General features: G+C 55.3%; 82 protein-coding genes and 1 other RNA gene (1 of these 83 running past the window's edge). 16 read left to right on the forward strand and 67 right to left on the reverse strand.

Annotation, left to right across the window (positions count from 1 at the left end; genetic code table 11):
- Positions 1-349, forward strand: partial view of a hypothetical protein gene (locus PLD04_04765; GenBank protein ID HXK67633.1) — the end only. It extends 1043 nt beyond the left edge of the window; only the last 349 of its 1392 coding nucleotides appear in the window; its start codon lies off the left edge, out of view; its stop codon occupies positions 347-349.
- Here the strand turns inward: PLD04_04765 and trmFO are convergent.
- The 9 genes from trmFO to PLD04_04810 all read right to left on the reverse strand — a co-directional run bounded on the left by trmFO (position 329) and on the right by PLD04_04810 (position 8704).
- Positions 329-1654 (reverse strand): methylenetetrahydrofolate--tRNA-(uracil(54)-C(5))-methyltransferase (FADH(2)-oxidizing) TrmFO, encoded by a 1326-nt coding sequence (trmFO, locus tag PLD04_04770; protein ID HXK67634.1) that lies wholly within the window; start codon positions 1652-1654, stop codon positions 329-331. The genes PLD04_04765 and trmFO overlap by 21 nt on opposite strands.
- Positions 1655-1659: 5 nt before the next feature.
- Positions 1660-2007, reverse strand: a complete 348-nt coding sequence (locus PLD04_04775; protein HXK67635.1) for a carboxymuconolactone decarboxylase family protein — start codon at positions 2005-2007, stop codon at positions 1660-1662.
- 60 nt (positions 2008-2067) lie between these two features.
- Positions 2068-3006: a cysteine synthase A gene (gene cysK, locus PLD04_04780; protein ID HXK67636.1), complete on the reverse strand. Its 939-nt coding sequence runs from the start codon at positions 3004-3006 to the stop codon at positions 2068-2070.
- A 31-nt stretch (positions 3007-3037) separates the two neighbouring features.
- Positions 3038-3964 carry a serine acetyltransferase gene (locus PLD04_04785; GenBank protein HXK67637.1) on the reverse strand — a complete coding sequence of 309 codons (927 nt, stop codon included), beginning with the start codon at positions 3962-3964 and terminating at the stop codon, positions 3038-3040.
- 78 nt (positions 3965-4042) lie between these two features.
- Positions 4043-4462 (reverse strand): CoA-binding protein, encoded by a 420-nt coding sequence (locus tag PLD04_04790; GenBank protein HXK67638.1) that lies wholly within the window; start codon positions 4460-4462, stop codon positions 4043-4045.
- Positions 4463-4494: 32 nt separating this feature from the next.
- Entirely contained in the window at positions 4495-4965 is a 471-nt protein-coding gene (locus tag PLD04_04795) for a hypothetical protein (protein ID HXK67639.1), read from the reverse strand.
- Between the two features lie 183 nt (positions 4966-5148).
- Positions 5149-6285: a polysaccharide pyruvyl transferase family protein gene (locus tag PLD04_04800; protein HXK67640.1), complete on the reverse strand. Its 1137-nt coding sequence runs from the start codon at positions 6283-6285 to the stop codon at positions 5149-5151.
- The gene (locus PLD04_04805; GenBank protein ID HXK67641.1) at positions 6282-7331 is read right to left on the reverse strand and encodes a nitroreductase family protein; all 1050 of its coding nucleotides are present in this window, start codon (positions 7329-7331) and stop codon (positions 6282-6284) included. The genes PLD04_04800 and PLD04_04805 overlap by 4 nt, the downstream gene beginning before the upstream one ends.
- Positions 7332-7345: 14 nt before the next feature.
- On the reverse strand, positions 7346-8704 hold the full coding sequence (locus PLD04_04810) for a flippase (protein HXK67642.1): 1359 nt from the start codon (positions 8702-8704) through the stop codon (positions 7346-7348).
- Positions 8705-8842: 138 nt separating this feature from the next.
- On the opposite strand from PLD04_04810, the gene PLD04_04815 reads away from it, so the two are divergent.
- The 3 genes from PLD04_04815 (at position 8843) to PLD04_04825 (ending at position 11665) form a co-directional block, all read left to right on the forward strand.
- A complete protein-coding gene (locus tag PLD04_04815; GenBank protein HXK67643.1) occupies positions 8843-9412 on the forward strand; it encodes a glycosyltransferase family A protein in 570 nt (189 codons plus the stop codon).
- A 175-nt stretch (positions 9413-9587) separates the two neighbouring features.
- Positions 9588-10550 (forward strand): glycosyltransferase, encoded by a 963-nt coding sequence (locus PLD04_04820; GenBank protein HXK67644.1) that lies wholly within the window; start codon positions 9588-9590, stop codon positions 10548-10550.
- Positions 10547-11665 carry a glycosyltransferase gene (locus tag PLD04_04825; GenBank protein HXK67645.1) on the forward strand — a complete coding sequence of 373 codons (1119 nt, stop codon included), beginning with the start codon at positions 10547-10549 and terminating at the stop codon, positions 11663-11665. The genes PLD04_04820 and PLD04_04825 overlap by 4 nt, the downstream gene beginning before the upstream one ends.
- 20 nt (positions 11666-11685) lie before the next feature.
- On the opposite strand, the gene PLD04_04830 is transcribed toward PLD04_04825, so the two are convergent.
- From PLD04_04830 to hrcA, 6 genes are read right to left on the reverse strand one after another with little or no spacing between them, the layout of a single operon-like run.
- Entirely contained in the window at positions 11686-12390 is a 705-nt protein-coding gene (locus PLD04_04830) for an RsmE family RNA methyltransferase (protein ID HXK67646.1), read from the reverse strand.
- Complete coding sequence (locus PLD04_04835; protein ID HXK67647.1) at positions 12357-13151, reverse strand: 50S ribosomal protein L11 methyltransferase; 795 nt, start codon at positions 13149-13151, stop codon at positions 12357-12359. The genes PLD04_04830 and PLD04_04835 overlap by 34 nt, the downstream gene beginning before the upstream one ends.
- Positions 13152-13179: 28 nt before the next feature.
- Positions 13180-14280, reverse strand: a complete 1101-nt coding sequence (gene dnaJ / locus PLD04_04840; protein ID HXK67648.1) for a molecular chaperone DnaJ — start codon at positions 14278-14280, stop codon at positions 13180-13182.
- The gene (gene dnaK / locus PLD04_04845) at positions 14277-16112 is read right to left on the reverse strand and encodes a molecular chaperone DnaK (GenBank protein ID HXK67649.1); all 1836 of its coding nucleotides are present in this window, start codon (positions 16110-16112) and stop codon (positions 14277-14279) included. Before dnaK ends, dnaJ begins: the two co-directional genes overlap by 4 nt.
- A complete protein-coding gene (locus tag PLD04_04850) occupies positions 16090-16701 on the reverse strand; it encodes a nucleotide exchange factor GrpE (GenBank protein ID HXK67650.1) in 612 nt (203 codons plus the stop codon). The genes dnaK and PLD04_04850 overlap by 23 nt, the downstream gene beginning before the upstream one ends.
- The gene (gene hrcA, locus PLD04_04855; GenBank protein HXK67651.1) at positions 16691-17737 is read right to left on the reverse strand and encodes a heat-inducible transcriptional repressor HrcA; all 1047 of its coding nucleotides are present in this window, start codon (positions 17735-17737) and stop codon (positions 16691-16693) included. The genes PLD04_04850 and hrcA overlap by 11 nt, the downstream gene beginning before the upstream one ends.
- 125 nt (positions 17738-17862) lie before the next feature.
- On the opposite strand from hrcA, the gene glyA reads away from it, so the two are divergent.
- Genes glyA through PLD04_04880 form a run of 5 tightly spaced genes read left to right on the forward strand, consistent with a single transcriptional unit; the run spans position 17863 to position 21848 of the window.
- Positions 17863-19122 carry a serine hydroxymethyltransferase gene (gene glyA / locus PLD04_04860; GenBank protein HXK67652.1) on the forward strand — a complete coding sequence of 420 codons (1260 nt, stop codon included), beginning with the start codon at positions 17863-17865 and terminating at the stop codon, positions 19120-19122.
- Between the two features lie 13 nt (positions 19123-19135).
- Positions 19136-19792, forward strand: a complete 657-nt coding sequence (locus tag PLD04_04865) for a deoxynucleoside kinase (protein HXK67653.1) — start codon at positions 19136-19138, stop codon at positions 19790-19792.
- Between the two features lie 32 nt (positions 19793-19824).
- Entirely contained in the window at positions 19825-20634 is an 810-nt protein-coding gene (gene panB / locus PLD04_04870) for a 3-methyl-2-oxobutanoate hydroxymethyltransferase (GenBank protein ID HXK67654.1), read from the forward strand.
- 3 nt (positions 20635-20637) lie between these two features.
- Positions 20638-21495: a pantoate--beta-alanine ligase gene (gene panC, locus PLD04_04875; GenBank protein ID HXK67655.1), complete on the forward strand. Its 858-nt coding sequence runs from the start codon at positions 20638-20640 to the stop codon at positions 21493-21495.
- Positions 21492-21848, forward strand: coding sequence for an aspartate 1-decarboxylase (locus tag PLD04_04880; GenBank protein HXK67656.1), 357 nt, complete (start codon positions 21492-21494; stop codon positions 21846-21848). The genes panC and PLD04_04880 overlap by 4 nt, the downstream gene beginning before the upstream one ends.
- Before the next feature lie 18 nt (positions 21849-21866).
- On the opposite strand, the gene PLD04_04885 is transcribed toward PLD04_04880, so the two are convergent.
- The 5 genes from PLD04_04885 to PLD04_04905 all read right to left on the reverse strand — a co-directional run bounded on the left by PLD04_04885 (position 21867) and on the right by PLD04_04905 (position 25769).
- Positions 21867-22808, reverse strand: a complete 942-nt coding sequence (locus PLD04_04885; GenBank protein HXK67657.1) for a glycoside hydrolase family 3 N-terminal domain-containing protein — start codon at positions 22806-22808, stop codon at positions 21867-21869.
- Between the two features lie 46 nt (positions 22809-22854).
- Positions 22855-23673: a TIGR00282 family metallophosphoesterase gene (locus PLD04_04890; GenBank protein ID HXK67658.1), complete on the reverse strand. Its 819-nt coding sequence runs from the start codon at positions 23671-23673 to the stop codon at positions 22855-22857.
- A complete protein-coding gene (rny, locus tag PLD04_04895; protein HXK67659.1) occupies positions 23663-25219 on the reverse strand; it encodes a ribonuclease Y in 1557 nt (518 codons plus the stop codon). The genes PLD04_04890 and rny overlap by 11 nt, the downstream gene beginning before the upstream one ends.
- A gap of 42 nt (positions 25220-25261) precedes the next feature.
- Positions 25262-25443, reverse strand: a non-coding RNA gene (gene ssrS, locus PLD04_04900) — 6S RNA.
- A gap of 26 nt (positions 25444-25469) precedes the next feature.
- Positions 25470-25769, reverse strand: coding sequence for a cell division protein ZapA (locus PLD04_04905; protein ID HXK67660.1), 300 nt, complete (start codon positions 25767-25769; stop codon positions 25470-25472).
- A 128-nt stretch (positions 25770-25897) separates the two neighbouring features.
- Here PLD04_04905 and PLD04_04910 point away from each other — a divergent pair, with 128 nt between their 5' ends.
- Positions 25898-26608: a hypothetical protein gene (locus tag PLD04_04910; protein ID HXK67661.1), complete on the forward strand. Its 711-nt coding sequence runs from the start codon at positions 25898-25900 to the stop codon at positions 26606-26608.
- A 57-nt stretch (positions 26609-26665) separates the two neighbouring features.
- Here the strand turns inward: PLD04_04910 and arsB are convergent, their stop codons facing one another.
- The 6 genes from arsB to PLD04_04940 form a co-directional block, all read right to left on the reverse strand.
- A complete protein-coding gene (gene arsB, locus PLD04_04915; GenBank protein ID HXK67662.1) occupies positions 26666-27862 on the reverse strand; it encodes an ACR3 family arsenite efflux transporter in 1197 nt (398 codons plus the stop codon).
- Positions 27863-27875: 13 nt separating this feature from the next.
- The gene (arsM, locus tag PLD04_04920) at positions 27876-28727 is read right to left on the reverse strand and encodes an arsenite methyltransferase (GenBank protein HXK67663.1); all 852 of its coding nucleotides are present in this window, start codon (positions 28725-28727) and stop codon (positions 27876-27878) included.
- Positions 28724-29185: an arsenate reductase ArsC gene (locus PLD04_04925; GenBank protein ID HXK67664.1), complete on the reverse strand. Its 462-nt coding sequence runs from the start codon at positions 29183-29185 to the stop codon at positions 28724-28726. The genes arsM and PLD04_04925 overlap by 4 nt, the downstream gene beginning before the upstream one ends.
- On the reverse strand, positions 29172-29507 hold the full coding sequence (locus PLD04_04930; protein HXK67665.1) for a metalloregulator ArsR/SmtB family transcription factor: 336 nt from the start codon (positions 29505-29507) through the stop codon (positions 29172-29174). The genes PLD04_04925 and PLD04_04930 overlap by 14 nt, the downstream gene beginning before the upstream one ends.
- Positions 29508-29620: 113 nt before the next feature.
- Positions 29621-29869 (reverse strand): GIY-YIG nuclease family protein, encoded by a 249-nt coding sequence (locus PLD04_04935; protein HXK67666.1) that lies wholly within the window; start codon positions 29867-29869, stop codon positions 29621-29623.
- A gap of 83 nt (positions 29870-29952) precedes the next feature.
- The gene (locus PLD04_04940; GenBank protein ID HXK67667.1) at positions 29953-30627 is read right to left on the reverse strand and encodes a hypothetical protein; all 675 of its coding nucleotides are present in this window, start codon (positions 30625-30627) and stop codon (positions 29953-29955) included.
- Between the two features lie 355 nt (positions 30628-30982).
- Between PLD04_04940 and PLD04_04945 the strand changes: the two genes are divergently transcribed.
- Together PLD04_04945 and PLD04_04950 are read left to right on the forward strand one after the other, a co-directional pair.
- Positions 30983-31609, forward strand: a complete 627-nt coding sequence (locus tag PLD04_04945) for a hypothetical protein (GenBank protein HXK67668.1) — start codon at positions 30983-30985, stop codon at positions 31607-31609.
- Positions 31606-34401 (forward strand): hypothetical protein, encoded by a 2796-nt coding sequence (locus tag PLD04_04950; GenBank protein HXK67669.1) that lies wholly within the window; start codon positions 31606-31608, stop codon positions 34399-34401. The genes PLD04_04945 and PLD04_04950 overlap by 4 nt, the downstream gene beginning before the upstream one ends.
- A gap of 122 nt (positions 34402-34523) precedes the next feature.
- Here the strand turns inward: PLD04_04950 and PLD04_04955 are convergent, their stop codons facing one another.
- Positions 34524-34658, reverse strand: coding sequence for a hypothetical protein (locus tag PLD04_04955; protein HXK67670.1), 135 nt, complete (start codon positions 34656-34658; stop codon positions 34524-34526).
- A 74-nt stretch (positions 34659-34732) separates the two neighbouring features.
- Positions 34733-34930, reverse strand: a complete 198-nt coding sequence (locus PLD04_04960) for a hypothetical protein (GenBank protein ID HXK67671.1) — start codon at positions 34928-34930, stop codon at positions 34733-34735.
- A gap of 181 nt (positions 34931-35111) precedes the next feature.
- On the opposite strand from PLD04_04960, the gene PLD04_04965 reads away from it, so the two are divergent.
- From PLD04_04965 to PLD04_04975, 3 genes are read left to right on the forward strand one after another with little or no spacing between them, the layout of a single operon-like run.
- Positions 35112-35657: an RNA polymerase sigma factor gene (locus PLD04_04965; GenBank protein HXK67672.1), complete on the forward strand. Its 546-nt coding sequence runs from the start codon at positions 35112-35114 to the stop codon at positions 35655-35657.
- Positions 35654-36418, forward strand: coding sequence for a zf-HC2 domain-containing protein (locus PLD04_04970; GenBank protein ID HXK67673.1), 765 nt, complete (start codon positions 35654-35656; stop codon positions 36416-36418). The genes PLD04_04965 and PLD04_04970 overlap by 4 nt, the downstream gene beginning before the upstream one ends.
- Positions 36399-37508: a hypothetical protein gene (locus tag PLD04_04975; protein ID HXK67674.1), complete on the forward strand. Its 1110-nt coding sequence runs from the start codon at positions 36399-36401 to the stop codon at positions 37506-37508. Before PLD04_04970 ends, PLD04_04975 begins: the two co-directional genes overlap by 20 nt.
- 304 nt (positions 37509-37812) lie before the next feature.
- Here PLD04_04975 and PLD04_04980 read toward each other — a convergent pair whose 3' ends face one another.
- Positions 37813-38790: a calcium/sodium antiporter gene (locus PLD04_04980; GenBank protein ID HXK67675.1), complete on the reverse strand. Its 978-nt coding sequence runs from the start codon at positions 38788-38790 to the stop codon at positions 37813-37815.
- A 653-nt stretch (positions 38791-39443) separates the two neighbouring features.
- Here PLD04_04980 and PLD04_04985 point away from each other — a divergent pair.
- Positions 39444-41309, forward strand: a complete 1866-nt coding sequence (locus PLD04_04985; protein HXK67676.1) for a hypothetical protein — start codon at positions 39444-39446, stop codon at positions 41307-41309.
- A 779-nt stretch (positions 41310-42088) separates the two neighbouring features.
- Here PLD04_04985 and PLD04_04990 read toward each other — a convergent pair.
- The 38 genes from PLD04_04990 to PLD04_05175 all read right to left on the reverse strand — a co-directional run.
- Positions 42089-42883 (reverse strand): hypothetical protein, encoded by a 795-nt coding sequence (locus tag PLD04_04990; GenBank protein ID HXK67677.1) that lies wholly within the window; start codon positions 42881-42883, stop codon positions 42089-42091.
- A gap of 161 nt (positions 42884-43044) precedes the next feature.
- On the reverse strand, positions 43045-44019 hold the full coding sequence (locus PLD04_04995) for an ADP-ribosylglycohydrolase family protein (GenBank protein ID HXK67678.1): 975 nt from the start codon (positions 44017-44019) through the stop codon (positions 43045-43047).
- Positions 44016-47744 carry an AAA family ATPase gene (locus tag PLD04_05000; GenBank protein ID HXK67679.1) on the reverse strand — a complete coding sequence of 1243 codons (3729 nt, stop codon included), beginning with the start codon at positions 47742-47744 and terminating at the stop codon, positions 44016-44018. The genes PLD04_04995 and PLD04_05000 overlap by 4 nt, the downstream gene beginning before the upstream one ends.
- A gap of 13 nt (positions 47745-47757) precedes the next feature.
- Complete coding sequence (locus PLD04_05005) at positions 47758-50790, reverse strand: hypothetical protein (GenBank protein HXK67680.1); 3033 nt, start codon at positions 50788-50790, stop codon at positions 47758-47760.
- Entirely contained in the window at positions 50780-54373 is a 3594-nt protein-coding gene (locus PLD04_05010) for a Swt1 family HEPN domain-containing protein (protein HXK67681.1), read from the reverse strand. The genes PLD04_05005 and PLD04_05010 overlap by 11 nt, the downstream gene beginning before the upstream one ends.
- Before the next feature lie 58 nt (positions 54374-54431).
- Complete coding sequence (locus tag PLD04_05015) at positions 54432-56045, reverse strand: AAA domain-containing protein (GenBank protein HXK67682.1); 1614 nt, start codon at positions 56043-56045, stop codon at positions 54432-54434.
- A gap of 4 nt (positions 56046-56049) precedes the next feature.
- A complete protein-coding gene (locus PLD04_05020; GenBank protein ID HXK67683.1) occupies positions 56050-58701 on the reverse strand; it encodes a hypothetical protein in 2652 nt (883 codons plus the stop codon).
- On the reverse strand, positions 58701-60863 hold the full coding sequence (locus tag PLD04_05025) for a DNA methyltransferase (GenBank protein ID HXK67684.1): 2163 nt from the start codon (positions 60861-60863) through the stop codon (positions 58701-58703). The genes PLD04_05020 and PLD04_05025 overlap by 1 nt, the downstream gene beginning before the upstream one ends.
- 47 nt (positions 60864-60910) lie before the next feature.
- Entirely contained in the window at positions 60911-61708 is a 798-nt protein-coding gene (locus PLD04_05030; GenBank protein ID HXK67685.1) for a hypothetical protein, read from the reverse strand.
- Positions 61709-61711: 3 nt separating this feature from the next.
- Positions 61712-63898: a DNA methyltransferase gene (locus tag PLD04_05035; protein HXK67686.1), complete on the reverse strand. Its 2187-nt coding sequence runs from the start codon at positions 63896-63898 to the stop codon at positions 61712-61714.
- Positions 63899-63907: 9 nt separating this feature from the next.
- Positions 63908-64114, reverse strand: coding sequence for a helix-turn-helix domain-containing protein (locus PLD04_05040; GenBank protein HXK67687.1), 207 nt, complete (start codon positions 64112-64114; stop codon positions 63908-63910).
- Between the two features lie 157 nt (positions 64115-64271).
- The gene (locus tag PLD04_05045) at positions 64272-64796 is read right to left on the reverse strand and encodes a gamma-glutamylcyclotransferase (protein ID HXK67688.1); all 525 of its coding nucleotides are present in this window, start codon (positions 64794-64796) and stop codon (positions 64272-64274) included.
- A complete protein-coding gene (locus PLD04_05050) occupies positions 64793-65590 on the reverse strand; it encodes a glucosamine 6-phosphate synthetase (GenBank protein HXK67689.1) in 798 nt (265 codons plus the stop codon). The genes PLD04_05045 and PLD04_05050 overlap by 4 nt, the downstream gene beginning before the upstream one ends.
- Positions 65575-66096 carry a DUF5049 domain-containing protein gene (locus PLD04_05055; GenBank protein ID HXK67690.1) on the reverse strand — a complete coding sequence of 174 codons (522 nt, stop codon included), beginning with the start codon at positions 66094-66096 and terminating at the stop codon, positions 65575-65577. The genes PLD04_05050 and PLD04_05055 overlap by 16 nt, the downstream gene beginning before the upstream one ends.
- Positions 66097-66107: 11 nt before the next feature.
- Entirely contained in the window at positions 66108-67067 is a 960-nt protein-coding gene (locus tag PLD04_05060; protein ID HXK67691.1) for an amidoligase family protein, read from the reverse strand.
- A gap of 249 nt (positions 67068-67316) precedes the next feature.
- Complete coding sequence (locus PLD04_05065; GenBank protein ID HXK67692.1) at positions 67317-67574, reverse strand: VrlD; 258 nt, start codon at positions 67572-67574, stop codon at positions 67317-67319.
- Positions 67575-67586: 12 nt separating this feature from the next.
- Positions 67587-71135 carry a DUF4815 domain-containing protein gene (locus PLD04_05070; protein HXK67693.1) on the reverse strand — a complete coding sequence of 1183 codons (3549 nt, stop codon included), beginning with the start codon at positions 71133-71135 and terminating at the stop codon, positions 67587-67589.
- 15 nt (positions 71136-71150) lie between these two features.
- Entirely contained in the window at positions 71151-71684 is a 534-nt protein-coding gene (locus tag PLD04_05075; GenBank protein ID HXK67694.1) for a hypothetical protein, read from the reverse strand.
- Between the two features lie 12 nt (positions 71685-71696).
- On the reverse strand, positions 71697-72158 hold the full coding sequence (locus tag PLD04_05080; protein ID HXK67695.1) for a hypothetical protein: 462 nt from the start codon (positions 72156-72158) through the stop codon (positions 71697-71699).
- Complete coding sequence (locus PLD04_05085; protein ID HXK67696.1) at positions 72145-72276, reverse strand: hypothetical protein; 132 nt, start codon at positions 72274-72276, stop codon at positions 72145-72147. The genes PLD04_05080 and PLD04_05085 overlap by 14 nt, the downstream gene beginning before the upstream one ends.
- A 4-nt stretch (positions 72277-72280) precedes the next feature.
- Positions 72281-73270: a hypothetical protein gene (locus PLD04_05090; protein HXK67697.1), complete on the reverse strand. Its 990-nt coding sequence runs from the start codon at positions 73268-73270 to the stop codon at positions 72281-72283.
- Positions 73271-73280: 10 nt separating this feature from the next.
- Positions 73281-73874, reverse strand: coding sequence for a hypothetical protein (locus tag PLD04_05095; protein HXK67698.1), 594 nt, complete (start codon positions 73872-73874; stop codon positions 73281-73283).
- A gap of 10 nt (positions 73875-73884) precedes the next feature.
- Entirely contained in the window at positions 73885-75459 is a 1575-nt protein-coding gene (locus tag PLD04_05100) for a phage tail protein (GenBank protein ID HXK67699.1), read from the reverse strand.
- Entirely contained in the window at positions 75459-76868 is a 1410-nt protein-coding gene (locus PLD04_05105) for a baseplate J/gp47 family protein (GenBank protein ID HXK67700.1), read from the reverse strand. The genes PLD04_05100 and PLD04_05105 overlap by 1 nt, the downstream gene beginning before the upstream one ends.
- A gap of 99 nt (positions 76869-76967) precedes the next feature.
- Complete coding sequence (locus PLD04_05110) at positions 76968-77885, reverse strand: GPW/gp25 family protein (GenBank protein ID HXK67701.1); 918 nt, start codon at positions 77883-77885, stop codon at positions 76968-76970.
- Positions 77885-78775, reverse strand: a complete 891-nt coding sequence (locus PLD04_05115) for a hypothetical protein (protein HXK67702.1) — start codon at positions 78773-78775, stop codon at positions 77885-77887. The genes PLD04_05110 and PLD04_05115 overlap by 1 nt, the downstream gene beginning before the upstream one ends.
- 12 nt (positions 78776-78787) lie before the next feature.
- Positions 78788-79798: a hypothetical protein gene (locus PLD04_05120; GenBank protein HXK67703.1), complete on the reverse strand. Its 1011-nt coding sequence runs from the start codon at positions 79796-79798 to the stop codon at positions 78788-78790.
- Positions 79795-80103, reverse strand: coding sequence for a hypothetical protein (locus PLD04_05125; protein ID HXK67704.1), 309 nt, complete (start codon positions 80101-80103; stop codon positions 79795-79797). The genes PLD04_05120 and PLD04_05125 overlap by 4 nt, the downstream gene beginning before the upstream one ends.
- Before the next feature lie 10 nt (positions 80104-80113).
- A complete protein-coding gene (locus PLD04_05130; GenBank protein ID HXK67705.1) occupies positions 80114-80377 on the reverse strand; it encodes a PAAR domain-containing protein in 264 nt (87 codons plus the stop codon).
- Positions 80374-80748: a hypothetical protein gene (locus tag PLD04_05135; protein HXK67706.1), complete on the reverse strand. Its 375-nt coding sequence runs from the start codon at positions 80746-80748 to the stop codon at positions 80374-80376. The genes PLD04_05130 and PLD04_05135 overlap by 4 nt, the downstream gene beginning before the upstream one ends.
- A gap of 12 nt (positions 80749-80760) precedes the next feature.
- The gene (locus PLD04_05140; protein ID HXK67707.1) at positions 80761-81810 is read right to left on the reverse strand and encodes a phage baseplate assembly protein V; all 1050 of its coding nucleotides are present in this window, start codon (positions 81808-81810) and stop codon (positions 80761-80763) included.
- Positions 81803-82222, reverse strand: a complete 420-nt coding sequence (locus PLD04_05145; protein ID HXK67708.1) for a DUF1353 domain-containing protein — start codon at positions 82220-82222, stop codon at positions 81803-81805. The genes PLD04_05140 and PLD04_05145 overlap by 8 nt, the downstream gene beginning before the upstream one ends.
- Entirely contained in the window at positions 82219-82593 is a 375-nt protein-coding gene (locus tag PLD04_05150; GenBank protein HXK67709.1) for a D-Ala-D-Ala carboxypeptidase family metallohydrolase, read from the reverse strand. Before PLD04_05150 ends, PLD04_05145 begins: the two co-directional genes overlap by 4 nt.
- Positions 82586-83869, reverse strand: a complete 1284-nt coding sequence (locus PLD04_05155) for a phage late control D family protein (protein HXK67710.1) — start codon at positions 83867-83869, stop codon at positions 82586-82588. The genes PLD04_05150 and PLD04_05155 overlap by 8 nt, the downstream gene beginning before the upstream one ends.
- Before the next feature lie 66 nt (positions 83870-83935).
- Positions 83936-84226: a hypothetical protein gene (locus PLD04_05160; protein ID HXK67711.1), complete on the reverse strand. Its 291-nt coding sequence runs from the start codon at positions 84224-84226 to the stop codon at positions 83936-83938.
- Positions 84223-84693: a hypothetical protein gene (locus tag PLD04_05165; protein ID HXK67712.1), complete on the reverse strand. Its 471-nt coding sequence runs from the start codon at positions 84691-84693 to the stop codon at positions 84223-84225. The genes PLD04_05160 and PLD04_05165 overlap by 4 nt, the downstream gene beginning before the upstream one ends.
- Positions 84694-84696: 3 nt before the next feature.
- Positions 84697-85008, reverse strand: a complete 312-nt coding sequence (locus tag PLD04_05170) for a hypothetical protein (protein ID HXK67713.1) — start codon at positions 85006-85008, stop codon at positions 84697-84699.
- A gap of 8 nt (positions 85009-85016) precedes the next feature.
- Positions 85017-85231: hypothetical protein (locus PLD04_05175; protein HXK67714.1), on the reverse strand; the 215-nt coding region annotated here is incomplete at its 5' end.

Here is an 85231-nt window from a genome sequence, read left to right on the forward strand (position 1 = left end):
GATAAGGCATCTGTCCTGGTTCGGAGCAGGGTGGTTGAATCTCCTTGAATTTTTTATCTGGCTCGGACCTTCGTTAGCTTTGCTTTTCTTCGCGGGTTTGGTTCGGGTTCCTGAATCCATTCGTCCGTACCGTCTCCTTCTTGCAGGCACACTGATCATGTCCGCCTTTGTCTCAGGTACGATGGGGGAATCCGCTCGCCTCTGGCTCTACCTGATTCCGCTTGTGGTCATGATTGCCGCTCCCCCGGCGTTACGAATCCTGCGATCGAGTCGATTCGCATTCTCTCTTCTCATGACCGCGCAAATCTTCTATCTGGTTTTTCAGAAGTTATTTATGGATTTCCTGTAAATCGGAATGCAGTTCGCGTCCAATTGGATCCCACCAGGCCTGAAAGGACTTTTCCGCCCGTGCAGACGTCTCCCGTTTATACTTTCTCGATCCGTCCTCTATGAGACCAAAGGAAATGTTAGAAGGGAGAAATCGCTCCGGATCGGATAGCGTCAGATGCCGGATCAAGCCGCCCATGGCGGTATCCGGAGGAACCGGTACGATCTCTTTCTGCTGGAAGAGTCGGGAAAGGTAAATTCCGGCAAGGAATCCCGTTGCTGCCGATTCCAGGTATCCTTCGACACCGGTGATCTGGCCCGCGAAAAACAGGGAAGGAGAATCCTTTAGCCGCAAAAAAGAGTCCAGACAGGCGGGAGCAGGAATATAGGTGTTTCGATGCATCTGCCCCATTCTTTTGAAGGCGGCATGTTCAAAGCCCGGAATAAGCCGAAAGACACGTCGCTGGGAGCCGTGCTTCATCCGGGTCTGGCAACCGACCAGAGAGAAGGTTGTGCCGTCAAAATCCTCCCTTCGAAGCTGGACGAGGGCATGAGGACGACGACCCGTTCGCGGATCCACGAAACCTACGGGTTTAAAGGGACCATAACAGAGCGTATCCTTTCCCCGCCGGGCCATTTCCTCAATGGGAAGACACCCCTCAAAGAAGATTGCCCGTTCAAAGTCGGGGATGTCCACCACCTCCGCCGCCGTGAGGGCCTCATAAAAACAGAGGTACTCTTCCTCATCCATGGGACAGTTCAGATAGTCATCGCCCCCCTTGCCGTAACGCGATCCGAAGAAGAGGCGCTCCATGTCCAGCGATTCCTGAGTCACCACCGGGGAAACGGCATCATAAAAGTAGAGAGGATGGCCTGTCTTTTCACACAGGACAGCGTGAAGTTGGTCCGAAGTCAGGGGACCGGTCGCGATTACCGCCCATCCTGGAGGAATTTCGGTGACCTCTCCTCGTATGACCTGGATCCTGGGATGGGAGGTGATGGCCTCTGTTATGGATTCGGAAAACCGATTTCGATCCGTGGCCAGGGCGCTCCCGGCGGGGACGGACCATCGACGGGCCATGGCCATGATGAGAGAACCGGCATGATCCATTTCCCGCTTCAGCATTCCCGCGGGATGGATTGGATCATCGCTTCGAAGCGAGTTCGAACAGACCAACTCACCAAGACGATCTCCCTGATGCACAGGCGTCGGCCGTTCGGGCCTCATTTCATGAAGGTGAACCTCAAGGCCTGTCCGGGCCAGCTGCCAGGCGCACTCGCAACCCGCGAGACCCCCACCAACTACGGAAACGATGTCGGACTTCAAAGGATTCAGGCCTCAGCCATCTCCTCCCATGCTGCCCAGGCACGGCGGATGTGGGGTATCGTGATGGATCCTCCCACGATCAGGGAAACGGAAAGAATTTCTTCCAGCTCCTCTCGAGTCAGTCCCTGTTCTCTGCACTGGATCAGATGGTAGAGAATACAGTCATCGCAACGAAGGACGGTCGATGCGACGAGGCCCAGCATTTCCTTTGTCCGTGACGGCAAAGCTCCATCCTGATAGGTCTGCGTATCAAGATTAAAAAATCGCTTGGTTACGAGTCCCGCATTTTCCAGAACGATTGAGTTGAGACGCTCACGTTCCTCTTTGAACGTGCGGACGCGGTTTGCACCCATGACGATTACCTCCTTGTGAGATCAGTCGTAAAGTGTACCATGCTCAAACAACGAAGCCGATCACTGGAATAGCCAGGTGGAAAGGTACCGTTCACCACAGGATGGAAAGATGACTACAATGGTCTTTCCCCGGTTTTCTTCCCTTTCGGCGACCTGAAGAGCCGCCCGGAGGGCGGCTCCGGAAGATATGCCTCCCAGGATCCCTTCTTCCCGGGCAAGCCGCTTCAGGATAGACGCAGTATCTTCCGCGGTCACGGGAATTACTTCATCGATGATGTCCCGGTTAAGGATGTCAGGTACAAAGCCGGCACCGATTCCCTGGAGCTTGTGGGGACCCGGCTGGCCTCCCGACAACACGGGAGATTCTTCGGGCTCGACAGCCACAATCTGAACCGAGGGTTTCAAAGACTTGAGGACCTCCCCGACTCCCGTGATCGTTCCTCCCGTGCCCACACCCGCAACCAGGATATCGACCGCTCCCTCCGTGTCCTCCCAGATTTCCAGGGCCGTAGTCCCGCGGTGAATCTCGGGATTGGCGGGATTGCTGAATTGCTGAAGCATGAGATGGCCGGGATTTTCATTCACGATTCTCTGGGCTTCCCGTATCGCCCCGCCCATTCCCTGATCACCCGGTGTCAGAACCAGTTCGGCTCCGAAGGCCTGAAGGAGCTTTCTCCTCTCCAGGCTCATGGTTTCGGGCATGGTAAGAATCAGCCGGTACCCCTTGACAGCCGCAACAAAGGCCAGCCCGATTCCCGTGTTACCGCTGGTGGGCTCGACAAGAACGGTTCCCGGCGTTAACCTCCCGGATTGCTCGGCGTCCTCGATCATGGCCTGGCCGATGCGGTCCTTTACACTCGACATGGGGTTGAAGAATTCCAGTTTGGCCAGAATGATCGCCGGTAGTTGGGCTCCGATCTTTGAAAGCCGGACCAGAGGGGTGTTTCCGATCGTCTCCATAATGGAGGAAGATATTTTGGGCCGATGGCTCCGTTTCATGATTGCATCCTTCCTTTGTGATACCTTCTGGCTATATCCCCGCGCCGCCTTCAAACTGTGATTCGACGGGACTTCCCTGAAGAATACGGCTTCCAGGCGGTACGTCCTTCGTGACCCAGACATTTCCACCGATCACGGAGTCTTTTCCAATCGTGATTCGGCCCAGAATCGTTGCGCCTGCATAGATGATTACTCCATCTTCCACAATGGGATGACGGGGAATCCCCTTCACGGGATTCCCTTTCTCGTCCCGCGGAAAGCTCTTGGCTCCCAGGGTTACACCCTGGTAGAGACGGACATTGGTGCCCAGAATCGAAGTTTCCCCAATGACGATCCCGGTTCCGTGGTCCATGAAGAACCGTTCTCCGATGGAGGCTCCAGGGTGGATGTCGATGCCCGTTGCGGCGTGAGCCATTTCCGTGATAATTCTGGGAATGAGGGGGACCCCCAGAAGGTAGAGTTCATGGGCCAGTCGATAGTGGGTCATGGCACGGATGCTGGGATAACAGAAGATGGTTTCTCCGTGGGTTCCGGCAGCAGGATCGCCGTCATAGGCGGCCTGTACGTCCGTAGAGAGCTTGTGCCGAATGTCCGGGAGACGTGTAAAAAATCGCTTCACGATCTCTTCGGCCTCGGAAGCTGGATGCTGGCAGTGCTCGGAGTTTCCACAGGCGCACGAAAAGCAGAATCCCCTTCTTACCTGCTCGGACAGGTTTCTGAAAACCCGATCCAGGGAAGAACCCAGATGAAAGATGAGGGAGTCGGGGGTCAGGTCGGAGTTTCCAAAATATCCGGGGAAAATCACAGATCTGAGGTTCTCGACGATCGTTTCAAGCACCTCAATCGAGGGCATGGGAACTTCCAGGTTCTTTCTCTGCAGGACTCTCTCGTAGGAATCGGGACTGGAAAGAGATTCAACAACGGAAGTTAAAAAACGGTCAGATAGAGGGTAAGTCATTTAAATTTCCTCTCATTAGCAATAAATAACCGATTCATGCATCGATGCGTTCGAAGCGAACCATCGATTTGCACCAGATCAGGATGCAATGTGCCGGGATTCATGCTCCTTCTTTATGCAGGTATCCGAAATCACCTGGATGCCCTTTGCCCTTGCCCGCCTTGCGGCCTCCTCATGGTTTGCTCCAATCTGCATCCAGATCGTCGGTACGTTCCGCTCGATTGCCTCCTCGACAATGGGGGGAACGGCATCGGAACGGCGAAAAATATCGACGATATCCACCTGAATCTGGTCGGGAATTTTCTTCAGAGAGGGGTAACACTGGAGGCCGCCGATCGTCTGACAGGTTGGATTTACGGGCACGACCGTGTATCCGTGTCTGTGAAGATACATCCCAACAACATACGAATCCCTGTCGGTTTTGTCCGACATGCCAATGACGGCCACGGTTCGGGAATCAGAAAGAATCTGAGAAATTTCTTTTGCCTGATCGGTCATGGGGCCTCCTGGATAAGGTTCAATGAAAGGAATTATGCCTTGGCTCCCTGTCCTGTGTCCAGGTGGAGAAGGTGGATGATCGAATCTCCATCCTTGAGCTCCTGGATGTTCCCTGTTACGGTGACTTCCTTTCCCTGCAGTTTGTCAATCTTGACGTCCCCCAGGCTGTCGGGGCAGAAGTGGAAGATCTTATCACCCGCCGTCACGAGAACTTTCTCGCATGAGGAAGCTTTATGCAGGTCACAGTGCATGCAGGCAATAGTCCCGGAAAGGGTAATGTCCTTTGATTCCTTCACAACTTCATGGCCTCGGACAGGACAATCTTCTCCACATTTTTTTTCCTCCCCCGCAGTGGCCATGGCGGGAACTGTCTTTGAACCACAGGGTTCCACGGTTGCCGTCTGAGCAGCGTTGTCACAGGGAAGGGGGGTGGGGGCGGCAATGATTGCGAATGAAAAAAGAATGAAAAGAGAAAAAATGGAAAAAAAGGCAGATTTTGACATGGTGGCCTCCTCGGGTCGTTGTCTTTATTGAAACAGGATCTCAATTATATGTATTCCTTGAACTCGGGCATACTTTCCCTGTTTCATTTATTTTTTCATTCAGGGGGATTTTTGCATGCAATTGACAAAATAGTATTGATGGAAACAGTTGTGTTGATGCCATACACGTGAGAAATATCCGCATCAGTTTCGAAGAAACTCCAGGACTTCCTCCCACATTCGAAGAACCAGTTTCCGATGATTTTCTGCTTTCGCCTTTAAGTTTTGTACCAGGGATGTTCTTGCAGAATAGTTGAGGAGACGATCAATTATGGGTGAGGGATCACTCTTCAGTTCTTGTGAAGATATCAAATTCTCCATGCATCCATAATCACCAAAGAGGCCATCATATTTGTGGCTCCAACCGGTACCGATCGTAGGAATTCCCTGAGACAGGGCGCCAACAAGAGCATGAAACCGTGAGGCCATAACCAAATAGCTGGAACCAAGAATTCCTTTAATATGAAGCGGATTTTCCTTTTGAATCATCTTTAGGGAGTAGGGCAGGGCAGATTGAATCTTGTTGCCAAAATCAATGTCGCTGCTGTACTCATGGAGAAGAAGACAGGGAGTTATACCCCTTTGATGCAGATATTCGATCGATCGGACAAGAAAGAGCAGATAATCCTCTTCGGTTTCCCCTGATGTCATATCGATCATTCTGAAGTTCGGAACGATGCAGGCTATCTTTTCGTCTTTTTTAAATTCATTCGATGGGATTCCATCGAGGAGTACGGTAAAATCGGGAGCTTCTCTGATATTCAAATGCGGTCCATCCAGTTCCTGGAGGAACTGGAAAGACTGGGAATCCCGCGCATAAACAATGTCGGCTAAATTAATTATTGTCCGAACGTATTTCCGGAGGGCATGATTTAAAAATGGACCAAATGCCTGAGGTAATAAGATGACCTTTTTATTGTCGTGTTTCCATCGTTTACAGGCCGACGCCATTTCCCGGGCATAGATCGTTCCCCACTTATCCCCATAAGCAAAACCTGAAATATCGATCACCGCGTCAATCTCGGATTCGGTAATCATGCCATACGTTTTCCTTATTTTTTCTGGAATAAGTCGAACAATCTGTTGACCCGCATGCCTGAGAAATTTGATCCGGGCCTTTTTGTAAAGGCCAAGGGAAATTCGATTTTCGCGGGTAGCATAAATAGGGTCAATAACGATTTTACAATTTTGAAAAGAAGTATTCAGTTGGTCAATTACGGATCTGAGCATCAGTTCTGCACCCTTGTTTACAAAGCCCGCACCCCTGACTTCGAAAATCATGAGAGATTGTAGCTCCTGAGCTCCTCGACACTCTTTTTCTGGGAGTATCCCACCATTCCATCGGGATCAGGATACCCGAGAGCGATAAGCATGATTACTCTTTCATCCGGTGAAAGGTCGAGCAACAGGCGCATCTTTCTATCCCGTTTTTTAATATCCGGCCAATTAATGCAGCAAGTCCCTATTTCCATGGTTTCCAATGCATAGATGAGAGACATGGATGCCAGTGATGCGTCGATATAGATGACATGTCGGTCGCATTCGTCGGAGAATGCAGATAGCTTCCCGATCACTACAATGACCACGGGAACGTCCTCTTCAAATCCTCGAGTTCCGTAGGAGAGTGACAGAATCTTCCTGACAAGTTCGCATTCGTCGAATACCATAAACTTGAATGGCTGTCGATTGCATGCACTTGGCGCATGAGATGCGTTCTCAATGGCTCGATCGATGAACTCGCGTGGCACCTGTCTATTCCGATACCACCGTGTCGATTTTCGTCTTTTGGAAAGGGCTAGAAGGGATTCTGTTTTTACCGGGGCCGGGCCCTTCACGACATCCCTGTGAAGTGAGGGTATACGGTCATTCTTATCTTCCCAGTGTCCAATAATCCCAAATTCTTTCTTGGCCTGGTAGACCGAAGGATCATCTCCAACCCGTTCAAAGTAAGCTGCCAGTACGTCATGAGCCCAATGGACAAGTTCCGGATTGCACCCATGATCCATTTTAGAGGATCTTTCTGAGGCGCGATGAAACAGCTTCACGGTTTCGTAAATGTAATCTCTTGCAAAGATTTCACGTGTGTGTTTCATCATTAGACCCTTTTCGAGACGGTGAATATTTCTGCGAAGCATGGATTCATGATGCAATCCTTGCTTGAAGAATTTATTGTATGTAACCCTACCATTGAGAACACCGTGCTTTTCTGATGAAAAAGATAGCGAGATGAAAGAATAGTAAAGGTGGCTGAGAAATCGTGTGCTTGAGCAAATTCTAGCCGCATAATTGTCTGCGGCAATAATGCCCTGTTTTATGATTCTGGCCATCTTCCTCACGACTTTCATTGTGCATTCTCCGTTTCTGACATTCTCTTAAAAGGTTTGAGAAAGGCCACTGTGATCATTTTACCAACAATCTTTGTCCCTGGATGAAGAAAACAGGATAGATAAGTGGCAGCGGCATAAGAGATCAGTGTGGCTATTGCTGCACCAATAGGTCCAAGTTGTGGAATCAGAACAAGGTTAAGGACAATGTTCATGATTGCCCCGAGTCCATGCCTGATCATTGAGAACTTGATAAACCCTTCGGCGATAAGATATTTACTTAGAATCGCCCCTGAGAAAATGAAAATGCTTGCCCAAATATGAATGGCAAGCACGGGTATGGACTCTCGAAACACATCTCCATAAAGCAAGAGAATAATCGGTTTCGAAAGAACACTGATCATTATCGAAAGAAGAATAGACAGGGGAATTACAACATTGAAAATCCTTTGAAGTTTGGCGTGGTAAATGGCCACGCCAGCCTTTTTACTTTCAATGATCGAAGGAAAGACAGAAGTTGCAATTGCAACGGGGATAAAATACCAGACTTCAGAGAGCTGAACAGCAACCGAATAGATACCTGTAGCAGTGTCTCCTGAAATCTGACGAAGCATGAGAATGTCAATCTTGAGATAGATAACCGCGCCGAATCCGGAAATGATTAAAGGCCATGACTGAGTGAGTAAATCTTTTGCGATCTTTCGTTTCATCCGCCATGCGAGAAGCCGGTGCCCGGTTCTATGATAGAGAAAAACCAGTCCTATCCCTCGTAATGCTGCTTCAAGTGTTACAACCCAGGCAAAAGTAACAAGGTTTGCTCCCGTGAGAATCAGGATTATTTTAGAAAGTGACGCGATGATAAAGGAGAAAGTTTTGGCCATGACGGAATACTTTGATTGAACCCTTGATTGAAACCACAGGTCGACACTGTCAACGGCCTGAAGGATCAGGGTTAAGGTCATGATCATTACCAGCATGATCGCCTGATCGTCTCCGCGGTTCACGATGACGATCGTGCCTATGGACAGGATAGAACATAGGATTCCGCCCAATAGCTGTATTCCAAAGGAGGTGCCGAGGAGGTCGTCTTTTTGTGTAGGGTTCTGCAAGATTTCTCTCACAACGATACCGCTTATTCCCATAGATGACAGGGAGGAAAACATGGCGATGAAGGCCAGAGCAAAATTGAGGAGGCCAAAATCTGATGGGCCAAGGTATCTGGCAACCCAGACTCCGACAATAAATCCAATCACCATGCGCAATAATTGGTCGGACATCAACCATTGCGCGTTGAAAAAGATTTTCCTAAACTCCTGGTGGTTCTTAAAATACATCTTGATTTGTTGAGGAAGAAGTGAAGATAAAATTCTTGTCATGAAATCGAATTCTCATTCTGATGCCGGTGCTTGTAATGCTTCATTGCTAAAAATTATAGCATGCTGAAGCCAGAACTTAAGCCTGAAATCTTCTTTTCATGTACCTGTAAGCCACTGTATTACAATAACTTCAGAGTAATGAAACCTGCACAGATCAGTGGAATCATCCCAACCTTCAATCGTGCTAACTCTCTTCAACGAGTACTGAATAGTGCAGAACTCGCTTCAACAGGCGATCTGGAGATTATTGTAGTTGACGATGGTTCAACCCCTCCTATTGATGCAAGGGCTTTGTTCGGCTCAAAAGATCGACGATTCCTGATACGCCATGAAACCTCTATGGGGGCGCCTGCAGCCAGGAACAGTGGGATTTCCCTGGCAAAAGGAGAATATCTTCTCTTTCTGGATGATGATGAATTGATTTCTGGTTCTATTGACAAACTTGTTGAACGATCCCGCTGTCTCGGAAAAGAGTATGGTGTCATTTATGTTGGCCACATCCGAAAATATCCATCTGGTAAAAGTAAAGTTCATCTACCTCAGGAAGAAGGGTTGTTAGCCACTCATTTATTAGAGTCTCCCGAATATGGGACGGCAACTATGATTCGAGGTGACTTGCTTCGTGATATCGACGGAATTGATTCCTCCCCCGCAGTGGCCATGGCAGGAAGCGCCTTTGAATCAAAGGGTTCCACGGTTGCCGTCTGAGCAGCGTTGTCACAGGGAAGGGGGGTAGGGGCGGCAATGATTGCGAATGAAAAAAGAATGAAAAGAGAAAAAATGGCAGATTATGACACGGGATCTCAATAAACGATATTCCTGAAAATGGAAAAAAAATAGGCCTGGCTGGTTGAACCGGAAGGAATCTGGGATAATGGGATGGATGCCACGGGACGGTCTTGAAAAGGTTCAGGGAGATTCTGATGTCCGGTCGGGTAAACCGGTGGAGATTTCCATCGTCATACCAACGAAGAATCGCCCGAAAGAACTGGCGGAGTCGCTCCGGAGCCTGGATCAGCCATCCAGTGTGGCCAAAGAGGTGATCGTCGTGGACGATGGTTCTGACCCTCCCCTCATTCATGAAGCACTGAAATTGTCCTCCTTTCCTCTGTTCATTCTTCGAAACGAGGGTACTCCGGGTGCTCCCGCCGCACGCAATCTCGGTCTGGCACGTGCACGGGGAGAATATATCTTTTTCCTTGATGACGATGATGAAATCCTGCCCGGGTCGCTGGACGCTCTCCTTGAAAAGCTCCGGGAGAGTGAAGCCGATGCAGTCTATGGAGGTTACCTGCGCAGATACGCCTCGGGAGGGCGCGGCGACTGCACGGTCTTTCCGGAAGCCGGAGACGATATGGTCCGGGAACTTCTTGCAAGTCCGCAGTGTGCCAAGGCCGTTTTGGTTCGAACCGATGCAGTCCGAAACGTTGGAGGGTTTGACGAATCCTTACCCAGCTGTCAGGATTGGGATCTACATCTGCGGCTCTCCCGCCAGATCCGGTATGCAGGCTTAAAGCAGACGGTACTGATCTATGCCATTCATTCCGGTTCCATTTCCCAGAGCCTCTCCCGAAGGCTGGACGGACAGGGGCGGTTTCTGTGTAAACATGAAGGTCTGTTCCTGGCTCACCCCAATATATACCGGAGCCATTTAACCTATCTGGGGCTTCTTGCCCTTTCTCTTGGCAACGTTTTAACGGCCCAAAAATGGTTGTGTCTGGCACGGGAGCATGCATCATTTCTTTCCACTGCAACACTCTATCGTATTCTTGCAGCCTTCCCTGCCTTCGTCAGTCGCCGCCTTGCCCTCGGATTGCTTCGAGCATCCGGATCGGTGGAAAATTGACTGCGATAAAGGTGCTTCATGCAGTCGGGAATCTGAATGCAGGTGGGGTTGAAAAGGGAATCGCTGCTCTTCTCCCCGTCGCCCGACAGTATGGGGTCGATAGTGAAGTCCTCTGCCTCATGGGGACTGCCGGAACCTTGCTTCCACGATTCCGGGAAGAAGGGATTCCCGTCCATGTTGTCCCCCGGTCCCGGGTCCCAAAGGGAGGAATGAGGATCCTGCGTTTTGGGAACTACCTGACAGACTTTCTGAAAGACAAAGGTTTTTCCGCTGTCCATGTTCATGTTTTTTATCTGTCCGGCGTCTGCCTGAAAGCGGCCCACAAGTCCGGTATTTCCTATCGGATCGCACATATTCATGCCCCGGTGGAAGAATATCGATCTACGGGCCGGGGTCAGCTTGCTCTCCGGGTAAACCGCATTCTCCTGCGCCAACATGCCACGCGGATCCTGGGTGTGGCCCCCCACGTACTGGAGGGGTACTTTCCGGAGAGCCGACAGGGAGGAGATCGGTTCGATCTTGTTCCTGCGGTTTTCCACCCTGAAGAGTGGGCTCATCCATCAGGTGTTGAGGATGGTTGCGGGGATGTTCTGCGCATCACCCAGGTCGGTCGGTTACACAGGGCAAAGAACCACCTTTTCTCACTCAAAATCGCATCCCGTCTCGCAGAGAAGAAGATTCCCTTTACTCTGCAATTTGTTGGTGACGGCCCGCTTAAGGAAGAGATTGAAAGGGAAATTCAAACACGAAACCTTCAATCCTTTGTGACTCTTGCGGGTGAGGTAGACTCTGTTAAGGACATTCTTCAGAGGGAAACAGATCTCTTTATCTTCCCTTCCCGGTACGAAGGCATCCCACTGGCTGTCCTTGAAGCCCAGGCTGCAGGGATTCCCTGTGTGATTTCGGACGCAGTTCCGAAAGATGCCATCGTGGTGCCGGAGATTGTGACACGGCTTCCCCTGGATCGCATGGACCTCTGGATTGAGACGATTCAGTTCCTTGCTGTGCATCGGCCTGCCGTGCCAGGCAATATCATGAATCGATTTCAATCCTCTCTCTTCAATCCGCAACGGAATATGGAGCGGATACTTCCATTATATGGAATAATCCGCTGATTTGAATTTGTGAGGATTGATTAACGAGAAAAGGCCTTTGCCGCCTCGTACCATGTGACGGCTGTCATCGCGGCGGTTTCCATTCGCAGGGGTCTCGTTCCCATGGACAGGCGCAGGAGCCCGCGTTCCTGAAAGAGCTGATATTCATGATCCGACCACCCGCCTTCCGGTCCGATCAGCAGGATGGGGGAAGGATTGGAAACAAGGCAGCTCCACGAGGTGAAGGTGTCACCCATGTCCAGGTATGCGGGCTGGATCTCCGATGAAAGGAGTTTTTCCAGAGAAATGGGGGGATGAATCGGGCAGACCCACGGATAGCGGGATTGGGCCCGGGCACTCTCCGCGATCGCACCCCATCGCCGGATCATGCCTTCTGTGACCGTTCGAACGGAAGATCGTTGGGTGATAATGGGACGAATCTCTCTGACACCCAGTTCACCTGCCTTTTCAACGAGGACACCCATGCGCTGTCCCTTCGGGATGGCGGTGGCCAGGCAAAGTCGGGGTGGATCGGAATCGATGTTTCGTGCCTCCAGGTACCGTACTCGAATCTGTTTACCTTCAACAGAAACCGCCTCCGCCAGCCAGATCTGCCCCCGTCCGTCGGAAACTTCCAGACAATCCCCGGTTCCAAGACGCAAAACGGTGAGAAAGTGGCGGCTGGCCTCCCTGGAGAGCCGGGTTTCTTCGCTCAGGAAGAAGAAGGGAAAAGGTTGAGGTGCCATGCGGCCCAGCCTCCTTCGATTCTCCTGGAGAGGATCTCCAGGTGTTTCTGACGGTCCAGAAATGTGAAAAAGTCTTTATCTCCGGCTTCAACACCGCTGATGATCAGATCGCCTCCAGGGCGAACCCAGCGGAAGGCTTCTGGAAGGATCGACCGGAGGGGGAGGGGAAGAAGATTGGCAAGGAGGAGATCGAAGGATGACCGGATTGAAGCTTCGGTTCCGATCACGGTATGAAAGGAGGTTGAATTCAGAGATCCGTTCCGGCGGCACTCAAAGACTGAGTCCGGATCGATATCGACGGCAACAACCTGAAGAGCTCCCAGGGCGGCAGCCGCGATGCTCAGGATTCCGCTTCCACATCCAAGGTCCAGCACACGTCTTCCCTGTAAAGAGAGCTCGGACAGGAGCCGCAGAACGAGGCCGGTGGAAGCATGGTGCCCGGTACCGAACGCCGCACCCGGCTTCAGAAAGAGCGGTTTCAGGTGGGGTGGAGGGGGAAATCGTTCAGGATCGGGTGTCACATAGAAAGGCTCCAGGATCACGGGGGCCAGGGAGGCATTGAACACTGCGACCCAGTCTTGATTCCGATACAATTCGGTTTGGATTTCGAGCGATGGAAAATGGTCGGCAATCCGGGAGAGCAGGGATTCAACTCTATTCCTGTCCCCGGCAGGAAAGTAGGCAACCACACCGGAACCGGTTTCCTCCATTCCCAGACAGGATTCCGCATAGAGAAAACCCGTCAGGAGCTCGAGGTTCATCACTCTCCGAAACTCCACTCGGAAAAACTCAGTTGAAAAGTTCTTTAATACGGGCAAAGGGACTCCTGGGCCTCTCCAGGGACTCACCAAGCTCCTTCAAAATCTTACGCTCACTGGAAGAGAGTTTTTCCGGAATTCTGACCTTCATGTGAAGGAAGAAGTCGCCACGTCCATTTCCCTTTAACCGAGGCATGCCGGACCCCTTTAACCGGAGAATGGTTTCCGGCTGCGTTCCGGCAGGAACCTTGACCTTTCTCTGCCCGTCCATCGTATCGATCTCAATCTCTGCACCCAGGGATGCATCTACCATGCTGATCTGCAGTTCGGCGTGAAGATCGTCCCCCTCCCGGCGAAAATGGGGGTGAGGTTTCACACGAATAACAACGTAAAGGTCACCGGTCGGACCGCCATGAATTCCGCCCTCACCCTCGCCGCCAAGGCGGATAATGGTACCGTTGTCAACGCCGGGAGGCACTTTCACATTGATGGTGCGCTCCCGTTCAATGAGAGCCTTTCCCGAACAGTCTCTGCATGGATCCTGGTAGATCTGTCCGGCCCCCTGGCACTGGGGACAGGTCCGGGACAGCATAAAAAAGCCCTGCCGGTATTGCATCTGTCCCCGTCCACCGCATACGGAGCAGGATATAGGTTTTGACCCGGGTTCGTGACCCCGACCCCCACATCGGGAACAGGTTTCGTGTCGCGGAATCTTCAATTTGAGAGAGGTTCCTTCGAAGGATTCTTCAAAGGGGATCTCCACGTCGTATTGGATATCCTGTCCGCGTTGTGCACGGGGTTCGCCTCCTCTTCGGCGTCCTCCGAAAAGATCTCCGAAGCCAAAAAAATCCCCGAGAATATCAGCGAAATCTCCAAACACCGTTGGATCAAAATCCTGAAATCCCTGAGATCCCACGGCGCTATGCCCGAATCGATCATATTTTGACCGCTTTTCACTGTCAGAGAGGATACTGTAGGCTTCGGCCGCTTCCTTGAACTTCTCTTCGGCTTCCTTGTCTCCCTGGTTTCGGTCCGGATGGTATTTCAGGGCAAGCTTTCGATAGGCCTTCTTGATCTCCTCCAGGCTTGCCTCGCGGGACACCCCGAGAACTTCGTAGTAATCGCGCTTCATGAACCTGCTGGACCCTCCTCGCCTCCAGCGGGCTTATATAACATCACCTTGGTCAGGATCTGACCGACAATCCTCATTTTGTCAATGTGTTCATTCAGGGTTGCCCGGGAGTTGGCGGCCAGGTGGTCCCTGGAGTCTTTCAGAATCTCTTCGGTCTGCCTTCGCTCAGTCTCTTCCAACAGGTTTCCAAACTCACGAAATACACGATCGTTGGTGTAATAGAGGCCTTCAAGCCGATTTTGAAGTTCCCGGATTTCTCTCCGCAGCTGGTCTTCTTTCGCATGGGCAGTAGAATCGACGATGATCTTGTCAATCTGTTCCTGTGTCAGGCCGGAGGCGGGATTGATCTGAATGCTCTGCTCCGCACTGGTTGCCAGATCCTGAGCCGAAACCTGGACGATTCCGGATGCGTCAATGGCAAAAGTTACATCGATCTGGGGAACGCCGCGGGGAGCCTGAGGAATACCCACAAGCTGGAACTTCCCCAGGGATTTGTTATCTTTTGCCATTTCCCGTTCCCCCTGGAGAACGTGGATATCGACCACGGTCTGGTTGTCCGCTACGGTAGTGAATATCTGGTTTCGCTTGGTGGGAATCGTGGTATTGCGGGGAATAATCCGGGTAAAGAGGCCGCCATGGGTTTCAATGCCGAGACTCAGGGGAGTAACGTCCAGGAGAATGATGTCGGTGACATCTCCCTGGAGGACTCCGGCCTGAAGCGCTGCGCCAACAGCGACGACCTCATCCGGATTGATCTCTTTGCTGGGAGCCTTTCCAAAGATTTCCTGGACCAGGGACTGGACCTTGGGCATGCGGGTCTGTCCACCCACGAGGAGAACGACGTCGATGTCTTCCGAAGACAATCCCGCTTCCTGGAGGGCATCGACACATGGCATTCTTGTCCGATCGAGAATGTCAGCAACGAGGTTCTCAAAAAACTCTCTCGTAATTTCTTTCGTCAGGTGTTTGGGCCCATCTGCATCCATCGCGATAAAGGGCAGGTTGATCGTTGTGCTCGTCTCATAGGAGAGTTCGCATTTAGCCTTTTCGGAGGCTTCCTTGATACGCTGGAGTGCCATCTTGTCCAGACTCAGGTCGATTCCGGTTTCAGCCTGATAGGTTTCGATCAGATAGTTCATCAGACAGATATCCAGATCCTCTCCACCCAGGAATGTATCTCCGGAAGTCGATCGAACTTCGTATACACCTTCCCCGACGGTCAGGATCGACACATCGAAGGTTCCACCGCCCAGATCGTAAACGGCGACCGTTTTCGTACCTTTCTTTTCGACGCCATAGGCAAGACTGGCGGCGGTAGGTTCGTTGATGATGCGGAGAACCTCAAGACCGGCAAGCTTTCCGGCATCCTTCGTGGCCTGTCGCTGAGAATCGTCAAAGTGGGCCGGCACGGTGATGACGGCCTGCGTGATCTCTTCGCCAAGATAATCCTCCACGAACGACTTGATGTCCTGAAGGATAAAAGCGGAAATCTCTTCCGGAGAATAATCCCTGCTGTCGATGCGGACCCGGACGTCATTATTATCCGCCTGAACGATATTGTAGGGAGAAATCTTCCTTGCCTTTTCGATTTCAGGTGAATCGTACTTTCGTCCAATCAGACGTTTCACCGCATAGATGGTTCTTGAGGGATTCGTCAATGCCTGCCGCTTGGCAAGGTTTCCGACGAACCGGTCTCCGTCTTCGGTGAAGGCCACCATGGAGGGTGTGGTTCTTGCTCCCTCGCGGTTCGGAATTACTTTCGAATCTCCAACCTCGATAATGGCGGCACATGAGTTGGTTGTACCCAGATCAATCCCCAGCACTTTCGCCATTGGCTTCCCCTTTCTGGCCCGGAACGGGCATCAGGACCCTTACAAGTACGGGCCTCAGCAGACGATCATTCAACAGGTACCCCTTTTGAAACACCTCACCGATGGATGGTTCTTTTACATCACCCGACGGTTCTGAAGATACAGCTTCATGAACGTGGGGATCAAAGGCATCTCCCGGCTGAGTGATGATTTCCCGAACGCCCATTTTTTCAAGAAGATTGTCGATCTGTTTGAGGATCAACGTCACGCCTTCATGAAATGCCGCGACATCGGAACCCTCGGATTGAACCGCCCGGTGAAAATTGTCGACGATGGGTAAAAATTCACAGTAAAATGAAGTGAGTGCGAAACGTACCTGGTCCTCCCGGTCTCTCGCTGTGCGTTTCTTGAGGTTGTCCAATTCCGCAAGGGTCCGCAGGTACCGATCCTTCATCGTGTCCAGCTCCGCCTTTAATTCCGCACTGGAATCATTCGGAGAGTCGATGGACTCTGCCTTTCTTTCCTCGTCTTCTAATGAGAAATCATCCAGGCTTTCCCCGGTATCCTCGATGATGGTCACTTCGTCGTTGTTGTGCTTGTCATCCGTCATGGAGCTCCTCCTTTGAAGATGAGAGCTTTGTGTTTAAAACCTCCGCAGTCTCTTCGACCAGGGGGATGATACGTTCGTAGGCCATGGTTTTTTTGCCGATTACCCCGATGACACCGTGTCCTTCACGTTCTTTTCCATAGGAGGTGGCAATCAGGGAACAGGTGTTCTCTTCTGTGAACGGATCTTCAGAGCCGATAAAAATATGGGTTCGATCATCTTCAATGCATCGATTCAGAATGGACATGAGCTTGGTTCTGGAAGTGTTGGACACGTTGACTTCCTTGAGAATTCTCTGAGCTACTGGATCGTCCGGAATTCCCTCAACATGGATCTCTTCCCGGGAAGAGTTCATGAGGGAAAGCAGACGATCGGAAATTACAAGAGCACCCTGCAGTAAACTGCCGTCGCCAGATCTGGCTGTGCGTATCAGGGCGTGTAACTTTGAGCGAACCTGCCAGAGTGTCATGCCGGAATATTCAACCGTGAGATAGTTGGAAAAGGTTATCAGCTCTTCGCGAGTGAAACATTCTTCACAGGTGATGACTTTGTTCAGGATATTTCCCGATCGAGCCACCAGGACCGAGAGGATTCGATCTTCCCCGAGATGGATGAAGTTGATGCTTTTCAGGCGGATGTGACCAAAGTGGGGCGCGAGAACAACGCCCACGTGGTGAGTCAGCTTGGCCAGCATCCGGGGTGTATGTTGAATTACTTTGTCAACCTCTGCGTCCTTCATGTACAGGTGAGCGGGGATCAACGTGTCGGATCGGGCCGGGTTGCGAAGTAGGATTTCTTCCACATAGAATCGAAAACCCTTATCCGAAGGAAGTCGCCCCGCCGATCGGTGGGGCTGAAAGAGAAATCCCTGATCCGCAAGTTCCGCCAGAATGTTGCGAATTGTCGCGGAGCTCCAGGGACAATCCTTGAGTTTTGAAAGCGTTCGTGAGCCGACCGCTTCCCCGCTGGCAATATAATGACTGACGACCGCTCGAAGAATAATTTTCTCCCTTGCGGACAGGGTTTCACCGTTATCCATCAGCCCATTATAACATCAGGATCTGCCAGAACCTTCCCGAAATCCTCTCCCGCGTTGATCTTCATTGAAGTCATCCCGTCGGATGGGATACAATGAAGGGGAATCCAGATATACAGGGGGGAACGATGCATCACCATCTCAAGGCCGCGGACCCGGAAATTTTTGATGTCCTGATGCGGGAAACGGAACGCCAGCATGCGGGACTTGAACTGATCGCATCTGAAAATTTTGTGTCTGAAGCGGTCCTGGAAGCCATGGGGTCCGTTCTGACAAATAAGTATGCGGAAGGCTATCCCAAAAAACGGTATTACGGTGGTTGTGTTCATGTCGATGTAGCCGAAGATCTGGCCCGGGACCGTCTCATGACGCTGATGGGGGCCCCCCACGCCAACGTTCAGCCCCACTCGGGCACACAGGCAAATATGGCGGTGTATTTTGCTGTCATGGAGCCCGGCGATACGCTGATGTCCATGAGGCTGGACCACGGCGGCCACCTTTCTCATGGACACCCGGTTTCTTTCACGGGAAGGTTCTATAACGTAGTGCACTATGCCGTGGACGAGAAGACGGAAATCCTGGATTTTGATCTGATCCGCCGTCTGGCCGTAGAGCATAAACCGAAAGTTATCGTATGTGGATACAGTGCTTATCCGAGGACGATAGATTTTGGTGCTTTTCGGGCTATCGCTGACGAAGTTGGGGCCTACCTGGTTGCAGACATTGCCCATGTTGCCGGCCTGGTGGTTACCGGCAATCACCCCCATCCCCTGCCTCATGCGCACTTCGTAACCGGTACGACGCATAAGACGCTCCGGGGACCGCGGGGCGGGTTTATATGTGCCGCGGATGAGGAGCTCGGAAAGACCATTGACAAAGCTGTCTTCCCCGGTATGCAGGGGGGGCCGCTGATGCATGTCATAGCCGCCAAAGCTGTAGCCTTCCATGAAGACCTTCAGCCTGAATTCAAGCAATATAGCAAGCAGGTTATTGCCAATGCACGGAAGCTGGCCGAAACCCTTACGGATCAGGGAATCCGTCTTGTCTCTGGCGGCACGGATAACCATCTCATGCTGATCGATCTTCGGCCTCAGGGGCTGACCGGAAAAGAAGTGGAAAAATTTCTGGGTCAGGCGGAAATCACAGTAAACAAGAATACGATTCCTTATGACCCGCAAAAGCCTTTTGTCACCTCCGGCGTTCGGGTGGGTGTACCCGCGGTGACGACGCGCGGCATGGGGGAGAAAGAAATGGAAACGATCGGAAAGCTACTGGCAGAGGTGATTCATTCCAGGGGGGATGAAAGTGTGCTGGCCTCTGTGAGGAATCGGGTCGGTGAGCTTGTCGCAGCCTTTCCTCTCTATCGGGAACGGCGCGAAGCCCGCTGACTTCAGAGTATCCATGCCGGAAGCTCGTTTAATTGCCATTGACGGTCCCATCGGTGTAGGGAAAACCACGCTGGCCAGAAAATTTGCCCAGGCTCTGAAGGCCGTTGCCGTGCTTGAGCGGACCAACGACGGTCTGTTAAAAGATTTCTATGGGCAGAATCCCGGTTCCGATGTTGCCATTCAATTTGAATTTTTGTACAGTCGGATGGATCAGCAGAAGGAAATCAAAGCCCATCTTTCCCGGGGGAGATCCGTCGTAACCGATTACACGTTCCCGAAAAACCTGATCTTTGCAGGACTTAATCTCCGGGAGGAAATCAGGGATGTTTACCTGAAGTATTACAACCTTTTCTCCCCGAACGCAGCGAAACCGGATCTGGTCATCTTCCTGCAGGGTTCTCTCCCGTCCATTCTGAAGAGGATCCGCCGCAGAGGCAGACCCTTTGAAAAGAAGATCCGTCAAAATTACCTTCAGTCCGTAATCGACGAATATGGGAAGCATCTTTTTTCTGATCCCCCGGACCGGTTACTGATCATTAACACCGATGATATCAACGTTGCTGATGTGCGTGGCGACGTTGATGACCTGGTCAGGGTGGCCCTCGACACACCGCCTGGTGTAAACTATTACCATCCACCGGGATCCCTCCGGGACCCGGATGGACGCTGAATAGATCCAGTTTTACTCTTCAGGAGGCACTTATGAGCGATAAAGCCAAAGTGACCGTCCCCGCGTTTCGTCTGTCCAAGGGAAGCAGACGACTCTCCATGGTCACAGCCTATGACACGCCCTCTGCGCTTGCCTGCGATGGAGCGGGTATCGATGCAATCCTGGTCGGCGACAGCCTGGGTATGGTGATTCTGGGCCATCCAAGCACTCTCCCGGTGACCATGGAAGATATGGTCCACCATCTGCGGGCCGTGCGTAGCGGGGTGCACAGGGCTCTTCTTATTGCCGACATGCCCTACCTCTCCTATCATGTCAGTCTGGAGGATTCCATCCGCAATGCGGGAAGGATGGTACAGGAGGGAGGAGCGGAAGCTGTAAAAATTGAAGGTGGAAAGAAGAGAATCCCGGTAATTCGCGCCCTTCAGGATGCGGAAATTCCTGTCATGGGACACCTTGGGCTGACGCCGCAGTCTGTCCATGCTCTCGGAGGGTATCGTGTTCAGGGTCGGGAGCCCGGATCTGCCGCCCACTTTGTCGAAGCGGCCGTGGCTCTTCAGGATGCGGGAGTGTTCGCCATTGTTCTGGAAGGGATGCCCGATTCAGTTGCTGCCGAGATAACCCGTAACGTGAATATACCGACCATTGGGATCGGAGCCGGACCGCACTGTGATGGACAGGTCCTGGTCTTTCATGATCTTCTGGGCTGGGCTTACGGTCCTCTTCCAAAATTTGTTCGCCCCTATGCCGATCTGAAGACCATTCTCCACGAAGCGCTGGTATCCTATCGCCGGGATGTGGAGGAGGGTGTGTTTCCTTCAGGTGATGAATCCTACGGAGGTTAGTCCATGGAAATTGTACATAGTATTCAAAGAATGCAGGCTCTTGCCAGGAAGCTTAGACAGGAGGGACGAAAGGTAGCCTTTGTTCCCACCATGGGATATCTTCATGACGGCCATCTTTCCCTCGTACGAAGGGCCAAACAGGTGGCCGAAATTGTCGTTGTCAGTATCTTCGTCAATCCGACCCAATTTGGTCCGACAGAGGATTTCAGTCACTACCCGCGGGATCTCGTGCGGGATCTTGATATGCTGAAGGATCTTCAGGTTGACTATGTCTTTACTCCCGAAGCCGATGAAGTCTACCCCGAAAAATTCGACACAAAAATCACACTGCCCCGTCTCTCCTCCACCATGTGCGGTGCCTCAAGGCCGGGTCACTTCGACGGAGTGTCTGTCATTGTTTTGAAGCTCTTCAACATCGTTCTGCCGGACTTCGCCATCTTCGGGCAGAAAGATTACCAGCAGGCACTTATCATTCGGACTATGGTCCGGGATCTTAACATACCGGTGGAAATCATCGTCGGCCCGATTGTTCGAGAGAGCGATGGACTGGCGCTATCCTCCAGGAATACCTTTTTGTCCGACGCTGAGCGAAAGGCTGCTCTGGTTCTTTCAAAATCCCTCTTTCATGCGGAGAAATTGATCATGGAGGGGGAACGATCGGTCGAAAAAATTAAAGAGGACATGAAGGAGCTCTTTGAAAAGGAGCCACTCGTAAAGATAGATTATATTGACTTGGTCGATCCCGAGGATCTGGCCCCGTTGAAGCGCCTTAATTCTGACACCCTGATCGCCGTTGCGGCCCATGTCGGGAAGACGAGACTGATCGATAATGTTCTCGTTCAGACGGGAGGTGAATCATGATTCGCACGATGATGAAGGCAAAGCTTCATCGGGCCCGTGTGACGGAAGCCAACCTTGACTATATGGGCAGTATTTCTGTGCCCGGTGATCTGCTGGACCTGGCGGATATCCTTCCGAATGAAAGGGTGGAAGTCTATAACATCACCAATGGCTCCAGGCTCGCGACCTATGCTATTCCCGGTCCGACCGGTCAGATCACGATGAACGGGGCTGCCGCCCACCTGGCCAGGCCGGGCGATATGATTATCATCTGCTCCTATGTCATGGTGGAAGAGGAACGGGCCAGAAACTGGAAGTCAACCGTGATCCTGCTGGATGAAAATAATCACGTCCTTCGCCTGGAAAATCGCTGAAGGACCGGTATAGAGCGGTCAGGCCTGCAGCATTCGAACCGCACGAACACGCTCGATCCTCTCTGCGAGCACTTCGCGGGGTTTGTGGGAAAGTGCTTCAACCGTCGCAGGCAGTTCCTCCCATGCATGGGAAATGATGAGCAGGTCGCATCCGGCATCAAAGGAACGTTCCGCACGTTCCTGGATCGATCCTTCTCCGGATAAGGCACCCATTTCCAGATCATCGGAGATCAGGGCACCCTGGTAGCCCCATTTTCGGGGAAGGCTCAGGATGGGAGGAGACAGAGAGGCAGGACGACCCTGAGGGTCCAGTTCCGGGTAGCGCGCGTGGCTGACCATCATCCAGGGAACCATGGCATGCAGTTTACGAAAAGGGGAGAGGTGGTGATCCAGGTTTTTTCCAAAGGTGACCTCGGGAAGGGAGTGGTGCGTGTCCAGACGGCTGCCCCCCAGTCCAGGAAAATGCTTTAAGCAACATTGAATTCCGGCGCGGTCCATTCCTGCAATAAATGCCCCGGCCTTCAGGATGATGTCGTCCGGAGCCTCTCCAAGCAGTCGCCTTTCCAGACCCGATCCCGGCTGGGCCGGACCCAGGTCTACGGCGGGAGCAAAGTTGACATCGAACCCGAGATCCTTCAGGTCCTGTCCCCAGGAGTATGCCATGGTCTCGATTTCCCTGCTGGAAAGAGATGCATATTCTTCCGGGGAGGGCAGATTCCCCAGAAAGGAGGATAGTCGGTTTACCGGGCCGCCTTCGTGGTCGATGGCGACAAAGGGCTGGCCCGGCAGATTGTGAATTGCGGAGATCAGGGTCTTTAGATCGGCTCGGGTTCCGACATTGTGTGCAAAGAGGATGATGCCGGCAGGAGGGTACTGTTTCATCGTGTCAAAGGAGAGTCCTGGATCCTGTCCGATACCGACTACGATACAGGAGGAAGGAGTCGGAGGAGAAGGTTTCATCCGCGTCGAACCGCACTCCTGTGGAACTGGACAACCCGGTGCCTGTTCATGACAGGATCAGGCTTTCGATATCCTCTTCCGATGAGACAAAGAAACGTTGAATGCTATAGGCCAGGGGCTTTTTGCTGTCCATGGTCACTACAACAGCAGACATGCGGGGTCGTCCATTGGCCGGTTCAAACCGTCGAGGGGTCTGCATCAGGAACTTCTCGATAATGATATCTTTTTTAAATCCAATCACCCCATCGTAGGCTCCCACCATTCCGGCATCGGTGATGTAGGCGGTACCCCCGGGAAGAATCGTTTCATCGGCTGTGGGAATGTGCGTATGGGTTCCCAGAACGGCACTGACCCTTCCATCGACATAGTGGCCGAATGCGGTCTTTTCGCTTGTGGCCTCGGCATGAAAGTCGATGATGATCGGTCCGGTTCGGGAAAAGCGTTTGATCAGATCATCCGCCATCGCAAAGGGACAGGCCAGAGCATACATAAAGGTCCGTCCCATCAACTGCAGGACGGTGACTTTCTCTCCGCCGGGAAGATCCAGGGTGTAATGGTCATACCCGGGGTTTCCCTCCGGATAGTTTGCCGGACGGATAACCCTGGGAAAATGCTCCCAGCTGGAGACAAATTCTTTCTGATCAAAGAAATGACTCCCCGTCGTATAGACATCAATAGGAAGATCCTCGATCTCCTCCATGACGCGAAGATTCGGCCCCTTGCCGCCTGCAATATTCTCAATATTTACGATGGTCAGATTGCTTTTTACTTTTTTGACAAGGGGAGGCAGGTAGGTGAGAAGAAGCTGGCGGCCCGCGCGGCCCACGACGTCTCCGAGAAAAAGAAGAGTCAGCTTACTTGGCATAATCGACGGCCCGGGTTTCCCGGATGACCATAACCTTGATTTGGCCTGGATACTGGACTTCCTGTTCAATCCTCCTGGCCACGTCCTTGCTCAGCCACATGGCCTCCGCATCGTTGATCTTTGTGCTCTCGACGATAATTCTGAGCTCACGCCCGGCCTGGATGGCGTAGGCTTTGCTTACACCCTTGAAATCGTTGGCAATGCCTTCCAGCTTTTCCAGCCTTCGGACATAGGACTCCAGGGCCTCTCTCCGGGCTCCGGGTCGTGCGGCGGAAAGCGCATCGGCGATCGTAACCAGGACGGCTTCCACCGTTCGCGGTTCCACATCCCCATGGTGGCATTCCATGGCATGAATTACCGATTCCGACTCTCCGTATTTCCGGAGCATCTGTACGCCGAGTTCCAGGTGGGATCCCTCCATTTCCCTGTCGATGGCCTTTCCGATGTCATGGAGGAGTCCCGCGCGTCGCGCGACGTTGACGTCGGCCTTAATTTCAAGGGCCAGCCGGGCTGAAAGCTGAGCAACTTCCTTGGAGTGCTGAAGGACGCTCTGACCGTATGAAGTACGATATCGTAATCGTCCGAGATGTTTAATGATTTCTATGTGCAGATCGGGAATTCCCAGTTCGAAGGCCGCCGCCTCTCCCTCCTCCAGGATTCGGCTGTCGAGCTCAGCTCTTACTTTCTGCACGATTTCCTCAATCCGGGCAGGGTGGATACGACCATCGGTTATCAGGCGTTCGAGGGCCATGCGGGCCAGTTCGCGCCGCAGAGGGTCGAAGCAGGAAATGGTAACCGCTTCCGGCGTGTCGTCGATGATAAGATCCACGCCCGCAGCCATTTCCAGGGCGCGGATGTTGCGGCCTTCCCGCCCGATGATACGTCCCTTCATCTCGTCGGAAGGAAGGTCGACCACGGATACGGTCTGTTCCATGACGACATCGGATGCAATCCTCTGCATCGTGGATGCCAGAACATACTTGGCCTGATTGTTTGCCTGTTCCCGGGCCTCTTCCTCGATCCGTTTGACAATCTGGGCCGCATCCATGCGGGCATCCTGCTCCATGGATTTAATCAGATCCTTTTTCGCCTGATCCGCGGTAAGGCCGGCGACTTCCTCCAGCTTTCTCTGCTGCTCCTGGACCAGAGCCTCAGCGGCCTGGTTTTTTTCTTCAATCTTCTTTTCTTTCTGAGTTAGGCTCTGTTCCTGGTTCTTCAGGCGGTTCTCCGCCTGTTCCAACTGCTGTGTCCGACGATCCATCTTCTCTTCCCTCTGGTTCAGTCGGCGTTCAACCTGCTGGAGTTCCTTGCGCTGATCCCGGGATTGCCGCTCAAATTCCTGACGGGCCTGGTACACCTTATCCTTGGCCTCCAGTTCGGCCTCTTTGACTTTTCGTTGAGAATCTTTGGTTGCCTCGTCAATGATGCGTCGAGCGTCCTCACGGGCGGCCGTGAGCGTGTTGTTCTTTTTAACGTTCAGATAAAGAATAAAACAGATTGCAGCGCAAGCGAAACCGGCAATCGCAGCTAAGATAATATTGGTCATGGCTACATCCCCTTGGGTGGGGAAGGCAACATGAGGACAGCAAAGTCCCCCGCATGGGTCGTGTGGGTTTCGTCTCTGAACCTGGTCTCACCAGGTGGGTGTCACGTGGAGGGACCTTTAGTTCCTCCTGAAAGGAGAAATCACTGGTTCCCCCCAACAATGATTCCCAAAAGCAAAATGTTGGTTCAGGATCGCTATACCCATCACGAACCCCGCAGGGGAAAGGTTTCGTGTTTTGCAAAGAACCATGTCACGCACCCTCCTCAAGGGTACGTTTGAGCTTTTTTAACATCTCTTTGGCTCTGTCCTCGATGTTTCTTGAGTCACCTTCCTTAAAGTTTTTCAACTGAAAATATTCATCTGCAATGTTTAAAGCGGCCAGGACAGCAATTTTCTGTCCGTCCACGGTCGGAGCCACTTCAGCGACCTCTTTCATCTTTTCGTCAAGATAAGAAGCCAGCTTGTCCAGGTATTCCGGATCTTTATCGCTCTTGAGCCGATAAATCCTGTCAAATATCTCAACTTCCAGTATGTTGAGGTTCGCGTCCATAGGTCCACCCGTATCATATCACAACTGTCAAACCACAATCCCAAGACGGAAGGGAACATAAGTGGAATCTATGAGAGGGAAACCGATCCCTTTACAAACAGGTTCGGTCCCGATAAGATGGGTGCCCTATGGTTTCGGCTATATTCTCCCCGGGAGCATCCTGGGCCCTCACGAGGGATGAGGGCCGGAAATCCTTTCAGCTGAAGGCAAAGGGCCTTCCTCTGGTAGGAAACCCTGTTCTTCCCCGTACCCTTCCTTTTCTTGAATCCGCTCTCGAGGAACTCAGGATCCCGGCGGGTCCGAAAACATCTTCCACGTGGCATGCCGTAGGAAGCGGAGAATTGACAATATCCACGACCTTTGAAGGCTCGCAGCTTCATCCCTATACCCCTTTTCTTCCCTGTCTGGCGCTGGCCGATCTGCTCAACCTGCCCGTTTCCTCGACGTACCATGGAATACTACGGTACGGACCCGTCGGAATTCCCCGGGAAGAACTCATCATGCCTTCCCTGGCAACGGTTCCCCTGCAAAGCCAATCACTGCACGAAGGTCTGTCGGAGGCAGTGAAGGTGCTTCAGGAATCTGACGAAGAATGGGATGCCGATCTTCTGGTCGGATACCCTGATGGGAGAAATCTGGACCAGGATACTGTGGCCAAGCTGGCTCGTGATCTCTTCTATCTACCCGGAATGCGGGGCGTGGAAAAGATCCTCTCCGGCGACAAGCACGGTCTTGTGATCACCCTGGATCCCGTTCATGGGGTGGCGCCTGCTCTACCGCTTCTTACCTGTGGTCTCCTTGCCCGGACCTTTCTCGTCTTTCACAATCTTTCAGCCTGAAAATTAAGATCCCGGCGCCATTTCCCCGGTCAGTCAATGAAGGGTCGGGGTGGAGCTTCATGCCTCCGGTGCTTCTCCAAACCACCTTTGTGTGCGAAGGCAGATCCTGACCAGCCAGAGCATGACAGGAACTTCAATCAATACGCCCACAACCGTAGCCAGCGCGGCTCCGCTGGAAAGGCCAAAGAGCATTACGGCCGTTGCAATCGCCACTTCAAAGTGATTGGAGGCGCCGATCATGGCGGTGGGAGCCGCATCCTCATATCTCAACTTCAACAGTTTCGCCAGTCCGTACCCGAGCCAGAAGATCAGATTCGTCTGGAGGAAGAGAGGAACGGCGATCCAGAGGATTGTAAGCGGGTTGGAGAGAATAACCTCACCCTTGAAGGAAAAAAGCAGAACCAGGGTAATCAGGAGCGAAGTGATCGTGATCGGAGTAAGAAGGTGCAGGAACTTTTCCCTGAACCATACCTCTCCTCGGAAGCGGAGGATCGCCCTCCGGGAAAGATATCCGGCGAGAAGGGGAAGGGCCACGTAAATACCGATGGACAGAAGAAGAGCCTGCCAGGGTACGGGCAGCCTCCCGACTCCCAGGAGAAAACCGCCAAGAGGGCCGTAAAGAACCAGCATGGTCAATGAATTGATGGCTACCATGACCAGAGTGTGTCCGTCATTTCCCTTTGCCAGGAAGCCCCATACGAGAACCATCGCTGTACAGGGAGCAATTCCGAGAAGAATACATCCGGCCAGATAACTTCTCCAGAGGGGGACTTCAAGCATTTTAACGCCTCCGGAAAGTACGACCTTTCCTACTCCGTGCATGGCACCCACGGGAAGATCAAGGCCCAGCGGAAGTTTCACCAGATCCAGGGCATCGGTGCCGATGAGACCCCGAAAAAGAAAGCCCAGAAAGAGGATTGAAATCGCATACATGGTAAACGGCTTAACGACCCAGTTGATCACGAGGGTCAATCCCACGGGTTTGGCGTTTTTTCCGGCCTTAAGAACTTCGGCAAAATCAATTTTTACCATGATCGGGTACATCATGAAAAAGAGGCAGATGGCAATGGGAATCGAGACTACGGGAGCTTCGCCCACATAGAGAGCCTGACTGTCAAGCCAGGTTGCAATTCCCGGAGCGAATTTTCCCAATACGATGCCTGCTCCGATGCAGATACCTACCCAGAGGGAGAGATAGCGCTCAAAGCCACTGAGGCCCCCGGGTTTCTTTGTGATACAGGCCTTGGGCTCCATGTTCAGGGCTCCTTTATTCACAGAGTTTTTCAGCTGAAATGATGAAGCTTGTCACAAAATCAGACGGTTTTGTCCCTTCGGGGAGGCGTGCCGCAATTTCCCGGTAGAGGGGATCCGACCAGTCGGCCATCCGGTCCATATAATCCGAGGAAGTTTCAAGTGAGGTAATGACAAGTCCGGCCTCTTCCGCCATCGAGCGTGTTTCCTCCACGAGTACGGCACCCGCGATGCATCCCACAAGAGCCCGGACTGAATTCTGAACGGACTCGGGCAGGGGACGCAGGAGGGCCAGATCCGATACGGAGACCCGACCGCCGGGACGGAGGACACGGGCGATTTCCCGCCATACCTGGGGTTTGTCCGGGGAAAGATTAATAACGCAGTTGGAGATCACGACGTCGATGGTTCCATCGGCCACCGGAAGATGTTCGATTTCTCCCAGCCGAAACTCCACGGTGTCCAGACCCGTGGATTGGCGAAAGATATCTGCATTTCTTCGTGCCTTTTCCACCATATCCGGTGTCATGTCTACTCCGATGGCACATCCCTTGGGTCCGACTTTGCGGGCAGCGACGAAGACATCGAATCCTCCGCCCGATCCCAGATCCAGAACCGTTTCACCCGGATGAAGACCCGCTATGGCTGTGGGATTCCCGCAAGACAAACCCATGTTGGCTCCATCGGGAAGCCCGGACAATTCTTCCTGACTGTAACCGACGGCCGTTGCCACCGTGTCGGCGGTTGGACCCTCGCAGCATGAGCTTGAGCCGCAACAGGATTGACCTTCGCGGGCAATCCTGCCGTACGCTTCCCGGACGGTGCTCTTAACATTGTCTTTTGAATTTGGTGGTGTTTTGCAATTCATGAGTGTTTCCTTTCGAACGGAAGTTCCAGAGTTGTCGGGAGGGTTTCGACAAAGGCCCGGATTTCATCGCGGACTCGCCGAAAGTGAACTAGCGCCTCTTCCTCGGTTCGCGCATTGCGGGAAAGATAGGGTGGATCGTCGAAACCAGCATGAAGAATTTCTGTCCTGCCGGGAAAACGAGGGCAGGTTTCATGAGCATGGGCACACAAAGTGATGACACGGTCGAATTCGAGAGCAGGCAAATCGGACAGGGTCTTCGAAATCTGGCTGCGGATGTCCACTCCGGCTTCGGCCATGACCTTCACTGCGAGTGGATGAAGACCGGCCTTCAGGATGCCCGCAGAAAAGGGTTCAATTTGATCGCCAAGAAGGTGGCGAACCCACCCTTCGGCCATCTGGGACCGGCATGAATTCCCGGTGCAGAGAAAGAGGATTCGAAACCTGTTATCCCCGGGCACAGGTTGTCATCCTCATTCGCTGTAAGTCTTTTTCAATCACAGGATGGCGGGTAAAGCACTGTTTCAGGCAATCCTGCAGGCCGGATGCCAGTTGATTCGTCGGTTGAACCAGCCTGTAGTGCATCCACGTTCCCTCCCGGCGGGCTTCCACGATCCCTGAAGCGCGCATAACAGAGAGATGCCGGGAAACTTTAAAATCCGGTTCACCCAGAGCCTGTGCCAGAAAGCAGACGCAGGTCTCTCCCTGCAGGGCCAGAAGAACGGCCAGGCGGAGCCGCGTGGGATCTCCAAGTGTCTTAAAGAGATTGGCTTCTTCCTGCATGAAACGCTCCTCTAAATATGCATATCTGCACAGATATGCATATAATAGGGCGGATGTAATGAAATGTCAAGTGGCTTGTGGAACTTATCCTGTCGGATAGACTCTATACTCAATCAGTGAGGAGAACTCAGAAGAACCTCTTTTTTCGCGCGTGGCCATCGTTTAATCTGGTACTCCCGTTGCATCGCCGTCCGGCGATCAGAGAAAACCTCACGGTAGACCAGGATAACGGGGCGTCGGCCGGCAGTGTATTTCGCCCCTTTCCCTTCATTGTGAGCGGACAGGCGTTTCTCCAGATCCGCTGTATACCCCGTATACAGGGACCCGTCGGAACACCTTACAATATAGACGATCCAGGACATGGGGTCATGATACGACAATTCAATGAGGATAAATCCCGCGCAAAGCAGAAACCAATCCAAATCTGGTAATGATCCCGTAGAAATTATTTCAATTTCACCTTGACTGTGCCTGTACCCGAATAGGGGAAGTTCTCATTGCAGGAAGGTGTGGAGGCGGAAAGGATGATTGTATCGTCCGCCTTAAGCCCGAAGAGGGACAGGGGAAGAACCATCCGCATCGTGTCGGTATCCTGCAGTTGAATCCAGTTGGGCTCTTCCCAGCCTTCTCCCACTTTGAATTCCCATTTCGGGTAGAGTCCTTCCGGAAGTTCCATGTAATCGTCCATCTTCTGAACATCGGCCATCAAAACCGGTTTGTTGATCCAGGTTCCATCCTCCGTCTGTCCAACTGACGTTTCTACTTCGTCGGCATCGATGCTGTACTCCGATCCGCCCTGACCAGGGGCAAACATCTCGTCCTTCTCCATGCCGGTTTTCGGATTGGCATCCACGTCCAGGTAAAAGGTGACATCCGGGCTCCAGGTCTTTGCTCCGGTCTCGAAGCCCCCCAGGAGCGTGTGGATCTTGACGGGGTAGGTGACGGTCAGGACGAGGTTGTCCCCATCACGGACTGCGGAAAAGGTCATCGTTCCCTTTTTCTTCGGGTTTTTGCAATCAAAGGTCACGGTGTCTCCGCCCGCCATGGCAAACGATCCCAGCAGCCAGCAGGCAAGCCCCAGAAAAACCAGCAGGGAAACAGCAACGGAATTGCGTCTCATGGTTCCTCCTTACATTGTAATTTCGACTCCAGCCTGCCAGGAGTATACGCCTCTTTCAGCAAGATTGTCGAGAGAAGAAGTCTTAGCGTGAGTGTCCATTGTGACCAATTCAGGGAGAAAGTGCTCAGTGAAATTTCGGCAGGTAATGAAACATAGATTCAAGAAAGAAATTATCTCAATGACGGGGAAACATCGAATGTTCAATCGAAGATTATAACTGCGAGTTAATCTGTTACACTAAGGGCAATATGCCGTATTATCCTTCCCAAATCGTGTACGCAGGCCTTATGACCACAGACAGGAAAAATCAAGCGGAGAAGTTTTTTCAAAAGGTCAGTACACTGTGACGACGAGTATGCACTTCAGCTATTACGGACCGGGGGGAGGTGTCCAGACCTTTACCAGCAAGCGTCCGTCCGTCACGATCGGTTCCGCGGTTGAATGTGATCTGGTACTGGAAGGCCTTTCTGATCTGCATTGCAGGGTGTACCTGAGCGAACAAGGATATTATGCGCTGGATAACGCCGGGGATCTTTGCATCAACAATATCCCGGGATCCGGATATCTCAAGAACAATGACGCTGTAACAATGGGACCCTACGCGTTCCGGTTTAACCTGATTGAGAGACCCGAACCGGAAAAGAGAGAAAGGCCTGACATAAAAGCGGATCCGGTTGTGCGGCCTCAGGGGCTGAGCCATCGTCCAGGGCTTGCTCTTGTTCTTGCATTTCTCATCCCTGGATGGGGTCAGGCTTACAATGGACAGCCGGTTAAGGCTCTCTTTCTTATGCTCCTCAGCATACTTGTCATCCCCTGGATTTACAGTATCGTCGATGCTCATAAAAGGGCAAAACGGATCATGGAAAGTGGGGGAAGACGGGGACGTGGAGGATGGCTCTGGATCACCCTTCACGCATGGTTGGCCGTCAATGTGGCAATGTTCACCATGATCTCACTCACGGTGGCCGGGGTGATTCAATGACAGAGCGAAAATCGCCCTGGAATCTGGGCTGTTTTGGCGTCTTCTGGATCTTCCTGCTGATTGTTTTTTCGGCAATGGAAATCGGAGGTCTTCTCTGGTTACAGCCCGTCTGGTTTGAATCTATCGCCTTCTGGAGGCCCGCGCCCTATCCGCCGGAGCCAATATTTCTGCCGGCTTCGGACAGTGATTACGAATTCACGGCAGAAGCGAATCGACAGACAGTGGAACATCGTGTTGATTTGTGGGAGGAATATGCAAGGCAAGTTCATGTGGATCCCAGGCAGAACACGGAAGTGGAAACCATTGAAGGAACAAAAATTGAATTTGTGGCTGGCTCTCTTGATCAAGCACAAAATGTTACCGTGACCCCCGTTGTTCGGGTTCCTCAAGAAATGGTAGGACCCGGCGGGATTCCCATAGGCCCCCTGCATGATATTCGGATTGGATCCGCCACGACGTACCGTTTTCATCGTCCGGTCCGCATCTCCATCCCCTTTCAGCCCGACACGATCCCTCCCGAATTTGAGAATCATCAGCTAGCCATCGGAACCTGGGAGGATGACCGGTGGGTTCCACTTCCGTCCCGTGTAGACCATGAACGACGTACGATTTCCGCAGACCTGCCCCATGCGAGTATTGAAGGAATCATCGTGATCACCGGAGTCACGGTTGGTGGAATCGGTGTGAAATTCACAGAGACGGGCCGAGCCATTTACGAACAGCTTCGCCATAAACTACCCTCAACCTACAAGACAGATAATTTCGCGATCCATTACGACACGAGTGCCGGCCTGGGCGTTCCTCCTGATGCTGAATATCCCCTTTCCGGAGGGCGTGCTCCAGGACCCCATCCACTCTATGTCGTTGACATCGGCCGTTATCTTGAGGAGGCCCGGTCGTCCCTGCCCAGAGTCAAAATGAACGTCAGTGCGGTTTCACTGTATCGGTGGGACGTGTTTCTTGTCCCGCTGAGTGATTTTGGAGCTTCCGACCTTGGGGGACCCGTGATGCTGGATAACGATTTCCAGGCAAACGGAGAATTCATGCCCAACCTGGATTCCCTTATTCGCTCCACGTGCATCCATGAGCTTATCCACGTTGCACAGGATGACTATTTCAATACCTTCAATGCCGGAGCCGCACGCTGGTGGCTGGAAAGTACGGCGGAATACCTTGCCTGCCGCCTGATGAAACTGGAGAATCGAAAGACACATGATGACGGATACTACGTTTCGCGGGAGACGGCCCTCCTGAGCCGTCCCTTTGATCTTTCGGAAGGCCTTCAGCCCTACGCTTATGCGTCCTTTTTTCACTGGCTGGACAACCATGGATTGAATTCCATCAATATCATCAGGGCAGTCAATGATAGCGGGGATGCCTCCCTGGGATCACTCGACCGGGCAATCCGTCAATCTGGTGGGGAATCATTATCCGCATTATTTATGGATTTTGCCATTGATTTCTACCATAACAACCTCTGGTCGGGCTCCATCGTTCCACTGCCCGCCGTCGCATCGTCGCTTGGAAAAGCGGACGCGTTTAACTCTCTTGTGCGGTCGGGCAAGGGTTCCGGTCGGATCTATACGTACAGCGAGCGCAGTGTTCCATTGACACACCTGTCTGCGACCTATTTCAATTTTCAGGCAGAAGGTTTGAAGCCAAAACGGGGTGCCAAGCTCGTGATTCATTTTCCATCAGGTGGAGAATCCTCCGCATGGCCCTTCGCCCTGACCGGGCAGATGTACGGGCCGGGTGGGTATCCCCTTCCCGGTTCACCGGACGTCATGTTGCCTATTATGATCGATGAACCCGGCGAAAACAGCTTTGTCAGCCGTCGCATTGCCTCACCGGCCGGCATTCCTGACGACATCAACCAGGTTTCCCTGATCCTGGGAAATACATCGCCTGACAGGGACGCCGGTTCCGTCGTTGTGCGTCGTTGGCTTCTCATGCCTCCTGAAATGGTAACCAGCGTAAAACTACCTGAGGGGAAAGGATATAAGGTGAACTGGCAGACCTCGGATCTGAAAACTCGCGGCGGCGACAAGGCATTCAAGGGTTACAACGTGTACCGGAGAAAGAAGGGTGAGACAAAATTTCCGAAAACACCTCTCAATGAAGATCCAATCACAGATGAACATTATGATGATCATCCGGATGACAGAGAAGATTACGTGTACACGGTTTCAGTTGTCGATATCCTGGACCATGAAAGCCTTCTGGCTCCTATAGAGGATCGGGATCCGTTCCAGGGCGAATGGGATGGGAAATTCATTTTTGTCAAAGGGGAAATTGCCGGGCCGATCCTTGAGGCCTTTGATGGATGGAATCAGAAGAAAGAACAGAAATTGCAGACCAGAATACAAAATGCCCGGACTCCTGAGCAGCGATCGACAGCGCAAAAGAAGCTTCAGGCCTGGCATGAAACCTCCATCGAATGGAGGAGTAAGTTGCAGGAGCTTGTTGACAAGCTGGAGAAGATTCTCCGTCTTGGCATCCCCATAAGCGTGAAGATCCAATTGATTGATGGGAAATATTATATTGTTGCTTCAAAAGTTTTTTACAAGGCCCTCGATGAAAAGGATCAGGAATTAACCGAGATGGTTCGAAACGGGGAACGAACACTGGCCTTAAAGGAGCAGCCCGAGAATGCTCCTCCTCTGGTGCTTCAGCTTTTCCGTGAAAACGAAATTAATCAACTTTATGAAGGAACATATAAAAGCCCGGAAGTAACCATACCCTACACATTCCGCATTACCCTGAAGAGACGAGCTGAATCCGTGCCTGAATGATGCATCTTGTGACCAGATCTTCTGACACGGCGGTCATTCAGTGATTTGGGGGACAGATCATTGAAACAGAAACATGTAGTTTGCGTTTGTGTATGCACCTCCGCACATCATGACTGAAAAGATCACACCACGACGGTTCTGAGGTCCCGTTCGTGCAGCTCCTCCATGGTCAGAATGTTTCCCAATACGCACCTCCGGTCATGTTCACGCAGCTCTTCCGCCTGGACTATTCTCTCCTTGTACTTGTAACATTTCACGGCGTATCGCTCCCCGGAAAGATCCTATTTCAGCATTTCAAGGCTGTCGTCAAATGTTTCAATTTTCTCCACATTCACCGTCGGGATACCGCAGAGATAGTCGATCTGTCTTGAGGGGGACGTTTCATTTCCACCCGGGAGAGGAGGATCATCTCGTTCAGGATCGACTCAACCCGGGCTCCGGAAATTCTGGCGGCATGCTGGACATATGGAACCGTCGCCGCGTATTCCCATTCGGGTCTTTGTTCAGGGTCCTTTTTCGGGATGGGCATGATGTACCTCCCGTTTCTGAAGGAGCTCAGAAGTCTGCATCTCAACGATTCGCCATGCATCGAGGTATTACGCAGTGTATGGTACTCTCAACGGTAAGCCGTCATCGGAATGAACATTGACCCGGGTGGAGCACTCCTTGCCAGGTCGGTCTGTCCTTCGGGCTGGGAAAGGTTGAACCGGATGCGGGAACTTCTGCTGAGCGCGCAGGCAGGAGACACAAAGGCCTTTGAGACCGTAATGCAATCCTTTGAAGTCAGGATCATCCGGTTCGCCTGGAGGCAATTGGGAGATCGGGATGAAGCCCTGGATGCGTCTCAGGAAATCTTTCTCCGGCTCTACCGTTATCTTCACCGCATTGACCCCGACAGGGATCCAGGGCCCTGGATCTTTTCCATCGCTGTGAATGTATGCCGAACGAGTGCCAGAAAACGGGGCCGGCACAGATTGGAGCCCATCACCGAATCGATGGAGGAGGGGGATGCCCTTGTGTCTATGGACGCCCTGCCCTATGACCGAATGGGTCAGATGGAAATGGTGCGGGAGGGATTAGCAGAGCTCACACCCAAAGAGCGTGAAGCGATTCTTTTGCGGGATGTGGAAGGTTTTTCCACCCGTGTTGTGGCCACGATTCTTCGTTCTTCAGAAGGCACGGTTCGATCCCATATCAGCCGTGCGCGGCTGAAACTGAAGGCGTTCCGAGACGAGTACTCCAGGAGGCGTGTATGAACTGTGTTGAGTTCGAACAGCGTATCGCCCTTTACGTGGGGGGAGACCTTCCGGACCAGGAGATGAAAGAGGTAGAAGCCCATCTGGCGATGTGTGAATCCTGCCGGGCTCTGGAGGCCTCCCTGAGAGCAACACAGGATATGTTTCTTGATGCGGCGGGTCGGGAACCTTCAATCGACATGGTACAGTCTGTACATCGTCGCGTGATGGGGAAGATCTATGAGCAAACGGCAGATTCCGGGAGTCCCTATCGATGGATCGGGTGGGCGAGGCAACGCTGGGTATGGGCGGCAGCCGCGATCCTGATTCTCGCCTCTCTAATCCTGTTGCGGGCCAGCTCCAAAAGAATGACAACCCCTGAAGGATCGTATGAGTCTGCCAAAACTCATTCCACTGAGGCTTCATCCCGCCAGCCGGAAGGTGCTCTGCCCCTCCAGATCACGGAAATGGAACCGCCCCCCGATACTCCCTCGACCCAGGGCGCGCATCTGTCCGGGAAAGCCGGATCCCGGCCTTCCTTCTGCCTTGTGCTTTCCCGTCGGGGGAAAAGCCGCAATCAGGACACCCCGGAGGATCGACACCCCACAATGAAGCAATTTCAGAATCAAATGGCAGGACTGAAGCCTGCGGTCCTTCCAACCGATGAGGAGGACGTCCATAAAGACCAGGCCGTCCGGATGTTCACCGAAAATGAAAACGTCGTTATTTACTGGCTGATATCAGCCGACAAGGAGGATACTCATGAACATGAAACCGTTTAACAACAGGAACAGATTCGGATTCAACCATTGGAGCATCATGATGATGCTTCTCTTCCTGGCATGTGTTCCCCTGACTGCCAGGGGAAATCCGAAACCCGCACAGGCGTCGCCGGTGGATGGCGCTTCGGAGGAATGGATTACAAAGATTGTTGAATTACAGTACGCGGACCCTGTTGACCTTGCGGAAATGATATCCGCAGTAGGTGTGCGGGCCATTCCCAACCAGAAGTTCAATGCGATTTCTCTTACCGGGACCCCTGCGGCGGTCCAGGCCGCGGAACAGCTCATTCGTCGTTTCGATGTCCTTCCGGAAGAAACGTTGAATATTGAGACCCGCGCCTATCTGCTCATCGCATCGGAGAAAGCAGTCAAAAACGGCACGTTGCCCACGGAAGTCAGTGATGTCGTGGATGAACTGAAGAAAATCTTTCCTTATAAAGGCTATTCTATTCTCGATACTCTCCTTATCCGGAGCCGGGACGGGGAAAATGCAAGTCTGAACGGCATCCTGTCGGGAAGAGAAGTTCTGAAGGAAGTGATGGCGGACCGGGAAATCCTTCAAAGTCCGCAGTACGATCTTCAATTCCGGGCTCGTGTACGCCAGTCGGGTCAGACGGTAGTCCTTACCTATGACAACCTTCACCTGGAGGTCCTTATGGTCGTCGGGGAGACCGGGGCGGATGGACATACGGCGAAAAATACCAGCAATGCCAAGATCAATACGGACATCGATGTCCGGGAAGGGCAGAAAGCCGTTGTGGGTAAGGCGAATATCGAAGGGGGAAATAACGCTCTGATATTTATCCTCTCTCCATCCATTATTCGCAATGAGAATACTGGCCTGGAATTCATTTCCGAGGGCGAGGACGATCGGGTCACGCTGCACCTTGTGGATGTTCCCCTCATGACTCTTCTGGAGACGATTGCCGAAGTGACCGGACGGGAATTGGAATTTCATGGAACAGCATCGGAGGATACCGTGACGTTGGAATTGAAGGATGCTTCGCTGATTGATGTCATGAATAATGTCGCCAAGGTTTTTGGTCTGAATTACGAGCTAAAAGGGAACAAGCTTATCGTGAATCAGTAGCCTTTCTCCTTAGTACCATTAGCAAAACTTACTCCGGGGTGAAAACCCCGGTTTTTTTTGGTTACTGCGAAACTTACCCTTGCTGATCGTCTGGGGAATTTACGCAAGTAGGTCCCAGATAGATAAACCCTGGAGCGCGATTCCCTCTAAAAAAGCAACATGAGTTCGCTCCCTGGGGGACACGTAGCAAGTACATGTCCCGTCTGGGTTATCCGTACGACTCCACCAGAGGAAGATATTCTGCCCTGATTTCAAAATTCGGACCAGGGTTGCGGGTTTGATATCAAACTTATATTGAATGGTTTTAAGCCTGCCTGCCGAAAACCGTATAGATAAGGTAGGCCGTATAGCCGATATAGCACGCCAGCAACACTGCACCCTCCATGCGGTTGATACGTCCCGGTCCCCGGAACCCGTAGCCGATTATGAACAGGGAGAGGGTCAGGGCAGCCATAACAGGTATGTCTCTATTGAAAACCTCCGGCCCTGCGGCTAGTGGATTTATTATTCCAGCCAAGCCGATTACGGCCAGCGTGTTAAATAGATTAGAGCCCAGAATGTTTCCAAGAGCAATATCATGCTCTCCTTTGTGTGCTGCGATCACTGATGACGCCAATTCCGGAAGCGAGGTGCCGATTGCGACAACAGTAAGGCCAATAATGAGATCACTTACGCCAAATTCGTGCGCAATCTTAACAGCGCTCCAGACCAGAACGCGGGAACTGATGATTAACAGAATCAGGCCCATCGCCATCGAGAGTGCGGCCCGACGAATGGATAAGTGGTGTATTGTCAGCTTCTCTTCTACCTCACTGCTCAGCGTGTCTTCCCTTTTCCTGGATCCCTGCCAGATGGTCCATGCTATCAAACCTGCAAAAATTGCGAGTAGAGTCCCTGCATCGTGTCTGGTGATTCTTCCGTCCCATAACTGCCAGGCCGCCACGGCAGTGACTAAGGATAGTATGGGGAGTTCCTTCCGCAGTACTTGCGAATGAACGGCTATGGGGCATAAAAGCGCGGTTAGTCCAAGGATCAGTGCGATGTTGGCAATATTGGATCCATAAGCGTTGCCAATTGCAATGCCAGGATTGGCATTGAAGGCCGCCAGTGCTGATACCACCATCTCCGGGGCGGATGTGCCGAACCCGACAATTACCATTCCGATTAATAGTGGGGGAATTCCAAAATGGTGAGCTGCGGAAGCGGAACCTTCCACAAATCGGTCAGCACTCCAAACGAGTAGAGCTAACCCTGATGCAAGAGTGAGTAAAGCTAAAGTCATACAGAGAACATATTCCTTAATTTTAGTGTGGAAAATTATACTCCTGTAATTAATTCATCGCCAACACCCCAGGTCGCAACATTCAGGCAGATAGCCAGCTACGGTTTACACTTGCTTCCGCATCGAGACGAAGGATGGTGGAGGCGGGGGGAATTGATCCGATCCTGCGCTCCCGAGATGTCTGCGTAGCATCTCGGCTGAGCAAAGGATGGTCGCGCGCAGCAAGGCCAACATCCCCCGTATCCTACTTCTGAGGACGATTCCCCCCAAGAAAACAACCTCCCCATGTCAGAGGAGGTCAAATACAGCAAGTTAGTTGGGGAAGTTGGTGGAGGCTAAGCAACACGTTCCGCAACTTTTTCCTCAGCCAAGCATCGGGCACAATTATATCATTGGAGGTTTGAGTATGGGTGTTTTGAGTTCTTCTCACATCGAGAACCGATTGATCAGTTTTGTATTAACCTTCTACTTTCAACATTTTGGTGATCTGCTCGGGGGTGTAGCGCTTTCTACTCATATCTGCTCTCCTTTCTTCCTCTTCTATGTTACGATAAACACGATGGGCTCAAGAACACTAACGAAGTACCGGATCAATTATTTTGGAGCAGGTGATTAGCACATAGTTGACAGATAAATTCTCTTTGGAGGAGAAAATGCATATTTTTCCCGAAGAAACTACGGGACACTGGTGGTGTTTTTCTCTAACCAACTTTGCTGAATGTGTATTCATGTTATTTCGATTGAGCATATCAAAGCTTCGTAAAACAGAAAATTCTTATACCGATGGAGATACGAATAATAAAACACTGCTTTCAATGCTTGCACTAACAGTAATACTAATCTCCGCACCCCTTTTTCCCCAAGAATGCATGGCTCCATTGGTTGAGTACCCATTACCCGAGCCATATTCGGATGATCTTATGTCTGGTTGTATTGTAGAAGGACCCTACGCCTATTTACTGTCCAGATATCATGGTCTATTGATTCTGGATATAGATAATCCTACCAATCCCATAGTGGTTTCTGACGCTTCTAATGTTACGCAAACGACGTGCAGCCCCTACACGATGCAATATAATGATATCTGTTTGAACGATAACATTTTATATATAACTTATTTCTGCAACCTGTATCGAGAATTTGCCACGGGGATTGTGGCTGTGGATGTCTCCAATCCTTACGAGCCGGAGTTAGTAGGCTCAACTCTTGAGATATTGCCTGTCTGGTTCGAGGATTTAGAAGTTTTCGGAGACTATCTTTATGTAACAATGGAAGAAACGACAACTTACTTCGATCTAAGGATTTATGATATTTCCGCTCCATCAAACATAGTAATGGTCAATATGCTCTCAGATGTCGGCCCTTCGATGACTAGATCGGGATCCTTGCTTGTGACTGATTCACCGGATAACACGATCAATTTCTACGATTTGAGTGAACCTGTCAATCCAAATTTGATCACTACCTATAGCATGAATGAAATTTTTGATTTGGAAATAGAGCATGGCAGATTGTATGTATCACAGCCTGCTGGTTTTGTTACAATTATAGATATATCTGATGTAGATCAGCCTGTCTATTGTTCAACAATTATTTTGTCCAATAGAGGTTCTCGCATGACAGTCCGTAATGACAAGATATTTGTGCAGGAGTATGACGCCTCAACTTTTGAATCAGAAGTCAAAGGATTTGATGTCTCCGACAAATCTACGCCTGAATTCCTTGCAAGCTATCACATCATTAATAGATTGGGAGGCATTGCTGCAAATAATTCTCAGGTGTATATTGCCTCCCAAGGTACACTCACGATCTTAAATGCAGCTGATTGTGGGCAATCGGAATTGTACATTCCTGCCGCTGCATCAAAACAGGGTGCGAAAGATACCAATTGGAAAACAGATCTTGTTCTGCATAATCCAACGGATGTTAGCTTTACCGCGCACCTCACATTTTTGGAAGCGGGTCAAGATAACAACTCTCAGACATCGCTTGAAATTTCACTGCCAGTTTCTTCATCAACAAAATATACAGATATCCTTCAAAGCCTCTTTGGAGTATCCAATGCGGTAGGAGGAATCAAAATAGTGAGTCCAATAAAACCAACAATCATATCCCGAACGTATAACGATCAGGAAGAAGAGGGGACGTATGGGCAGAGTATTCCGGCCCTATCGAAACACTCAGCCGTCACATCTTTCATATCTCAAAGAATAGTTGCACTAATTCAAAATGAGCGCTATCGATCAAATCTAATTTTATTGAACATTTCTACCACTGCTGCGGACTTGAATATTGAACTCTATAACGGGACCGGCGCATTCATTGGCTCATTTTCACAGCACTTATTACCTTTGGAATATCACCAGATTGACCAATTCTACGCACCTTATATTGATGTCCCTCTAGATGACGGTTTCATTATTATTTCGATGTTATCACCTGCCGCTATGGTTATCGCTATTGCTTCAGTCGTCGACAATCTGACTGGAGACGCAACAACAATATTATCTCAAAATTAAATGTCAAGAAGGAGACCAGGATGAGAATTAGAAGAATACATTGGGTACTGTTTCAGAAATAGTGAGTCAAATTGTGGGTTATGATCCGCCGTGAGAAAATCCCAACTTGAGTGGCGGATAATAAGACCAGCATTGAAAAAAGATTCTCTTTGAAGGGGAATATACTGATGAGGGAGAAAATGACGGTTCTGGGAACAAAAAGACAACTGATTTAATTATAGGAGTATTCTCGATAGAACAAGCTGCTTGAAGCAGTAGTTTGCCGCTTATTATGTTCACTTCTTGATCACTTCAAATAGTGTTGTTAATGTAACTTGGTGGAGCTGAGGGGAGTTGATCCGATCCTGCGCTCCCGAGATGTCTGCGAAGCATCTCGGTGGAGCAAAGGATGGTCGAACGTAGTGAGACCAAACCCTCGAAGCCTATCCCAGGAGGCCCGACGACCCCAAAATGAAAGCTCCCAAACATGGGAGCGATAGGACAGAAGTTATTGAGTTGAGGTAGTTCAGTGGAGGGGACGACGACTTACCGCAAATCAGTCTCAAAGCCCGCGCTCCTCGTAACTCCTTGAGAATAAACGACGAAGTCATCTTGCACAACCACTTCCCGACAACCCGACCAGAGAAACGATTTTCTCCCCTGATTTCCCGGCACCGGACGAGGGTGACGGGTTTGCAGTAAAACCGGATACCTGGCGTCGAGCCGCAACAACTTCGAATCCGGTTTTCGGACGCCGGTTCGGTTCCCAAAACGGGAATCGAATTGCCGCCCGGATAGGCTTACTGCAGCCCATACTTTTTCTTGAAATCCCCAATCCAGTCTTCGTGTCCGCCCGATTCTTGTATGGCCTCAACAACCATTTGAATGGTCAATCTGCCAACTCGATGACGTAGGTTCTGCGGGATCGCCTCATAAAGAAACGGCCACAACCCGCCGTGCGCCATCCCATCATCCGTTGACCTCAAAAAAGCCGGGTTCCTTGCATCGTGCAGCAATATGAATGACCCTTGCTTGGCAAAGGCAAACATCGCCTCACGAAAAAATTGGTAGTAGTTCGCAAACGGACAGATTGCCCCTTTGACAATAGCCGCCTCAGAAAAACCAAGTTCATCCAAGCGCTGCCAATATTTCCTGCCGATATGGTGCAAGTAACATTCGCCAAGCCTGTCTGGATATGGATTCCGACCCTCGCAATCACCGCCAGCAAAAACGGAGCAACCACCAAACTCTCGTTCCACCAGTTTTGCTTCAATAAAGAGGCTGTTGCATGAGCCTGACAGAATGATGTCGATTGAAGTGGGCTGGCCATTGTCTTCGTTAAAGACTGATCGGTCGTCGTGTTCAAAAACCGCCTCGACGTCCCCTCCTGGCCATTCGACACCGAGCCTTTCAATCGCAATCTTCAACGGTCCGAGATCGTTGCGCACAATCAGGGGGCCAATCAGATTGAAGGCCATCGCCTGACTGCTTAGTCCGTGATGCAGGTATTTGTGCAGAGGGAACGAATCCTCGCCGAGATGTCTCTCCTGTTCTTGGCGGATGTAATCCGCGACATCTTCACAAATGAGGTTCATGGGCCAAAGATCATGACGTGCGAGACAGTACCCCATCCTGGGATGGGTTTCGCATCCTCGCTCGCTGAACCATTGTTCCGCAGCCTTACGCAGAGATGCCTCGAAACTCTTGTATCGTGTGTAAGGCCAAGTTCTGGCCAATTGCCGACTATTGGTGTTTTTCATGAAAGCGGTCCTTGCTTGCCAATCAGCCTTTCAATCAGTTCCAAAGCATCCACCGGCCAGAAGCACTCGGGTCGCGGGCGGTTGACGCCGGGATGTCCAGCCTTGGGGCGGCAGTTCAGTACCTGGGCGACCCACTGGGCGGGTATGGCGTCCAGGCCGTACACCGCGCCAAGTAGCGCCCCACAAATGGCTGCGTTTGTATCGGTGTCGCCACCCCGCATGACCGTATCGACGACGCCCGCTTCAAAGCTCGGGGCATTGAGCAGTTGCCACAGGGCATTTCTGAACGCGATCAACACCCAGCCCTGTTGCTGGACGTAGTCAGCAGGTGGAGCTTCGGCGGCTCCTTGGATAGTGTCCATAAGAGCCGGGTCGACTGCCAGGTCGGCAGCCCACTGTTTGATATTCTTGTAGAGCTTCCCGGCCTCGCAGCCCGAGGCAATGGCGTGGGCAATCGCCATGGTAAAAAGCGAGTTCGCCTGAAGGCACACCGGATTTGGATGCGTCAGGGCGGCGTCCTGCTTGGCCCAGTCGCACACAGTTTCCAATGGGTAGTTGGCTCCGAAGATGCCCAAGGGGCTGATCCGCATCATGGCCCCGTTGGCCTGACTGTCGGGGTTCGGACATCCTCGCAATCCAGTGGCGATGGTCATACCGCAGTCAAAGGGATCGGAGTCGAGCCAGAATTGATATGCCTGAAGCGCGGCATTGGGATCATAGGCTCCACGCTCTATCAGCATCCGGGCCAGCAGCAGCGCCATCTCCGAGTCATCGGTCGGCTGACCGGCAATGGTGTTCCATGTGCCGCCATCGGCCAGTTCCCGCACGCCTTCCGGGTAGCTGCGGCGGATCTCCTCCGGCGACTGGAACTCGACCAGGCTGCCAAGGGCGTCTCCGGCAAGCTGGCCAATTAGGCAGCCTTGGGCACGGACCAAAGTTGTGGAGTTCTCGTCTGGGTACACCGTCATCATGATTCGTCCAATATGACTGTACGGATAACTCTTTCTATGTCCTGAGAGGATATCCCTCCACGCGCTGATTCGCTCGTGACGATCAGTGTACCGTTTTCACCCTCTCCTTCTTCATGCGGCAGGATGCCGTTATCTTTATACCAATTGAGCTTCTCTTCCCAGCGCCTACGATAACTCGGAACATGCAGCATGCCGCAGTGTTCCCAATAAAATGTTCTGCCCGATTCGATATCCTCAATAGTGAAATCGGGATATTTTGTGGCGCTGCCGATGGTCAAAGGATGCTCGTACATGTACTCGACCTTCAAGGCGGAAAGTCTGTCAGCGATGATCACTTCAGACTTTGACCGAACCATTTCACCGCGTGCTGTTCTGTGGATCAGATTTTCTTCGAAGAATCGTCCGTCAATATAAATCGGAGATGGCGCTTCAAAAAGATTTGTCAGTCTGCGGGCCGTCTCGGACCTGTCGTCTGACGAATACTTGCGCAGATCGCCTCTGGCTCCTTGATGCAGAATAACCACTCGATTCTTCTGCCGAGTCAGGGCCGTGTAGAGCAGCTCCCTGGAAAGCAGGCGACACGGATTTGGCATAACCAGAATAACGGTGCCAAACTCGCTGCCTTGAGACTTATGCACGGTGAGCGCATAAGCCAACTCCAACACCGGATTTGCTTCTTCACCGAAATCCTTAGCCGTAAAGTCGTATTTGAAATTCGGCTGGGAGGAGAATTCAACCTCGAGTTTCCAACGCAGATCTGGCAGACCCTTTTTCCAAAAAAAACCGACGGCCATCCCGATCTCGCCGTTTGCAATGTATGGATTGTCCTTTTCCGGATAGACCTTCCGGTGGCGGTTCCATGGCATTTTAGGATCGGTATTCGCCAAGTTGATAACCTTGTCGCCATAGACTATCTCTTCTGGTCCCATCGGCTTGGGGTATTTCCGCCATCTGGCGACTCTGGATGCATCGATTAACTCTTGCCTGAACTGTTTGTGAATTAAACGATTGATGTCGGGAACGCCGTGCGCCCCTGAACGAACGGGTGAAAGTATTTGCCAGCCCTCGGACTGTTCGGCTGAACCGAAGTTAAAAAATCGCATCCCATTCCAGTCTTTCCCGCCCAAGGACTCGTCAAACTTCAGAATGTCATCCGGGCCATCAAGACCAAGTTCATCAACGAGAACGGAAACCAGATTCTCCCTAAGTTCGTCCGAGGAATCCCACTGAACAAAGCGGACATGCTTGCTCTTTCCGGATTTGACGACTTTGTCGAAAACATCGTCCTCACCCGGAGCAATCGGCGATCCGCTGAACCATTCAGCGAGCTGCAAATCTTCGCGTTCTTCACCGGCCTGTCGTCTGCGAATGGTGAGCTCTGCGTATCCAGGGGCGACTCGTGGAAATTTTTCCATAATCCCGTCGGGAGCGAGATGCTTGATTACATCAACAAACGGGCGGCCTGCGCCAATCGGGGGAAGCTGTCTGGGATCGCCAATCAGAATCAAACGATGAACACCCTTGAGTGCCTGAATAAGTGCAGCCAACATCTCCTCAGTCAGCATTGAGGCTTCATCGACTATGACTGTTCGAGCCCCGGCCTCGGCAGATTTTTCCGATAACTTGTAGCGACCTGTGGAGCCATCATATCGGTCGGGGCTGAGGAACTGAGCAACAGTGAATCCCTTCAAATTGAGGTCGCTGGTGGATTGCTCCATTCGGACACGCGCTTTCCCGGTTGGAGCCAGAAGCAGAATGTCACCTTGCGATATCTGTGGATGAGAACACAGCACTGACAGAAGAGTGGTTTTCCCTGTCCCCGCAGGTCCGATAAGAACGCTGAGGCGGGATTCGGCAAGTTCCTTAAGTGCCGCCGTCTTTTCTTCACGAGCCTTTTCCTCGAGTTCATCGGAACTACCCACACCGTGAACATCAAGATGACTGTCGAGAAGGGTCTTCCAATCGGCCTCAACAACCAATCGTTTGCCTTTGACACGTTTTTGGATGGCGGAGCGAATCACATCTCCCATTTCGGCTAAACGGGCAAGCTGCAACGCAGGATTACCATCTGCCAGAGGCGTTTCAACTATGGTTTCCTCAAACTGGTCCTTTGCGACATTGATCAAATCACCGTCGACTTCGCACCCTGGCTTGATATCCAGGTTCCGAATCGCGAGCACAACCTGGTCCTGGGGCATCAGAGAATTGCCAGCGATAGCCGCATCCTCCAGGGTTTTGACACTGAGGGCACGCACACGGCGGGCGTCTGTTCCTGCGTCCAAAGCGGTTGGCTCGGGCAAAGGGTGTATCTCCCGGATGGTCTCGTCAGGGAAAACACCACGGTCAACGGTCCAGACACTTATTGGCGTCGATGTCAGCCTGGTCGTCTCATAAAGCAAGTAGGGATTGGTCAATATGGACAGATCCGAGCAGTCGATATTCGCCTTTTTCCGTTCCTCCTGGACATATATAGTCGTCGCCTGTTCTCTGCTGATTTCAAATCGGCTTATCAGTTTCAGGAGATTGCGGCGCTCTTCGGGAAGACGGCTCCATTTCGTTTGAATGGTCGTCCCGATCCCTTTGGCCAGATCTTTAGGCAGGTGCTTTTGTGGGTCTCGGAGAACTTGGTCGACCATGGGCCAAGGATCGACATTCTCTCCGACATTGTCAGAAATCTGTCGAGCGATAAACGTCCCGAGGTCAATGCCAAAAGCGCAAAGCGCCGACGCGAGCCCTGGGCACGGCCCTCTGGCCGTCCATAGCTCTCCGACTCGTTGGTCAATCCAGGTCAAGCACTTTGCCCATGGCCCAGGCAAAACTCCAATAGCTTTCCTGAGAGATTCCGCGCAGGACAGCAAAGAAGCGATTGCTGCGTCATGGGTTACAAGCTGCGAAGCGTGTGAAAATTCAAGAAGCCGGTCATCTGGTGAAAATGCGGCGATAGACGCAGGGTCAAAGTCGGGATTGTCAGCAGCCAGTTCCAGTGCCGCATGATAAGGCAACAAGAAGCCATCTTTGAAATCGGGCCTTATGGAATGCTGCACCATGCGCTCCCAAAGCATGGACCGCAGCTTTCCTTTCAGATCCTTGGTCGAATATTGGTATTCAACTCCTAGGGACACATGCAAAACCCGACCTACGCCGACCAGGATTCTCCTAGCCCCGGCGTCTTCGACAAACGGAACCTGCTTGGCGTAAAAAAAACAGAGTGATTCCTCTGGTTTGATGTGATCACAAAAGCAATCTGAGAGGGCCTTCTGGTTCTCTATGGCTTGTATCCACTGTGTGGGGAATCCTAATTCCGGCTCCCGCTCCGACCGCACATCCAAACCATATGTTTCGCCGAGTTCATCCATCGATTCCCGCAACATCCAAGCGAATGGGACCGCAGGAGCGGAATAGGCGGGATGGCGTAAATCGGTAGGAGCGAAGTGTCCGTGACTCCCCTCGGATGTGTGCTTGTACGGGTGGTTGGCGACCCTCGTGTATTCGAATGGCGACATGAACGCGACCCGCTCAGCCACGCAACAAGGCCATTTTTCTTGAGGCAAGTCCGCAAGCGATTGACCGGCGACCGCTTCCTCGGCGATATCGTTTCTCTCCTGCCCAATCCGTTTGAGCTTGAGGCAAGCCCCGTTAAGGCGTGGATTGGCACAGACTCGTCCATCCCATCCGGAATCGTGCCAAGGCACGCGAATAGATATGTGCTTTTTCGGATACTTCATGATCCCCCCAGAGTCATTCCGCCTCATCCATAATGACCTTCAAATCGTGAAGGTGTGTCTCTACGAAACGGATGCTGGTTTGCTCGTCACCGAACGATATTGGAAGCTCATAATCCTCCGCATTGACAATCTCTTCCCTTAGCTCGGCCATTACCTCGTCGTCGGTTTTTACAAATTCATCGTATTTGGCGGCGCACAGGGGGCAAAGAGCCAGATACTGAGCTTCATGCTCCTTCGGCAGATACTTTCTGGAGAGCACTTCCTTTTTCTCGAAGTAGTGGGCTCCATCGCGCTTCCGGAAGGGCATCTCCTCTTTGCATATCTGGCAGACCATTTGGTCGGCCTCGTTCGTGTATTGGTTTCGGAGCCATGTGATCGGATCAATGGCTCCGTTGGTGGTTCGAACACTTCTTTCGCGTTTCTCGTATTCCTTATCGGGCGCGTCGGTTAGTTGCTCGCCAAGACGCTCTTGACGTCGTTCCGGGTTGGCCACTGGTCTGGTTGGAAACGTTGGGCGTTCCTTGCGGGCAGCCAAGGCGGCTTTCAATTGCTCGACCTCGTCACGATGGTTTTTCAGGAACTCGATGTCCTCAAGGCTAACTCCGAGTTCTGTCGCGTGTTCACGTTTCCGCTCATCCTCGCTCTGTTCAGCACCCTCGACTATCCCAAGACTTTCAGTAAGCTCAGTCGCGCCCAAGAACTCGTCTAAGAGTTGGTCTGTCGTTATCTCGCCCGGCTTTTCAAGTGAATCATCTTTTGTAGGGACCCATTTTGAGTTTTTCAGCCGAACAAGGATCATGGAACTGAAATATTTGCTCTGCGAGCTGTAATAAAACCACTGATACCTGGCTTTGAAAAAGCGTGCGTCCAACTCCAAATAGTCCCGCAGAAATCCCCACAACACGGATGCGGAGCTTTTTTGTTCTTCAAAATCTATGATTTCTTGGATGGCTTCCAGAAACTGCTCAAGCCCGTCCAAATCGTAATTTTCTATAGTTTCTGATCGAGTTGAATATTCCCTTTCTCCATAGGGCAAGCCTTCAGATGTCGGCAATTTTCGTGGCAGACGGGAAACTCCAAGATCATGCCAGACATCGATGTCTACATCAGACGATGTGTACTCATCATGCAGGAACCACACTTCTTGAACACCAGAAAAATACCGTAGCAGCTCTGCTGTGTTGAGATAGATCTCTGTGGGCTTTTTGAATACAGTGTCTCCGGTTGAATTGGTGGCCTTCAGAAATGGCGTTCGCCTTGCCGCCTGGATCACCTTTCTTTTTCCGGCTTCCGAGTCTGAGCCCATGGCGCGAACAATCTTTTGTATATCCGCCTGATGTTCGGAGTCTGGAACCGAGTCTCCGTCGGTTTTGGCGTATTTGGGCAGAACCCTTTCCACGATATCGTCAAAAACATCGGGTTCTGAGAGTCCCAACCGTTTGAGGAATGTACGAGCCTGATCATCGGTGACGATTGACCGGCTCACAACTGGAAAAGCGGTTTCCTCTGGTGGAGGCATAAAAGCGTTGGGAGTGGTACCGTCCGGCTTGAAAGGGGCTTCCTGGCTGCCATTGGCAAGACGAAGAATAGGCTTCGAGCGCAGAACACCGCCAGGATCACGTTCCCAACGAGGCGCTCTCCAAAGCGCCTCCTGGCCGGATAAATACCCATAAAAATCAACAAACCATTCATCGGGCTGGACAGACAAAAAGGAGTGACTGATTCTTCGGGCTAACCCGTCCGGAGTCACTTCCTCCACGTCAAGTTCGCTAATCAAGTAGGAGCGGAGGTCAGGCGTTCGGTCCTGGGTAATTTCCCCGGCAAGCCATTTTATTGTGGCTGTGGACTGAAACAACTGACCAAGCTGCACCTGGCCCAGTAGTTTTCTGAGGTCAGCACCGCGAGCGAGTTTGGCGTTCCCGGCGGACACGAATGAACCGTCATCGGCCGGGAGGAGTTCTTCTTTGATCAACGTGTTCCGAACCGACTCGACGATGGGATAAAACATGCTGTCGTCTGGAAAATCCTCGGTTCTAATCGGAAGCGCCTCGAGGAAGGATACCGAGAGCAGGCCAAGATCCTTTATCTCAGACAGAATGTCTCCGATGAGATCAGCAGTTTCTTTTACCAGCGTCTCATTCCAGTCGTCGTCTTTTGGGATGTTGTCGCGAGATGGTGTTGTCCTGTATGGCCCTTGAATGAGGAATCCGAACCTTGTGGCCTTCTCTGTGGGAAAATAAACAACCAGGGGAGAATCCTTAACTTTGACTATACGTTCGGGATTCTTTCCGGCCTTGTCTTCTGCCTCCAGCCGGAAGCTGACCTCAACACGCACAGTTTCCGAATTCCCCGGTACGGGTACCGGTCGTTCAAAAATGAGCCAGTTTTCCTCCTCGTCCTTGCCGTTGTTTTGACCGATGACGCTGACTTGTCGGGCGGGTCCTCGGGCAATTTCCTCGCGCAGATACACCCCGCCTTTTGAGGTTGGCAGCTTGTACTCAATCTCGTTGATTTTCCGGAGGAACAACAGCGTTCTGGCGCTCAGGTTGCGGAGGCGTGCGCCGATTTCTTTGCATGCGGTCTCTGGCGATATTTCCGCAGTGTTAAAGGGGAAGACAAAAAGCGTGGTCCAGGAGTTACCGGCTGGCTTGGAGGTCACCGCGTAAGGGCGCACGTAGTTCTCTATCCTGAAGCCTTCTCCGCCGGAGTGGACTTCCGGAGTAGCCGTGTAGGCGTAGACCGACTTGAAACCGATCCCGAACTTTCCAATTTGCGTCAGATCTTCGGTTTTGGTTCCTTCTCCGACACCGCACACCCCTCTGACATCCCGCTCATTGAAAAGACGGCCGTCATGGGTAACTTCCAGCCTGTCGTCGAAAAGGCTGAAGAGTATTCGGGTAGCGCCCGCATCCTCCGCATTCTGAAGAAGCTCGAAAACGAAATGGGTTCGATCTGTGTACAGTCGGCCCAGAAAGGACAGGTGGCGTGTCCCTTGACCGTACTCACGGATATTGTCCTCTCGTATCCTGTCGTAGTCAGTCGGCATTGGCGCTTCCCCCGGAAACATGAATTACACCATACGCGACCGGACCGGCGACGATATCCGCTCTCTCCAAAGCGATGTCCAGCTCTTGGATTCGCCTTGCGTAGTCCGCCTCTGCGGCGGCGATTTGCGACCGACGCATTTTTTGTATCTTCTCGTTGGTCGCTTGGCTGAGCTGTTCTTCAAGAAGAGCGATCCGCGCTCGGTGACTGGTGGATAGGCTCTCCCGCCGGTATTCGGCCAGTTCCTGGGTCTTTTGCCGGTGGCTACTTCTGGCATCGTTCCACAAGCTGTAGTGCTGGGCGTCCAAGTCGTCCCAAACTGAAGCGCCAAGGCCGTCTGGCATAGCGCCAGGACAATCCGCCGCACTCTCCAAAAGGCGACCAAGATGCTCGGTCACCATGGCGTTCGAGGCGATAGGCTTAAGCACCAAGTCCTCCCTGATGCCGTGAAAGCGCCACTGGTAAATGGCGAATTCGTAGCGCCCAATAGGTATCTCGTTCGACACTACCTCCAGATTGGTTATGACCCGTTGTTTGGTATCAAATGACAGGGCCGCCTGTTTGACCAATGGATGGAGGGGCATGATGAAGGCGGCCTCGGGATGCTGCATGGCGCAATCAGACTCGAAGGTGATGGCCAAATGCTGGCTCCCGCCCTTGAGCCAATTTTCCCATTCGCGGTAAGCAGAAGTGTTCTGCCTGGGGAGCTGCTGAAAATCCCTTAAAAGGTGGCCACGGGATTCCTGGGCCAGGCGGAGGGTCTTGAGCGGCTTTTCGCCCAGAATAAATTCCTGGTCTTTACCGCACACGCGCTGCAGGTAAAGGGTCACCACCCTGCGGAGAGAAGCCGGTGATAGCCAGAAACTCGCCGCGTCGGCAATTTCGCGGTTCATCTGCTCTTGGGGAAGGCGAATGCCAAACAGCTCCGCCTGCTTCTGCTCCAGCTCTTCCTGCTCCTGGATGAGCCGGATTTTGTTGTCGGATAGTTGCTGGAGCTTCCCATTGCGCTCCTCCTCACTCAGCTCGTAGTTCTCCGCGATGTTTTTGATCTCACGAGTGATTTCACCGAGTATTTCCTCGCTCCCTCCGAGGGCATTATTGAAGACCCCGATGCGCACCAGGCACCGCTCGTAGATATCCGCATCCACGGTTCCCGGCGTGATCAAGTTGACGATGGCGACGCTCTCGCTCTTCTGCCCATTTCTGTCGATACGGCCGATGCGCTGTTCTACCCGCATGGGATTCCAGGGAAGATCATAGTTAACGATGCAGTCGCAGAACTGATAATCGAGACCTTCGCAGCCGATTTCGGAAAACAGCAACAGGTCGAGACAGTCCTCATCCTCCTTCAGCTTCTCAAAACGGGCGCGAAGGGACACCCGATCCTCATCCGGCGTTCCCCCATGGACCAACCCGACGCGAAAACCGTCCTTGCTGAGATGGTCGAAGAGATAGCTCAGGGTATGCCGGAAGCTGCTGAACAGCATGACCTTGTTGTTCGGGAGGCTTTGCTTGTCGCGGATGATGTTGCGTAAAGCTTCGAGTTTGGGGTCGCCTGCCTCAAGGGTACGAGCCGCCTTCAGCAGATTCTGGATTTGGCTTTGGATGGGAATGATGGCCTCGTCCTCGGGGACGCCGGTGTCATCCGCTTCTTCCCAGGACAGTTCATCGAGATGGCGATTGAGGATCTCCTCAAGAAAGGGGGAAAGACCAAAGAGGCAACTGGCCGCCTGTCGCCTGATGGTGGTCATCATGAACTTCACGTTGACCCCATTGTGAATCTGGCTGAATATTTCAGCCTGGATTCTCAAAAGTTCGTCATGCAAATTCTGCTGAGCCGGAGTGAATGGCACGACGACCGTCTCGGGCTTCCTGACCGTGAAATTCCCAATGTCGCGGCGGCGGGTTCTGTTGATGATACCGGCGAAGGTGTGCATCCCCTCCGTGTCGGAGATCATCTTTATGCGTTCCTCGTGTGTTACCCCGCCCCTCAAGAGTTCAGAGCGGACCCGACCAAAATCCGGATTGTGCCTGAGTATGGCCTGGCCCCAGGGCGTGGACGCCGCCTGATCGAGAGCTTCCATCGCCAGGTTTTGCCATTCCGGCGTTTGAGACCGCATCGCCGACACCGCCTGATTGATAGACGGGTTCGGCTCAGCCATGTGCGAGAAACTCTCCTGGTCGATGATGAGATCGGGACGGAGCGTATTTAAGAGAACAAAGAGATCGTTGCTACCGAGCTGGATCGGGGTGGCCGTCAAGAAAACTACGGCTTCCGCATGATCGCAGAAAAACTTCACGGCTTTATGGCTGAATGTATCCTGGTTTCGGATGTGGTGAGCCTCATCGACAATAACCAGATCGAAGCGGGGTGGTGGATCAAGGTCGAGGATGCCTTTTTTCCGCTTCCTCTTTCCTTCGGGAGCCGAGCCGTACAGAAGCGATTCATCGAATAGGGAGTACGGTACGATGCTTTTCTGGTGTTGATCCGGCCAGACACCATCCAGATCCATCTCGTTGATGCAATACCGCAAGGTGGCACCATCAAGATGGGTAAAGCGCTCTTCGAAGCGTTTCATCTCGTTCAGCCATTTTTTCTCAGTCACCAGCGGGCGCGGGCAGACAATGAGCACTGAGCGTATCTCACGCCGCGCTTGGAGCTCGCGCAGGATGAGACCAGCTTCAATGGTTTTACCTACACCAACGCCGTCGGCAATGAGCAAGCGTGGACGATCCGACCGGATAAAGCGCAACACCGGTCTGAACTGATACGGGATGAAGTCGACACGAGCGGCGTTGAGTGAGTAGAGGGTGGATAGCCCCGGATACTTTATCTGTAGCGCGGTGAGATAGGCATGGAATTGGTCGCAGGGTAAGGCGTTTTCCTTTTCCTCACGCTGGTCTTCGGCTTGTAATTGCGATGCGTAAAACGTCTGGGTTGTCCCGTCTATGAAGACCTTGAATCGGTTCTCAGGCTTTCCAGCCAGCACGGCGACCACAGCGCCACGGCTTGATGGGTTTGATTTGGCGAAGACGATTTGCCCGGGTTCGAATTCGGCCGCATCGTTTTTCCTTTCCGGAGGCGCGGAGGGTGTCTCTGCGCTTGGGTCAGGTTGCGGCTGGGTCTCCGACGCGAGAAGGGCCGCCTTTGTTTTCCGTAAATCTTGAATCAACTTGTCATCCGCGCCGATAACAACCGCAAAACGCTGGAGGGTGTCCAGATCCCTGTATATGTCGTCAACGGGGAAGCCCTCTGTGTCCGCATGCGCCCAGTGATTACGGACCGTTTGCATTTCTTTGACGAAGTGACGGGCTTCGGAGGTCAGATCCAGGCTGTTGGAAATCTGATACCAGTTCTGGTCCAGCACCCGAAGAAGTCCAGCGAGGTCAAGGCCACCCAGTGACGTGATGTTGCGTTGCTCCAAGCGTCTTTTTTGCTGAAACGACAGGGTGTTTACGACCGCTTTGTTCCACCAGTCGTCAAACAGCGGCGGTAATACTTTTTCTAGAAATACGGCGAGCTGCCCGGCTACGTCGCTAAGATGCTTCGCAACCGCTCCGTGAACCAAGGCTTTCTCATTCATATTTCGACCCGCCTCCTGTTGAGAACACTTAAATCACATACTCCATCAGGCTTACAATTCATGCCGACTCTCCTCCATTCTCATATCGCCCCCTCAATTTGCTTCTCATGGTCGACAGAGCACCGCGTTCAAAGAACGGCAAGTCGATGGTGTCGCATACCGAACTGCAATACTGCTCGGCAAAGAGCTGCAGGTGAGCGGCGTCACGGGCCACGTCCGGATCGGATGGCAGATACTGGAGAAGCGCGTCGCTGATAAGCATCACAAACTTGCTTCTCGCCCGGGTCAGCGTCACATTGAATCGTCGTGGGCTTAGGATGAACGCATCTTCAGACGCAACAAAATCCCGGTCGGCCACCACATAACTGGAAAGGATCAGGTCGCGCTCCTGCCCCTGGAACCGGTCTACAGTGTCCACAAATGGAGGCGGGTCCATCGTCATACCGGCTGCGTCCACGAGCAGATTTCTGATGGATGCCATCTGGGCTCGGTGGGGAGTCACAATGCCGATTTTCTGCGTCCAAAACTCCTGGGCGCTTACTCCAGACTGTTGGGCGTCGACCAGCTTCTTGTACAAAAGGGTCAAAGCGGAAACGATCTGCGCCTCAAAAGGGTTCGATAACGTATAGGTGTTGGCGGAATAGCTGATCACCACCACAGGGCAAGCTGGGTCAAGAATGCGGAGAAACTCGTCGGACCATGGCAACTGTTCAGGCCAGTCGGCTGGTCTTCCATCAATATTGATGGCGAGATCCAGCTTTCTCTCGGGGAAGAACGCCTCGTATTCGTTCTTATAAAAACGCTTACAGGGCCATGCGGAAATTTCCACGTTGGTCCGGTAGTTGTGTTTAAGCTGCACCGGGGTGATGCCGTGGGTCTCCTTCATGTAAGAGAAAATGCAGTCAAACAGCCCTTGAACGCTATCCTTCATCTGGAAGCCGTAGATCGGCCCAAGCTGCCGGTCGTCACCTGCAAGGACAACATGCCCATCAGACTTCAAAAGCAGAAAGTAGGCCGCAGCCGCAGCAACCTGAACCTGTGATGCCTCGTCGATCATCAGAAGATCAAACCATTCGGCTGTCGGCTCGCTATCCTGGTGGTCTTTCTCGGCAAGTCGGCCAAGTTGTTGCCAGGTACCCCCCACGATGATGATGCCGGGATCGTCGCCTTTCAGGGCATTCACAAAGCCCTGAGCCCTTGCAGAGGTCCTCGGCATATCTTCGATCTGATCACTCAAGGGGGGTGCGGAGGAGTCGCTCCTCACCCTTGTGACACGAACTGGGCAAACTAACGCTCCGACCGTGGCCGTCCGCCTGTTGATCAGTTCCAGGACTTCGTTGAGGACGTTATCGATAGCGTTGTAGTTGCTGGACCCGATACCGACACGCAGCGGAGTTCCCGCCTCGGCGTAATGTTCAATCCACCCAAGAATAGTCCCGGCCAAAACCGTGGTCTTTCCTGTACCCGGCGGCCCCCAAAGCAAAGAAATCCTGTTTCCGAATGCATCGTGAAAAAGGGATTCCTGCTTTTCGTTAAAGGCATCCTTCAGATATGGTGTTACCTTCGCGTACAACTGGTTGGTGTCGGCGAATGTTTTTCCTGCTGCCAGCGAGCCGGGGGTATACATCAGGCTATGGGCTGGTTCGGTCATTTTTGTCGGTCTCTTAGCCATTGCCTTACCTCCGCTTCCTGGCACGTTTGATCGGTGCTGCCTTGCCGCCGACAGACCTCAATGCTTTTTCTATCCTGTCGCTCGAGAAGTCCCGGTACATCGGATCGAGGACAAGCGGTGAGTCGAGCGCCACGAGTCCATGGGCGACGGCAAACTGAAAGAGCCCCTGGTGACCCGGCTTAAGAACCACATAGGGATTGTCCTGCATGGCCTCCAACCGAATGACCTCTACCTGAAGCAAAGCCCCTATCGACTTGTTCGTCATCCACCGCTCGGTCAGGCCGTGTTCGCCCAGCAGTTCTTCTGCATCCTGGAAGCCCAGTCCAAGTCGCCGACGCCACGGTTCGTCGAGATCCACGTATTCATTCTCATTGGATAGGGCGACGGTAAATTCGCCTTCCTTGATTCTGGAATCCCTGCTGGTCGGAGAAAAATCGAAAACATAGAGCGTTTCGTGTTGGTACTGTGGATTCGCGAACTTGATCTCATCGATGATCGGATCAGCCTCTGCTTGAGGCTTCAAGGTCAACCCGCGTATCGAGAAAAACCTCGCCTCCCGTTCATCGACGGGCAGTGAGCGAGTGTTCCGATTCTCCATTTCCTGGCACGCGACATTGAGCTTCTCAAAAGCGATCAGGCTTCTTGCCGCCTCCGGAACACTTGCCTGGGAGGATCGTGCGGCAGAGAAGCCGCTCTTTTTCAGCACCAACCGGTCTTTGTAGTTTTCACGCAGTCGCCGGACGATGTGCTGCAAAGCTTGCAGGTGAACCTTCGTGGCCCGCTTAATGCCATCGTAGAGTTCGTCCCGGGTGTAGCGTCTCCACTTGGATGGGTCAGTAGGATGAAGTTTATTGAAATGACGGACGAAAATTTTGTCCTGCCACAGCTCATAGGCACGTTCGAAGGGGATCTGATCGCTCATTGGGGTAGCGAACCCAAAAGGCAGATCGAATTTATACGGGGTTCCATCCTCCCGAACATTTGGGAAGAAACTGTTCGCTGCATCAAACAGGGAGTAATCGTGGGCAACCGGCAGCCCAACGAGCATTCGCAGGACTTCCTTGACGATTGTCCCAGGCTGGGACTTGAAAGCATCCGGATCGGGCAACAGGCTGTCCGGTGGGAAGAATCGGGTAAGTATCTCGATCAGTTCGATCACGTCAGGGTTCTGCATATGACGCTCGAACATGCGCTTGAGCTGTCGCACCTCCAGCATGTCCCAGAAGAAGATATGGGAAGAGAGCCGGTCACGGGCGGGTAGACCTGTATTGACGGTCGACACCTCATCTAACCACTCAGAAACCACGGTCGCAAATTCCTTCAGCCTCTCGCGTTCCGTTTCCGGGTTCATCGCATCGACACGGTCGACGATGAAAATCTTTTCGTCCGTCACCGGAGGATCGCCGGGCTTGCGGCCGTGCGGGAAATAGAGCCGCGCCGCGCCCAGGGCAAAGGAGATACCAGAGCCCGGGTCGAAATGAATCGTGATAAAGATGCTTTGGTCAGTCCACGCGGGGATCATGGCGCTGCGCCGTCCATCGACCGGCAAGGGTGCCCCCTCGGTCAAGGAACGGGCGCGAGTTGCCAGCGCTGGCCCATCCGCCCGCAACTGGTGGCTGGAGTCGATAACGGATTGCCACCGATCATCGGCGGTAGTCACGGCTTCAGTCAGTCCCGCCGTAGTGGTAATGCCATTTGAACGGAGAAGTTCCGCCTGCCCTTGATTGAGCCAGGCGAGCCGGGAAAGGTGATCGCATTCGGATGCTTTGTCTCGGCAGTAGCGAACGTAGTCGCAAAGCTGGCACTTGGGACCGACATGCCAACTGGCATCCTCCATGTCGGTCTGCAGAACCCTGAGAAGACGATCCTCGAAAAACTGCTTCACGTGGACTTCATAGACTTCATACGGAACCCGAATCAGCGTTTCGCTGAGGGCCTCGGAAACAGGATCTGCGGCTCCCTTGGCCTGATAAAGCTGGACCAGGTTCCTGAACGCATTGATGTCATGGCTTCCTGGCCAGATGGTGCCTTCCGCCGAAACGGCATATCTGCCGCCAAGCCCTTCTTGCTGGATGGCTGTGGCCAATGCCAGAGCGTAGTAGGTCACTTCCGTGAAGTGCCGCAGGGATGGCTCCGCAGCCATTTTCACATCAATGATATGGATTTCGTATTCAGGCACAGTCCCATTGCCGATCAGCGGCGCACCAGTACCACCTGGACGTATCCAAAGGATGTCCGGGCGCACTCTTACCTGGTCGAGACCGAAATCGTCGTATGCCTTTTGAAGGCCGGGAGTAATGTTTGTGGGAACCGTGAACTCCGCCTCAATAATTGCCTGGGGTGGTTCCTGTTGCCGGAGGATGTCAAAAAGGTTCTGAATCTTCTTGAAGGGCTTCCGTCCCAGAAGATCATCGACCTTGTCCTCGAGAAGGAACACAACTTTCTCATCATCCGAGGTGTCGATCAGATCCTGGTATTTGTCGGCTTCCCAGCGCCGCCCGGCCGCTTTGATAAGTTCAATACCAGGGCGTTTGTAGGTTTCGGCCGAGACCCCAAGTGAGTCCCTTTCAGCATCACTGGCCAGTCGAAACCGGAGAAACCGGTCACAATCGAATTTGAATGTTAGGGCAAGCGTTCCTTTATCGAGTTTCGCCATCACAACTCTCCCGGGGTTGGTATGTTCTTCAATGCATCCGACATCGGTCGTGTGCTGGTATCCGCCTCGCCTAAGAAACCTCTACTGACGACCAACGCCCGAGCCAAATTTGTGAAATCAGGTATTTTGAAGCCGATCCGTTTATGGGCGGACAATGCCTCAAAGTGAGATTCCGCCTCCAAGACAGCGTCTTTGAAGGCGGTTTCGCTGATGACCGGAACGCCCCTCTTGATGACGCCTTTCTTCTTGCGACAGACCAGCACCGCGTCCCATTTGATGGTGCCATCGTAAGTGTGAAGGCCACCTTGGCCTTCGCCACGCATGGGCAGCACCTTGGTTACCGAGAGTCCCGAATGAAGCAGAGCCGTGCCGAGAGCATCCCACGCCGATGCGAGTTTATGGTGGTAGGTGAACACGCAGATCCCATCCGGCTTGAGCACTCGATTGCATTCCATGAAAATCTGCTGAAGCCGTTCCTGGTATCCCTTGATTGCCTCGTCGGACCGTCGCGTGATGGCCAGATTCTGCAGTATCGGAGCCGAAGTGGCGTTGTCGTCATACGGGGGCGGTGCGATTCCCAAAGCCTGATGCCAGGCCAAATAGAAGTCCGAGAGTTCCGAGTAGCTCAGATTGTCGAAATACGGTGGATCGGTCAGCACGAGATCCACTGAGCCGTCTGGTAGTAAGTGGAGTTCCTCGGAAGATTGGGTTTCAATCGCCGCCGTGGCGCTGCCGCTCAATACATCATCGACTGAGCCAAGACAGGCTTGTTCGCGCTCGAAATCATCTTCATAACCGACTCTGGTGCCTTCCGGATGCAGCTCCTGGGGCGCTTTGGCAAAGGCAATCGCCTTTGATATTTTCCGGACCGTGTTGATGAACGTCCCCCGTCCGACGCCATCCTGCCAAGGGTTCAGCTCGACCGGACGAGTGATGTGCCGGTATGAGTGAATGGAGAACATTGGACTCGTTCTGCGATAGCCAAACGCATAGGCCGTGTACATGCAGTTCGTGGTGAGATGCTCACTGAAGGCCAGCTCAAGGCAGCGCCGCGCCTTATCGCTTTCCACTCGGCCGATGGCCGAACCGAGAAGGTGCAGGTGGAGCTTCTGCCGGTCATTGAAAAAGTCTGCGTAATGCCGAATCCCGTGGATCAGAGGTCGTCCATCCGAACGCCCCTCGCGGGGAATGCTTCTTGTCGGCACAAGCAAGCCATTCCCGATCATCCGCAGCTTTCGGGTGGCTCGGTCGTACAACGCCTGGTCCGCCTCCTCGACGCGCTTGAAATGCCTTGTACAGTTCTTGCCGGTTCCGACCAGATACTCCTGGGCAAAGAGCCTCCAAGTGGGGCGTTCGGCACCGTCAAGGTCCTCCGCTGCGATCTTCTGTGTGTGCTTGCAGGTCGGGCAGGTCATGATCCCGTTGCCGTGCGTGCCCGCGCTGATAGTGGTGCGCTTGCCGCAAGAGCAGTGCAGCACCTTGCGTTCAATCGGCAATTCGTGGACCGCATGACAGTCCTTGCAGAATACCCACTGCAGGCATTTCTCTTTGGAGTAGGCCAGTTGGAAATGGGGATGGAGCTCTACATCGTTCTGGCAATTCGAGCACTGCTTCACCTGGACCCAGAAATGATGAAGAACATCCCGTTCGACGCCGTCCACCATAGTCCGATGCAACGGCATAATGAGTTGGGCGATCTCATTGCAGATCTGCTCGATTTCCGGATAGTGATCCTCCATCCGGGAGGCGGCCAACTCAAATCGGGTAATAAAGGTCGCGACCGGGTCGATATCAAAACCAATCACCCGGGCGTTGCAGCGCATGGACTCCACCAAACTTGTCCCGCCACCGATGAAGGGATCGAGAACGACAGCGCCATGCACGAAGGTCTTGCCGAGATAGGTATCCCAAAAGGCGTCGGCCTTGTCAGGGGGAAGGGTCAGCGCGGTGATGATCGAACGGAACTGAGAGCCCACCCGGCGAGCAAACCAGCGGTGGACCCGGTACAAAGGATTCGAGCTCTGACCTTCACGCAGGGCAAGCTCGGCGATTTGGGCAATGGGAATGTCGCCCGTCTCCAGCAGGGTACGGGCAGGCCAACCGCCAAAGGTGTCGCCTCTGCGGTTCTCAATGATCTGCTTTGCCTGACCTGTTTTAGCCATAGATCCCCATTACCCTTTCGGTCCACTTTCAGAGATTGGTACGATTATCATTCATTATCATCATCCACCTCTGCATAATTACGCTCAGCTATCTCTCTGGAACGTTCGCACAAGGTAATAGCTTCTATGGGATCTCCTGCTACTCGATAAGCTTTGAACACATGCTCTCTTCCGGCATTTGGGTTTGGAACCAGTGTCGTAGCAAGTTCGTTTGTTCTTAAGTCGAAGCTATATGCCACAACCATTCTGTCCACTTCGCGTCTCGTCAATTCGGCAATTTCGATCAAGTCCGCATCAACAGGCATGTCAGCAGGAAGGATTAAAGTTCGACGGTGAGCCGTGCCCTCGGCAAGTGCAAAAGGAGTTGGGGCTACATACATTTTTCGATCACGAACAAGGATATCCCCATAACTACCAAACCCTCGAAAGCTTTTGTTTTTGTGAACGTAGGTATTGTCTGCGTTCAAGAAACTGCCATGACATATCACAAGGTCCAGAACGGGATAGCGGTTACCGTCTGGATTACTGGGATAGCGCCCAAAAACATAAAGAACCTGACGACCATTATGTTCGCCACAAGGGACCTGGCTATTACAGTCATAATCTGCCTCACGCCCTGGGTAGGCCAGCCCCTTTAGTTCATACCCCTCAGTGAAACGCACTAAACGAAAATCGGGATAAGTGTTTCGACCCGGTTCATCGAAGTTCTCACCAATTCTTTGAAGACGAGCTTTGAACCAATTTTGGAAATGAAACTCCTTGTCATTGCGTCCTTCCCGTTCGATTAAAACTCCATCTCGGATGGCCCGCACACATTCTTTGAAAATCGTTGATATCTGAGACACGGATTACCCCTTTCTTTTTGATTTCTTTTCGATATGCAACGATTCAATCGTCGCTTCAATTTCCGTATTGCTTGATTCAAGCAATGCCAGAGCGGTGCTCGGTTCATGAGAGGTCGAGAGTTGCCGGAGCAGTTGCGCCATGACTATGACACGCAAATCATTTCGGCTGAGACCTCGTCCACTTTCTTGAAAACGACGAACTTGATCGGCTACAACCGGCCTCACTGTCCCCCATAAATCTCCATTCCAGTCATGCAGAGGTAATTGGGAACGCTTCCGGCAAACTAAAACTACATCGAGATCGATTGGTTCCTTCGCCTGGTGTTTTGGCATGGCAACAGACATTTCAGCTTTGATCGGCTGTGCCGCTGTAATGCTAAAGCCCGAAGTCATAATTGCTTGAAGAACTGAGTGCCATCCTTCAGGTCTTGAATGATGGTAAGTGAAAGCAAGCACGCCATCATCTTTTAACACCCGGTGGGCTTCTGCCCATACGGCAGCAAGGCGCTCGGTGAAGAGAGATACATCGGCGTTTTGAACCTCCAAAACAGATCGCGTCGAGTCGCGCTCCCGTTGGCCATTCTCACCAAGAATATGACGCTGCCAGACATGAAAAAAATCAGCCAGTTGTGAATAGTGTACGTTATCGAAAAATGGAGGGTCAGTTACGATAGCGTCAACAGACTTCTCTGGTATATCTGTATGGCTCGAATCCCCGCAAGATAGATATATTCTCTTCCCGGCAGAAAAATCAGCATATTCACTCGCCAAATCAAAACCAAGCGGTTCAGATAAGCCGAATATTTTTTCGGTAATTTTCTTTCCATCCTTTGTTCTAATCTGTAGCTCAAATGGTTTTTCAGCGTAATCTAAAGCTCGACAAATACGTCCTTTAAACATTGTCATGAAAGAACCAGAGCTTTTCGAGGTTCCCCAAAGATTTGCTTCCAATGGAACTCTTTCTGGTTTCAAAATGTGATGCGCAAACATGTGTCGGACAGCACCTGTTCCCTCTCCTTTATAGGAGGCAAACATGTTGTTGAATTCGAGGGTTCCAGAGAATAGACATGCAAACAAATCACGTAATACGGGATCACTAATCGCCTTGATCCGCTCAGACAAAATCGACAAACAGAGAAGCTGTCTATCATTAAACATTTCGTGCCAATACTTATAATTGTAATTGAGCGCCTGGTTCGTATTGTAACCTGGTTCTATTAAAACTACAGGATAGGCATTTGGACGCTCAGCCAACATTGCCGAAGCCTTTTCATACAAAGATCGGTCTTCATCATTAGCAGATTTATATACCTTTGAGCCGTCAGGTAGAAGGATTAGCTTTGCATAGAGTCGATGCTTAGGCGGAGCATCTGTTGAACGAACTGTCGGGGCTATGGAGAAAGTGTGGTTACAAGCAGGACATGTGGCCTTTTGACCTTTCGCTGGACCCGACTGCGGATCAAAAATCTTTTGGCAGGACGTGCAGTGCGCACTCTCATCATCGTATCGTACCTGATTGATTTCGCCGCAATCAGGGCAGACGGCTTGTGCTTGGGGGTAGCGTTTGGGATAAGCATGCCGAGCGAAGATCCTTGAAGAAAAAAGATCCACATCTTTATTGCAACAAGGGCATTCCAGTGTCTTTACCCAGAAATAATAAAGGACATCGGCTTCTTGCCCGTTTGGTAAACGGCTTTTATAAAACGCTCTGATTTTATCCGCAACGTCGGACTCTATTGATTTATATTCATTCAGTACGCTTTCGCGATTGTGGTAAGAAAGAGCATTGCGTACTAGGAAGTGTGCTACCGGATTAATATCCCGACCAATAGCTCTCGCTCCGAGTTTTGCGGCTTCGCCAATGGTGGTGCCACTGCCCATAAACGGATCAAAAACAACAAATTCATCAAGTCGTATCGGTTTGTACAGAGCATCAAAGATATCAGTTCCTGACGGCGATAAAGCACCAAGTGTAATCGCACGAAATACTGTCCCAAGTCGTTGTGCCCACCATTTATGTATATGATAGATAGGCCGGTTAATTTCTTTTCGCCAACTTTCCAGTTCAGCAACATCACTGACTTTTTCAAAAGGGAATGCAGGATCTTCCAGTGCGCATGCCCATGAGAATTCAGGTGCCACAACTGGGGTTATTTGATTGTCTATACTCGTTCGGGTCGCGTGGTTCATAGCCCGTTATCACTCCTTACGCTTCTTGTCTGTTTCCGCAGCCCCGCCTGCCTCTACCCAGGCATCGACTTGATCTTTTTTGAACTTCCAAAGACGGCCCATGCGATGGGCGGGCATCGCATGCTTGTCGATCCAGCGGTAAACGGTGTCACTGCTGACACCGAGGTACTTGCCTATCTCGTCTACTGATAACCAGCGGTCTTCCATCTCGGCCATTTCTCTAGCTCCTCATGGGCGATTGGGTTAATAGCCACGCCAGAGGCGGTAACGGGGATGCTGGGCGCAACCTCCCCAACTTAAAACAACCTCTAATATATTTAGGCAGGGGCCGATTGTCAAACGCTTTCGTCCGTATAAGGCCGCAAAGATCTGCTCACGTGCGTAACCACTGGCCACTGGCGACTCTTTCCGCGTAAGGCGGGCATGGCATCCAATAGGTCCAGGCTGGAATCGAGGTGCGCCCGCATAGCACCGCCACCATCACCCGCTGGTACATGCTGTGCCCGCCGGGCCGGAAGCCTTCCAGCCGGTCGATGGGCGGCAGGTCGCGTTGCGGGTCGGTGAAGGTCACCAGTTCCCCATGGATCAGATCCCAGTCCCCGGTCGGGCGTCCAAAGCGCGGCGTGCCGATCTCCTGCTGTCTGCGGGCATCGGTCAGTGGATCGGCGCTGCCCCGGGCCAGGATCAGTCCCTCCGGCACCTCGATAGCCGGGAAACCGGCGTGGAGATGGTAGAGCCTGCCCCAGACCACGGCCGGTTCGATACTGCGGGCCTGGGCGCAGAAGCGTTGATGGTTCCAGTAGCCCCGTTTCAGGGTGCCGTAGACGAAGAGCCGGAGGATGGTCTCGGGACTGTCTTCCGGGTTTGTGTTCAGCTTCGCGGTGTCTCCAATGTTCATGCATTCACTCCTTCGGGCAGTGTCCCTTTGCGCTCCTGGGGGATGAAGCGGAATTCGCTGTTTTCGATGGCCCGCACATCCTCGTGGCGGATGGTGAGCATGGTCATGGGCGGCACCTCCAGCTCGCGCCAGCCCTTCTCGTTGTCCACGGCAAAGTCGATAAAGGCGGCCTCCGAGGCGTAGAGCACCACCCGGTGCTGGCGGTGGATGCGCAGGCAGAGCGGCTTGTTGCCCTTGAGCACGGTGATGGTGCCGGGGTCGAGGCGTGAGGCCAGCACGGCGCTCATCTGGCCGCGACAGAGGGCGAGCGCCTTCTTCAGGCCCTCCTGGTCGATGGGGCCTTCGGGCGCGAAGCGGTCGGCCAGGCGGAAGATCAGCTCGCTATCCACCTCGGCGTAGCGCGGCAGACCGAGACGGCGGAACAGGTGGTCGGCGTTGTAGATGGTGCCGTTGTGGGTGCCGATGACGATCCCGGCCCGGATGGGATGGTTGTTGCGGTTGTTGAACTCGTTGCCCCGGGTGCGCCAGCGGGTGTGGCCCATGAGGATGGTGGTCTCGTTGTCGACCTGCCCGAGCAGCTCCTGGAACGGCTTCTCGTAGACCAGCTCGTGCGCCCGCATCGGCCGCTTGAAGATGCGGTGGCTGCCGTCGGTCTTGAGCCAGGCCAGACCGGAGGCGTGCGGGCCGCGCTCCTCGCTGTGCAGCAGCATGCGGATGAAGACCTCGCGCAGGTAATCCCGCTCGTCGGGCCGTCTGCGCTTGCGGCCGAAGATGATGCCTACTTGTCCGCACATGGAGCCGGGTCCTCCTTGCCGCCGAAGTTCTTGCCGAGCGGTCTCGTCCCTTCGAGGACGAAGGCCGCGTATTCGCGCCGGTGGTCCGCCAGCCACTCGGCCACCTCCGGGTAGCCCATCTCGGCGGTCAGCCGGGTCACCTCCGGGTGGTCGAGCATGTTGGTGCGCCCGGAGAGCCGCACCGTCTCCAGGGCTTCGAGGAAGCGTTCCGGCCAGGGATCGCTGGCCTTGTCGTCGGGCAGGAACTCGATCAGGCCGTGCCGGGCCAGACGGGTGAGAAACTCGGCGGCCGCAGCGGCGGCGTCTTCCGGCAATGGCTGGGTCGGCCCGCCTTCGATGCCGGAGAGCACCTCGGTCATGTAGTCCCGGGGCGCTCGGCTGGCGGTAAACGGCGTCTGGCCGCGCATCAGCTCGACAACTTCGAGGCAGTCGGCGGCCTGCAGGGTTTCCCCGCTGCCGGGGATCGGTTCGCCGTCCAGCGTGGTGGAGCGGATCAGAATCTTCATGGGGCACCTCCTTAAACAGTGAGGCCGGGAACTTGCCCGGCCTCGTTGGTGAGAGTGGTGGTTGTTTCGTCCGGGAGGACGTCCTCCGGTTTGGGCCGTCCGTTCTTGAAGGCGGCGTCGCCGGGCATGTTGGCCATCAGATGCTTGCGGGCGGTCTTGAACTCGTCGCCGATCAGGCCGAGGTGGAGCAGGAAGACCCGGAAGTCGTACTTGGCGCTCTGGGGATCGAAATCCCGCTTGCGGCTGGAGGCGGCCCGGCCATTGAGCGCCTTGGCGGCGACGGCGAGGCAGAACTGCAGGTAGGCCTTGATCCGCCCTGCGTGGAGGGTCGCCTCGAACCAGCGGAACTCCACCGTGCCCCGGTACCAGACGTTGTGCAGGTTGACCCCGTGGTAGCGGCTGTTGTCGTAGTGCTGGGGCTGGCGGTTGTGGTAGCCGTACCAGATGCGGTTGAGCTGGTCCTTGGTGCGGGGGCGATGCTGTTCGATGCGCTGGATCAGCTCGTCGCTGACCGGCCGGGTGTAGCGGTTGAGCCGGTCGCGGCTGATGCCGAGGGCGTGGAGGATCAGCGGCTCCTGCTTGTAGATGATCTTGGCCAGGTTACCCAGGTGCCTGCCGTCGAAGGGCGCGGCGTCGATATGGATGTGGATGCCGCACTGGCTGTTGATCTTGCCTCCGGCGCGGCGGATGGCCCGGACCACCTCCTGCAGTTGCGGGATATCGTCGTAGCCGAGCACCGGGCTGACCACCTCGGCCCGCAGATGGGCCGGGACGCTGGTCAGGGAGGCGTCCCCCACCACCTTCCAAACGCGGCCGCGCAGGTCCTCGACCTCCCAGGGGTCATAGCTGCTGGGGATGCCGACATGGCGGACCGTGCCGCCCACCACCGAGTGGATGGCCCAGGCGATCTGTTCCCGGGTGCGTTTTACGGTCTCGATCTCGATCCCGTAGTGGATCTCTTTCAGGTTCATGCGTGCCTCCGTCGTTCATGGCGCTTCTAAGTCGTTGTCTGGCAAGGCTTTTTAGCCTCCGCTTACACCATGAATGAATGCTTCTTTCCGGACACAAATCAAGTAGAAGAACAGCCGAAGCCGACATTTAACACGTTTATTTTCAATGACTTGCGAGTTTGGCCGGATTGGGCGGCGCACAGGCGGCAGAAACCCCGGAACGGGCTGGCCGTATCCGGGGTTTCTGGGTTGGCGGTGGCAGTGAGCCGGTCAGCCGGAAGCGGTTTCGCCGGTGATCAGGCTGGCGTGCAGCTCGAGGTTGCGCGACTCGTCGGCCCGCATCCGCGCCAGCAGCGCCGTGAAGGCCTCCGCTTCTTCGGCCGGGAGCTTAGATGCCCGTTCCAGCCGCGCCAGGCGCTGGTGCAGATTCTCCAGCAGGCCCAGGGCGTGGTCGCGGATCAGGCCGTCGCGCTTCTCCTGCGGCGTGGGGATGAACTCGGTCAGGCCGCCTTTGCGTCGAACGATCATGGCCGTGCCTCCTTAGCTCAGGGTCGCGCCCAGCGAATGGATGCGCGGGTAGATCAGCGGCGTGCCGGTCATCTCGGCCTTGTAGCGGACCTTGTTGCCGGTGTTGTCGGTGAAGGTGCGCACCAGGGTGTACTCGGTCCAGTTCTCGTCGATGGGCCGGGTGTCCTGGATGGTCATCGCCTCCCAGGTCAGGCCGCCGTCGTTGCTGGCGAACCATTGCAGGGTGGTGCCGCTGGGGATTTGCATCTGCACATAGGCCTTGGTCGATTCCACCCCCTGGGTCAGCTCGTTCTCGCGGGTCAGGTAGGCCCCGGTGGTCTTGTTGAGGTAGCCCACCAGGTTGACGTCGCGGAAGTTGATGGCCGGGGTGTCGTTGGAAAGCGAGCTGCTCAGGCGCACGCGGATCTGGACCCGGGTGGCGAGGTTGGGCAGCCGTTCCTCCTCGGCGGGAACCATGGCGTCCCAGGTCACGCCGCCGTCGGTGGAGTATTCCCAGTCGAGGCCGGTGCCCTGGGGGATGGCCGAGTATTCGTCGAGGTTGATGTCGGAGAACTGCACGCCGGTGATCGGCTGGAAGCGGATCATGCCCTCGGACTGAAAGTTGTAGCCGTAGATCTTCATCGCCAGGTCGGAGCCGTTGAGCGGCGTCCAGGTCTCGGCGTTGGAGCTCTCCAGCAGCACGCCCTCCATGTAGGTCTGCCGGGTGATGATGCCCCAGCGGCCCATCTTGCCGAGGGTGGCGGTGCGCACCTTGTAATTGGTGCTGTTGGTCAGCAGCACCACGGAATAGCTGGTGTTGGCCTCGGCGTAGAACGGGTCGTCGAAGCGAATGCGGGTCTCGCCGCTCAGGCTGATCTCGTTCGGGGCCAGCACCTTCTCGGCGAACACCACGCCGTTGGGCAGACCGGTGGTGACGCCGCGAATCTGCACCGTGACCGGGATGCTCGGGTCCCTGGCGGTGAACTGCAGTCCGATGCTGGAGATCACCTGGTTTTGGGTGAAGCTGAAGGTCTGGGCCAGCGGGTCGCGGGGCACGAAGATGGTCTGGGTGCGCCAGACCACCTGCACCACGGGCACGCGGATGATGCGGTTCTCGATGATGCGCTCGATGCGGGTGATGACCAGCGGATCGTTGATCTGCAGGCTGGCCCGGGCCGAGTAGACGCCGTCGGCCATCTCCACGATGCGGTTGCCGTTGCGGGCGTTGGTCGGAATGGTGAAGGAGGCGCTGACCCGACCGGCCTCGTCGCTGATCAGGTTGCTGGCCATCACCTGGCCGTCGCAGCGCAGCACGATGCCGGATTTGCTCGGGGTGAAGTTGATGCCGGTGACGGCGATGCCGGTCTGGCCGCGCCGCCCGAGGTTGGGCGTGATCTGCAGCATGGCCGGGGGCTTGTCGAACACGGCATAGGGGTTGATGTTGCGCTCCTCGGACCAGTCGTTCTGTTCCACCAGCACGGTCTCGTTGCCCGGCAGCAGCGCCAGGCTGCCGAAGAAGCTGGCGTTGCTGCCCGCCTGATCGACCGAGAGCACCGTGGAGTGCGGAATGCGGTCCGGCGCGACGAAACGGGCGATCTCGTTGACCCGGGCGTCCCATTCGGCGTGGTAGATGTCCGACTGGGCGGTGTTCGAGAAGTCGTCCGAGTAGATGCCTTTCTTGGTCTGGGCGTCCCGGTTCTGCAGCTCGTTGTTCATCTGGTACTGGGCGTCGTTGTACTTCAGGTCCTCGACGTCCTGAATGATGTCGTGGATCTGGTCCATGGTGATGCGGGTCAGGCCGAAGTTGCGGATCTCCATGTCGGTGGAGTTGGGCGGGCAGTCGATGCTGCACAGCCCCAGGGCGTTTTCCGGCACGATGGGCAGCTTCGGGAAATCCGCCGGAGCCCCTTCCAGCCGCTTGATCTCGGTGGTGGTGGCGTAAACGATGTCGCGGCGGCCGAGGTAATAGTCGTAGTCCAGGCTGCAGTTGGAGCCGTTCACCGGCTGGTCGCCGAGGCTGCCGCGCCCGAAGTTGATCACGTTGAGGTTGCCCAGCTCGAGCTGCACCGGCGACATGGTGAGTCCGGCCGTGTTGGTGGCCGGAGGCGAAGCGGTGCCGATCTCCTCGACGCCGTCGTCGACGTAGGAGAGCGCCTCGCTGCCCAGTTCCATCAGGCGCTTGTAGTCGGTGCGTGCGCCGTTGGTGGCGGCCCGGTAGACGCGATAGCCGGTCGCGCCGCTGACCGGCAGCCAGGAGAGCTTGTTCATCTCCCCGGCGGCGGTGGCCCGGGCAACGACCGCAGCGGCGTTGAAGGCCGTCTCGCCGGTGGCGTTGTAGGCGGTCACCAGATAGAAATAGTTTCCGGCCGCCGGATGGTTGGCCTGTCCGAACCAGCCGCTGTCCACGTAGTCGGTGCCCTTGACCATCTGCTTGGTGTAGGTCCAGCGCACCGTGTAGGTGGTGCCGATGGCCGGTTCGTTGCCGGAGCCGAGCCAGTCGACATGGTTGCCCGACTGCTGCCAGTCCACGCCCTCCTGGAAGATGGTCGCCCCCTGGCTGACCTCGAGGATGTCCACGACGGGATTGGGGTCGAGCAGGTCTTCGCCGCCGCCCACCGAGCCGCGAGTGACGTTGCGGGTGATCTCGACGATGGCCTCCACCTGGGTCGTCTCCTTGAGCGGCGTGGAGTTGACCGGATAGCGGCGCTTGTTGATGTCGAAGGTCTTCTGCTCGCCGCGCACCGACTTGGTGGCGATGGATTTGGGCACCAGGGTCGAGGTGGGCAGATCGCGCTGATGCCGGAAGCCCTGGATGTAGGCGCGTCCGGCGTTGGTGATCGCCTCCACGCTGTCGTCGTCGACGCCGCCGATGAAGGTGTCGAAGCCCCGCACCAGATAGCTTCCGGCCTGGTCGAAGGTGCGCTCGGCGAGATTCTGAATCAGGGAATTGAGCCCCTCGGCGGCGGCGAATGAGAGCTGGTCCTCGGTGATCGAGGAGACGGTGATCCGGCTGCCCGGCAGCGTGCCCAGCAGATCCCGCAGGTAGAGGTTGGACTTCTCCTGCACCGTGGGCGTGACGTCTCCGCTCTCGCGGTCGAACTTGTAGATCGGGATCACCCGGCGCTCGGCCACGTTGTTGGGCAGCGTCTGGCCGCTGGTATCCGTCGCCTTGAGAGAGAGAACCCATTTTTCCCGCTCGGCGGTAGGCTCGCCGGTGGCCGGATTGATCAGGGCCGGGTCCTGGGTGTAGCCGTAGTTGTATTTCAGCAGCTCCACATAAACGTAATCGGCTCCGCTGGTGGTGGCCGGATCATAGGTCAGGGTCGCGCCGCTCACCTGTTCCAGATGGCCGTCGATGTAGACCACGCCCGGGGCCAGGGTCAGGACGTTGGCGGCCGCGCTGACCTCGAGGCCCATGATGATGGAGCCTTCCTTGAACAGGATGTCGGCGATCTTGCGCCGCTCCAGGTTGATGATGTCCTGCTGCTCGTTGAGTTCGGAATCCAGCAGGTCGCGATCCTGATGGTAGCGGATGCGCTTGTAGTTCTTGGTCGGGTCGAATGTCTCGCGTGAGATGCTCATGTTTGAATCCTCCAGTTAGATCTTGATGATCCCGACCAGCTCCACGCGGGTGTCGGAAATCTTGTTGAAGTCGGGAATGTTCTTCACCTCGTACAGGTAGCCCGGACGCAGCACCTCGCCGGTCGGGTTGGTGTCCTGATGGAACACGCCGCCCATGGCGAGATCCCCGGTGACGCTTTGCACGTACTGCACGTCGCCGCCGAAGAAGCCGTATTCGCGGATGGTGATGCCGTTGGCCTCGGCCTCGTCGAAGCGGAAGAAGACGCCGATGGTGTTGGTCTCCTCGCCGGTTTCGAGGTAGCGCACGCCGTTGACCAGCAGCGCCCCTTCGGCGTCCTCCTTGAGGAAGGTCCGCTTGTAGTAGCGCTTGCGGGCGCGTTCGTTTCTGAGCCCGGTCTGGCCGATGTCCGGCGCGGGCGGATTCTGCGGGTCGGTGAAGCTGGCATCCCCGTCGCCGATGGCGCAGTGGGTGATGCCGTCCACGGCCTGGCCGAGGAGGAGTTTGGCCGTCAGTATCCGGCCGGTTTTGACGATGAGTCCCAGTGCCATTGCTGTTCTCCTTTAGGTCTGAATTTCGTGGTCTTGATCGATGAGCACCGCGAACAGGATCTGGCGCGTGTCGGCCAGCAGCCCGGCCGGGATCGCGATGCGCTGAACGGTGTCGGATCGGCTGATGTGTGCGCCGGACGTCCGGACGCTGGTGTCGATGCTCCGCAGCCAGGGGCGCGTCACCCGCACCGCCGCGTCGGCATCGACGCCCAGACGGCCATGGACGACGAGCCACAGGTCGGAGCTCCGGTTCAGGCGGTTGTTCACGCGAAGCGCGAGGTCGGATCGACGTTCGAGCCGATGGGCGACCCGCATTGCGCTGTCGGCCCGGACCATCACCGTGCGCCTGGCCGGTGCCCCGGAAAACAGCTCGAAAAGCGCTCCGGGTTGAGCCGCTCCAATGGCGAGCAGTTCCGGCAGCCGTGTGCCTCTGCGGGTGGTGATGGATGCCAGTTGTCCCTTATGCACGGCCACGGAGAATCCTCCCGCTGAGCTTGAGCGCCTGGCCACGGTTCATGGACACAAGCGTTTCCGGACGACGCTGGCCGGTGATCGTGGTGATGGGTTTGAGCTTTCCGCTATGCGTTGCCATGACGTTATTCCTTCACCGCGCACCAGCCGCCGGTGGTCAGGTTGAACACGCGGTAGCTGTCCGTTCCGATTTGAATGGTGTCTTCCGAGGCGACGTTGCCGCCGCCCACGGAGAAGATCTCGATGAGTTCGCCGCGCAGTTCCTGGTAGGCAGCGGAACCGGACATCGAGGCGAGCCAGGGAAAGAGGATGGTGGTGCCGTAGCGCATCTCCGGATCGGTTTCGCCCTGGAGACCGCCGTTGGCCGCGCCGCAGCGGCCCTGCTGGCCGGAGGCGGAGGTCCAGCCGTCGAACTTGTTCACGGCGTAGAAGGTGCCCGGCGCGTTGTAGTAGCTGTTGATGACCGGCTGCGGGTCCTCGCCGATCTTGGCCCCCGAGGCGTAATCCCGAACGAGGGTTTCGACGGTGATGGTGTTCGGCGTGACGGCGGTGTCGATGGCGCTCACCCGCACGCGTTCGATGCCCGCGTCGTCCTTGATCACATAGTCCTGTCCGGGCGTGACCACGGTGGCGTCGTTGACCTGAAGCACCACGCCGCTTCCGGCGGTGACCGCCGCCTGCGTGAGCGCGACGGCCCCGGACCAGAACCGTTTCAGCAATCCGCTGTAATGGCCGTAGTAGGTGGAGACGAGCTTGGTCACCACGAAGACGTGGTCCAGGTCGGCGAACAGCCAGAAGATGAAGTCGGCGCTGTCCTCCACCCGCAGGTAGGTGTAACTGGTGTGCGAAGCCTCGTTGACGCCGGTGTGGGTGGCCGCGTCCCAATACTGGAATGCCGCGACGTGAATCCGCCCGGAGGTGGTGCTGATACGGAACTGCAGATAGACGTCCTCGGCCCCGGATTCCCCGTGCGACTTGAAGACGAAATACGGCTGCGGGTCGGCCGACTGGTCGTCGTGCAGGGTCCAGCCGGTGGTGGTCACCAGAAAGGTCCGCAGTTGATTGAGCAGGTCGAGCCGACCGTGGGCGAGTCCTTGAATGCTGTGGTATGCCATGGCGGCCTCCTTAGAGAATCGGGTTTTCCGTGCCGGTCAGGCGCAGCTTGATGTCGAGTTTGTTTTGCACCGGCGTGCCCGGGAGCACGGTGCAGCGCCGCCAGAAAGACAGCGTCTGCTGGAAGGCCTTGTCGCCGAGATTGAGCGGTGCGCCCTGGGTGGCGGTGTCGAGTCCGGCCTGGGTCAGGGCCAGGCGGTACCAGACCGATTCGTCGGTGCCGGTTTCGTCGATGGGATCGAGCACCAGCCCGGTGTAGTCGTAGCCGGAATAGACGGTCGTCCCGGCGTCGTGCGCGGCCGGAGCGGTGTTGGCCACGCCCCGCTGCACGGTGAGATTGGCGGTGCCGCCGCCGCTTTCGACGAGCATCTGCTCGCCGTCGATGATGATGAGTTCGCCGTCGGCAAAGCGCGGTTCGGCCAGGGCGATGGATGTCTGCGCAGCATCGATGGCGGAGGCGAGGCTCGTCTGCTCGTTGGCGACGTAGAGTTGCCGATCCTTGATGTCGCCGTCGGTGCCGTTGTAGCTCTCGGCCTCGGGGCGGCTGAAATCCCCCTCGGAAATCTGCTGGGTCAGCGCTTCGTCAAGATAGAGGTGAATCGCCATGGGTTCTCCTTCAGGTGGGCCACTGGGTGGCGCGATAGTTGTTGGTGGCGGCCTCGAACCCGGCCTGCGTCGGCGCGTGCAGATCCTGCTGACGGAACAGCCAACGGTAGGACGGCCGCGACCAGCGGAATCCGGCCTGGTTGAGGCGCATGCGGCTGACGCGCAGGGGGCGGGTCCGATCCACGGAGAGGCGCAGGCCGGTGGTGTTGAGCGGGCTCGCGCCCAGCTTCATGGTCTCGACCCGATGGCGCTGGAGAGAGCCCGTGTCCACGTAGACTTCAAGCGAAGCCCGTTCGCCGGTCAGATTCGCATTGCTCAGATACCGGGTGTTCAGGGTGTTCGCGTTGAGCCGGAACACAGGCCCTCTCCGCCGCCATCGGTCGATCCGGTCGACGGCCAGGGTGACGTCCGCGTCGCAGCCAGCGGTGGAGGCGAGCAGCAGATTGCTGATGCCGCCCTGGTTGGCGGTGAGATCGAGACCTTCGTTGAGCCTGGCGCGGCCAAGCTGGAAGCAGAGGCGGTGCCGGGATTCCAGGGGCAGGCGCAGGTCGTACTTGGCTTCCGCCCGTTCGACCGGTTCCGCCTGCGTGTCGAAGAAGAAATCCTTCTGCCGGAAGCAGTAGCGCAGCGCGGTCTCGCCATGGGTCAGCGGCTTGCGGTTGAGATGGCTCTCGCCCAGCCCGAAGCCGCTTTCCAGCACATCCCCTTCGAAATCGCGGCCGGTGTAGATGGGCGTGCAGAAGGAAACCCGGTCCTCGCCGACGCGGGTGTACGGCAGCCGCCAGTCGTTGAGGGCCTTGTGGTTCAGGCGCATCCGGTTCTGGCGGCCGTGAAAACGGGAGACCTTCACGGCGGCCCGGTCGATTTCCGGGAGCATCTCCGTGGTGCTGGTGAGCTGCAGCAGCTCCCAGACCCTCTGCTTGTTGGTCAGGTGACGGCAGGAACCGAGCGAGGAGCGGCCAAGGACGAAGGTCTCGTCGAGAAACGCCAGCACGATCCGGCGCACGGCGTTGGCATGCCCGAAGTCGAGCATCGCGCCGCCTTCGATCCATTCGAGGAGAAACTGGAGCCAGAAACAGCGGGTGCCCGCCGGGTGGTGAAACACCAGGGCGTCGCGCAGCCCTTCGGTCTGGTTGAGGCACAGCACGCGAAACACGCCGAGGCTGAACACCAGCCCGGGCAGCTTGGCTTTGCTGAGTCTGGAGCGGGCATTGAGACGCAGAGCCGAGCGGAAGGTCTCCTGCAGTTCCCCCTGCCAACCGAGCGCGTCAAAGTCGCGTTCGATGGCCGGGATAGTGCCCTTGCGGCGATAGATTTCGACCGCCTCCCGCACGCGGCGGCGCTGGCAGTCCGGCGAACAGGTGCCGTCCACTTCGAGGCCGACCAGTCTCGCCAGCAGCGGCAAGAAGCGTTCGTCGCAATGATCGACGTCGAAGATGGTCGGGAAGTCGTCGATGGCCTGCTTGAGCTCGTCGAGCGTTCCGGCGGGAAGGCTCAGAAAGGTGCGCAGGTCACCGGCCTCGTCGTTGTGCTCGTAAAGCGGCGGCAGCAGGCCGAGCAGATTGTCCTTGAACCAATCCGACATCAACCGGCCCTCCGCAGATCGAGGTTGACGCTGCCGAGAACCGGGATTTCGCCGTGGCGCAGCTCGATGTCCTGCTGCGGCGCGTAGAGGTGCATGTGGCTGACCCCGCGCACGCCGTCGATCAGGGCCACCAGGTCGGAGAAGTGAATGGTCTGGCCGAAGGAGACCCGGTCGAAGGAAAAGAAATCGGAGAGCGCGGCTTCGATGCGGCTGCGCACGTTTTCCAGCGGTTCACCGGGCCAGATGTAGACCTCGGCGTCGATGGAAACGGGCCGGTAGATCGGGTCGAACAGGTTGATCTCGACCGTGATGACCTTGCGGCGTTCGAGAAACTCCGCGAGGTCCCGCTTGAGCAGCGCCGAGGGCATGCCGCCGCCGTTGGGGGCGATGGCCAGTTGGACGTTGTAATAGCGGATGTTCTGGCAGGCATTGGTGTCGAGCACCTTGGCCTTGGCGACGCCGGGGTAGCCCTCGGCGAGGGCCTGGTAATCCTCCAGGGTGACGGCCTTCCAGAGACTGCGCAGCTCCGCCGGTGCCTGTCGGCGGGCGTGTTCGAGGGCTTCCCGCGAAGCGCCGCCGGTGGCGGGCACCGGGTTGGTGACGGTCAGGGGAACCTGGCCGCCGTCGAGGTAGACCGGGCTCAGCAGTTGGGTGATCCGGTTCGGACCGAGATTGCCCTGGTCTCCGATGGTCTGCAGATAGCTGACGGTGATGGCGCTTCCCTGAGCGGGTACAGCGCCGCTTTGCCCGTCGCCGAAAATCAGGGTGGAGATGTCGAGGGCGTCCAGGTCGGCCATGAAATGACGGCTGTCGGCCAGGCTGTCCTGAAAATGATCGACCTCGCTCCAGGCGTCGTCCCCCACCGTAACGGTGATGGTGCCCTGGGCGATGACGTCGCCGGTCAGGCGGAAGCGCTGGAATGGCAGGCCCGTCGACGTGAAGGTCTCGGTGCGGCGCACGCCTTGACGGGCCGGGATGTCCACCGAGAGCACGCCTCGCGGGATCAGGCCGTCCTCGACCGTCTCGAAATCCGCCTCGCCGTCATTCAGCAAGGCGCGGCAGGCCGTCCCCGCCGGAATGGTCAGGTCCTTGCCGAGCGGGGCGGAGAGCCGGAAACGCAGCGTGGTGGTGGAGGCCACCGGCGAGTCCAGCCGGTAGCCGATGAGCTTGCAGAGGTTGATGACGTTCTGGCGCTGGCGGGCCGTGGGCAGAAAGGCCTCCGCCGCCTGGGCGTCCAGGTAGTAGGCCAGCATGTCGCCCACGCCGCAGAACAGATCGAGCAGGACGACGCCGAGATCGGAGTGGTTGAAATCGGTCCAGCGGTCGGTGAGCTGCGGGATCTTCGCCAGCAGCTCCTGGCGGATCGATTCGTAATCCTTGTTGATGTATCCGATGCTTGCGCGGCCCATGGTCTCTCCGGTTTTCGGCGGTTATGCGAGAGCGCCTGATGCTCTCGCCACGCCGGTTACTTACCGGAAGGGGCCTGGATGTGTCGGAGGCGGGATGCCTCAGAGCGGGCCGCGCAGTTGCCAGACGGGATTGGGCTGCCCGGAGGTGTTGTTGAGGTAGTGGGATTCCTTCTTGCCCTCGAAATAGAACAGACCGATGCGGCCCGGCTCCAACGTGGTGATCCGGTGAACGGTGCCAGCGGCGTTGTCTTCCGCCTGGCTCTGGGTGTCGAAGCCCAGACCGCTCGCGGCCAGATAGAGGGCGTGCTCGGCCTGGGGCGCTTCCGTTTCGGGCGCTCCCTCGAAGACCAGGTAATGGCCGTGATTGTCACCCGGATCGCTGACGATCCACTTGCCGTTGCGGTCCTGAAAGGCTCCCTCGATGTAGGCGACCTCGTATTCCCCGGCTGGCCAGATGAAGGAATCGTCCGGATCGGGGCTCATCTCGGCCGCGTCGAACCAGAGCAGATTGAACAGTGAGCGCACGTCCGGCGACAGGCGCACGCTGCGCACCGGCGGCGGTTCCGGCTCGGGTTCCGGCTGGGGATAGCTGGGCGCGGGATTGTTCGGGTCTTCTCTGTAGAAGGGATAGACCAGGTTGCCGTCCACCTGGCTCTGGATCACCCGGTAGGCGATATGCACCAGCAGCAGGTTGCCGTCGATGTTCAGCGGCCGGTCGTCGAAGCGCACCTCCGTGATGATCACCCGCTTTTCCCAGCGCTTGATGGCGTCGATCACGTAATGGCGCAGCAGGCCCTTGAGCACCTCGTCGTTCTGTTCGAACACCAGATCCTTCAGCCTGGAGCCGAACTCCGGATTCATGAACCGTTCGCCGATCCGGGTGCCGAGGATCTGCAGGATGCTTTCGCGGATATGCTCGTGCTCCCGCGAGGTGGCGGTCGATACCTGGGTGCCGCCGGATACCGACTGAAACCGGAACGGGTAACGCAGCCCCTTGCCGAGAAAGTCGTAGCTCATCAGGTACGCTCCTCGCAGTCGATGCCGCACTGTCCCGAGCAGCCATTTTCCGGAGTGTCGTCGTCGATGGGTTCTCCCTGGAACCGAACCACCAGATCCAGTCCGCTCTTGAGTCCCAGGTGGATGGTTCCGTCCGCCTCGATCAGCCCGCCGTGGCCGGACTGGCCGCACTGGAATCCCTTGGCTCCGCCGGAGAGCAGACGGACAGCGATGGTTTCGCCGATGCCCTCGATGCGGCCGATGCCGATGATGTCGATAGGTCCGGCCGGGTTGATCAGGGTGATGAACCGCTCCCGGTGATCGACGTCGAGGCGGATGCCCTCGGGCAGAACCACCGCGAAGCGTTCCGCGCCCATGGCGGTCGGCTCGATCCCGGCAGGCAGTCCGCTGATACCGGCTGCCTCCTGGGTCGAACGCAGATAGGACTCGACCAGGGTGTAAAGGCGTCCCGGGGCGACCTCGACGGCCGTGCCGGGTCCGGGGGTGATGACCTGCTGTTCCCCGCCGTCGATAACGCAGATTCGCTGGTCGTCCGTGGTTCGCAGGATCATGCCGTCGGGCAAGGTGAAGAGCCGGTTGCCATCCGGCAGATCCCGGGGTTCGGTGCCCGCAGGCAGTTCGACGAAGGGATAGAAATCGGGCTCCGGCTCGATCTGTACCTGGTCCAGGTACTCCTGGGTCCTGGCCTGCTGGGCCTCCAGATAGGCCTGGGCCTGGCCACGCATCGCCTCCGAGGCGGCGTGACCGGCCTCCAGCAACGTGCGGATGCCGGAAAGCTCCTCACGGATGCCGGACAGGTGATCGCAGAGCGCCCGCAGCACATACTGCTGTTCGCCGGAATCGGTTTGTTCGATGGTGGCCTGCAAGTCGGCGGGTTCTTCGGAAATCATGGACAACCTCCATTACATGCCGACATTGGCGGGTTGGGATTGATAGCTCATGGCGTTGACCGGCGTCACTGTTCCGGTCGCGCCGTCGATTTCGAACACGGTCCAGACCGTGCCCGGGGCGTTGGGAACGGTGAAGGTCTGCTCACGGCCATCGCTCAGGAACACTTTCACCGTGGCTCCGGACTGCGCCAGGCCGGTGCTCGGATTGGCGTTGCGGTTGGTGTAGTCGTGGACCGCGTAGCGGTAGACGCCGGGGATGAGCCGATGGATGGTGATGGTCTCCGGCCCGTAGGAACTGGTGTCGTCCACGTCCAATTCCGCCGCCTCGTTTTCGATGGTGTGGGAATAGAACACATGGAATCGACCGCCCGATGGCGTCGGTCCGGTGAGATGGGAATCGAGATCCCGGGGGTTGAGGCCCCACTGCAACACGATGCGGGCGACCTGGCCGTCGAGTTCGGGCGAGAGAACGATCTGAATGTCGCCGGAGGTGTTGGGGTCGGCGTTCACCCAGCCATGCCAGGCGATGTATCCCGGCGCGGTGACCTCCACGTAATAGAATCCCTCGGGTACGGACAGCTCGAATCCGCCATAGGCGTTGGCGAAGGTCTGGAACGCCGCCGGGCCGGTTTCCGAGCGGCGGAATTCGATCAGCGCGTTGCCGACGCCGCTGGTGTTGAGGGCGTTGACTACCGTGCCGCTGAGGAAGACCGATGCTCCGCTGGCAAAGTCCGGGTGGTCGGCGAACCAGGACGGATCGCGGACCTCCACCAGAACATGGCGGAGGCTGTCCCGGACCGAGGATCGCCAGACCATGAGCACGGCATTGCCGATGGTCCAGCCGCAGCGAACGACACCGTCCGGCCCGATCTCCGCGACCTCCGGGTTGCTGGAGGCAAAGACCGGGGCGTCCACGTCGCCGCGCAGGGAGAGCGGAACCCGTTGCTCGAACTCGCCAGCGGAGAGCCGGATGGAGCGAGGCTGAACCTCCCAGTGGCTATAGTCTGGCGCGGTATCCGTCATGAAGGAACCTCCACCGGTGCGGAGACGCCGCCGCCATAGACCTCGACCTGGACGTGACGCAGGCTGAGCCGCTCGGGCGAATCCCAGACCAGGATCATGGCCGCCCCGGGAACGAAGCCGCACTCGACATTGCCGTCCTCATCGACACTGGCCACGTCGGGATTGGACGATTCGAACACCGGCGCTTCGGGTAGACCACGGATCGAGAGCGGAATGCGCTGGACGAATGGGGATCGCGAGACCCGGATCAGTTTCGGGAAGACATCCCAGTAGTGCGGTTCCTGCGGCTGTTCGAGATTGTTCATCGCGTCCCCCTCAGTTGTCGATGGTGTCGGGACTGCCGGTGACGATGATGGCTCCGCAGGCGGTGATGTCGCCGATGCGGGCGTTGGGCAATCCTTCGGTGATGGTGTCGAAGCTGCCGGTCACGATGGGCGTCACGCCATGCCCCGGGATGGGACAGACGTGCAGATCCCCCATGCGGGCCACCGCCATGCCGTTGTCCAGCGTCCGGCTCGCCCCGGTAATGATGACGCCGCCGTGACTGCTGATGTCGCCGAGTCGCGCCTGGGAGCTCATGGGTTCACCTTCAGCAGCAGATGGATCAGAAAGCCGACGAGTCCGCCGATGGTGCTGCCGATGGTCAATACCAGGCCGACGATCTTCCACATGGTCTCGGTCCCCATCTTGGAGCCGACCCGGGCGTGCAGCCGGTCGATCTCCTCGGCGTGCCGGTGCAGATCGGAATAGATCGAGCGGACCAGCACCTCGACGTTTTCCTTGTCCGATTTCTTCTCGATTTCACGCTCGATCTTCTCGAGGCGGTCCTGGATTTCCCGGCGGTGGTTTTCGAGGATGCTGCGGAATTCCTCCCGCCAATGCTCGAAGGTCCGGGCCAGCAATTCCTCGCTGGCCGAGAGTCCGGAGGGCGTTGTTGTTCTTTCTCCCATGCAATGATTCCTTCAGGTGTTGATCAAGACGGTGTTCGTCGAGCGAATGATGATGTTTCCGGCCACCCCATCCATGAACACGAGGCTGCCGGACTTGTCGGTGGCGCTGATGCTCTCCTGGCCGGGCGCGGCGTTCATGCGCACCACCTGACCGGCCTTGTCGGTGAGCCGGATCTGTTCGGCGGCGGCGGTGGAATCGACGAGGATTTCCTGAGTGCCGTTGAGTCCCCAGATGTGAACCTTCTCCCGGCCCTTGGTGGTGTCGATGAGGATCTTCTGCCAGCGGGAGCGGCCCTTGTCGCAGGAGAGGATGTGGACCTTCTCCTTGTCCTGCCAGGCTTCGAGGATCACCTGCTGGCGGCAGAGGTCGGTGAGCTGGATGCGGGCGCGGGAGCCGACGATCTGCGAGGCGATGTCGAGCTGGTCGCCTTTCTCGGCGTCCTTCGTGCCCCGGCGCAGGGCGTTGCCGCTCTGCATCTCGGGCTTCACCTTCCCTTCCATGGTGAGGATCTGTCCGGCGCGGTCGATGATGCGCAGCAGCTCGTCGCCGTCGCGGTCATCGGCCAGGATGGTGTGGCCGGTTTCGGTCTTGAGCAGGACCTTCAGGCGCGGGCAGTAATACGGCGGATGGCCGTGGTACTTCTTGTGTTCGAGATCGTCGTGCCGGTTGGCCTGATGCTCGACCTTGTCCTCGCAGTCATGGCAGAAGGCATTCGCGCAGGTGCGCTTGGATTCCTCGGGCTGTTCACCGGGATTGCTCTTGGCCAGCCAGACCCCGGTCCAGATCGGATACTGGACGACGCCGCCCTCGAACTCGGCCCAGACCGAGGCTCCTTCCTCGGGGACCAGGAACATGCCGGTGTCGTCGTTGCCGCCGTAGGGAAAACAGGGCGCGGCCCATTCGGACCAGTTCTCACGCCCGCTGCCGAGCACGGCGGGGATTTCCAGGCGGACCCGGCCGAGGCGTTCGGGGTCGTTGTTGTCGCGCACGAAGGCCCGGTACTTGCCGTACCAGCGGTTGCGGTAGCGCTCCTCGGATTGACGGTCGCGGGTTTCAAGCATGCTCCGTCTCCCGCTTTCGACTGGCGTTCCAGGCCAGCCAGCCGCCCAGGCGAACCGCCCAATACATGACCTGCCGTTTCCACAGAGGCACGCCCAGGGCCGCCATCAGTTCGAGAAAGACGCGGTCGGCCGCAAGCCGCGAGACCTTGCCGGTGTGGTAGAGGTAGTCGTGAACGACGGCCGCCGGGGAATATCGTCCCCAGGGCGGCACCACGCGCCAGAACAGGCGCGGCACCGAGGCGAAGTCGGTCTCGAACCCGGCGGGCACTTCGATGATGCGGCCAGCGCCGGTGCGGACACGGAACGGCTGGGTCAGCCTCGCGGTCATTCCATTGGGCAGGATCTCCACCCGAAGAGGCCCGGACAGTCCCAGCGCGGTGCCCGAAAACAGGGTCTTGGTTTCGGCGCTCATGACCGCCACCTCGCCTTGCCCGACTGGCGCACGTCGAGATGGACCCAGGAGGCGTAGACGCCGATGCCGCCCTCGCGGAAGAGAGGAATCTCCTCGGCGATGACCGCCAGTTCCTCGGGCGAAACGCCTGCGGGACAGCTCACGTCGGCCGCCATGCCCAGCGTGTGGAAACTCTGCTCCGCGCCGCCCACCGCCTTGTTGTGCCGGTTGCAGCGAAAGCCGCTGGTGATGGACAGCGGTTTGCCGATGCGGTCGCGCAGCGTCTGCAGGGCGTCGACCAGGTCGGGATGGACCGCAGCCGAATGGCCGCAGCAGTTCGTGCCTTTGCAGGCGAATTCCGAACGGTTGAAATTCTTGCTGAGATCACCCATTGCCGCCTCCTTGTGTGACCGCGCCGGAATCCGCGTCGATGGTCACCATGGCTGGCGGCTCGTTTTGCGGTGTGGGCGGGGCCTCCTTGTCGTTGGGTTTGCCCTGGGACTCGGCGGACTTGTCGCCCGCGCCCTTGCCGAGGGCGTTCTTCTTGAGTTTGAGTTCGCAGAGATAGCCAGCGCCGCTGATGCTGTGGCGCACCGAGTGGCAGTAGTAGATGCCGGAAAACTTCCGTCCCACGCCCTTGATCTCGACGTTCTTCTTGGCGCGTAGCTGGGGAATGCCGATGGTGGCCGCATCCGCCTCGACCTGCCGCAGCTCGGCCTCGCGGAATTTGCCTTCGGCGCTGTCCTGGGCGGGCTCCTGGCGCGGCTCTTCGTGAAAGCCTTCGGAACGGTCGAAGCTGGGCACGATCTGCCCCGTCTCCTGTTCCTTGAAGCTGCCTTCGCCGGTGTTGCCGTCGACCAGATAGGTCTGCTTGCCCAGGGCCGTCCGCTCGGGCGTGGTGGCGTTGTTGGCCTTGTGCTCGACCACGTCCTTCTTGCGCGGGTCGACGCCGACCGTCTTGGTCTCGACACCCGCGCCCTTGGCTCCCTGGGATTGTGTGCTGGGGCGGAACGAGCGCAGCAGGCCCTTGGTGTCGGTGAAATATTCGAGGGTCAGAAGCGGCGTCTGGTCGAGCTCGCGGGGATGGAAATGGAGTTCGTCGTCCTGGATGTAGAAGACATAGCCGCTCACGCCGTCGCCATCGCGGTCGCGGGCCTTTTCCGCCAGCTCCTTGAGGAACTGGGCGTCCGAGATGTTGCTCTGGGTGACGCGGAGATGGGTTCCCTTGGTGGCCGTGACCACCGGGGTGAGGCCGTTGGCGGCGGCGACTTGTTCGGCGATTTCCGAATAGAGGATGCCGGGAGCGGGTTTCTGCCAGACTTTCTGGTTCTCCTTGCCCGCCAGTTTGAAGCCCTTGTCGTAGGCCTTGATGCGGATGGTCGGATCGCCGTTTTCCGGGAAGTCGTAATCGATGTCCTTGATGACCGCCTTCTTGCGCGGAGAGAGGTTCCCCACGTAGCCGAAGCGGGCCACGATCTCGTTGCCTTCCTGGAACAGCGGATCGTCGACGAACTGCAGGTTGCGGTCGGTCACCGACAGTTCGAGAACATCCAGCTCCTCCTCGTTGTCGGTGAAGACGAACGAGGTGATCTCCTGGGTGATGTCCTTCGAGAGGTCTTGCCCCTCGATCTGAATCAGAAATGTCGGCTTGAAGGTATCCAGATCCATGCGTCTCTCCGGCGGTTCGCAGTTCCCTGCTTACTTACCGGAAGGCATGGCGAGGTGTCGGACGCTTCAGTCGAGCAGGCGCATTTGGACGTGTTCGCGAGAGGGAATGCGCAGGGCCAGGCCGGGCTCGAGCGCCAACGGGAAAAAGAGGTCGTTGTAGTCGCAGATGATCCACCAGAGCCGGGCGTTACCCAGATAGCGGTGCGCGAGCAGATCCAGACGGTCGCCCTCGACTACGGTGTGCAGGCGGTCGTCATATCTCGGAGTAGTGTCGATGCGCTGGCGCATGCCGAGGGAGGTACCGTCACTGTCCCGGTAGAGAACGCAGCGGGCGTATCGGGAATCGCGGCCGATCATGAACGTACCTCCGACCAGTTGATGGAACGGTCCACATATTCCTCGAGGACGATGTCCACCTCGGCCCGTTGCGGCAGCAGGTTGTCCCGGTCGAACAGGCCGAAGAACCGCGCCTTCACCTGCCGGACGATGCAGGTCACGCCCGGGTAGAGATCGCCGAAGATGAGCAGCACACGGTGCGGCGCGTTCTTGAGCATGGTTCCGGCGTGTTCCGGATATTGCAGCGAGCGGAGCCAGTCGACCTTCTGTTTGACCGGCCCCTTGAACAGCTCGACCTTGAAGGCGATCCGGCGCGGTTCCCCGGCGACGTACTGGTAGCGCGGGTGGCTCATGCCGGGGATCTTGATCGTCGCGTAGTCGGTCGACTTCTCGTCGCTGATGGAGTTGGGGTTGTACTGGAATTCGAGCCGCTCCCCCGTGTCGGCGTCCACCAGATATCCCTTGATGGGCTGTTGATCCCAGGCCATTGCTTACACCTCGGCGATCTCGAGGATCGGCTTGCCCAGTTGTCCGGCCCGGTCGAGTTCCCGCCGCATGCCGCTGGAAATGCCGTTGCCGGTGAACGCCCACACCTCGTCGCAACATTCCATGTAGGCCAGGCCGCAGGCGATGCCCGTCTCCCGCTGCTCGGGAACGCTGTCGTCGGTGAAGGTCGGATACAGCAGATGCGGCGCGAACGGCGCGTGACCGCTTCTCATGACCTGGCGGCAAAGCGCCTCGGCGACCTTGACGTTTCGGGCTATGTCACCCGCGAACGGGCTGCAGACAAAGATGCGTTTCATCGGTCCTCTCAAAGTGTTTCGTAGTTTCTGATCTTCCGCTCCCGAAGATCCTTGTAGACGGCCTCGGCCACCTTCCGGCCATCGATGTTGGTGGTCACGCTCAGTTCCACCGGGCGGTCGGCCAGGCCATCGAGGCGCGAGAGCAGCGATTCCAGCAGCTCACGCAGACCCGGACCGGCTTCCTCTCCGCGCATGGGTGTCGCGGGAGCGGTGCGAGCCGGAG

The organism is Thermoanaerobaculia bacterium, assembly GCA_035593605.1.
Taxonomy (GTDB): Bacteria; Acidobacteriota; Thermoanaerobaculia; order UBA2201; family DAOSWS01; genus DAOSWS01.

What these genes read in the sequence shown, in the direction of transcription:
- PLD04_04775 (HXK67635.1), bottom strand. Translation starts at nt 2,007, where the DNA reads ATGGGTGCAAACCGCGTCCGCACGTTCAAAGAGGAACGTGAGCGTCTC.
- cysK (HXK67636.1), bottom strand. Translation starts at nt 3,006, where the DNA reads ATGAAACGGAGCCATCGGCCCAAAATATCTTCCTCCATTATGGAGACG.
- PLD04_04785 (HXK67637.1), bottom strand. Translation starts at nt 3,964, where the DNA reads ATGACTTACCCTCTATCTGACCGTTTTTTAACTTCCGTTGTTGAATCT.
- PLD04_04790 (HXK67638.1), bottom strand. Translation starts at nt 4,462, where the DNA reads ATGACCGATCAGGCAAAAGAAATTTCTCAGATTCTTTCTGATTCCCGA.
- PLD04_04795 (HXK67639.1), bottom strand. Translation starts at nt 4,965, where the DNA reads ATGTCAAAATCTGCCTTTTTTTCCATTTTTTCTCTTTTCATTCTTTTT.
- PLD04_04800 (HXK67640.1), bottom strand. Translation starts at nt 6,285, where the DNA reads ATGATTTTCGAAGTCAGGGGTGCGGGCTTTGTAAACAAGGGTGCAGAA.
- PLD04_04805 (HXK67641.1), bottom strand. Translation starts at nt 7,331, where the DNA reads ATGGCCAGAATCATAAAACAGGGCATTATTGCCGCAGACAATTATGCG.
- PLD04_04810 (HXK67642.1), bottom strand. Translation starts at nt 8,704, where the DNA reads ATGACAAGAATTTTATCTTCACTTCTTCCTCAACAAATCAAGATGTAT.
- PLD04_04815 (HXK67643.1), top strand. Translation starts at nt 8,843, where the DNA reads ATGAAACCTGCACAGATCAGTGGAATCATCCCAACCTTCAATCGTGCT.
- PLD04_04820 (HXK67644.1), top strand. Translation starts at nt 9,588, where the DNA reads ATGCCACGGGACGGTCTTGAAAAGGTTCAGGGAGATTCTGATGTCCGG.
- PLD04_04830 (HXK67646.1), bottom strand. Translation starts at nt 12,390, where the DNA reads ATGGCACCTCAACCTTTTCCCTTCTTCTTCCTGAGCGAAGAAACCCGG.
- PLD04_04835 (HXK67647.1), bottom strand. Translation starts at nt 13,151, where the DNA reads ATGAACCTCGAGCTCCTGACGGGTTTTCTCTATGCGGAATCCTGTCTG.
- dnaJ (HXK67648.1), bottom strand. Translation starts at nt 14,280, where the DNA reads ATGAAGCGCGATTACTACGAAGTTCTCGGGGTGTCCCGCGAGGCAAGC.
- dnaK (HXK67649.1), bottom strand. Translation starts at nt 16,112, where the DNA reads ATGGCGAAAGTGCTGGGGATTGATCTGGGTACAACCAACTCATGTGCC.
- PLD04_04850 (HXK67650.1), bottom strand. Translation starts at nt 16,701, where the DNA reads ATGACGGATGACAAGCACAACAACGACGAAGTGACCATCATCGAGGAT.
- hrcA (HXK67651.1), bottom strand. Translation starts at nt 17,737, where the DNA reads ATGGATAACGGTGAAACCCTGTCCGCAAGGGAGAAAATTATTCTTCGA.
- glyA (HXK67652.1), top strand. Translation starts at nt 17,863, where the DNA reads ATGCATCACCATCTCAAGGCCGCGGACCCGGAAATTTTTGATGTCCTG.
- PLD04_04865 (HXK67653.1), top strand. Translation starts at nt 19,136, where the DNA reads ATGCCGGAAGCTCGTTTAATTGCCATTGACGGTCCCATCGGTGTAGGG.
- panB (HXK67654.1), top strand. Translation starts at nt 19,825, where the DNA reads ATGAGCGATAAAGCCAAAGTGACCGTCCCCGCGTTTCGTCTGTCCAAG.
- panC (HXK67655.1), top strand. Translation starts at nt 20,638, where the DNA reads ATGGAAATTGTACATAGTATTCAAAGAATGCAGGCTCTTGCCAGGAAG.
- PLD04_04880 (HXK67656.1), top strand. Translation starts at nt 21,492, where the DNA reads ATGATTCGCACGATGATGAAGGCAAAGCTTCATCGGGCCCGTGTGACG.
- PLD04_04885 (HXK67657.1), bottom strand. Translation starts at nt 22,808, where the DNA reads ATGAAACCTTCTCCTCCGACTCCTTCCTCCTGTATCGTAGTCGGTATC.
- PLD04_04890 (HXK67658.1), bottom strand. Translation starts at nt 23,673, where the DNA reads ATGCCAAGTAAGCTGACTCTTCTTTTTCTCGGAGACGTCGTGGGCCGC.
- rny (HXK67659.1), bottom strand. Translation starts at nt 25,219, where the DNA reads ATGACCAATATTATCTTAGCTGCGATTGCCGGTTTCGCTTGCGCTGCA.
- PLD04_04905 (HXK67660.1), bottom strand. Translation starts at nt 25,769, where the DNA reads ATGGACGCGAACCTCAACATACTGGAAGTTGAGATATTTGACAGGATT.
- PLD04_04910 (HXK67661.1), top strand. Translation starts at nt 25,898, where the DNA reads ATGGTTTCGGCTATATTCTCCCCGGGAGCATCCTGGGCCCTCACGAGG.
- arsB (HXK67662.1), bottom strand. Translation starts at nt 27,862, where the DNA reads ATGGAGCCCAAGGCCTGTATCACAAAGAAACCCGGGGGCCTCAGTGGC.
- arsM (HXK67663.1), bottom strand. Translation starts at nt 28,727, where the DNA reads ATGAATTGCAAAACACCACCAAATTCAAAAGACAATGTTAAGAGCACC.
- PLD04_04930 (HXK67665.1), bottom strand. Translation starts at nt 29,507, where the DNA reads ATGCAGGAAGAAGCCAATCTCTTTAAGACACTTGGAGATCCCACGCGG.
- PLD04_04935 (HXK67666.1), bottom strand. Translation starts at nt 29,869, where the DNA reads ATGTCCTGGATCGTCTATATTGTAAGGTGTTCCGACGGGTCCCTGTAT.
- PLD04_04940 (HXK67667.1), bottom strand. Translation starts at nt 30,627, where the DNA reads ATGAGACGCAATTCCGTTGCTGTTTCCCTGCTGGTTTTTCTGGGGCTT.
- PLD04_04945 (HXK67668.1), top strand. Translation starts at nt 30,983, where the DNA reads ATGCACTTCAGCTATTACGGACCGGGGGGAGGTGTCCAGACCTTTACC.
- PLD04_04950 (HXK67669.1), top strand. Translation starts at nt 31,606, where the DNA reads ATGACAGAGCGAAAATCGCCCTGGAATCTGGGCTGTTTTGGCGTCTTC.
- PLD04_04960 (HXK67671.1), bottom strand. Translation starts at nt 34,930, where the DNA reads ATGCCCATCCCGAAAAAGGACCCTGAACAAAGACCCGAATGGGAATAC.
- PLD04_04965 (HXK67672.1), top strand. Translation starts at nt 35,112, where the DNA reads ATGCGGGAACTTCTGCTGAGCGCGCAGGCAGGAGACACAAAGGCCTTT.
- PLD04_04970 (HXK67673.1), top strand. Translation starts at nt 35,654, where the DNA reads ATGAACTGTGTTGAGTTCGAACAGCGTATCGCCCTTTACGTGGGGGGA.
- PLD04_04975 (HXK67674.1), top strand. Translation starts at nt 36,399, where the DNA reads ATGAACATGAAACCGTTTAACAACAGGAACAGATTCGGATTCAACCAT.
- PLD04_04980 (HXK67675.1), bottom strand. Translation starts at nt 38,790, where the DNA reads ATGACTTTAGCTTTACTCACTCTTGCATCAGGGTTAGCTCTACTCGTT.
- PLD04_04985 (HXK67676.1), top strand. Translation starts at nt 39,444, where the DNA reads ATGCATATTTTTCCCGAAGAAACTACGGGACACTGGTGGTGTTTTTCT.
- PLD04_04990 (HXK67677.1), bottom strand. Translation starts at nt 42,883, where the DNA reads ATGAACCTCATTTGTGAAGATGTCGCGGATTACATCCGCCAAGAACAG.
- PLD04_04995 (HXK67678.1), bottom strand. Translation starts at nt 44,019, where the DNA reads ATGATGACGGTGTACCCAGACGAGAACTCCACAACTTTGGTCCGTGCC.
- PLD04_05000 (HXK67679.1), bottom strand. Translation starts at nt 47,744, where the DNA reads ATGAAGTATCCGAAAAAGCACATATCTATTCGCGTGCCTTGGCACGAT.
- PLD04_05005 (HXK67680.1), bottom strand. Translation starts at nt 50,790, where the DNA reads ATGCCGACTGACTACGACAGGATACGAGAGGACAATATCCGTGAGTAC.
- PLD04_05010 (HXK67681.1), bottom strand. Translation starts at nt 54,373, where the DNA reads ATGAATGAGAAAGCCTTGGTTCACGGAGCGGTTGCGAAGCATCTTAGC.
- PLD04_05015 (HXK67682.1), bottom strand. Translation starts at nt 56,045, where the DNA reads ATGGCTAAGAGACCGACAAAAATGACCGAACCAGCCCATAGCCTGATG.
- PLD04_05020 (HXK67683.1), bottom strand. Translation starts at nt 58,701, where the DNA reads ATGGCGAAACTCGATAAAGGAACGCTTGCCCTAACATTCAAATTCGAT.
- PLD04_05025 (HXK67684.1), bottom strand. Translation starts at nt 60,863, where the DNA reads ATGGCTAAAACAGGTCAGGCAAAGCAGATCATTGAGAACCGCAGAGGC.
- PLD04_05035 (HXK67686.1), bottom strand. Translation starts at nt 63,898, where the DNA reads ATGAACCACGCGACCCGAACGAGTATAGACAATCAAATAACCCCAGTT.
- PLD04_05040 (HXK67687.1), bottom strand. Translation starts at nt 64,114, where the DNA reads ATGGCCGAGATGGAAGACCGCTGGTTATCAGTAGACGAGATAGGCAAG.
- PLD04_05045 (HXK67688.1), bottom strand. Translation starts at nt 64,796, where the DNA reads ATGAACATTGGAGACACCGCGAAGCTGAACACAAACCCGGAAGACAGT.
- PLD04_05050 (HXK67689.1), bottom strand. Translation starts at nt 65,590, where the DNA reads ATGTGCGGACAAGTAGGCATCATCTTCGGCCGCAAGCGCAGACGGCCC.
- PLD04_05055 (HXK67690.1), bottom strand. Translation starts at nt 66,096, where the DNA reads ATGAAGATTCTGATCCGCTCCACCACGCTGGACGGCGAACCGATCCCC.
- PLD04_05060 (HXK67691.1), bottom strand. Translation starts at nt 67,067, where the DNA reads ATGAACCTGAAAGAGATCCACTACGGGATCGAGATCGAGACCGTAAAA.
- PLD04_05065 (HXK67692.1), bottom strand. Translation starts at nt 67,574, where the DNA reads ATGATCGTTCGACGCAAAGGCGGCCTGACCGAGTTCATCCCCACGCCG.
- PLD04_05070 (HXK67693.1), bottom strand. Translation starts at nt 71,135, where the DNA reads ATGAGCATCTCACGCGAGACATTCGACCCGACCAAGAACTACAAGCGC.
- PLD04_05075 (HXK67694.1), bottom strand. Translation starts at nt 71,684, where the DNA reads ATGGCACTGGGACTCATCGTCAAAACCGGCCGGATACTGACGGCCAAA.
- PLD04_05085 (HXK67696.1), bottom strand. Translation starts at nt 72,276, where the DNA reads ATGGCAACGCATAGCGGAAAGCTCAAACCCATCACCACGATCACCGGC.
- PLD04_05090 (HXK67697.1), bottom strand. Translation starts at nt 73,270, where the DNA reads ATGGCATACCACAGCATTCAAGGACTCGCCCACGGTCGGCTCGACCTG.
- PLD04_05095 (HXK67698.1), bottom strand. Translation starts at nt 73,874, where the DNA reads ATGGCGATTCACCTCTATCTTGACGAAGCGCTGACCCAGCAGATTTCC.
- PLD04_05100 (HXK67699.1), bottom strand. Translation starts at nt 75,459, where the DNA reads ATGTCGGATTGGTTCAAGGACAATCTGCTCGGCCTGCTGCCGCCGCTT.
- PLD04_05105 (HXK67700.1), bottom strand. Translation starts at nt 76,868, where the DNA reads ATGGGCCGCGCAAGCATCGGATACATCAACAAGGATTACGAATCGATC.
- PLD04_05110 (HXK67701.1), bottom strand. Translation starts at nt 77,885, where the DNA reads ATGAGCTACGACTTTCTCGGCAAGGGGCTGCGTTACCCGTTCCGGTTT.
- PLD04_05115 (HXK67702.1), bottom strand. Translation starts at nt 78,775, where the DNA reads ATGATTTCCGAAGAACCCGCCGACTTGCAGGCCACCATCGAACAAACC.
- PLD04_05120 (HXK67703.1), bottom strand. Translation starts at nt 79,798, where the DNA reads ATGACGGATACCGCGCCAGACTATAGCCACTGGGAGGTTCAGCCTCGC.
- PLD04_05125 (HXK67704.1), bottom strand. Translation starts at nt 80,103, where the DNA reads ATGAACAATCTCGAACAGCCGCAGGAACCGCACTACTGGGATGTCTTC.
- PLD04_05130 (HXK67705.1), bottom strand. Translation starts at nt 80,377, where the DNA reads ATGAGCTCCCAGGCGCGACTCGGCGACATCAGCAGTCACGGCGGCGTC.
- PLD04_05135 (HXK67706.1), bottom strand. Translation starts at nt 80,748, where the DNA reads ATGGGAGAAAGAACAACAACGCCCTCCGGACTCTCGGCCAGCGAGGAA.
- PLD04_05140 (HXK67707.1), bottom strand. Translation starts at nt 81,810, where the DNA reads ATGCTTGAAACCCGCGACCGTCAATCCGAGGAGCGCTACCGCAACCGC.
- PLD04_05145 (HXK67708.1), bottom strand. Translation starts at nt 82,222, where the DNA reads ATGAGCGCCGAAACCAAGACCCTGTTTTCGGGCACCGCGCTGGGACTG.
- PLD04_05150 (HXK67709.1), bottom strand. Translation starts at nt 82,593, where the DNA reads ATGGGTGATCTCAGCAAGAATTTCAACCGTTCGGAATTCGCCTGCAAA.
- PLD04_05155 (HXK67710.1), bottom strand. Translation starts at nt 83,869, where the DNA reads ATGGATCTGGATACCTTCAAGCCGACATTTCTGATTCAGATCGAGGGG.
- PLD04_05160 (HXK67711.1), bottom strand. Translation starts at nt 84,226, where the DNA reads ATGATCGGCCGCGATTCCCGATACGCCCGCTGCGTTCTCTACCGGGAC.
- PLD04_05165 (HXK67712.1), bottom strand. Translation starts at nt 84,693, where the DNA reads ATGGCCTGGGATCAACAGCCCATCAAGGGATATCTGGTGGACGCCGAC.
- PLD04_05170 (HXK67713.1), bottom strand. Translation starts at nt 85,008, where the DNA reads ATGAAACGCATCTTTGTCTGCAGCCCGTTCGCGGGTGACATAGCCCGA.